The 111,952-nt window shown below is 61.1% G+C and carries 107 protein-coding genes, 1 tRNA gene and 9 pseudogenes (1 of these 117 running past the window's edge); 64 read left to right on the top strand and 53 right to left on the bottom strand.

Annotation, left to right across the window (positions count from 1 at the left end; genetic code table 11):
* Window positions 1–347 precede the first annotated feature (347 nt).
* Complete coding sequence (locus FJ492_RS11070; RefSeq protein WP_140510713.1) at window positions 348–539, bottom strand: hypothetical protein; 192 nt, start codon at window positions 537–539, stop codon at window positions 348–350.
* A gap of 164 nt (window positions 540–703) precedes the next feature.
* Here FJ492_RS11070 and FJ492_RS29165 point away from each other — a divergent pair.
* Window positions 704–876, top strand: a pseudogene (locus tag FJ492_RS29165) (helix-turn-helix domain-containing protein); the annotation flags it as partial.
* 288 nt (window positions 877–1,164) lie between these two features.
* On the opposite strand, the gene FJ492_RS11080 reads toward FJ492_RS29165, so the two are convergent.
* Both FJ492_RS11080 and FJ492_RS11085 read right to left on the bottom strand, forming a co-directional pair.
* Window positions 1,165–1,428, bottom strand: coding sequence for a hypothetical protein (locus FJ492_RS11080; protein WP_140746962.1), 264 nt, complete (start codon window positions 1,426–1,428; stop codon window positions 1,165–1,167).
* 69 nt (window positions 1,429–1,497) lie between these two features.
* Entirely contained in the window at window positions 1,498–1,866 is a 369-nt protein-coding gene (locus tag FJ492_RS11085) for a hypothetical protein (protein WP_140769897.1), read from the bottom strand.
* 582 nt (window positions 1,867–2,448) lie between these two features.
* On the opposite strand from FJ492_RS11085, the gene FJ492_RS11090 reads away from it, so the two are divergent.
* The 12 genes and pseudogenes from FJ492_RS11090 to FJ492_RS11155 all read left to right on the top strand — a co-directional run bounded on the left by FJ492_RS11090 (window position 2,449) and on the right by FJ492_RS11155 (window position 14,574).
* A complete protein-coding gene (locus FJ492_RS11090; protein ID WP_140746956.1) occupies window positions 2,449–2,661 on the top strand; it encodes a hypothetical protein in 213 nt (70 codons plus the stop codon).
* Between the two features lie 540 nt (window positions 2,662–3,201).
* Complete coding sequence (gene ligD, locus FJ492_RS11100; RefSeq protein WP_140769899.1) at window positions 3,202–4,974, top strand: DNA ligase D; 1,773 nt, start codon at window positions 3,202–3,204, stop codon at window positions 4,972–4,974.
* Between the two features lie 402 nt (window positions 4,975–5,376).
* Window positions 5,377–5,496: pseudogene (locus tag FJ492_RS29170) on the top strand (Crp/Fnr family transcriptional regulator); the annotation flags it as partial.
* A gap of 677 nt (window positions 5,497–6,173) precedes the next feature.
* On the top strand, window positions 6,174–6,884 hold the full coding sequence (locus FJ492_RS11110; RefSeq protein WP_246675993.1) for a Crp/Fnr family transcriptional regulator: 711 nt from the start codon (window positions 6,174–6,176) through the stop codon (window positions 6,882–6,884).
* A gap of 11 nt (window positions 6,885–6,895) precedes the next feature.
* Window positions 6,896–7,150: a hypothetical protein gene (locus FJ492_RS29175; protein ID WP_246675994.1), complete on the top strand. Its 255-nt coding sequence runs from the start codon at window positions 6,896–6,898 to the stop codon at window positions 7,148–7,150.
* Between the two features lie 823 nt (window positions 7,151–7,973).
* Window positions 7,974–8,699 carry a GntR family transcriptional regulator gene (locus FJ492_RS11125; protein WP_140746944.1) on the top strand — a complete coding sequence of 242 codons (726 nt, stop codon included), beginning with the start codon at window positions 7,974–7,976 and terminating at the stop codon, window positions 8,697–8,699.
* A gap of 2 nt (window positions 8,700–8,701) precedes the next feature.
* The gene (locus FJ492_RS11130) at window positions 8,702–9,736 is read left to right on the top strand and encodes an ADP-ribosylglycohydrolase family protein (protein WP_181165885.1); all 1,035 of its coding nucleotides are present in this window, start codon (window positions 8,702–8,704) and stop codon (window positions 9,734–9,736) included.
* Window positions 9,733–10,707, top strand: coding sequence for a PfkB family carbohydrate kinase (locus FJ492_RS11135; RefSeq protein ID WP_140769901.1), 975 nt, complete (start codon window positions 9,733–9,735; stop codon window positions 10,705–10,707). Before FJ492_RS11130 ends, FJ492_RS11135 begins: the two co-directional genes overlap by 4 nt.
* A gap of 39 nt (window positions 10,708–10,746) precedes the next feature.
* Window positions 10,747–11,826, top strand: coding sequence for an ABC transporter substrate-binding protein (locus tag FJ492_RS11140; protein WP_140746938.1), 1,080 nt, complete (start codon window positions 10,747–10,749; stop codon window positions 11,824–11,826).
* A 26-nt stretch (window positions 11,827–11,852) separates the two neighbouring features.
* The gene (locus tag FJ492_RS11145) at window positions 11,853–12,722 is read left to right on the top strand and encodes an ABC transporter permease (RefSeq protein WP_140746935.1); all 870 of its coding nucleotides are present in this window, start codon (window positions 11,853–11,855) and stop codon (window positions 12,720–12,722) included.
* Window positions 12,722–13,510, top strand: a complete 789-nt coding sequence (locus FJ492_RS11150) for an ABC transporter permease (RefSeq protein ID WP_140718387.1) — start codon at window positions 12,722–12,724, stop codon at window positions 13,508–13,510. The genes FJ492_RS11145 and FJ492_RS11150 overlap by 1 nt, the downstream gene beginning before the upstream one ends.
* The gene (locus FJ492_RS11155) at window positions 13,510–14,574 is read left to right on the top strand and encodes an ABC transporter ATP-binding protein (protein ID WP_140746932.1); all 1,065 of its coding nucleotides are present in this window, start codon (window positions 13,510–13,512) and stop codon (window positions 14,572–14,574) included. The genes FJ492_RS11150 and FJ492_RS11155 overlap by 1 nt, the downstream gene beginning before the upstream one ends.
* 1,413 nt (window positions 14,575–15,987) lie before the next feature.
* Here FJ492_RS11155 and FJ492_RS11160 read toward each other — a convergent pair.
* The gene (locus FJ492_RS11160; protein ID WP_140718391.1) at window positions 15,988–16,266 is read right to left on the bottom strand and encodes a hypothetical protein; all 279 of its coding nucleotides are present in this window, start codon (window positions 16,264–16,266) and stop codon (window positions 15,988–15,990) included.
* Window positions 16,267–16,444: 178 nt separating this feature from the next.
* Here FJ492_RS11160 and FJ492_RS11165 point away from each other — a divergent pair, with 178 nt between their 5' ends.
* Window positions 16,445–17,788, top strand: coding sequence for a phospholipase D-like domain-containing protein (locus FJ492_RS11165; RefSeq protein WP_246675996.1), 1,344 nt, complete (start codon window positions 16,445–16,447; stop codon window positions 17,786–17,788).
* 549 nt (window positions 17,789–18,337) lie between these two features.
* Here FJ492_RS11165 and FJ492_RS11170 read toward each other — a convergent pair.
* The 6 genes from FJ492_RS11170 to ligD (FJ492_RS11190) all read right to left on the bottom strand — a co-directional run bounded on the left by FJ492_RS11170 (window position 18,338) and on the right by ligD (FJ492_RS11190) (window position 25,509).
* Window positions 18,338–18,847: an FAD-dependent oxidoreductase gene (locus tag FJ492_RS11170; protein ID WP_181165884.1), complete on the bottom strand. Its 510-nt coding sequence runs from the start codon at window positions 18,845–18,847 to the stop codon at window positions 18,338–18,340.
* A gap of 150 nt (window positions 18,848–18,997) precedes the next feature.
* On the bottom strand, window positions 18,998–19,462 hold the full coding sequence (locus FJ492_RS11175) for a hypothetical protein (RefSeq protein ID WP_140769903.1): 465 nt from the start codon (window positions 19,460–19,462) through the stop codon (window positions 18,998–19,000).
* Window positions 19,463–19,968: 506 nt separating this feature from the next.
* On the bottom strand, window positions 19,969–20,103 hold the full coding sequence (locus tag FJ492_RS29460) for a hypothetical protein (protein WP_281406157.1): 135 nt from the start codon (window positions 20,101–20,103) through the stop codon (window positions 19,969–19,971).
* Window positions 20,104–20,167: 64 nt separating this feature from the next.
* On the bottom strand, window positions 20,168–21,022 hold the full coding sequence (locus tag FJ492_RS11180; protein WP_140718399.1) for a PRC-barrel domain-containing protein: 855 nt from the start codon (window positions 21,020–21,022) through the stop codon (window positions 20,168–20,170).
* Window positions 21,023–21,818: 796 nt separating this feature from the next.
* Window positions 21,819–23,525: a DNA polymerase/3'-5' exonuclease PolX gene (locus FJ492_RS11185; protein ID WP_140747202.1), complete on the bottom strand. Its 1,707-nt coding sequence runs from the start codon at window positions 23,523–23,525 to the stop codon at window positions 21,819–21,821.
* 91 nt (window positions 23,526–23,616) lie between these two features.
* Window positions 23,617–25,509 carry a DNA ligase D gene (gene ligD, locus FJ492_RS11190; protein ID WP_140746923.1) on the bottom strand — a complete coding sequence of 631 codons (1,893 nt, stop codon included), beginning with the start codon at window positions 25,507–25,509 and terminating at the stop codon, window positions 23,617–23,619.
* 746 nt (window positions 25,510–26,255) lie between these two features.
* On the opposite strand from ligD (FJ492_RS11190), the gene FJ492_RS11200 reads away from it, so the two are divergent.
* The 9 genes from FJ492_RS11200 (at window position 26,256) to FJ492_RS11240 (ending at window position 34,863) form a co-directional block, all read left to right on the top strand.
* Window positions 26,256–27,359 (top strand): GSU2403 family nucleotidyltransferase fold protein, encoded by a 1,104-nt coding sequence (locus FJ492_RS11200; protein ID WP_140506207.1) that lies wholly within the window; start codon window positions 26,256–26,258, stop codon window positions 27,357–27,359.
* Between the two features lie 815 nt (window positions 27,360–28,174).
* On the top strand, window positions 28,175–28,600 hold the full coding sequence (locus FJ492_RS29180; RefSeq protein WP_246672993.1) for a hypothetical protein: 426 nt from the start codon (window positions 28,175–28,177) through the stop codon (window positions 28,598–28,600).
* 117 nt (window positions 28,601–28,717) lie between these two features.
* Window positions 28,718–29,752, top strand: a complete 1,035-nt coding sequence (locus FJ492_RS11210; RefSeq protein ID WP_140718403.1) for an ABC transporter substrate-binding protein — start codon at window positions 28,718–28,720, stop codon at window positions 29,750–29,752.
* Between the two features lie 10 nt (window positions 29,753–29,762).
* Window positions 29,763–30,530, top strand: coding sequence for an ABC transporter permease subunit (locus FJ492_RS11215; protein ID WP_140506201.1), 768 nt, complete (start codon window positions 29,763–29,765; stop codon window positions 30,528–30,530).
* Window positions 30,530–31,216, top strand: coding sequence for an ATP-binding cassette domain-containing protein (locus FJ492_RS11220; RefSeq protein ID WP_140718407.1), 687 nt, complete (start codon window positions 30,530–30,532; stop codon window positions 31,214–31,216). Before FJ492_RS11215 ends, FJ492_RS11220 begins: the two co-directional genes overlap by 1 nt.
* On the top strand, window positions 31,213–32,388 hold the full coding sequence (locus FJ492_RS11225) for an ABC transporter substrate-binding protein (RefSeq protein ID WP_140746917.1): 1,176 nt from the start codon (window positions 31,213–31,215) through the stop codon (window positions 32,386–32,388). The genes FJ492_RS11220 and FJ492_RS11225 overlap by 4 nt, the downstream gene beginning before the upstream one ends.
* A complete protein-coding gene (locus tag FJ492_RS11230; RefSeq protein ID WP_140746914.1) occupies window positions 32,376–33,338 on the top strand; it encodes a PQQ-dependent catabolism-associated beta-propeller protein in 963 nt (320 codons plus the stop codon). Before FJ492_RS11225 ends, FJ492_RS11230 begins: the two co-directional genes overlap by 13 nt.
* Entirely contained in the window at window positions 33,335–34,060 is a 726-nt protein-coding gene (locus FJ492_RS11235; protein WP_140746911.1) for an ATP-binding cassette domain-containing protein, read from the top strand. Before FJ492_RS11230 ends, FJ492_RS11235 begins: the two co-directional genes overlap by 4 nt.
* Entirely contained in the window at window positions 34,057–34,863 is an 807-nt protein-coding gene (locus FJ492_RS11240; protein WP_140746908.1) for an ABC transporter permease, read from the top strand. Before FJ492_RS11235 ends, FJ492_RS11240 begins: the two co-directional genes overlap by 4 nt.
* Here the strand turns inward: FJ492_RS11240 and FJ492_RS11245 are convergent, their stop codons facing one another.
* From FJ492_RS11245 to FJ492_RS11295, 11 genes are all read right to left on the bottom strand, one after another.
* Window positions 34,864–35,280 carry a cytochrome c gene (locus FJ492_RS11245; RefSeq protein WP_140506189.1) on the bottom strand — a complete coding sequence of 139 codons (417 nt, stop codon included), beginning with the start codon at window positions 35,278–35,280 and terminating at the stop codon, window positions 34,864–34,866.
* Window positions 35,261–36,139 carry a cytochrome c oxidase assembly protein gene (locus tag FJ492_RS11250; RefSeq protein WP_140746905.1) on the bottom strand — a complete coding sequence of 293 codons (879 nt, stop codon included), beginning with the start codon at window positions 36,137–36,139 and terminating at the stop codon, window positions 35,261–35,263. The genes FJ492_RS11245 and FJ492_RS11250 overlap by 20 nt, the downstream gene beginning before the upstream one ends.
* Window positions 36,136–36,354, bottom strand: a complete 219-nt coding sequence (locus FJ492_RS29185; RefSeq protein ID WP_246672994.1) for a hypothetical protein — start codon at window positions 36,352–36,354, stop codon at window positions 36,136–36,138. Before FJ492_RS29185 ends, FJ492_RS11250 begins: the two co-directional genes overlap by 4 nt.
* A gap of 122 nt (window positions 36,355–36,476) precedes the next feature.
* Window positions 36,477–37,082 (bottom strand): cytochrome c oxidase subunit III, encoded by a 606-nt coding sequence (locus tag FJ492_RS11260; RefSeq protein ID WP_027145372.1) that lies wholly within the window; start codon window positions 37,080–37,082, stop codon window positions 36,477–36,479.
* Window positions 37,079–39,052 (bottom strand): cytochrome c oxidase subunit I, encoded by a 1,974-nt coding sequence (ctaD, locus tag FJ492_RS11265; RefSeq protein WP_140746902.1) that lies wholly within the window; start codon window positions 39,050–39,052, stop codon window positions 37,079–37,081. Before ctaD ends, FJ492_RS11260 begins: the two co-directional genes overlap by 4 nt.
* Window positions 39,049–40,062, bottom strand: coding sequence for a cytochrome c oxidase subunit II (gene coxB, locus FJ492_RS11270; protein WP_140506181.1), 1,014 nt, complete (start codon window positions 40,060–40,062; stop codon window positions 39,049–39,051). The genes ctaD and coxB overlap by 4 nt, the downstream gene beginning before the upstream one ends.
* The gene (locus FJ492_RS11275; RefSeq protein ID WP_140746896.1) at window positions 40,059–40,592 is read right to left on the bottom strand and encodes a c-type cytochrome; all 534 of its coding nucleotides are present in this window, start codon (window positions 40,590–40,592) and stop codon (window positions 40,059–40,061) included. The genes coxB and FJ492_RS11275 overlap by 4 nt, the downstream gene beginning before the upstream one ends.
* On the bottom strand, window positions 40,589–41,428 hold the full coding sequence (locus tag FJ492_RS11280) for a substrate-binding domain-containing protein (protein WP_140746893.1): 840 nt from the start codon (window positions 41,426–41,428) through the stop codon (window positions 40,589–40,591). Before FJ492_RS11280 ends, FJ492_RS11275 begins: the two co-directional genes overlap by 4 nt.
* Window positions 41,409–43,160: a methanol/ethanol family PQQ-dependent dehydrogenase gene (locus FJ492_RS11285; RefSeq protein WP_281406444.1), complete on the bottom strand. Its 1,752-nt coding sequence runs from the start codon at window positions 43,158–43,160 to the stop codon at window positions 41,409–41,411. The genes FJ492_RS11280 and FJ492_RS11285 overlap by 20 nt, the downstream gene beginning before the upstream one ends.
* Before the next feature lie 122 nt (window positions 43,161–43,282).
* Window positions 43,283–44,065, bottom strand: coding sequence for a heme-binding protein (locus tag FJ492_RS11290; RefSeq protein WP_181165883.1), 783 nt, complete (start codon window positions 44,063–44,065; stop codon window positions 43,283–43,285).
* Between the two features lie 639 nt (window positions 44,066–44,704).
* Window positions 44,705–44,932 (bottom strand): hypothetical protein, encoded by a 228-nt coding sequence (locus FJ492_RS11295; RefSeq protein ID WP_140506173.1) that lies wholly within the window; start codon window positions 44,930–44,932, stop codon window positions 44,705–44,707.
* A 387-nt stretch (window positions 44,933–45,319) separates the two neighbouring features.
* Here FJ492_RS11295 and FJ492_RS11300 point away from each other — a divergent pair, with 387 nt between their 5' ends.
* Window positions 45,320–46,216, top strand: a complete 897-nt coding sequence (locus tag FJ492_RS11300; RefSeq protein ID WP_140747199.1) for an SIR2 family protein — start codon at window positions 45,320–45,322, stop codon at window positions 46,214–46,216.
* A 129-nt stretch (window positions 46,217–46,345) separates the two neighbouring features.
* On the opposite strand, the gene FJ492_RS11305 is transcribed toward FJ492_RS11300, so the two are convergent.
* Window positions 46,346–46,813 (bottom strand): metallophosphoesterase family protein, encoded by a 468-nt coding sequence (locus FJ492_RS11305; RefSeq protein ID WP_140769905.1) that lies wholly within the window; start codon window positions 46,811–46,813, stop codon window positions 46,346–46,348.
* A gap of 503 nt (window positions 46,814–47,316) precedes the next feature.
* On the opposite strand from FJ492_RS11305, the gene FJ492_RS29190 reads away from it, so the two are divergent.
* From FJ492_RS29190 to FJ492_RS11320, 3 genes and pseudogenes are all read left to right on the top strand, one after another.
* Complete coding sequence (locus FJ492_RS29190) at window positions 47,317–47,598, top strand: YidB family protein (RefSeq protein WP_246675999.1); 282 nt, start codon at window positions 47,317–47,319, stop codon at window positions 47,596–47,598.
* 104 nt (window positions 47,599–47,702) lie between these two features.
* Entirely contained in the window at window positions 47,703–47,873 is a 171-nt protein-coding gene (locus FJ492_RS11315; RefSeq protein ID WP_246672910.1) for a DUF4112 domain-containing protein, read from the top strand.
* 169 nt (window positions 47,874–48,042) lie between these two features.
* Window positions 48,043–48,421 (top strand): annotated as a pseudogene (locus tag FJ492_RS11320) (low affinity iron permease family protein).
* 123 nt (window positions 48,422–48,544) lie between these two features.
* Here FJ492_RS11320 and FJ492_RS11325 read toward each other — a convergent pair.
* Both FJ492_RS11325 and FJ492_RS11335 read right to left on the bottom strand, forming a co-directional pair.
* Window positions 48,545–48,760 (bottom strand): DUF3072 domain-containing protein, encoded by a 216-nt coding sequence (locus tag FJ492_RS11325; RefSeq protein ID WP_140506169.1) that lies wholly within the window; start codon window positions 48,758–48,760, stop codon window positions 48,545–48,547.
* 868 nt (window positions 48,761–49,628) lie between these two features.
* Window positions 49,629–49,928, bottom strand: coding sequence for a DUF1236 domain-containing protein (locus tag FJ492_RS11335; RefSeq protein ID WP_140506165.1), 300 nt, complete (start codon window positions 49,926–49,928; stop codon window positions 49,629–49,631).
* A 160-nt stretch (window positions 49,929–50,088) separates the two neighbouring features.
* Here FJ492_RS11335 and FJ492_RS29465 point away from each other — a divergent pair, with 160 nt between their 5' ends.
* The 3 genes from FJ492_RS29465 to FJ492_RS11345 all read left to right on the top strand — a co-directional run bounded on the left by FJ492_RS29465 (window position 50,089) and on the right by FJ492_RS11345 (window position 51,877).
* The gene (locus tag FJ492_RS29465; protein WP_281406442.1) at window positions 50,089–50,223 is read left to right on the top strand and encodes a hypothetical protein; all 135 of its coding nucleotides are present in this window, start codon (window positions 50,089–50,091) and stop codon (window positions 50,221–50,223) included.
* A gap of 337 nt (window positions 50,224–50,560) precedes the next feature.
* A complete protein-coding gene (locus FJ492_RS11340) occupies window positions 50,561–50,803 on the top strand; it encodes a hypothetical protein (protein ID WP_140716991.1) in 243 nt (80 codons plus the stop codon).
* 147 nt (window positions 50,804–50,950) lie between these two features.
* A complete protein-coding gene (locus FJ492_RS11345; protein ID WP_140716993.1) occupies window positions 50,951–51,877 on the top strand; it encodes an NAD(P)/FAD-dependent oxidoreductase in 927 nt (308 codons plus the stop codon).
* A gap of 15 nt (window positions 51,878–51,892) precedes the next feature.
* Here FJ492_RS11345 and FJ492_RS29195 read toward each other — a convergent pair whose 3' ends face one another.
* Entirely contained in the window at window positions 51,893–52,183 is a 291-nt protein-coding gene (locus FJ492_RS29195) for a hypothetical protein (RefSeq protein WP_246676000.1), read from the bottom strand.
* A 12-nt stretch (window positions 52,184–52,195) separates the two neighbouring features.
* Here FJ492_RS29195 and FJ492_RS11350 point away from each other — a divergent pair, with 12 nt between their 5' ends.
* From FJ492_RS11350 to FJ492_RS11360, 3 genes are all read left to right on the top strand, one after another.
* Window positions 52,196–53,059, top strand: a complete 864-nt coding sequence (locus FJ492_RS11350; protein WP_246676001.1) for an alpha/beta hydrolase — start codon at window positions 52,196–52,198, stop codon at window positions 53,057–53,059.
* Window positions 53,056–53,586 (top strand): DUF1003 domain-containing protein, encoded by a 531-nt coding sequence (locus tag FJ492_RS11355; RefSeq protein WP_140746881.1) that lies wholly within the window; start codon window positions 53,056–53,058, stop codon window positions 53,584–53,586. Before FJ492_RS11350 ends, FJ492_RS11355 begins: the two co-directional genes overlap by 4 nt.
* A 775-nt stretch (window positions 53,587–54,361) precedes the next feature.
* Complete coding sequence (locus FJ492_RS11360; RefSeq protein WP_140746879.1) at window positions 54,362–54,550, top strand: hypothetical protein; 189 nt, start codon at window positions 54,362–54,364, stop codon at window positions 54,548–54,550.
* Between the two features lie 3 nt (window positions 54,551–54,553).
* Here the strand turns inward: FJ492_RS11360 and FJ492_RS11365 are convergent, their stop codons facing one another.
* The 4 genes and pseudogenes from FJ492_RS11365 to FJ492_RS29570 all read right to left on the bottom strand — a co-directional run bounded on the left by FJ492_RS11365 (window position 54,554) and on the right by FJ492_RS29570 (window position 56,533).
* Window positions 54,554–54,730, bottom strand: a complete 177-nt coding sequence (locus FJ492_RS11365; protein ID WP_140746876.1) for a hypothetical protein — start codon at window positions 54,728–54,730, stop codon at window positions 54,554–54,556.
* A gap of 449 nt (window positions 54,731–55,179) precedes the next feature.
* Window positions 55,180–55,266: pseudogene (locus tag FJ492_RS11370) on the bottom strand (IS5/IS1182 family transposase); the annotation flags it as partial.
* A 510-nt stretch (window positions 55,267–55,776) separates the two neighbouring features.
* A complete protein-coding gene (locus FJ492_RS11375) occupies window positions 55,777–56,013 on the bottom strand; it encodes a hypothetical protein (protein ID WP_140717001.1) in 237 nt (78 codons plus the stop codon).
* Window positions 56,014–56,032: 19 nt separating this feature from the next.
* Window positions 56,033–56,533: a Crp/Fnr family transcriptional regulator gene (locus tag FJ492_RS29570; protein ID WP_348641908.1), complete on the bottom strand. Its 501-nt coding sequence runs from the start codon at window positions 56,531–56,533 to the stop codon at window positions 56,033–56,035.
* Between the two features lie 222 nt (window positions 56,534–56,755).
* Between FJ492_RS29570 and FJ492_RS11385 the strand changes: the two genes are divergently transcribed.
* The 3 genes and pseudogenes from FJ492_RS11385 to FJ492_RS11400 all read left to right on the top strand — a co-directional run bounded on the left by FJ492_RS11385 (window position 56,756) and on the right by FJ492_RS11400 (window position 61,131).
* Window positions 56,756–60,097: a DEAD/DEAH box helicase gene (locus tag FJ492_RS11385; RefSeq protein WP_181165882.1), complete on the top strand. Its 3,342-nt coding sequence runs from the start codon at window positions 56,756–56,758 to the stop codon at window positions 60,095–60,097.
* 340 nt (window positions 60,098–60,437) lie between these two features.
* A pseudogene (locus FJ492_RS11390) lies at window positions 60,438–60,562 on the top strand (IS481 family transposase); the annotation flags it as partial.
* 350 nt (window positions 60,563–60,912) lie between these two features.
* On the top strand, window positions 60,913–61,131 hold the full coding sequence (locus FJ492_RS11400) for a hypothetical protein (RefSeq protein ID WP_140506154.1): 219 nt from the start codon (window positions 60,913–60,915) through the stop codon (window positions 61,129–61,131).
* Window positions 61,132–61,347: 216 nt separating this feature from the next.
* On the opposite strand, the gene FJ492_RS11405 is transcribed toward FJ492_RS11400, so the two are convergent.
* On the bottom strand, window positions 61,348–61,926 hold the full coding sequence (locus FJ492_RS11405; RefSeq protein ID WP_246676002.1) for a DUF6101 family protein: 579 nt from the start codon (window positions 61,924–61,926) through the stop codon (window positions 61,348–61,350).
* 918 nt (window positions 61,927–62,844) lie between these two features.
* Window positions 62,845–64,092 carry a diguanylate cyclase gene (locus FJ492_RS11410; RefSeq protein ID WP_140747196.1) on the bottom strand — a complete coding sequence of 416 codons (1,248 nt, stop codon included), beginning with the start codon at window positions 64,090–64,092 and terminating at the stop codon, window positions 62,845–62,847.
* Between the two features lie 442 nt (window positions 64,093–64,534).
* Between FJ492_RS11410 and FJ492_RS28720 the strand changes: the two genes are divergently transcribed.
* The 7 genes from FJ492_RS28720 (at window position 64,535) to FJ492_RS11430 (ending at window position 70,449) form a co-directional block, all read left to right on the top strand.
* The gene (locus FJ492_RS28720) at window positions 64,535–64,834 is read left to right on the top strand and encodes a type IV toxin-antitoxin system AbiEi family antitoxin domain-containing protein (RefSeq protein ID WP_281406443.1); all 300 of its coding nucleotides are present in this window, start codon (window positions 64,535–64,537) and stop codon (window positions 64,832–64,834) included.
* An 86-nt stretch (window positions 64,835–64,920) separates the two neighbouring features.
* Window positions 64,921–66,144, top strand: coding sequence for a hypothetical protein (locus FJ492_RS28725; RefSeq protein WP_181166635.1), 1,224 nt, complete (start codon window positions 64,921–64,923; stop codon window positions 66,142–66,144).
* A gap of 32 nt (window positions 66,145–66,176) precedes the next feature.
* On the top strand, window positions 66,177–66,929 hold the full coding sequence (locus FJ492_RS28730; RefSeq protein WP_181165880.1) for a hypothetical protein: 753 nt from the start codon (window positions 66,177–66,179) through the stop codon (window positions 66,927–66,929).
* 65 nt (window positions 66,930–66,994) lie between these two features.
* Window positions 66,995–68,029, top strand: a complete 1,035-nt coding sequence (locus FJ492_RS28735) for a hypothetical protein (protein ID WP_181166636.1) — start codon at window positions 66,995–66,997, stop codon at window positions 68,027–68,029.
* 17 nt (window positions 68,030–68,046) lie between these two features.
* Window positions 68,047–68,670 (top strand): hypothetical protein, encoded by a 624-nt coding sequence (locus tag FJ492_RS11420; RefSeq protein WP_140746869.1) that lies wholly within the window; start codon window positions 68,047–68,049, stop codon window positions 68,668–68,670.
* 794 nt (window positions 68,671–69,464) lie between these two features.
* A complete protein-coding gene (locus FJ492_RS11425; RefSeq protein ID WP_246676004.1) occupies window positions 69,465–70,214 on the top strand; it encodes a thermonuclease family protein in 750 nt (249 codons plus the stop codon).
* A 1-nt stretch (window position 70,215) separates the two neighbouring features.
* A complete protein-coding gene (locus FJ492_RS11430; protein WP_140769907.1) occupies window positions 70,216–70,449 on the top strand; it encodes a hypothetical protein in 234 nt (77 codons plus the stop codon).
* Window positions 70,450–70,930: 481 nt separating this feature from the next.
* Here FJ492_RS11430 and FJ492_RS11435 read toward each other — a convergent pair.
* Window positions 70,931–71,383 (bottom strand): annotated as a pseudogene (locus tag FJ492_RS11435) (MucR family transcriptional regulator); the annotation flags it as partial.
* A gap of 612 nt (window positions 71,384–71,995) precedes the next feature.
* Between FJ492_RS11435 and FJ492_RS11440 the strand changes: the two are divergent.
* From FJ492_RS11440 to FJ492_RS11450, 3 genes are all read left to right on the top strand, one after another.
* A complete protein-coding gene (locus tag FJ492_RS11440; protein ID WP_140746860.1) occupies window positions 71,996–72,478 on the top strand; it encodes a YidB family protein in 483 nt (160 codons plus the stop codon).
* Window positions 72,479–72,487: 9 nt separating this feature from the next.
* Window positions 72,488–72,964 (top strand): hypothetical protein, encoded by a 477-nt coding sequence (locus tag FJ492_RS11445; RefSeq protein WP_140769910.1) that lies wholly within the window; start codon window positions 72,488–72,490, stop codon window positions 72,962–72,964.
* 534 nt (window positions 72,965–73,498) lie between these two features.
* A complete protein-coding gene (locus FJ492_RS11450; protein WP_140746857.1) occupies window positions 73,499–73,765 on the top strand; it encodes a hypothetical protein in 267 nt (88 codons plus the stop codon).
* Window positions 73,766–74,077: 312 nt separating this feature from the next.
* Here the strand turns inward: FJ492_RS11450 and FJ492_RS11455 are convergent, their stop codons facing one another.
* Window positions 74,078–74,638 carry an EF-hand domain-containing protein gene (locus FJ492_RS11455; RefSeq protein WP_140746854.1) on the bottom strand — a complete coding sequence of 187 codons (561 nt, stop codon included), beginning with the start codon at window positions 74,636–74,638 and terminating at the stop codon, window positions 74,078–74,080.
* A gap of 397 nt (window positions 74,639–75,035) precedes the next feature.
* Window positions 75,036–75,431: a hypothetical protein gene (locus FJ492_RS29205; RefSeq protein WP_246676005.1), complete on the bottom strand. Its 396-nt coding sequence runs from the start codon at window positions 75,429–75,431 to the stop codon at window positions 75,036–75,038.
* Between the two features lie 450 nt (window positions 75,432–75,881).
* Here FJ492_RS29205 and FJ492_RS11465 point away from each other — a divergent pair, with 450 nt between their 5' ends.
* On the top strand, window positions 75,882–76,277 hold the full coding sequence (locus FJ492_RS11465; RefSeq protein ID WP_140746851.1) for a cupin domain-containing protein: 396 nt from the start codon (window positions 75,882–75,884) through the stop codon (window positions 76,275–76,277).
* A gap of 33 nt (window positions 76,278–76,310) precedes the next feature.
* A pseudogene (locus tag FJ492_RS29575) lies at window positions 76,311–76,505 on the top strand (SDR family NAD(P)-dependent oxidoreductase); the annotation flags it as partial.
* 49 nt (window positions 76,506–76,554) lie between these two features.
* On the opposite strand, the gene FJ492_RS11475 reads toward FJ492_RS29575, so the two are convergent.
* Window positions 76,555–76,767 carry a hypothetical protein gene (locus tag FJ492_RS11475; RefSeq protein WP_140746848.1) on the bottom strand — a complete coding sequence of 71 codons (213 nt, stop codon included), beginning with the start codon at window positions 76,765–76,767 and terminating at the stop codon, window positions 76,555–76,557.
* A gap of 360 nt (window positions 76,768–77,127) precedes the next feature.
* Here FJ492_RS11475 and FJ492_RS11480 point away from each other — a divergent pair, with 360 nt between their 5' ends.
* The gene (locus FJ492_RS11480; RefSeq protein WP_140717005.1) at window positions 77,128–77,517 is read left to right on the top strand and encodes a VOC family protein; all 390 of its coding nucleotides are present in this window, start codon (window positions 77,128–77,130) and stop codon (window positions 77,515–77,517) included.
* A 264-nt stretch (window positions 77,518–77,781) separates the two neighbouring features.
* Here FJ492_RS11480 and FJ492_RS11485 read toward each other — a convergent pair.
* Window positions 77,782–77,858 (bottom strand) — tRNA-Pro (locus tag FJ492_RS11485).
* Window positions 77,859–78,057: 199 nt separating this feature from the next.
* Here FJ492_RS11485 and FJ492_RS11490 point away from each other — a divergent pair.
* On the top strand, window positions 78,058–79,578 hold the full coding sequence (locus FJ492_RS11490) for a phosphomannomutase/phosphoglucomutase (protein WP_140769912.1): 1,521 nt from the start codon (window positions 78,058–78,060) through the stop codon (window positions 79,576–79,578).
* 1 nt (window position 79,579) lies between these two features.
* Here the strand turns inward: FJ492_RS11490 and FJ492_RS11495 are convergent, their stop codons facing one another.
* The gene (locus FJ492_RS11495) at window positions 79,580–80,467 is read right to left on the bottom strand and encodes an NmrA/HSCARG family protein (RefSeq protein ID WP_140506146.1); all 888 of its coding nucleotides are present in this window, start codon (window positions 80,465–80,467) and stop codon (window positions 79,580–79,582) included.
* A 113-nt stretch (window positions 80,468–80,580) separates the two neighbouring features.
* On the opposite strand from FJ492_RS11495, the gene FJ492_RS11500 reads away from it, so the two are divergent.
* Both FJ492_RS11500 and FJ492_RS11505 read left to right on the top strand, forming a co-directional pair.
* Complete coding sequence (locus tag FJ492_RS11500; RefSeq protein ID WP_140769978.1) at window positions 80,581–81,480, top strand: LysR family transcriptional regulator; 900 nt, start codon at window positions 80,581–80,583, stop codon at window positions 81,478–81,480.
* Window positions 81,481–81,531: 51 nt separating this feature from the next.
* Complete coding sequence (locus FJ492_RS11505) at window positions 81,532–83,766, top strand: mannose-1-phosphate guanylyltransferase/mannose-6-phosphate isomerase (RefSeq protein ID WP_140769914.1); 2,235 nt, start codon at window positions 81,532–81,534, stop codon at window positions 83,764–83,766.
* A 6-nt stretch (window positions 83,767–83,772) separates the two neighbouring features.
* On the opposite strand, the gene betB is transcribed toward FJ492_RS11505, so the two are convergent.
* From betB to betI, 5 genes are all read right to left on the bottom strand, one after another.
* Entirely contained in the window at window positions 83,773–85,236 is a 1,464-nt protein-coding gene (gene betB, locus FJ492_RS11510; protein WP_140506141.1) for a betaine-aldehyde dehydrogenase, read from the bottom strand.
* 86 nt (window positions 85,237–85,322) lie between these two features.
* On the bottom strand, window positions 85,323–86,975 hold the full coding sequence (gene betA, locus FJ492_RS11515; protein WP_140717013.1) for a choline dehydrogenase: 1,653 nt from the start codon (window positions 86,973–86,975) through the stop codon (window positions 85,323–85,325).
* Complete coding sequence (locus FJ492_RS11520; RefSeq protein ID WP_181166637.1) at window positions 86,968–87,972, bottom strand: threonine/serine dehydratase; 1,005 nt, start codon at window positions 87,970–87,972, stop codon at window positions 86,968–86,970. Before FJ492_RS11520 ends, betA begins: the two co-directional genes overlap by 8 nt.
* Window positions 87,969–89,498, bottom strand: coding sequence for a choline-sulfatase (gene betC / locus FJ492_RS11525; protein WP_140717017.1), 1,530 nt, complete (start codon window positions 89,496–89,498; stop codon window positions 87,969–87,971). Before betC ends, FJ492_RS11520 begins: the two co-directional genes overlap by 4 nt.
* On the bottom strand, window positions 89,495–90,085 hold the full coding sequence (gene betI, locus FJ492_RS11530) for a transcriptional regulator BetI (RefSeq protein WP_140506133.1): 591 nt from the start codon (window positions 90,083–90,085) through the stop codon (window positions 89,495–89,497). Before betI ends, betC begins: the two co-directional genes overlap by 4 nt.
* 189 nt (window positions 90,086–90,274) lie before the next feature.
* Between betI and FJ492_RS11535 the strand changes: the two genes are divergently transcribed.
* The 3 genes from FJ492_RS11535 (at window position 90,275) to greA (ending at window position 93,243) form a co-directional block, all read left to right on the top strand.
* Entirely contained in the window at window positions 90,275–91,441 is a 1,167-nt protein-coding gene (locus FJ492_RS11535) for an acetyl-CoA acetyltransferase (RefSeq protein ID WP_140506131.1), read from the top strand.
* Window positions 91,442–91,518: 77 nt separating this feature from the next.
* On the top strand, window positions 91,519–92,523 hold the full coding sequence (locus FJ492_RS11540) for an asparaginase (protein WP_140746830.1): 1,005 nt from the start codon (window positions 91,519–91,521) through the stop codon (window positions 92,521–92,523).
* Between the two features lie 246 nt (window positions 92,524–92,769).
* Window positions 92,770–93,243 (top strand): transcription elongation factor GreA, encoded by a 474-nt coding sequence (greA, locus tag FJ492_RS11550; protein ID WP_140746824.1) that lies wholly within the window; start codon window positions 92,770–92,772, stop codon window positions 93,241–93,243.
* Here the strand turns inward: greA and FJ492_RS11555 are convergent.
* The 4 genes from FJ492_RS11555 to FJ492_RS11570 all read right to left on the bottom strand — a co-directional run bounded on the left by FJ492_RS11555 (window position 93,240) and on the right by FJ492_RS11570 (window position 97,487).
* Window positions 93,240–93,626, bottom strand: coding sequence for a type II toxin-antitoxin system death-on-curing family toxin (locus FJ492_RS11555; protein WP_140746820.1), 387 nt, complete (start codon window positions 93,624–93,626; stop codon window positions 93,240–93,242). The two genes, greA and FJ492_RS11555, sit on opposite strands and share 4 nt — an antisense overlap.
* The gene (locus tag FJ492_RS11560) at window positions 93,623–93,853 is read right to left on the bottom strand and encodes an AbrB/MazE/SpoVT family DNA-binding domain-containing protein (protein ID WP_140506122.1); all 231 of its coding nucleotides are present in this window, start codon (window positions 93,851–93,853) and stop codon (window positions 93,623–93,625) included. The genes FJ492_RS11555 and FJ492_RS11560 overlap by 4 nt, the downstream gene beginning before the upstream one ends.
* 71 nt (window positions 93,854–93,924) lie before the next feature.
* A complete protein-coding gene (gene scpA, locus FJ492_RS11565) occupies window positions 93,925–96,048 on the bottom strand; it encodes a methylmalonyl-CoA mutase (RefSeq protein WP_140769918.1) in 2,124 nt (707 codons plus the stop codon).
* Complete coding sequence (locus FJ492_RS11570; protein WP_140769920.1) at window positions 96,045–97,487, bottom strand: methylmalonyl-CoA mutase subunit beta; 1,443 nt, start codon at window positions 97,485–97,487, stop codon at window positions 96,045–96,047. Before FJ492_RS11570 ends, scpA begins: the two co-directional genes overlap by 4 nt.
* A gap of 360 nt (window positions 97,488–97,847) precedes the next feature.
* On the opposite strand from FJ492_RS11570, the gene FJ492_RS11575 reads away from it, so the two are divergent.
* The gene (locus FJ492_RS11575) at window positions 97,848–99,395 is read left to right on the top strand and encodes a helicase HerA-like C-terminal domain-containing protein (protein WP_140769921.1); all 1,548 of its coding nucleotides are present in this window, start codon (window positions 97,848–97,850) and stop codon (window positions 99,393–99,395) included.
* Between the two features lie 34 nt (window positions 99,396–99,429).
* On the opposite strand, the gene FJ492_RS11580 is transcribed toward FJ492_RS11575, so the two are convergent.
* Window positions 99,430–100,254: a L,D-transpeptidase gene (locus FJ492_RS11580; protein WP_140717031.1), complete on the bottom strand. Its 825-nt coding sequence runs from the start codon at window positions 100,252–100,254 to the stop codon at window positions 99,430–99,432.
* Window positions 100,255–100,425: 171 nt separating this feature from the next.
* A complete protein-coding gene (locus FJ492_RS11585; RefSeq protein ID WP_140769924.1) occupies window positions 100,426–101,088 on the bottom strand; it encodes a haloacid dehalogenase type II in 663 nt (220 codons plus the stop codon).
* 155 nt (window positions 101,089–101,243) lie between these two features.
* Between FJ492_RS11585 and FJ492_RS11590 the strand changes: the two genes are divergently transcribed.
* The 5 genes and pseudogenes from FJ492_RS11590 to FJ492_RS11610 all read left to right on the top strand — a co-directional run bounded on the left by FJ492_RS11590 (window position 101,244) and on the right by FJ492_RS11610 (window position 105,281).
* Window positions 101,244–102,122, top strand: coding sequence for a branched-chain amino acid aminotransferase (locus FJ492_RS11590; protein WP_140717033.1), 879 nt, complete (start codon window positions 101,244–101,246; stop codon window positions 102,120–102,122).
* A 170-nt stretch (window positions 102,123–102,292) separates the two neighbouring features.
* The gene (locus FJ492_RS11595) at window positions 102,293–102,895 is read left to right on the top strand and encodes a superoxide dismutase (protein ID WP_140746801.1); all 603 of its coding nucleotides are present in this window, start codon (window positions 102,293–102,295) and stop codon (window positions 102,893–102,895) included.
* Window positions 102,896–103,056: 161 nt separating this feature from the next.
* Window positions 103,057–103,494 (top strand): cytochrome c, encoded by a 438-nt coding sequence (locus tag FJ492_RS11600; RefSeq protein ID WP_140717035.1) that lies wholly within the window; start codon window positions 103,057–103,059, stop codon window positions 103,492–103,494.
* A 9-nt stretch (window positions 103,495–103,503) separates the two neighbouring features.
* Window positions 103,504–104,454 carry a cytochrome c gene (locus FJ492_RS11605; RefSeq protein ID WP_140717037.1) on the top strand — a complete coding sequence of 317 codons (951 nt, stop codon included), beginning with the start codon at window positions 103,504–103,506 and terminating at the stop codon, window positions 104,452–104,454.
* A 152-nt stretch (window positions 104,455–104,606) separates the two neighbouring features.
* Window positions 104,607–105,281, top strand: a pseudogene (locus FJ492_RS11610) (glutathione S-transferase family protein).
* 106 nt (window positions 105,282–105,387) lie between these two features.
* Here the strand turns inward: FJ492_RS11610 and FJ492_RS11615 are convergent.
* From FJ492_RS11615 to FJ492_RS11625, 3 genes are all read right to left on the bottom strand, one after another.
* Window positions 105,388–105,789, bottom strand: coding sequence for an SET domain-containing protein-lysine N-methyltransferase (locus FJ492_RS11615; protein ID WP_140506104.1), 402 nt, complete (start codon window positions 105,787–105,789; stop codon window positions 105,388–105,390).
* A gap of 136 nt (window positions 105,790–105,925) precedes the next feature.
* On the bottom strand, window positions 105,926–106,552 hold the full coding sequence (locus FJ492_RS11620) for a LysE family translocator (RefSeq protein WP_140769927.1): 627 nt from the start codon (window positions 106,550–106,552) through the stop codon (window positions 105,926–105,928).
* 19 nt (window positions 106,553–106,571) lie between these two features.
* Window positions 106,572–108,671 carry a S9 family peptidase gene (locus FJ492_RS11625; RefSeq protein WP_140769929.1) on the bottom strand — a complete coding sequence of 700 codons (2,100 nt, stop codon included), beginning with the start codon at window positions 108,669–108,671 and terminating at the stop codon, window positions 106,572–106,574.
* A gap of 114 nt (window positions 108,672–108,785) precedes the next feature.
* Here FJ492_RS11625 and FJ492_RS11630 point away from each other — a divergent pair.
* Window positions 108,786–109,153 (top strand): annotated as a pseudogene (locus tag FJ492_RS11630) (SH3 domain-containing protein).
* 410 nt (window positions 109,154–109,563) lie between these two features.
* A complete protein-coding gene (locus FJ492_RS11635; protein ID WP_027143963.1) occupies window positions 109,564–109,989 on the top strand; it encodes a MucR family transcriptional regulator in 426 nt (141 codons plus the stop codon).
* A gap of 167 nt (window positions 109,990–110,156) precedes the next feature.
* Here the strand turns inward: FJ492_RS11635 and FJ492_RS11640 are convergent, their stop codons facing one another.
* Window positions 110,157–110,585 (bottom strand): SufE family protein, encoded by a 429-nt coding sequence (locus tag FJ492_RS11640; protein ID WP_140506099.1) that lies wholly within the window; start codon window positions 110,583–110,585, stop codon window positions 110,157–110,159.
* Window positions 110,586–110,684: 99 nt separating this feature from the next.
* Window positions 110,685–111,035, bottom strand: a complete 351-nt coding sequence (locus FJ492_RS11645; RefSeq protein ID WP_140717043.1) for a DUF5330 domain-containing protein — start codon at window positions 111,033–111,035, stop codon at window positions 110,685–110,687.
* A 536-nt stretch (window positions 111,036–111,571) separates the two neighbouring features.
* Here FJ492_RS11645 and FJ492_RS11650 point away from each other — a divergent pair.
* Window positions 111,572–111,952, top strand: the beginning of a protein-coding gene (locus FJ492_RS11650; RefSeq protein ID WP_140746780.1) for a PAS domain-containing sensor histidine kinase. 1,371 nt of this gene lie beyond the right edge of the window; only the first 381 of its 1,752 coding nucleotides appear in the window; the start codon lies at window positions 111,572–111,574; its stop codon lies beyond the right edge, outside the window.

Below are 111,952 nucleotides of genomic sequence, written 5' to 3' on the forward strand. Positions count from 1 at the left end.
CGTCATCGATGCGGAGCGCAAAGCCCGTGAAGCCAAGACAGCTCGTCTGAGGGCCGATCGGCTGGGACAGCGTTCCGTCAAGCCTGCCAATGTCGACCCGACGAAGTCACGCTAGGTGGAGGTGGAGGCGGCCGACGCAGTGCCTGAGTCTACCGCGCCGGCCATGGCGGCTCGGAGGTCCGCCGCGCGCTGACAAGATAGGACGAGGGTCACACGGTCAAGTAGAGCCCATGGATTAGGCGTGGCTGTCTTGGGAGGCGACGCAGATGAGCCGCGCTCGGCCTCGACACTGTCGCGCTTGTTCCTAAGAAGGGCAGGGCAAAACAGAACAAGGCCGACTGCGATGCCTATTTTGCCTTCGCGCCGCCCTTGTGGACTATGGCAAGCTTCGGAACCTGGGCTTCGTGGATGATTCTAAGAGCTTCGTCTCTGGTGATGCCGACCTTGCGGGCGTAGTACTCGGCTTCTCGCGCCCGCTCGCGATCGACTGGACGTTCCGTCGCCTGGTTGTTCGCCTTCTGCTTTGCCTTCTGTCCCATGAGGCGAATTATAGCACACCATGGACCCAGGCTAAACCGCGCGGCGGCCCGTTCGCTTGCCTAGCAGGAGTAGCGCTTAGACGCCACTGTCTGGCAGGTACCTGGTTCATCCGTTCGAATGACGCCCGTCGGCAGTCACAACGCTGGTTGGCCCAATCTGGCGGCAGGAAAGACTGGCAAGGTGGCTCCTGATGTGAGCGGACCGCGTCATCGGCAACAGGCTGGCGATCACGCACGATTCCTTTCGATAATGCTTGGGATGAGGCGCCCGGGTGTGACGCTGGCATTCCAGGTGCTCAAGGGGCAGGGACTGATTCAAGCCCGGCGGGGAGAGGTCACAAATACGGGATCGAGCGGGGCTGTTGGCGATAGCGGGCGTGGTTACGGTCACGAAGCCGCCGACCGGTCACTGAGATAGCTCCCGCCTGAAATCCGGTCCGGACCAAAGCGCTGGGGCTTTTCCGAGCCTAAGGGTTCATTTGCGCCTGGCTTGGCTGCTAGCCGATCCAGCAGCTTGCGGGACTCTTCGATAACGCGGCGAGTGTCTTCAATGTTCAAGCGAAGATCGTCAATCTGTGCCGCCGCCCATCGCTGGTACATACGAGCGCTTACATTGCGTAAGGCTTCAGGTTCCCACGGCTCCATCACTATCAGACCCGTTGCGTAATAGTTCGAACGTGACTTTTACCACAAAGAGCGGTTTGCTGGTACCCTCATGTACATGCAAGGCGACCTCTCGGAAGGTGCCGTCCGGCATTTTGTCCTTTGCTATTTCCAGCAGCGCCCTTGCTGCCTCATCTTCAGCGGATACCAGGCTCGGAAGGTCGGTGCCTTCGGTGTCCGGGTAGGCGGTTCCGTTATCGGTTAGATCGAAATAATAAAGCACCATTGGAGTCGAACAAAAAGGCGTACCCTTTGTTCCTTCGACCCTAAGCTCCACCGCGCGGTGGTTAGCGCCTTACTTCCTGATGATCCAATCCACCAACGCAGGCTCGACACGCTCGGACCCGGTAAACTCGTGAACCAGGTACTGAGCGACGGCGCGCCATTGAGACCTTGGCGTCTTCACTTCCACGACCAAATCCTCAAAGACCTTGCGGACGATGTCTGCATCCCACGCGGATACCCGGTGGTGCTCAGCGTCTCTGAGTGCCTCCCCTATCTTGCGCTGGCGAAGCCGCTTTAGAAGCTCGCGTGATGCCGCGATTGCGCGCCGGGTTTGGGCTATGTCACCGCGAAGTGAGGTAATGTCGGCCATAGAACGGTGCTGAGACAGGAAGCTGGCGTCAATCATCGCCTGCGCCATGTCTATATAGCTTACGATCATAGCTACCTCCCAATAGCTAAGACTCTAGCTGTGTAAGCTAATGCAGCCCGTAAAGGATTCAAATGTCGGTTTGATACCAAGGGAATAGGGTGTGGCCCAGCTCAGTGTGGCTTCCCTGTACTCGTCGACGGAAATTCGAGGATTGTCGCAGGTCACTCCGGCTGCAGAGGCTCATGGCTAGGCACTTTACGCCAGAAGACTTGACGCAAATCCCGCCGATCGACCGGCTGACCGCATCCGGGACAATTCTAGGAAACGGGCACCTCGTGGAGGACGATCTTAGAGTGCAGCAGCCCCTGAGCTGCGCATCAAAATTCATGGAGCAAGTTAGCCAAAACCGATCACCCTCCCGGTCAGCGCCTCGTTGCTGACGTCAAAAGCGGCCGTTGATCCGTTCCAACACCGAAGTAGAATTCGAGGCGATGGTATGCGACTTTTCGGGCGAGCGACGCGCAGCCCAGGCTGCCAGCCGCTCTCAATCGCCATCGCTCATATTTCAGCCTTTGAGCGGCACCCTGCGGTCGCGGCGGGATTTTGCTTTTTGCAGCAAGCATGTCTAGCTTCCCGGTTGGGGGAAAGGCTATGCGCGACTTGCCCAAGGACGTTGACGCCGACGCGGTGATTGAGATCGGCCGCTACCTGGATGATCGAGGCAAGGGCGCGCGCATCTCCGTTCACGAGGCCATCAGGATCGTTCGGAAAAAAACGAGGACCAAATTGACTGATGCTGGCCTCCAAGAACTGATTGTGGAATGTGCGGCAGCACGGCACCTGGCGATTGTTCTGGATTCGTGACTGATCGTAATGCTTATCCAGAAAGCCCGCCAAGCGTACTGAGAGCTGGCGCTATCCGCGCAGTCTAGGTCTGGATCCCAACGAACTTTCCGTGGGGTTTGCGGCCAATCTGGCGGTTCGCCGATCCTTAAGCCAAAGCGCCTTCTTTCTTCGTGCCAGTAACTCGACGTAGTCGCCACCATCAGCAAGCGCACCGCCGCGCTTCGCAGCAATCGCATAGTCAGCCCTGTTCGTTCGATAGTCTTCTTTTTGCACGGACATCGCTTTCTCCCACTTCGCGGCCTCTCTCCCTTTTTGGCCTGACGGACGAATTAGCTGCCGGTGTATCGCACAAGTCCACCAATTGAGGATTGTATTAAAATGATACACCCGCGTACCGACAACCGGGGGCACGCGCGGAGCTGCCCGACGTAGGTCGCGTGGCGCGGTTCTCCTCCCTTCAGACTGGCTCCGCAAGCCCGTTATATGCATTTTTGCTAAAGTTCTCGGAACTGATTGCCGTCGCACGGTTTGACTCCCGGTTCCGGGAGTCGCGAGCACATGAGCAGGACCGAAGACCGGCTGTCGTTCATCGAGTTCCAATCGCCGACGCTGGTGGAGAAAGCTCCTGATGGCGGCAACTGGCTTCACGAGATCAAGTACGACGGCTACCGGACTCAACTTATCCTCGAAGGTGGAAAAGCGCGAGCCTTCACCCGGCGAGGCTACGACTGGTCGCATCGGTACAAGAGAATTGTTCAGACGGCGGCGAGCCTGCCGGTGAAATCCGCGATCATCGATGGTGAGGCTGTGGTCTTAGGCGATACTGGGCTGCCGGACTATCAAGCCTTGGAACGGGAGCTAGGCAGTCCGAACTCGTCGAGGCTCATGTTCTACGCGTTCGACCTGCTTCATCTCAACGGGCGCGATTTCCGGCAGCAGCCGCTTTCGGAACGCAAGGCTGCGTTGGAGAAGCTGCTCAAAGATACAGCTCCGACCCTGACCTATGCCGAGCATCTGGAGGTAAGCGGGAAGGACATGTTCGCCCACGCCTGCAAGATGGGGTTGGAGGGCATCGTCTCCAAGCGCGCCGATTCCCCCTATCGCTCCGGCGTCCAGACAAGCTGGGTCAAGATCAAATGCATCAAGAGCGACACCTTTCCCATCGTGGCTTTTGTCGAGAAGCTTGGCGCTCACCCGCGTCGCATCGCCTCGCTCTACATCGGCAGGCCTGAAGGCGACCGGCTGGTTTATGCCGGGAAGGCGCAGAGCGGCTACAGCTTGATCACCGCGCGGCAGGTCCGCGAGCGGCTCGACCCGCTGATTATCGACAAGTCGCCATTGTCGGAGCCGATCGACAAGCCCAAGGCCACATGGGTTAGGCCGGACGTTTTGGCCGAGGTGCAGTTCAGCGGCGTGACCGACCGCGGCATCTTGCGGGAAGCGGTATTCAAGGGCCTTCGTGAAGACCTCGTCACGATCCCCGCAAAGCCGCCCGCCCCATCTAAGCGGCGGCACGAGGCCAACGAACGCGGTGTGCCTCGTGAGAACATCCTGCAGCTGCTGCCAGACGCGGTGTCGCCTTCCAAGCATGAGCTTAGGGGCTACTGGGAGCAGGTTGCCGACCAAGCTCTGGTTCATCTCAGCCACAGACCGTTGAAACTGGTCCGGCATGCCCATGGGGCGACTTTCTATCACAAGGGCCCCTTGCCCGACATTCCGAGGGCCGTGCATCAGTTACGCGTCCAGAAGCGCGAGGGAGGCGAAGGAGTGCGCGTGTGGGTCGACGATCTTGCTGGTCTGCTCGGGCTGGTCGAAATGGATGCGGTGGAGCTTCATCCTTGGAACGCCACCATTGATGACATCGATCGCGCCGATCGCGTGGTTCTCGACCTCGACCCAGGCGAGGGCGTCGAATGGAAGCAGGTGATCGAAGCGGCCCTGGCGCTTCGCGACATCATGGAGGCTGCAGGTCTGAAGAGTTGGCCTAAGGTCACCGGCGGCAAGGGCATCCATTTGATGGCGCCTATTGAACCAAAGATGACCCACGACAGCGCCCGGCAACTAGCCAAGTCGCTTGCCCGAAGTCTTATCAACGTTCAGCCCGACCGTTACCTTTTGTCCGCTGCACCGGCAGCACGGACGGGACGCATTTTCATCGACTACCTTCGCAACGGGAGAGGCAACACGGCCGTAGGTGCGTTCTCCCCACGAGCCCGCCCCGGGTTTCCAATCGCGCATCCAGTGACATGGGCTCAGGTTGAGCGGTCCATTCGGCCCGACGCCTTCACCATGGATCATCCGTTCAGGGCAGCCACTAGGAAGGCAGCCTGATCCGGCGAGGACCGGAGCAGCGAACCTGGATCAGAAGTGGGAGCTGCCGTCAGCAAATCGCAGCGAACCTCAAAGTTCCGCACGAGCTAACAAACCACGGGTTCGTATCGTAGCCGAGACGCGGTTTTCGTTTTCGGTTGGAGGCAATGCGGCTCTCCCGACGAGTTGGCGGGCTTGGGGATCGGTCCAGCCGCGATTCTCACCGCGTTCTTTGGCGGGTTATTCTGCCTGAGCGCATTTCTGGCTTTGGGATTGCTCCTCAGGGTGCAGGGTTCTCACCGACAGCACTGGCTGGGATCGTTTCCGCCAGCATTGCTGGCGGGTTGATCGGATCAATGGCAAGTAGACAGGGCGCGGAACCTTTCGAGGGGATCGTCTTAGTGACGGCGCGCATCAACGGCGCTAGCGACGGTGTTTTGGCTCTCTACTCTGATGGACGCAGCGAGCTATCGAGAGTGGGTCACCAACGTTGGAAGGCGCGACGCCTATGCTCGGACGGCGCACATTGTGTGCGAACTCATCGTCAGCTCGGTGTTACCCTCAAGTTCCGCTCACCAATGCTTGCCAGGTTCTACCCGTTTGGTTGAGGCGCGAGAGGTGGCGTATTCGGGTCCGGGCAACCAAAGGTCGACAATTGACCACATCGAGAGGGCCGATCGCCAACGCTGCCATAACGTTCCACGAGTTTTGCGAATCCGTAGGCGAACGCGAAAAGAAGCGCCAAGAAAACCACTATTCGGACGGCCATAAGGGATTGTAGCAGATCGGCACTGGCGCAGCAGTCCGCAAAAAAGCCTGCAACAGGAAGTGGGGCGACCGACGCCGGTTGGCGGGGGGCGGGATAGACGCCGGTCGCCTTCAAGGATGGGGACCATGGATTCAGCAAACTGCGTCGCGATTGGTCCTCGGACAAGAAGAGGCGATTCGCACAAGAATAGCAATTGGCCCGAAGTGCCTCTGTCCGGTCTTAAATCTCTGGGACAGATGGCTTGGCGAACGTCCGACGGAAGGAATAGCCTGAAGGGTAATGCCATAGGCTAGCTTGACGGTGATGTGCGGCCACTGGCTTTGCAAGCCGCTCGCGCTTTTTTAGCAGGCGCGATCGCCGAAAAGCGCCGGGAACATTAGTGCCCCATGCAAGTTCGGCATCTAAATCAATCCGGTCACTGAATTTGGCACATGTCCCTTCCCCGAACATTATGATCCGCAAGCTCCAGAACATCTCTGATCTCACGCAGTCAGACATCGCCGTTTTGGAAAGCATCCAATTCCAGACACGGGACTATCATGCCGATCAGGACATTGTGCGCGAGGGTGATCGTCCCACCAATTCATTCGTTGTCTTGGACGGTCTGGTAGGGTCCACCAAGCTTACAGGCGAGGGCAAGCGGCAGGTCACTTCGTTCTTTGTTCCGGGAGACATTCCCGATCTCCATGGATTGCATCTCTCGGTTTTGGATTGCACGTTCTCACCTCTCACGCGCGTCCGCGTGGGCCTCATGCGGCACGATGCCTTGCGGGCCATTTGCGACCAACATTCTTCCATAGCCACGGTGTTTTGGCGCTCGACTCTGATCGACGCAGCGATCTATCGAGAGTGGGTCACCAACGTTGGAAGGCGCGACGCCTATGCTCGGACGGCGCACATCCTGTGCGAACTCATCGTCCGCCTTCGCTCCGTGGGGCTCATCAGCGACCATGTAGCGGAGCTTCCGATCACGCAGGCGGAACTTGCCGATGCGGTAGGCTTATCCACCGTGCACGTGAACCGAACGCTTCAGGAACTTCGACGCAACGGGTTGATTGTCACCGAGGGCTCGCGATTTCACGCCGTTGATTGGGCCGGGCTCATTCGAGCAGGAGATTTCGACACCACCTACCTGCACCAAAAGAACGCGAGAACGTTGTGAGGGCGGGCTCGATGGCGAGATATTTCTTTGACGCCGGAGACAGCAATGCGGTCATCAAAGGTGAGGTAGGCATCGAATGTGATGGGATCGTGGCAGCACGTCGTGAGGCCATGGAAGGCCTGATCTTCGGCTTGCTGCGGCATGTGCAGTCCGGCCAGGCAATTGGAGATCGCGAGGCTGATGATTGCCATGGACCGGGTCACATTCACATACGTGAAGATGCTCGTCGCCCTTACGCCACAGGGGATGCTGGCCGAGGGTTTTAATCCGGCGATGATTGCCAACGTGTCTGAAGATTAACTGGGAGCGCTGACGCCGGAGCTTGGCAGGCTAAGCCATGAGTTTCTGGGCGCTGTGGAAGGACGTGGCTCTGTGAGCCTGGAACTGTTAGCGACCGGCCGCTACTTTGACCGGCTGATGGATAATTCCAAGGTGGTACGATATTTGGCTCATAATTTCCCGGCCAATTTGACGAGTTTTACAGCCTGTCGACGCCCGGCTTCAAGTCACCAGTTCTCTTCCTGGCGTAATGCTGCTGACCTTTGCCCACTGCCCTCACTCCCAACCGGAGAATGCTTCCATTCAACGTCCGAGTCCGTGCATGTAAGCAATCGCTTGTAGGGAAGGCCACGCGCGAAAGCGAGCTTATAGCGCGGCCACGCAAGGGGTGGACGTCGTGGACAAAGGTCTGGGGGATCACGACATCGAAAGGTTCTGGTGGGAGGCCGCGTGCTGCGTTTCCTGAAACTCAACGTCTCATGCTAGTTCGACGGCTCGGAACTGGTCAGCATCTGGCATTGGGATATCCGCAGGAAAAGTGGACTATGAGATCGGGCCGACCGACTGGCAGCCTTTGCCGCAGTCAACAGGCTGGCACGTGAGACAGAGAGGCAGGCGAACTCGATCTATACCAGGAGCGGGTCCGAGCAGCGGTCCCTGGAGGCCGCAGCGAGGCGCTCCCAACCACGCGTGGGAATGCTGCGTTCGGCCGGCTCGCGCAAATACTGCGGGCAGGCAGTGCCCCGTTGACGGTTGTTCTCAGATAAGCTATTGAACAGGACCATACAGGTTCACTGAACAGGTATCGATATGGCTCGTCGCGCGATGCAACTCACTCCCGGCACGGGCAAGCCCGAGCAGATCGCCACGGTTCTGGAGCATGAGATACGCTCCGGCCTGCTTGGGTTCGGCGACCGCCTGCAGAGCGAAAACGAGCTCGTCCAGCGCTTCTCCGTCAGTCGCAACACAGTCCGCAAGGGGCTCGAAGAATTGTCGAGCCGGGGGCTCATCACAACCAAGGTCGGCATCGGATCCTTTGTCACCTTCGACGGCATGCCGGTCGATGACGCGATCGGCTGGTCGCGCGCGCTTGCCAATGCGGGCGCCAATGCCGAGACCCGCACATTGCGGCTCGAGATTATCGAGGACGCGGAACTTGCGGCCAGGCTCGGGGTCGGGAGTTGGTCCTTCATCGCCGTCGATCGCGCCCGCACCAATGCCGATGACGGCCACGCCATCTCGATTGAGCGCAGCCGCCTGCCGCTGTCGCCCGAATTGGAAGACATACCGCTGCGCGGGTTGCGCGAAGGCTCTCTGCACCAGACGCTGCGCGGGGCAGGACTTGTTCCCGATCATGGCGAGGAATGGGTCGACGTCGAAATGCTGAGCGCTGCCGACGCCGCGATACTCGGTTGTGCGCCCGGCACGCCCTTCCTGCGTACACGCCGCCTGACGCGCGCCGCTGACGGACGCGCCATCGAATTCGTCACCAGCCTGCTCAATCCGGCGCATTTCGCGCTCCATCTGGAGTTCTGAGCATGGCGGACGCTGCCTTGATGGATCGGGCAATGGGGGCGCTGATCGGCGGGGCGCTTGGCGATGCGCTGGGCATGCCGACACAACTTCTGTCGCCGTCTCGCATCGCCGAGCTCTACGGCCATGTCGAGGATTTCGTCGCGCCTGCCGCCGATCACCCGGTGTCGAAAGGGCTGCCCGCCGGCACGGTTACCGACGACACCGAACAGGCGCTGCTGCTTGGCCGCATCCTTGTCGAGTCCGGCGAGCGCTTCGACCATGCGCGCTGGGTCAACGCGCTGCTCGACTGGGAGCGCGACGTCAAGGCGCGTGGCAGCTACGACCTGCTTGGTCCGTCGACCAAGCGCGCCATCGACGCCATCAACAGCGGTGTGCCCGCCGACGATGCCGGCCGCGGCGGCGACACCAACGGCGCGGCGATGCGCATCGCGCCGGTCGGCATCATGATGCCGCCGGAGCCGCTCGATGCCCTCGTCACCAAGGTCGCCCAAACCTGCCGGGCCACGCACAACACCTCGATCGCCATTTCATCGGCTGCCGCGGTCGCTGCCGCTGTCAGTCTCGGTATTTCGGGTGGCGACTGGCGCGCCGCTTGCGGCCACGGGGTCGCAGCGGCAAGACTTGGCGCCGCGCTCGGCCATTGGGTCACCGGCGGCGACATCGCTGCGCGCATCCTCTGGGCACAGGACCTTGTTCGCGGCAAGGGTGAGAAGGAAGCGATCAAGCTGATCGTCGACCTGGTCGGCACGGGCGTCGCAAGTCAGGAATCAGTGCCGACGGCATTCGCGGTGCTGGAGGTCGCGCAAGGCGATGCATGGCGGGCTGCGGTCATCGCAGCCAATCTCGGCGGCGACACCGACACGATCGGGGCGATTGCCGCCGGCATGGCCGGCGCCTGCGCCGGTCTGTCGAAGCTGCCGCAGGATCGCATCTGCGAACTGCATGGTATCGACGTCGCTGACGTCCGCACGTTGGCTCTCGATCTGGTCGCCGCGCGTCATTCCAAGACTGGCCCAGGCAAGGAGGACGCCGCATGAGGGGACGGCTCGTCCATGTCGGCAGCGCCGTGGTCGACTACGTCTACCGCATCGATGCCTTGCCGGCGGCGGGCACGGAAAAGACCGCGACGAGCTACGCACGGGTTGCCGGCGGCGGCTTCAACATGATGGTCGCGGCAAGTCGCACCGGCATGAAGGTGGTATTCGGCGGCCAACTCGGCACCGGTCCGGACGGCGACTTCCTGCGGGCCGCTTTCGCGGCCGAAGGCATCGAGACGCTGACGCCGCCGTCGCCCTCGATGGACAGCGGCAATTGCGTCGCCATGATTAGCGGCGACGCCGAACGCACCTTCGTCTCGTGGCCAGGGGCCGAGAGCCAGCTCACGCCGGCCATGATGGCGCCTGTCACGATCATGGCGGGGGACTGGGTTTTCACCTCGGGCTACACGCTGAGCTATCCCGGCAGCCGCGATGTGCTCGCCGACTGGATCGAGGCGCTACCGGCCGGCATTCCTTTGGTCTTCGACCCGACGCCGGTGATCGCCGACATTCCGCGGCCAATCCTGAACAGGGTGTTGGTGCGGACGACCTGGCTGAGCTGCAACACCAACGAGGCCGCCGAAATCGCCGGCACCGGCGATGCCCAGACCGTCGCGATCCGATTGCTCGCCGAGCACTGCCCCAGGGCCGAAGGCGTCGTCATCCGCGCCGGTGCGCATGGCTGCCTCGTGCGCATAGCCGATGGCGGCACTCGCGCGGTGCCCGGTTTCGAGGTGGGGGCCGTCGATACCAATGGCGCCGGCGACACGCATATCGGCGCCTTCGTCAGTGCCTTGTCGCGCGGCATCCCGCCCTGCGAGGCGGCCCGCTACGCCAACGCTGCGGCAGCCCTTTCAGTCACCCGCCATGGCGGGTCCTCGGCACCCACGCATGAAGAAACCCAGGAATTCCTGACCCAGCACGCCCAAGCAACGACGGCGCATGGCCGGGAGGAAGCGACTGCAACTTAACAAGTCCATCAACCGGGCAAACAATGAGAGGAAGAAAACATGCGCATGCCCAGACTGACCGCTTTTCTGACGGCGACCGCCGTCTTCGTCTCAGCATTCATGGTTTATGCATTCCCTTTGGCTGCACAAGCGGCCGAGGAAGTGCATGTGCTCAACTGGAAAGGCTATGGCGCCGACGAGCCGTGGGCGGTCGCCAATTTCGAGAAGGCGACCGGCTTCAAGGTGGTCAACGACTTCTTCAACTCCGAACAGGAGATGCTGACCAAGATCCGGACCAATCCCGGCCTCTACGACGTCGTCATGATCAACGCCGCCTTCAACGACCAGGCGATGGCCGGCAAGCTGATCCAGCCGATCGATGTCTCAAAACTCTCCAACTATGCCGACATCGCCAAGGACAAGGCCGGTTCGCCGATGCTTGACCATGACGGCAAAGTCTATGGTGTGCCCTGGGTGTGGGGCCTGACAGCGCTGGCCATCAATGACAAGTCGTTCGACAAGCCGCCGACGAGCATCGCCGAGATGTGGAACCCAGCCCATAAGGGGCGCGTCATCATCCGCGACGACGCCGTCGAGGCGGTGCAGTTCGGTGCGCTGGCTTCGGGACAGAACATCAACGACATCAAGGATATGCAAGCGGTCAAAGCGAAGCTCACCTCGCTGATGCCGCAGATCAAGACCTTCTGGAGCTCGGAGAACGACTGGAACCAGATGGTCGCCTCCAACCAGATCGACATCGGCACCTATTGGAGCGGCTCGGCCGATCGCGCCAAGACGCATTTCAAGTTGCCGGTCTCGCTGGTCATCCCGCAGGAAGGCTCGGTTGCCTGGCTCGACGCCTTCTCGATCCCGGTCGGCTCCAAGAATGTCGCCGGCGCCGCGGCCTTCATCAACTACATGATCGATCCGAAGTTCTACGTCGAATGGGTCACCAAGGTCGGCGCTCCTGTTTCCGCCAACACCAAGGCGGTCGAGGCACTGCCCGGGGATGCCTTCAACCGCAAGGTGATGGGTGATCCGGAGGTCGCCAAGCGCATCCAGTTCCAGGCGCCGATCACCGACGAGCAGCGCGAGAAGTACCTGGCGCTATGGCAGGAGCTGAAGGTCAACGTGAAGTAACGGGCCTCTTTCGGAGGAGAGGCAAAATGGCTGACCAGCTTGCGATCGGTTCGCGCCGTGGATTGAGGCCCGCCCTGCCGCTTCTCCTGCCCGCCTATCTGTGGCTGACGGTGGCGATCTTCTTGCCGCTGTCGGCCATGGTGTTCTTCTCCTTCATGACCGACCTGCCCCTGGCCGGGAAGGAGTGGTCGTTCACGCTCGGCAACTACACGGCCTTCTTTTCGCAAAGCCTCTATTCGAAACTGCTGCTCGCGTCGCTGCGTCTCGGGCTCGAGGTCACATTGTGGTGCGTCGTCATCGGCTACCCGGCAGCCTATGTGCTGGCCAAGGTGCTGAAGGGCCGCAGCCGCGAGGCGATCTTCCTGCTCGTCATCCTGCCCTTCTGGTCGAACGGGCTGGTGCGCATCTTCTCGTGGGCCATGGTGCTGCGCGAAGGCGGCATTCTCGATACGGCGCTCAACGCGGTGCTACCGTTCAAGATCAACATCGATCTGATGTATTCCTATCCCGCCGTCATCATCGGCCTTGTGCACTCCTACGTGCCCTACATGGTTCTGACCTGTTACCTGACGCTGCAGGCCATCGACGACTCGCTGATCGAAGCCGGCCGGTCGCTCGGCGCCACGCGGCGGCAGGTGCTGTGGCGGGTGATCATCCCGCTGTCGATGCCTGGCCTGATCGCCGGTTCAGCGCTGATCTTCGTGCCGGTGGTAGGCTCCTTCATGGAGCCACGCATCCTCGGCGGTCGCACCGGCACCTTCTACGGCACAGTCATCGAGGACCAGTTCGTCGCCGTCTTCAACTGGCCGCTGGGTGCTGCGCTGTCCTTCATCCTGCTGGCGGTCGTGCTGATCATCCTGGCGCTGGCCGCTCCAGTTTTGCGGAGGGCAGGCTGATGGCGACGACGCGCATCCTCGAATGGCTCGGGCGCTTCTACATCGTACTGCTGCTCGCCTTCCTCTATCTGCCGATCATCATCATGGCGCTGATGTCGTTCAACACGTCGCCCTTTTACCAATTGCCGTTCGAGTGGACGACGGACTGGTACGCTTCGCTCTGGCAGAACGACCAGCTGATCGCGGCGACCTGGAACAGCATCGAGATCGCCGTCATCACCACGATCATCTCAACGGTGCTGGGCGTGATGGCTTCCCTCGCGCTCTACCGCTACGAATTCCGCGGCAAGAAATTCCTGCAGGCGCTGCTCTTCCCGCCTATCGCCATTCCGTGGCTGATCACCGGCACGGCGATGCTGATCTTCTTCTTCGGCGTCGGCATCGGTCGCGGGCTCGTCGCCATCCTGCTCGGCCATGTGGCGCTGGCGCTGCCTTATGTGATCGTCGTCGTCTCTGCCCGGCTGCAGACCTTCGCGCCGGAACTCGAAGAGGCGGCGCGTTCGCTCGGTGCCAACCAGTGGCAGGTGACCATGCGCGTCACGCTGCCCTGGATCATGCCTGGTGTGATCGCCGGCGGGCTGTTTGCATTCGCCGTGTCGTTCGACCAGTTCGTGGTCTCGTATTTCCTGTCGACGCCCGGCCAAACGACGCTGCCGGTCGAGATCTATGCCGCGATCCGCAAAGGCTTCACGCCCGAGATCAATGCGGTCTCGACGATCATCATTGTCGTATCCATGGCGCTGATGCTGCTGACGGCACGCTTCTTCAAATTCGGCGGAGAGAAATAATGGCCGGCGTCGAGGTAGCTAACCTCTCCCGCAGTTTCGGCGCGCACAAGGCGCTGGACGATGTCTCGATCGATTTTGCCGATGGCGGCTTTTACGCGCTGCTCGGCCCCTCGGGCAGCGGCAAGACGACCCTGCTGCGCCAAATCGCCGGCTTCGACTTTCCGGATACCGGCCGCATCGCCATCGGCGGTGAAAGCGTCGAGCGCGTGCCGGTCGAAAAGCGGCGCATCGGCATGGTGTTCCAGAACTATGCGCTGTTTCCCAATATGAGCGTCGCCGACAACGTCGCCTTTGGCCTTTCAGTGCGCGGGGAAGCGAAGGCGACGATCGCCACGGAAGTGCAGCGCGCGCTCGACCTCGTCCAGCTCGGCAAGCTCGGCGGCCGCCGGCCGCATCAACTCTCCGGCGGCCAGAGGCAGCGCGTGGCGCTGGCACGCTCCATCGTCACCAAGCCGCGCGTGCTTCTGCTCGACGAGCCGCTCGGCGCGCTCGACAAGGCGCTGCGCGTCGACATGCAGATCGAATTGAAACGCATCCAGCGCGAGATCGGCATCACCACCATCTTCGTCACCCACGACCAGGAAGAGGCGCTGACGATGAGCGACCGCATCGGCATATTGCGCGACGGCCGGCTGGTACAGGAGGGGCCGCCCGAAGAAATCTACGACCGGCCGCAAAGCGAATTCGCCGCGACCTTCCTCGGCGACGCCAACATCTTGCGCGGCGATGCGACCGGCAACGGCATAAAGCTACCGGACGGCACAGCGATCGCTGCCTCTGTCGGCGCGTCCGTGCCCACGGGTGCAAAGGCGAGCTGCGCCGTGCGGCCGGAGCGCATCCAGATCTCGACTGGCGCGGGGAAGTCTGATCACGCCAATGCCAACACGCTCAAGGGCCAGATTTCGAAGCGCATCTTCGCCGGCAACAACAGCACCTATTTCGTCGAGCGCGGTGCCCAGACGCTAAAGGTGATCGTGCAGAATACAGGTGCCGAAAGGCTGGCCGAGGGCCAGGAAGTTGTGCTGAACTGGTCGCCGGAGAGCACGGTACTGATCGCTGCCTGAACTCGCCGATCGCGTGGCATCAGGAGAGGCCTAAATCTCTGGAATGCTCTCGCGGAAATCTCCTGAAGCCGCGGCTGGCGGAGTTCGTATAGCTGTACCACTGACAGAGCAGGGCTCTCCTGGGAGCGTCATGCATAGGTGAAGCTCATCTGATTTGGAGAGGATCGGAGCCCGAGAACGTCCGCACGTGTGACTTGGCGTCACCCGCATGGCAGCCGCGGCCCTGGCCTCCCCGTCACCGCATATTGCTCGGATATCTGGCGCGTGCTGCTGGGAGGGTGAATTTGGAAGGGCGTATGACTGTTCCTCGATAGAGCCATCACAGTTCGTGTCGAGCGGCGCATTGCGCGGGCTGCGACCATCTTGCCGTCATCAAGTTCGGCGCACGAACGGGCCGCGTACCCATCGCAACGGTGCGGTCCAGCGCCAGCTGGTTGTCGTACCGATGTTTGTCCACGTCCCGAACGCCCCAAAGGCAGAATGCGTCCGCCGCGGGGGAGAGTTCAAAACTGCAAACCGAAGCGGAACATCAGAGCTCTCTAACGGTTCTATCTTGGTCGATTTCCAAGGTAGAGGGGCGGCCGTGTCAGCGTTTGAATTCGTGTATTTTTCTGGTTTGACGGCGAGTGATCTCCTAGGCGGCGTTGTCTCCTTGTTGGCCTGTTGTGTGCTCTACAACGTTATCGCGGAGGATCGTCCGCACCGGTAGCGCGGGAGCCGAGCGCCTGGCCCGCTGGCTTCGCAGCACGTCCCGCGCGAGCGGTGTGCCTATCGACCTGCGCGCAAGAGCGCTCAACGCTTCGAACGCCTCGCTCACCCGCTTCTGCGGTGCTTCCAGGGAAGGATAGGCCCGGTCGAGTTCTACTCCGGAGGTCGCCAAGGCTGCATCGCGATCCAAGAGATTACGCTCGCTGACATCGACCGACTGGGCGATGAAGGTCCCCAGTTGACGTCCGTAGTCCCGGTTGACCTCCGTAAGTGTCGACGAGCCTATTCAGCAACTCGGCATCCCTTGCCGCCATAATGTCGGCGCAAGGTGCATAGAACGGACGGGCCTTGCGGACCCGACTTGGATTCCGCGCGAGCCAGCCAACAGTTGCCGGCAACGGAGGTGTGATCAGGCCCTGCACACGCGCGGCACGCGGATAGGCACTTTCGAAGCGCGCAAACGTCTCGAAAATCTCCCGCACCGCGGCTGGCGCCAGTGAGCCGGCCTTCGCCTGGAAGCGCTCGAGCAATCGCCCCTCGGCGCCTGAGGCGCGAAGAACCGTGTTTCCAGATCGTCCAGGCCTTCAAATATCATCTGCTCAAAGGCGGGGTTGGCCAGCCAGGCCGGGAAGCCGCGCAAGACCATCCCAAAGTTGATAGTCGAAGCCAACCTGGGCAATCTCGCCGCCTATGCTCGGGTATCGGTCAGAGCATCGCTTCCCTGCAGCGGGCCCGCGACTTCAACGAGAAGATCGCGGCCGTCACTGCCTCGCGGCCTTCACCGGCGGCCTTGCGAAAGAGGTTCTCGGCAACCTGTCGTTGGCCTTGGTCTGAGGTGATGAAGTTCCTATCGATGTCCTTGCGCAGAGTCTTGGGATCGATGCCGATCAAACCGGCAATGTCGGGTTCCGGCACGCGGTAGCCGGGCCAAAGCCTCGACCTGACGGCGATGAAACCATCGGGTGTATGCCGCGGCCTGGCCATCAGGCAGCCTCCTGAGCCCGCTCGGCGGCAGCCACAGACGCAATCAGGCCGCTGCTCATGAACGATGCTGGCGGCGAGGTTCATCCTCTACAATGGTGCCCACTTGCTCGTATCGGCCTTACGAGGGGTGGAACCCGCATCAATTTCAATAGTTCTTGGCAGGTCAAAGGGGACCAAAGTGCGGCCTAAAAGTTTCGGTGCATTGTCGGCTTCCAGAAATGCCGTCCCGACCGGACGGAGGTTCGCCCGTTGCCTCGACGCTCTCAAGTATGTCGCGGTGGCAATTGCCACGTGTTTCTTCACCCTGGTGGCCATAAACCTCACAGCCGAACCGCGTGTCCTGCGATCCATCGTGCCGCATCGTTTTGACGCGACCGATCCACAATTCGCGCGAAGCATGGCCGCTTATTCGCAAGGACAGGTATTCGAGGCAAACGCTGTGCAAACGCTGGTCAATGGAGATGAGATCTTCCCAGCGATGCTGCAGGCCATCCATGCGGCTCGGTCGACCATCGACATGGAAACTTACATCTACTGGTCCGGAACGGTCGGCTACGAGTTCGCCAATGCCTTGGCCGCGAAAGCGCGGAAGGGCGTCGAGGTTCGTGTGCTGGTGGACTGGGTCGGCAGTCTGCCATTCGACGAGGATCTCATCCACATCATGACAAGCGCCGGCGTGCGGTTTCAGCGCTACCGGCCTATCTACTGGTACACGCTTGACCGGGTGAATAACCGGACGCATCGGAAGCTGCTGATCGTTGACGGACGGTTCGCCTTTACCGGCGGGGTGGGTATCGCAGACAACTGGCTGGGGGACGCCCGCAACCCTGATGAATGGCGCGACACCCACTACCAGATCGAGGGCCCTGCTGTCTCCGCCTTCCAGGCAGCCTTCGCTGAGAACTGGCTCGAGACCGCGGGCGAGACTTTGCAGGGAGAGAAGTTCTACCCGCCACCGGAAGCAGCGGGAGCACTGAATGCTCAGCTGGTGCTATCTTCGCAGCCAAATGGCTCCGAAGGCATGGAGCTGATGATGTTGGCTGCGATAGCCGCCGCCAAAGAACACCTTCGGATAGGGATGGCCTATTTCGTCCCCGATAACATTGCCTTGCAGCAAATATTGGACGCCAGAAAAAGAGGGGTGGCGGTTGACGTCATCTGTCCCAACGGCCTGACAGATGTTCCCATCGTTCGAAAAGGCTCTCGCTATTTCTGGGGTGATTTGCTCAAGGCCGGAGTTCGGATTTATGAGTTCCAGCCCACCATGTACCACCCCAAACTCCTGATCGTTGACGATGTATGGACGAGCTTTGGTTCAACCAATCTGGACGAACGGTCTTTGCGGCTGAACGACGAAGCTTCTCTGAACGTCTTCGGCCGGGATTTTGCGCGCACGCAAATCGACTTGTTCAACGAAGACCTCAAGCGATCAAGGGAGATCAGTTTGGACGAATGGCAATCGCGTCCATTGAGCGAGAAGGTCACGGACTGGATGGCCAGCAGGCTGCATTCACAACTTTAGATGTTTAGTCCTGATCGGCACTTGCTAAAGCTAATTGAATTTGGAGCGTCTCGGTTGTGATGCCACGCCTTGCATATGAACTCGTAGGGTTAGTTTGCCGCTCATGCTGGAGACATGATGGCTCCGAGTAAATGATCTCACAGCACATGGGCTGAAGGCTCGCGGAGGACTTTTGCGGTTGTGGGTCCGACACTGGTCGAACTCGCACGTTATCGACCCGCGCACGGTCAGGCCCGACTTCATCGAAGAGCTGCCGCTGGACGGCCTTTCAAGCAGGATATGCTGGTCGCGACGGAGATGGCCCCAGGCCCCATCACCCCGCGCTGGCGATGGATACTCGGCTCAGAGGAAAGCGGCATGGCGTCGACGCGGCCCCCCGCCCAATGGCGCAGTATGCGGACCTCGCCCAGCTGGGGGAACATATCCAGGCAGATGTTGGCCATGTTAGCCATCACCGGAAAATCGACCTTGAGCGACATACGTGGCCGTTCGGGCACTTCCGTGCCACTGACCACCTCGCCGCGCGAGGTCTGGTGGAAATACGCCAGGCTATCTATGAGCGCGATCGCCGGCTTTATGAAGGTGCTCCAGTGCCATCGCTTCGATGCGCATCCCGAATCCGTTCAACGGCACATCCGCCAGAGATGCGATATCGCGGTTGTTGGGGCCGGCGCAGGCAACGACGCATTCCGCTTCGATCCGACGCTCCCCAACCAGCACGGCGGTCACCCTCGAGGCAGTTCGCACGATCCCCGTGATTTTTGTGCGATATCGCATCTCGATCTGATTGCGATGGCAGAAAGCGAGGAGTCCCTTCATTACGGCATGGTGCGGCGCCACCCCCTCCGCGTCTGGTGCTGTACTGCCCTGACGCGGGATTTGTTGATTGCCGGGAGGAGCTCGTCGATTTCGCGACGGGACAGCCATCGGGCTCTTCACCCCGAAGCTCTGCTGAACCTTCAGCCTTCCAGGAGCATCGCTTCGCTTTCTCCCGCCCGGAGATGCAAGCGATAGGAAGCCCGGTCGGATGAGAATGAACCGGTCGGAGCCCTTCATCATGCCATTTGCCGGCTTTCGCCCGGGCATATCCGTTCTTGACGCTCGCCCGCTATTGTCACAGGTAGCGATGTCGGGGTCCAAGATATACCGTCGTTCGTGTGCTTGGACCTTTTCCGGTCACCTGCCTATTTCAGCTTGCTCGGTCGCCTCTTACTCCCTCGCGTGAGTTAAAATGCGGAATACCGGCCAATGGGCAATCGCTTCGCGCAATTTGCTGAAAAGCTTGCCTTCTTTGTTGATGGCAGACCGAACTTGAACGGCAGCCCATCCGGCTTTCATCCTCCCGCCGACATGGCAATGGCAGACAATAGCGTGCAACTGCCAATCCGTAAGCTCGAAAAAGCGCTTCGCTTCGCCATACGTATCGTTCTTCAGCCCTTCAGTCCGCAAAGTTGGATCGGCGAAAGCGATGCTCAGCGCGGAGCCGAGGGACTGGGTTTTGTCGCGCACGTCCAAGGTCATGTATTCCGGCCCGGGGAAGGCGGCGAGGCACCGCTCGGGATTTCGCTCGAGCAGCATGGCCCAGTGTTCCAAACGCTGGCGCCGCGTCATACCCGGAAACGATGCTTCGACTTCCGCGACCCCATGCAGTTCCGCAAGTGTCTGATGTTTCATGGCCGTCTCCTGTTGGCGAGGCGCTCCGCCTGCAACAGGCCGAAGTAGCCTCAGTCGTCCCTATGCAGGCGAACCTGCAGTCCGTCGGGAAGTTCCACTGGCGAGAAAATTTGACAATGCGGCTGCTCCGATTTCCCGCTGTCTCGGTACGTTAGACCATCCCATGCAACGAGTTACTTCGATGCTTGGACCAAACGCCGGAGCAACGGGTAATCCTTCAGATCCTTATAAGGCGTGAGATCTAAATCCCCAGGCAGCGAAGCTGTTCGTCATCGATCGCTTTCTCATGGATCTTGATAACGCTTTGGTAGTGCCGCCAGGTCAGGCCAGCCCCTTTGACCGCGTCTCTTCGCGCGCGAAGCGATTTAATAGACGTGCAGATGATGATGGCGCAACTCGTCCAAGAGCTTTTCAACAATTTCGTGGCACACCGGAAACGGTTCCAGGCGCACGTCCTCGCCTCTCCATCTGATGGTACGCCGGCAGGTGTCGGTCGATGTAAATTTTCATTCCATCGCTGCTTTATCCAGCAAAAACTGGTGGCTGACCTTAGCTCGTCGATGAAGCGCGGGTGCGACATCAGACAGAACGAGGTCGCTGATATCTTCAGAGCTATGACGGACCTCGTCGGCTAGTTTCACGTCCGCTCCTGCTATTTGGCTGCCGAAGCGCCCGCCCCAAGGCGAACGCTTCGAGATGACTTTTTTACTTATTGACGATGATACGCTGCTTGTCGCGGTTTTGTGCGTAAGTTGCCTTGTCGTAGGCAGTCTGCGCCTCCAGCTGGTCCTTGGTGAAGTTCGTATAGAGGTAACGGTTGCCGTTTTTGTCGGTCATGAACTTGAGGTTCTCCATACCGACGGCGACCTCCTTTTCGCCGATGCCCAGAAAGCCGCCTACATCAACGATTATCGAGTCGACCTTCTTGTCACCGGTCAGGATAACGTCGCCGATCTCGCCGACCTTCGCATCATCTGCGCCATAGACGTTGGTTCCGATCAAATTCGCGGCACTGATTTTGTCTGACGGCATTTCGGTCAAGGTCGACTTGTCGATCGAGGCCGTCGCAGTCGTATCGGTTTTGCCATTAGCCGCTTGGCTGTCGGCCATGCTGTTGGTCGGCTGGGCCGTTGGGATTGCCGCCGTATTGTAAGCCTTCGTATCGAAATTAGGCTGAGCTTTAAGCTCATCCTTGGTCGTCTTTGCGACCAACCAGCGATCGCCCTTCTTGTTGATCCATTCAAGCTTGTTGAAGTCGTAGGCCACATTTTTTTCGCCCACGCCAAGGAAACCGCCGACGCCAATGACGACGAGTTTGGCGTTCCCGTCCTTGTCCAGGACGATGTCATTAACATCGCCGATCTTCGTCGCGTCATCGGCGCTGCTGTCATAGACCGCGGCTCCCATGATCTTCGAGACGAGTTTGCCATCAATGACCGGGGCAACAGCCTCCGTCTGGGTAGCGGGCTTGCTGGTATTTGCGGCCTGTGCACCGGCCGTGCAGAACGCTGTCGACATGAGAGCAGCCGTCGCTATCGTAGTTAGGATCTTCCGCATCATTGTGAAATTCCTCCTGTTGCCTGGTTGGCGGCGTCGGTAGCTGCCAACGCCATTTCGACCAACGAAAACAAGGCCCCTAGGTTCCGGGAGTAGGTCTATGGTCCTAACGATATAGACTGAAGGCTCATGCAGAACCTGATGCTACGTTGGCGATAGGGGCGCCATCCCTGGGCCCGCAGGCGGCATAGCATCCCAGGCGGCGTTTCGCGCGGCGCCCGGTCCCCAAGCTGGCTCTCTCATATTTTGGATCCGAACGGGACTCCGAGTTGGCCAGTTCGCCAGCACCTTCACCCCGCGACGGTCGCTCGCGCTGCGCTACGCCAACGGCTCCGCGCCAGCGCCCGTCGCTCCACCCGCCCAGCAGGGCATACCCAACGCCGGAAACGAACTCAGAATTGGATAGAAACTGGGGGCAACGTAACGTTCAGCTCATATCCGGAACGCCAGGACCTCCGGTTGGATTTGGAGCCGGTGCATAGCTCCGCCTGTAGCGATGAAGTACAGCCGAACCGCATCGACCTGATTGACAAGCCCGGCCATGACAGGCCCACGACTTTGCCAGACGATTCCGAACCTGGTCCACTGGTTCCTCGCATCCAAAACGTAAAACGCCGGTCTAACGCCGAAAAGCAGAGCGCTTCTGCATGCTCTCGCTTAAGCTGCGAGGGGCATGTTGACCGCCACAAGAAAGAGAGCGTTATGAGGTTCTTTCATCGCGTTGCCAGCGCTCCGAGGGATCACACCAGGCAGCGACTGGTAGAACCGTTGCCTGTTTGCAGCCGCTAGAGCTCGGGCCTCATGCGACAGCTTTCCGCCCAGGCGAGCGGCGCTTGCCGTCGGCCTTTGACGCGGACTTGCGCTTTGAAAGGTGCGCAAGCAGAGCTGCCAAACCCAGCGCATTGAGAACCCGCGTCCTGGGCACTCCTCCCTTGCGGGCCATCTCGACACCCCAATGCATGTGGTCGAGTTCACGGATTGAATGAGCGTCCGGATTGATGCTGAAGATGCAGCCGTAGTCGAGCGCCCTTTGATGCCACCGCCAGTCGAGATCGAGCCGCCACGGATGCGCGTTGATTTCGACAGCGACGTCATATTTTGCGCACGCTCTGAGGACCTTGGCGACGTCCAGCTCATAGCCGGGACGACGCAACAACTGGCGACCGGTCATGTGCCCGATAATTGTCGTGAGGGGATTCGCGATTGCCTCAATGATACGCTCCGTCTGCTCTTTCTTAGGCAACTTGAAGCGGCTGTGCACGCTCGCGACAACGAAATCAAACTGCTTCAAGACGTGGTCCGGACAGTCAAGCGAGCCGTCGGCCAGGATGTCTGCCTCGATGCCCTTCAGGACACGGAATTTACCACCGTACTTCGTGTTCAGCCGATCCGCGTCGCGGTGCTGTTCAGTGATCTCCTGCAGTGTGAGCCCGCCCGCGTAGTGGGCAGACTGCGAATGGTCGGCGACACCAAAGTATTCAAACCCGCGCTTACGTGTCGCTTCAGCCATTGCCTCAAGCGTTTCGGTGCCATCGGATGCGGTCGTGTGAGAATGCAGGATGCCATGCAGATCTCCGTCCCGGACGAGGGGTGGTAACTGCTGGCTCGCTGCCCGCTCAATCTCGTCCCTGCCTTCGCGCAGTTCCGGTTCGATGAACTGCAGGTCCAACGCGTCGTAGATTTCCTCCTCTGTCGCTGCTGCGATCAGCTTTCTCGCGCGATAGAGCCCGTCGGGTTTGAGGGCGAACCCTCTCTCGGTCGCGTACATCTTCAACTGCTCAAGATGGGCGGCCGAACCGGTTGCTTTGAGAAGGCTCGCGCCAAAGTGCTTCTTGTCTGTGACCACAAGTGTGAGGGTGGACTGCTCGATCGCGGTCCGCTTCTTCCCCATTGCGACCAGTGCGAGGTCGATGACCAGTTCGCAACCGCGCCGGAAATCACCGGCAATTTCCACGCGCGAAAACTCGGGATGCTCTTGCTTCACCAACACGACAGCATGTTCGAGAAGAGCGGCGGCCTTGTGCAGGTGAAGTTGTGTTTCGCCGCTTCGCGCGATGGCCAGATTGTGCAGGATCTTTGTCTGAAGCGAAGCACCGAGGCCTTTGACTGGCCGGATTCGATCTGCCTTTGCGGCGGCTTCGAGCTCAGCCAACGAGTTCACGCCGAGGGCCTGATGAAGCTTCAGGATCTTGTCGGGCCGAAGCCCTGGTATGGCAAACAACTCCATCACACCCGCCGGGACCTCTTCCCGCAGCTTCTCAAGGCGTGGATGTGTGCCCGTTTCATAGAGCTTGCGCACAATATCTGCGATCGCGTTACCGATCCCCGGGATCCTGATGAGGGCGCCCGCGGCGATGATCCGGTCGAGCGGCTGCGACAACGCAGCCAGACTGTCTGCAGCGCGCAGATATGCTTTGGTGCGATAGGGGTTGTCCCCGCGCAGCGCCGTGCGATGTCCGTATTCCCTTAGGAGGCTGGCGACTGTCCGCGAATCGGTTTTTGCCATGGTCGAGGCAAACGGGGCCAATCTTCGCAGGTTCCAATCAGGCCAAGGCAACGAAGCCCTTATCCAGCCTTACTGCCTTCGCGGAGTGGGGCTACAAATTTGGCAATGATTGGTCGGCTCGCCCCCATCCCGCCAGAGATTTGCTGATTGCGCGTTTCTTCAATTCAGAAGCGTCGCCGACGTGGAAATGCGAGGGCGCATCAATCGTCTTCATTTCCGCCCAGGTGATCGGCGCCGCGACCGGAGCGCCCGATCGGGACCTTGCGCTGTAGGGCATGATCGCGGTCGCCCCACGCTGGTTGCGCAAATAGTCCACAAAGATGCGACCCTTCCGGCGCTTCTTCGACAACGCGGCCGTAAAGTGAGAGGGATCGCTTTGAGCGACCGCTTGCGCGAGGCGATGCGCGAAGTCTTTCACTTGCGGCCACTCGGCCTGAGGGGTGAGCGGCGCGATCACATGCACTCCTTTGCCTCCGGTCAGCATCGGGAATGTCGTAAGCCCCAATGACTTCAAAATATCACGAAACTGGAAAGCTGCGGCGCGGACAGCTTCAAAATCGAGACCCTCATCGGGGTCGAGATCGAAAACGAGGCGGTCGGCCTTTTCGATATCCTCGATCCGAGCTCCCCACCCATGCAGCTCGATCGTTCCCATCTGTACGCAGGTCATCAGCCCATCGGCATCGTCGACATAAAGGTATGGCTCCTCCTGGCCGTCCTTTTCAGTGATACCGACGTGGTGGACTTTGTCGCCAAAGCTCCCGGCATCATGCTTCTGGAAGAAGCACTTCTTGGCCCGGCCTTGGGGACACCGAACCAGACTGATCGGTCGACTCCCAACCCAAGGAAGCATGATCTCAGCGACGGCCGCGTAGTGGTCGGCGAGCTGACCCTTGGTGATATTCGACTCCGGATAGATCACGCGGTCACGATTGCTGATGGCGATGGTCTTCCGCGGCGACGTGGTCAGCTTGGCTGTGCGACGTTCCGTCTCCAGCATGACCGCCTCCGGCTTCTTGTCTTCGCGCAGACCGAGGTAGCTCGGATGTCTCAACGTTCCTTCGTTAGTCATCTCGGCGAAGGCAATCTCCGCGACCAGCTTGGGGCGAAGCCAGTGTGCTCCGCGAACTTCGGCTCGCGGCGCCGCGACGGTCGCGGCCTTCTGCTCGAGCGGTGCCATGATCTCCATGAGACGGAAAAGTTCAGCTGTATCGAAGCCGGTACCGACTTTTCCGGCATAACGCAGCTTGCCGCCATCATGCACTCCAAGGATCAATGACCGAAACGCGCGGACCTTTTCGGACGGCGTCCAACCGACAATCACGAACTCCTGCCGCTTGATGCACTTGATCTTGAGCCAGTTTCCGCCGCGGGCCGCCACATAATGCGAATCGGCGAGCTTGGAAACCACCCCCTCGAGCCCGGCTGCGCAAAAGCGGCCGAGCAGCTCTTCTCCGCGCCCCAGAATATGATCAGAATAACGAAGCACCGGGTTCTTCGCGGGCAAAATTCTCTGGAGCTTTTCCTTGCGTTCAAGGAGAGGATGCTTCGTGAGATCTTCGCCGTCGAGTTGAAGGAGGTCGAAGGCATAAAAGTCGATAGTGGCTGGCGCACCCTTTAATGCGTTCTGAAGCGCCTGGAAGTTTGATCGTCCGTCGGCATCGACAACGACGGCCTCTCCGTCAATCAGGGCAGAGCGGACCTGGAGCTTGCGGGCCTCCGAAAGAATGGACGGAAAACGGTGAGACCAGTCCAGGCCAGATCGCGTGTAGGCACGCGCTTCGCCGCTGCCGACCGCAACAAGAATGCGATAGCCGTCGTATTTCATTTCGTGGATCCAGCGGTCGCCGGCAGGGACGACGTCCACGAGCGTTGCGAGCTGGACGGGCCGAAAAGTGGGCAGTGCCAAATTGGCTTGCTCACGCGTTGGCGACGTCGCTTGATGAGCGGTTGACCCCTGCATTGCCTTACGCGACGTTGGCATGACCACTCACCGCCCCATACCCAAGACGAAATGGCTTAATCGCGTCCAACGCGCGACTGCTTCTTAAGTTTCGCCGAGAAGCTTGGAGCTTGTTGCCATCATTGTCGCGCCTTATCAGCGCCTCGGCCTGCTCTCAGCTGAATCCGTACTGCCTGCCTCCGTCCACCATCTTCTCAGTTTACCCGCACAATGTCGCCGGGCCGGGCAAGAGCCAGAGTAGTCGCGGAGATCGCTTGAAGCGTCGCGGTGTCACGGGCCTATCGGCCTTCCGCACCAATTGGTGAAGGAAACTCCGGGTAATCGGTCCGCACCCACTCCTCAATGAGCCAGCCTTCATCGTCGAAACGAAAAATGTTGGACAAATCCCAGGTCACACGCCGGCGGTTCGGAGGCAAGGGGGGCCGACGGGCGACTGTGTGAATTCGCGGGCAAAGCGTCCCTCGACCCAGGTTTGGCAGGCGACATAGTCACCTTCGACGATGATGATGCCTCGAGGGATCTAGCGATCGTCGAATGCTATGGACTTGAAGTAGTTGGTAAGCCCGGCGTAGTCCACCTCGAAGCCATCCGGGCCGTGGAAACGGAACTTCTCCGTGTCGAAGCACCCGGCATCGATCGCCGCGCCTGTATGGTTGGCGATGTGGCAGCGTTATAAGACCTCTGCAATTGTCTTATAACGTCACTTGCGTCGCTTCAGCTCATGCCGCTATAAGAGAAACGCATTTTTCTTATAACGGAGCCGACGCATGAAGACGGTCGATCTCGTTTATCGCACGATGTATGCGGAACTCGTTCAGCGCTGCCTTGATGCATCGTTCGTAACCGACTTCTCCACGGCGGGAAATTTCGTCCGGGTTCCGGTGAAGGGGCGGGGCTATTGGTATTTTGAGGAAACCCAACCCAAGAAAACGCGGAAGTATGTCGGCCCGTCCGACGATCCCGAGATCGCGAAACGCGTTGAAGCCTTCCAAGAAATCAAGGAAGACCTCCGTAGTCGACGGAAACTCGTCTCCACGCTGACTCGCGAAGCAGGGCTGACCGCACCGGACCGGTTCACTGGCGATGTCGTTGAAGCCATCGGAGCAGCAGGAATCTTCCGCTTAAGAGGCGTGCTCGTCGGTACGGTTGCCTTCCAGACGTATGCGGGACATCTCGGCGTAAGATTGCCTGGTGCTTCATTGCAAACCGGCGATGCCGATTTCGCGCAGCATTACTCGACTTCGTCGTCAGTCGAAGACACCCTGCCGCCGATCCTGGAAATCTTGAGAGAGATTGATCCAACCTTCAGGGAGATCCCCCATAGATCGGATCCCGGACACACGACCCAATTCGAGAATGCAACGAGATACAAGGTCGAGTTCCTTACCCCGAACCGGGGATCGGATGACTACACCGACCGCGCCAGTCCGATGCCAGCACTGGGCGGAGCTTCGGCGCAGCCCTTGCGTTTCCTCGATTTCCTGATCCACGAGCCCATCCGGACCGTGATGCTGCATCGGTCAGGGGTGCCTGTAACCGTGCCGTCGCCGGAACGGTATGCAGTTCACAAGCTCATCGTCGCCTCTCGCAGGAAATCAGATGCAAACGGCGTCGCCAAGCGCGAAAAAGACGTCCATCAGGCCAGCCTCCTCGTCGAGGCACTGGAGGCGACCCGTCGCAAGGATGACCTTGCAACAGCGTTCTCGGAAGCGTGGGGGAGGGGGCAGCACTGGCGCGAGGCGATGCTGAAGGGGCTGGGCCTGATGCCGCCGAAGAAACGACAGGAAGTTGAGGACACAGTCAGAAAGGCCCTTGTCGAGATCGGCGAGGAGCTGGACGGCTTCGACTCGGCCGTGAACTCGAAGTCGTAGTCAAAAGGGCGAGGCTCGAAAGCCGCCCTTGTCGGTTGGATTGAAGAGGACCAGCGTTGATCAGGATTGCTTACGAGGGAGTATAACCTAGCTGTTGAGGTCTGTTCGCCGTGTGTTCGTCCAAAAAAGCGCATAAAGGCAGTCTGGAATTTGCAGAGAATTTCCAGAAGCCGCCATCTCTTCGCGGCCTCAGATTTGCCAGCATGGCAAAAGCTGCGAACGGATTCAATGGATTGGGTGACGCTGTCAGAGCCGTTTCGACATCCAGGCTGTGCATTGTTCGAGGCGTTCCAGCGTAGCTTTTGGCCAACAAGCTGGTGACCCGCATTAAGCAAATTGGATTGCCTTTGGAACCAGCCGCATTGATCAATTCGGATTCAAGCAGGACTATCCGATCTCCCATCTGCTGAGCCTCCGTCAATCGTATTTCTCTAATCAGCCCAAGCTGCGCATATTCGACGTCACCATCCATGCAGCGTGGAGTAGCGCACGAAAACTAAACACCGGCAGATTTGAAAAACTCGCAAGAAGATGTCGCGCATCCCGGCTGATCACCCGCTGGTCATCCCCGCGAGGAACACCACCTGCTACCCGGGAATACGGCTGATCTGTGCCGTCTGGCACATCCTCAGCCTAGTTGCAGAAGAAACTTAATTGACTTTGTAACGACCGTTTCAGAGCCTTTATCTAAAGAAGCCGTGCCAATCTCCAACGAAACGACATGACGCCTCGCAGATGCCGGTCAGATTAATGTGCTCCCGGAGCGCTGTGCATCCGGCGGCTGCCCGCCCTTCCGCGCGGGTGCGGACGAGGATTTGCCGGAGAACGCCAAACCCAATGCGCTGCGTTTATCGCTCGCCGGTGTGCAGTTCGAACTCCAAAAGACTCTACATTTCCGACCAAGACGCCTGCTCACATCATTTGTTAAAGACTCAAGGGGCACGCGGAGTCATGTTGCAGCGTTCAATGCACATCTGCGGGACGGAGGAGCCATGTTGTTTCCGGGTCAAGTCGTCATGTCCGACGAACTGGAAATGCTCACCCGAGTCTGTCGGACCGCCTGCAACGAGCGGGATATTCCGCTCGACAGCCCGCAGGCACAGACACTCGCGTCCCATGTCCTGAAGCTTTTCCTGAACGGGCTTATGGGCGAGGAAGAGCTGCTAAGCGCCGAGCGGAACCGTATGAAAAGGCAAGCTCACATCGCCGCCTTGAATCAGCCGCCTGCTCCAGCACGCTAAATCCCGGACCCCGCAGCGACTCCTATTGGCGGCGCAGGCGTACCCGATGGTCAGCGCACCAGGAGGAACATTCCTGTCAGCCCGGCGTTAGGGGGGGTCCGCCACACCGGTGCGCTCGTGCTGATCTCGAATCCTCCACGTGAGTGGCTCACCCGAGCCGATTGGCCCGTTATATCGCGGCGCGCGGTTCTTGCAGCGCTTTCCTCCTTGATCGTGGCCGGTCCCACTGCAGCCGCGTCTGGGCAATCCCTCCCTGTCCGGTTTGGCGTGCTCGGATTTGGCACGGCCGCCTGGGAAGTCGACGTGGTCCAACGATATGGGCTGGACATTTCGCACGGCGTCTCTCTCGAGGTGCGGCGTCTTGCCAGCACGGAAGCCGGCAAGACCGCGTTGCTGGCCGGCAGCGTCGACGTCATCGTATCGGATTGGGTGTGGGTGACGCGCCAGCGCGCGGAAGGCGCCGATCTTGTTTTTGTTCCCTATTCGCGCGTGGTCGGCGCACTTGAGCTACCCGCCGGTTCCCCCGTCCGCAGGCTAGCGGATTTCGATGGCAAACGGCTCGGGGTCGCGGGCGGCCCGCTCGACAAGAGCTGGATCTTGCTGCGTGCGCTTAACCTTCGACAGTCGGGACGCGACCTCGCCGCGAGCGTGCAGCCTGTATTCGGAGCGCCGCCTTTGCTCGAACAGGAATTCCTTGCAGGCCGGCTCGACGGGTTGCTGACATTCTGGAACTTCGCGGCCCAGCTCGAAGCCGCCGGAGCCCAGCGGTTGCTGAACGTTGGACAGATTCTGGAGGGGCTGGGCGTTTCCGGCGAGCTGCCGATGCTCGGCTATGTCTTCCATGAAGACTGGGCGCGTGCTGATCCTGCGGTTCTTAGCGGTTTCCTGAAAACGGTCATGGCCGCCAAGTCGCTTCTTGCCACTTCCGACAGCGAATGGCACGCGCTGGCGCCGCAACTGGGAACAGATGATGTCCGGCTTCAGGCCGCCTTGCGCGACGCCTATCGGGATGGAATCCCCCGCCGCTTCGGCAGGAAGGAGCGCGACGACGCGGCGCGCCTGTTTTCAATTTTGGCCGATCTGGGCGGTGAAGCTCTGGTCGGCAAGGCGAAAGGCTTCGATCCCGGCATCTTTTGGAGCATACCCGCTTGAGACCGCATCCATGAGCAACAGCTTGGCCGCTTCCGCCAATGCCCAGCGATGGCAGAGCGTCGCGGCGCTGCTTGGTATGCTTCTGATCTGGCAGGCGGCGGCATCGGTGGTGGCCAGCCGGCTGTTGCCGAGCCCTTTGGAGGTCACCATCGTCCTCTTGCAAGAGGCGCTGCAGGGCGAACTCGCTTTTCACCTCGGCGTCTCGCTAACGCGAGTGATTGTGAGCCTTTCCGTCGCGATCGTGGTCGGCTCCGCGCTTGGCTATGCCGCCGGCCGCTCGCGTGATGCTGATCTTTGGTTGAAGCCATGGATCGTTCTGCTGCTCAACGTGCCGGCGCTGGTGACCGTCATCCTCATCTATGTCTGGCTCGGTCTGGTCGAGACCGCGCTCGTGTTCGCGGTCGCGCTCAACAAGATCCCCAATGTGGTAGTGACCATTCGCGAGGGCGCCAGCCGGCTGGACAAGGACCTCACGGAAATGGCCGAGGTCTATCGTTTCACCGGAACGAGGTCGCTGCGCTACATCGTGCTCCCGCAATTGGCACCGTTTTTCCTCGTCACCCTGCGCAGCGGACTGGCATTGACCTGGAAGATCGTGCTGCTCGCCGAATTGCTTGGCCGCTCCAACGGGGTTGGATTCCAGCTGCAGATCTATTTCCAGAACTTCGACGTGTCCCACATCCTGGCCTATGCCATAAGCTTCGGAGTGGTGATGCTGGCCATCGAGTACGGCCTGCTCGGGCCTCTGGAAGGCCGACTTGGCGTGTGGCGGCGTTGATGCTGACCATCAGGATAGAGATGAAGACCTTCGCTATTCCCGGCCAGGGCCAGGGTAGGACCGTGTTCCGGGACTTCGCTCTCGATGTGCCGCACGGCCAGGTTTGTGTGATCGCTGGGCCCTCGGGAGTTGGCAAATCGACGCTGCTCTCGATCGTCGCAGGCACCGACCGCGAATTCCGCGGCGTGGTGGAGGGACGCGCGCTTCCTGTCGGGATGATGTTCCAGACACCGCGTCTGCTCCCTTGGCTGACCGTCTTGCGCAATGTCGAACTCGTGATCCCCGGGCGGGAGCAGGAGGCATCGAGGTGGGTTGCCGCCGTAGGCCTTGAGGATCACGCAAACGAATATCCGCAGCGTCTCTCCGGAGGCATGGCCCGGCGCGTGGCGCTCGCCCGCGCGCTTGCCGTCGAGCCCGCGCTGTTGCTGCTCGACGAACCTTTCGCTTCGCTCGACGAGGCGACGGCGAACACGATGAGCCTCCTGCTGCGTGAAGTTTTCAATACCAGGCCGCCCATCGCGCTTATTGTCACGCACAATTTGGCCCAGGTCTCGTCGCTGGCCGACCGCTTCGTCGTTCTGGAAGGCTCGCCGGCAGCTATCGTGCGCGATGTCGGGATTGCCCGGGGTGGCGGACCGGCTTCACCGCGTGGCCCGGCCAGCTTGCAGGCAGGCGGAGCGGAATGAGACTGGTGCTGTCGATCGTGCTGCTCCTGTTGGCCGCTGCCCCCGGCTCCGCCGCACCGCAGACCATGGTGGTCGGCTATATCGGCCAGGAGCGCACGCCACCCCTGCCTTTAGGACCGCTTGACCAGCCCGTCAGCGATGACGGCCTGCAGGGGGCCCGGCTGGGCATCGCCGATGACGGCGGCACCGGCCGCTTCCTCGGCCAGTATTTCCAGCTCGAAGAACGCGTGCTGAAGCCAGGCGAAGCGCCCACCGAAGCAATCGCCAGCCTTGCCGCGAGCGGCGTCACTTTCGTCGTGGCCGACCTCGATGCGGCCACGCTGAACCAGGCTCTCGCAGCACCCGGAGCAGACAAGATGCTGTTGTTCAACAGCCGTGCGCCGGACGATGCGCTCCGCCAGCAGCACTGCCGCAAGAACCTCCTGCATACCGTTCCAAGTCGCGCCATGCTCGCCGACGGCCTCGCGCAATATCTCATCTGGAAGCGTTGGCAGCACTGGTTTCTGCTGGTCGGCCCGCATCCTGCTGACGAGGCGCTGGCTGCAGCGTTGCGCCGCGCGGCGACACACTTCGGCGCCGAGATCGTCGTCGACAAGCCTTGGACGTTCCGGCCTGCCAATGGTCGTGCGGACACGGGACATGTCACGCTTCAGACCGAGATACCGGCCGCCACCCAGGTCGGCGATTACGACGTGCTGGTCGTCGCCGACGAGGCGGACGAGTTCGGCGCCTATCTCGAGGGCCGAACCGCGCTACCACGGCCGGTCGCCGGGACGCAGGGGATCGTGGCGACCGGCTGGAGCGCGGTCAACGAGGAATGGGGCGCAACGCAACTTCAAGACCGCTTCCGCAAGCAGGCCGGGCGCTGGATGACGGCTTACGACTACGCCGGTTGGCTCGCCGTGCGCAGCGTCGGAGAAGCGGCAACACGCCTGCGCAGCCTCGATGCTTCGGCGATCACGGCATATTTGCGCAGTGACGACTTCCTTCTCGCCGGCTTCAAGGGGCAGGGGCTCAGCTTCCGGTCATGGGACGGCCAGATGCGGCAGCCCATCCTGATAGCGGGGCCGCGGCTGCTCGTCTCCAGCTCACCGCAACCGGGTTTCCTGCATCAGCGCACGCCCCTCGACACGCTGGGCGTCGACCTCGAGGAGAGCGCATGCAGGTCGTGATCCCAATCCTGCTGTCGGTGTTGATTGTCGCCGGACCTGCCGCAGCGGAGACGATCTACGTATCGAACGAGCAGGACAACACAGTGGCGGTGGTGGAGGGCGCCGGCATGAGCCTCTCCACGGCCATCAACGTCGGAAGGCGCCCACGCGGCATGGCGCTTTCGGTCGACAAGAAGCTGCTCTTCGTGGCTGTGGGCGACGACAACCGGATCGACATTGTCGATCTCGCCAAACGGCAGGTGACCGGCCAGCTCCCCTCAGGAGTCGATCCGGAATTTTTTGTCGTGCATCCTGACGGCAAACGCCTGTTCGTCGCCAATGAGAATGACAATCTGGTCTCAGTCGTCGATATCGCGTCCGCCAGGGTGATCGGTACCGTTGACGTCGGGGTCGAACCCGAGGGTATGGCGGTCAGTGCCGACGGCCATTACGTTGCCTGCACCTCGGAGACCACCAGCATGGTGCACCTCATCGACGCCGGCACGCTCGACATCGTAGACAACCTCCTGGTCGACACCCGTCCCCGCGCGGCGTCGTTCTCGCCGGATGGGAAGCAGCTTTGGGTGTCTTCCGAAATACGCGGAACCGTGACCGTCTTCGACACTACGTCTCGTGCTGAGGCCGGCAAGGTCCAGTTCGAGGTTCCCGGTATCCGCCGCGACGGCGTCCAGGCGGTAGGCATCGAAATGACCCGCGACGGCGCCACTGCCTATGTGGCGCTTGGTCCGGCCAACCGGATTGCCGAAGTCGATACCAGGACGCTGGCCGTGCGCCGCCTCTACCTCGTCGGCCAGCGCCCGTGGCATGTGGCGCTGTCGGATGACCAGAAGCGCCTGGTAAGCGCCAATGGCAATTCCGGGGACATCTCGTTCATCGATCTTGAAGACGAGGAGGTGGTGAAGTCGGTGCCGGTGGGACGCGGCCCCTGGGGAGTGGTGATCGGCCCATGAAGGCGCTGTCACTCGAAGGTCTGGGACACAGCTTCGGACAGCGGCGGGTTCTCGAAGCCGTGTCGTTCTCGGTCGCGGAAGGCAGAATGTGCATACTGCTCGGACGCAACGGCGCCGGCAAGACGACGTTGTTCTCGCTGGTCACCGGCCTCTATCATGCCCGATCCGGCCAGATCGATGTGTTCGGCCACTCCATGCGGGCCGATCCGGCCGCCGCACTTGCCCAGATGGGTGTTGTCTTCCAGCAGCAGACGCTCGACCTCGATCTCACCGCCGCCGAAAATCTGCGCTATCACGGCGCCCTGCACGGGCTGGCGGCCGGCGTCTGCGAAACAAGGTTGCGCGAAGAACTCGAACGGCTGGAGGTCCCTGACCGGTGCGACGAGCCGGTCCGTTCACTGTCGGGCGGTCAGCGGCGACGTGTCGAAATCGCGCGCGCCCTGATGCATCGGCCCCGCATCCTGCTGCTCGACGAGCCGACGACCGGGCTCGACGTGCCTGGGCGCCGGGCGATCGAGCAGCATGTGCGCGCGCTCTGCCGGGAACGAGGTATTGCCGTTCTCTGGGCAACGCATTTCCTGGAAGAGGTGTCGGCCGACGACGACCTGGTGGTGCTGCATAAGGGCAGGCTGCGTTGGGCTGGCGGGGCCGGCCGCGTCGCGGCGGATCTTGCGGTCGCCAGCATGGCCGATGCGTTCGATGTGCTGACGGAGGCGGCATGAAAAGGCGTCACGCGCTGCGGGCCATTACAGGCATACTGCGCCGGGAGATGCTGCGAACGCTGCGGCAGCGTGGCCGGCTGCTCTCGGCGATCATACGGCCGTTGGTCTGGCTCGCCATCTTCGCCGCCGGGTTCCGCTCGGTGCTTGGCCTGTCGATCACGCCGCCCTACCAGACCTACGTGCTCTACGAAGTCTATGTCGTCCCCGGACTGGCGGCCATGATGCTGCTCTTCCATGCCATGGCAAGTTCGCTGGCCATGGTCTACGACCGCGAGATGGGCAGCATGCGCCTGTTGCTGACGGCACCGCTTCCGCGCTGGTACCTGCTTGCCGCGCGGCTGCTTGCGAGCGTCATCGTCAGTCTGCCGCTGGTCTATCTGTTCCTGCTGATCGCGCGCTATTGGGACGTGCGCCCCCCAGTTCTAGGCTATCTGGCCGTGTTTCCGGCGCTCGTCCTGTCCGGCCTGATGCTCGGCGCATTTGGGTTGCTGGTTTCGTCGATCTCGACGCAGATGGAGAACTTCGCCGGCGTGATGAACTTCGTCATCTTCCCGACCTTCTTCGCCTCGACGGCTCTCTATCCGATATGGCGACTCGCCGAGGCGGGGCCGGTGCTGGCAATGATCGCCGCATGGAACCCGTTCAGTTCGGCGGTCGAGCTGATACGCTTCGCCCTCTATCTGCGCTTCGATCCCGTTTCGGCTCTCGTCGTTCTCGCTTGCCTCGTCGGGTTTTTCCTTGCGGCAGTGGTCGGCTATGACCCCGGTCGTGGCTTGTGGTCCCGCCGCGGCGGCGAAGGCTAATCATCTGAGGGCATAGAGATAGGCGGCGATATCGCGCGCCTGCTGCTGCGTAATCCTTGTCGATGGCATCGCCGTGTGCGGATTGATCTCCCTGGCCTCTCGTACCCAGCGGATCAGGTTCTCGGGATTGTTAGCCAGCACCCCGCCGATAAAGACCCGGTCGGCAAGGCTGGAATCGAGGCGCGGACCAACCTGGCCTTGTGCCCCTGGCACGCCGGGGATTGTATGGCACCCCGAGCAGCCATTCGCGGTCATGATCGGAATGGCGCGCGCGCCCACGCCACCGGTCGCAACATCCGATTCGTGGCGAACACGATCACGCCGGTCCGACCACAAGGTCGCCCCGGCGACGGCGGCGGTCAGCAGCAGGATGGCGGCGAGCGCGCCGCCGGTCATCCTAGCCAGGCCGGAGCCCATGGGTGGCCTCCCTGATTCCGCTCTTGCTTATCCAAAGGCCGGCGAGCAGCAAGGCGGCTCCGCCATAGATCAGGCCAGCCGGAACCCACATCACCAAGCCGGCGAGCTGCTGGTCCTCGATCGGGGTCAGTCCCCACAGCGCCGCGCCAGCGGCATTCTGCGGATACCAGAGTTTGGGCGACAACAGCAGCAGCACGCCAAGTAGACCCGTGTGCAGCGAGGTGAAGAAGAGATGCATGACCGCGCTGCCATAGGCCTGCTGGCGGCCGGAACGCGGCAGAATCACCCACCAGAACAGCAGGGCTGTGCCGAGGAAGCTCGCATGCTGGGCATAGTGCAGGACGCCCTGCTGAAGCGCTGCCTCGAACAGTACGGGGACGTGCCACATCCAGATCGCGATACCGTGGATGGCGGTTGCGTTGAGGGGACGGCTGGCAACGGCCCAGATCGCCTGGAGAAACTTGCCGTGCGTGAGCATTCCCGTTCCGCGGCGGAATGCGGCCGGCAATGCCCATATCAAGGCTGCGCCGGGGCAGGCGGCGACAAGGAGCGGCGCCGCCACCGCCATCAGCAGTTCATGCTCGATCATGTGGGCGGCAAACACCCGTTCGCCAAGCGCATGGATCGGGCTGACCAGCGCTCCCGTCAGTAGGCCCCAGCCGGCGGCGAACAACAGAGCTTGTCGCGTCCGCTCGGGGCGGCCCCGGCTGCTGCGGCGCCACAGCCGGCTCGCTCCGATCGCATAGATGAGCGCGATTGTGACCAGAGGGAGCGTGATGGGAAACGCAAGTGTCCATCCCCCTTCGGGCGCGCCGGCGCCATAGCAGATCGATGTTGAGAGGAAAGCCTCGAAGCTCATCGCAGGCACTCGTCAAGGATGAGCGCGGCGCTCCCCTGCATGACGATGACGAGGGCAAAAAGCAAAGCCGCAAGAATGCCGAGATCGGCGACGAATTGTTCGGTGCTGCGCGTGCGCTCCGGCTTGAAAGCCGCGCCCCCCTGCCGCTTTGCCCGCCAAGAAAGCATGCCGCCGAGAAGCGAAAGCAAGGCAAGCAGCAGTGCGATTGGAAGCACGACCGGCACCTGGCGATTGCATTGCCAGGGAACAAGCGCGTAATTCAGCTGCGTCGAAATTGCCCAAGCCGAGGGCCCCGACAGAAGGCCACCCCAGGACGTTCCCAATTGCAGCGCGCGCATCAGCCTAGCCTCGGTACCCAGTAGATGAGCAGATAGATCGGGATCCAGGTGAGCACCACGAAATCCCAGTAGAAGACATTATCGCCTACGTCGCCGAAGCGCCGGCCGCTGTAGCCATGGCGTGTGAACATCAGCACCGTCAGCACGATCGTGTCGCCGACATCGGTGATCAGGTGGGTGGTGTGCAGTCCAAGCAGCACCCAAAGCATAGAGCCGTACGCGTTCGTGTCCCAATAGATATTCAGCGCCGGGAACTCGAACCAGCGCACCACGAGCGGGGCGAGACCGAACAGCGACATCACCACCATGCCGATCCGCACCGGTACAATGGCGCAACGCTCGGCGTAGCGATTGAGAATGTGGTTCGGCACCAGGCTGGCGATCAGCAGGAGGGTGACGATCGTTCCCGGCCAATGGTTAGGCTCCGGGGCGCTCAGACGCCAGTTGGGCCACGACATTGCCAGGTAGAGATAGGCGCCGGCCGCCAGCGCGAAGCCCGTCCCCTCCAGCGCCATGAAGCCGAGCGTGCCCCACCAGGTCGGGCTGCGCGGACCATGTCCAAAGGTGGGAAGCCCGGAAAGGTCGGCGACGGGTCGCTGGTTCATTCCTCGTCCTCCGGATCGCCTTTGGGCCAGAACCAGCCGACCAGCGTGACCGCGATCGGCACGGCGCCCCACACGACCGCCCACGGCGTGAAGATCGAGTAGAGGAAAGTGCCGCCCACGGCGATCGCCGCAAGCAGGGGCCAGATTGACGGCGTCGCCGATTTCTCGCGGATGTCGGGATGGGCTTCCGCCACCGTCGAGATGAGCAACTCGCGCACGTCGACGCGCAGGCCGGTTGCGACGGGAAGCGCGTCTCGTTCGGCCCACAGCGGCTCAACGTTTGTCACGATCGGGATGCGTGTGAAATTATAGCTTGGAGGCGGCGAGGACGTTGCCCATTCCAGGGTGCCTGCATCCCAGGGATTGTCCCCGGCCGGTACGCCTTTCAATACGCCGTGCACGAGGTTGAAAGTGAACAGCACGAAGCTCAAGAAGAACAGCACCGCGCCGGCGCTGATGAGCAGGTTGATGTTGCCCCAGCCAAGCTCCGCCGGATAGGTGTAGACCCGGCGCGGCATTCCCCACAGGCCGACCAGATGCATCGGGAAGAAAGCCACGTTGAAGCCGATGAAGGCCAGCCAGAAATGCCAGCGTCCGAGACGTTCGCTCATCATGCGGCCGGTGATCTTGGGGAACCAGAAATAGGCCGCGCCCAGCAGCGGGAATACCGATCCGCCGATCAGCACGTAATGGAAGTGGGCGACGACGAAATAGGTGTCGTGCACCTGCAGGTCGAGCGGCACCGAGGCGAGCATGACGCCGCTGAGCCCGCCGATGACGAAGATGAAGAAGAAGCCGAAGACGAACAGCAGCGGCGTGCGGATCACCGGTCTGCCATCCCACAAAGTCGCCAGCCAGCAGAAGATCTGCAGGCCATTGGGTATGGCGATCAGCATGCTGGACGCCGTGAAGAAGCTCGCCCCCAACTTCGGCAATCCCGTCGCAAACATATGGTGCACCCAGAGGCCGAACGACAGGAAACCGACCGCGATCAACGAAAGGACCAGCCCGAGATGGCCGAACGTCGGTCGCCGGGCAAAAGCGGGAATGATCGAGGAGACCATGCCTGTCGCCGGCAGGAAGATGATGTAGACCTCGGGATGGCCGAAGAACCAGAACAGATGTTGGAACAGCAGGGCGTCGCCGCCCTCCGCCGGATTGAAAATGTGGGTTCCGACAAGCCGGTCGAGAATGAGGAAGGTCGAGGTGATCATGACTGCCGGCATCGCGAAGACCACGACGAACGAAGTGACCAGCAGTGCCCACACATAAAGCGGTATCTTGTCCAGCGACATGCCGGGTGCGCGTTGCTTGAACACGGTCACGATGGTGGCGACGGCGACCGCAAGCGAGGACACTTCGGTATAGGTGATCATTTGCGCCCAGACATCGGCGCGCTTGCCGGGAGAGAATTCGGGACCGGACAAAGGCACATAGGCGAACCAGCCGACGTCCGGTGCCATGTTGAGGAGGAATGAAACCCAGGCAAAGACGCCGCCCGAAAGATACACCCAATAGCCGAATGCATTGAGCCGCGGGAAGGCGATGTTGCGGGTGCCGACCATCAGCGGCACCAGATAGATCCCCGTTGCCTGCACGATAGGCACGGCGAACAGGAACATCATGGTGACGCCGTGCATCGTGAACAGCTGGTTGTACAGGTCCGGCCCGATCAGCCCACGCTGCGGCCCTGAGAGTTGGATTCGCATGGCGACCGCGTTCAGTCCGCCAAGGCATAGGAAGATGAAGGCCGTGATCAGATAGCGCCTTGCGATCACCTTGTGGTCGACGCTCGACAGAGCGCCGATGATGCCGGGCGGCGTGCACCATGCCCGCGCCAGCCAGCGGTGCAGGCTGGCGTCGTCCATGCCGGCATCACGCGGTCCGTCATGCTCGGGAGCAACGTCGCCTTGGGTGGCGGTCCCCCGTTGCGGCAGGTCGCGTTCGCTCGTTAGATCCGCGCTGCTCATTTCAGGCCCTCGAGATAGGCGACGATGGCGTTGAGTTCGTCGCCGTTGAGCTCCACCACCGGCATGTGGGAGCCGGGCTTCACGCCTTGCGGATCCGCTATCCAGGCCGCCAGATTGCCGCGGCTCATCATCAAGGTACCGGCAGCGATGGTTTGCCGGCTGGCCACATGCGTGAGATCAGGCGCGACGGTTCCTCCCGCTGGAGTGCCGCCGATCCTGTGGCACATCACGCAGGGGCGCTTGAGGAACAGGTCCGCGCCATTTTTGGCCTCCCCATTCGTCGGGGGCCCAGCCGGCTGCAACTGGTCGTTCCACCAGGCGTCGAACTTTGCCCGCGGCTCGGCGATGATGAAGGTGCCCATATTAGCATGCTGCGCACCGCAGAACTCGGCGCACTGGCCGCGATAGACGCCGGGCTTGTCGGCCCTGATATCAAGTACATTGATATGACCGGGGATGAGGTCGAGCTTGCCGGCCAAACTCGGGATCCAGAACGAGTGGATAACATCGGTCGAGGTCAGCAGAAGCCGCACGGGCTCCCCGGCGGGAATGTGGATCTCGTTAGCCGTGGTCAGGATGCGGCTCGGCGTGGCATCTTCGTAGCGCACCTCCCACCACCATTGGTGGCCGGTAACGCGAATGGTGAGCGCAGCGTCCGAGCCGATCGCCGCTAGCGTCCTGTTGGCGAAGAAGCTCAGCAAGGTCAGCCCGACCACGATCGCGGCAGTCAGCCCGACGGCGATCACGACGACCCGCAACTTGCGATGGTCGGCGCCTGCGTCGAGCGCGAGCGGCTCGGAACGTGTGCGAGGCCGCATCAACAGCGGCGCGGCAAGCGCGATCATCACCAGGACCCAGATCACTGCGCAAAGCGCGGTGAAAAACCAAATGAGCCATGCCAGCTCACTGGCAGCGGGACCTTTCGGATCGAGCGCTGATTGCCATCCCGAGCATCCCTGCAGAAACAAGACGCAGGTCGTGCCGAACCCGGTCGACGCAAGGCGTTTCACGGTGATTTCCCCAGTGTGGCGGCGTCCGGCAGGCGGTTTTCCGACGGATGTGGCATCATGTCGTCATTGCGCTGCGGGGCGGCGGACGAGGGCGCATTGCCGCTCAGCGAGCGGACAAAGGCGGCAAGCTCCCAAATCTGGTCATCGGGGATCTTGTCGCGGAAGCTCGGCATGCCTTTTGGCCGACCATCGCGGATCGTAGCGTGGATGCTTTCGATCGAGCTGCCGTAAAGCCACTTCTGGTCCATCAAAGCCGGCCCCATGCCGCCGCCGCCATTGGCATGACAGCCTGAACAGTTGAACCAGCTGAACAGCCGCTTGCCTTCGCTGAGGTGGAAGGCGTTGGCCTCGAAACTCGCCGCCTTGTTATCGCTGGCGGAAGCCCGCTGTCCGCCGGGTTCCAATGTCGTCACAGGCGCCGGCTGCTCGCCCGATCCGAGCGAATTTTGCGGGCGCGTGTCCCGCTCCTCGCGCTGGCATGCCGCAAGCGTCAGGAGCGCAAACAGGAGCATGGCGGCGCCCGGCCTCATCGCACTGGACTCCCCGAGCCGTCGAGCCGCGGCACGCCATATTGCGACAGCAATGCGTCGATCTCGGCCTTGTGCCTGGCCAGCGCGCTATTCACATCGCCACGTAGCACATCGTCCTCGCGCCTAACGCCCATCGAGATGTCGTAGATCATGGGCAACTGCGGTCCGTCGATGCGAGGGGTGACCGGCGTGATGCGCAGCGGCACTTTCTGCTTCTGGGCGAAGTAGCCGGCGAGCGGGCCCCAGACGACGGCAAGATCGATCTCGCCGGTCGCCACCGCTTCAACGATGCGCGCTGGGGGGTTGGGTGCGGAGTAGTCGCCATAGACCGGGTAGCCGACGAGGTGCCCGACGATGCCACGGCGGCCAAGCGCCTGAACGGGGGGCGAATTGGCCCCGTCGTCGCCGATGAGTTGCACGCCGATCCGCATAGCGCGCAGTTGCGGATCGTTGAAGGACGCCACATCCGGACCGTCCTGGCGGGTGACGAAAACATAGGATGAGCGATAATAGGGTGTGGTGGTGCGCAGCATTTCGAGGTTGGCAGGCGTGCCTGGTACGAGATCGCAAAGGCCGGCTTTCAGCGTGTTGCGCACGAAGCCGCGGCGCTGCGCCCACCAGGTGTAGGTCAGCTTGGCACCGAGATCGGCGGCCACGATCTCAACAATCCTGTTCTCGAAACCCTGACCGGCCGCGTTGGAAAATGGCATGTTGTTCGGATCAGCGCAGACCCTCAGTTCACGGGCATTGGCTCCCACCGGCAAGAACAGCAAGGCGAGCGCGGCCATGCCGAGCGCCATGCGCGCGGCCCAGTGTTCAGGGCAGCCGGAACACATAAAGCGTGCCTCCCGCCGTTGTGGCCTCCTTGAGGTCCTTCATCGCGTTGACGAAACCGAGCGCGGCGGTGGCGTCGCGCGGATCGAGATCGCCCGATACGATCGCGCCGGCCCAGCCGCCGACACCCGACAGGATCGCTACATATTGACGTCCGTCGGGACCGCGATATGTGATGGGCTGGCCAATGATGCCGGACGCAGTCTTGAACTGCCAAAGCAGATCGCCAGTCTTGGCGCTGACCGCCTTGAACCAACCTTCCATTGTCCCGTAGAAGACGACATCGCCGGCCGTCACGACCGCGCCGCTCCACACCGGGAAGTTCTCCTTGAGGCTCCAGGCGGGCTTCTGCGCAGCGATGTCCCAGGCGGTGAAGGCGCCCCGGTTGCCACCGGGCCCAGGGATCATGCGCACGTTCATGCCGACATAGGGGGTGCCGGCGATGTAGTTCACCTCGACGCCTTCTTCGTCCATGCACAGATTGTTATGCGGAATATAGAGCAGCCCGGTCTTCGGCGAGAAGGCGGAAGGCTGCCAGTCCTTGAGCCCCGACGCGGTTGGGCAGATGTCGCGGACGACTTTGCCGGTCCCGGTCTTCTTGTCCGGGTTTTCGATCAGACGTCCGCTCTTGAGATCGACACCCTTGCTGGAATTGACAGGGCCGAAAGGTTTCGCGGACAGCACTTCGCCCGTGGTCCGGTCGAGGATGTAGAGGTAGCCGTTGCGTTCAGGCCGGACCAGCACCTTGCGCGGCTTGCCCTGCCAGTTCATGTCGAGCAGGACCTGCTCGTTGATCCCATCATAGTCGTGGAGGTCGTGCGGGCTCCACTGATAGAACCATTTCGCCGCGCCGGTATCGGGATCGCGGGCGAAGATGCCTGACGTCCATTTGTTGTCACCGGGCCGCAGATCGGGGTTCCACGGTCCAGGATTGCCGGTGCCGTGGAAGATCAGGTTGAGATCCGGATCGTAGGAAATCCAGCCCCACATGTTGCCGCCGCCGATCTTCCAGGCTTCCGGCGGCCATGTTGTGACGCCAAGGTCCTTGCCCTTGTCCATGTCGTAGTGCGGCTTGAAGTCCGGGCCGATAAGCACTTCCTTGTCCGGCCCGGTGCCGTAGGCCGTCCAGACGACGTGACCGTCGCCGGCGTCGAGCGCCTTGACCCAGCCGCGGACGCCCATCTCGCCGCCTGAATTGCCGACCAGCACTTTGCCTTTCACCACCAAGGGCGCCATGGTGATGGTCTCGCCGATGTTGATGTTGCCGATATGGGCGTTCCAGATCGGCTGACCGGTGTTCGCGTCGAGCGCGATGGTGTGCCCGTCCAGTGTGTTGAAGAAGATGCGTCCGTTCGCGAAAGCGGCGCCGCGATTGACCACATCGCAACAGGCAACCCCTTGCGCCGCCGGCTCGGGATTGGGTTCGAACTTCCATTTCATCGGCGCACCCGGCTTGGTGAGATCAAGCGCGTAGACGATGTTGGGGAAGGGGCTCACGATGTACATCGTGCCGCCGACGACCAACGGCGCCGCTTCCTGGCCCTTATTGACGCCGGTCGAGAAGGTGAAGGCCACCTGCAGGTCCTTGGCGTTGCCTTCGTTGATTTCCGTGAGCTCGCTGTAGCGGGTCGACGCGTAGTTCTTGGCGGGCATCGTCCACTGCCCGTCGTCAGGTGGCGCAGCGGAAGGCGGCGGCGAGATCGCCGGCGTTGGCGGAGCTTCCGAAGCGGCCATCAGTAAGGGAGTGGAAGCCAGCAGCAGCATCGCAAAGATGCTCGCAAGACATTTTCTGGGTGCCGCCGAGCGGTTGGCGCATACCGCGACAACGCAGGGCGCGACAGGTTGGGCTGTTCGCTTCATTTCGGCGTCGAGCCTCCGACGCCAGAACCAAGTTCGGCCGCGACATCGGCCTCATGCCCGGCACAAAGCGGGTGGCCCCACCCGGAGGCGCTTTTGCCACCGGGATCGAGATCATAGATAATGGCATCCTTGCGATTGGGATTGACGCCCGCCGGAACTTTGTCGAGGCCGAGCGCCGCGCGAACGCGCCAGGCGACATTGTGGTCGGCGCAGGAGGAATCGCCACTGACGCCAAGTGCACCGACGACCGTTTTGCCGTCGTATAGAGCCAGGCCTCCGCCAAACACGACAATGCCGCCGATCGGCTTGCCTAGCAGCGGATCTTGGGCGCTACCGAAAGTCTTGGCATCCCCGGCATAGGCTGCCGCCTGGTTGACGGGATTGGTGGCCTGCAGACCGAACAGCGGCCCACCCGGCTGCACCCCTGCATAGAGGTTGGCGGTCGAGAGCGCCATGTTCGCCAAGCTGAGCCCATTGGCTGTATTCGCCTTCTCGGCGGCGATGAGCCGGCTGCCCGGCCATTGCGCATCGACGGCAGGTCCACTGAAGGCGACGGCGCAGACCGTCCCGTCGCGGGCGACAACGGCCGCCCATTCATTGGTCTCGAAGCCGCCATTCGCCGGGCCCCCGCTTGCCTTGACATTGGTCTTCAAGGCTGCGAGCAGCTTCTCGTGGTCGGCTGGGCACGGCGCTTGGGCTCGCGCAGGGTTTTGTGCCAGCCCGACAATCGTCAGGATCAAGAGGCACAGAGATGGTAAGGGAAACTGGCGACGGTCCATGGCTCCTCGAAACACCTTCTGCATGGGAGCTGATCCGCTCTTGGGCACCGAACGAACAAGGAGCTGCTTTGTTCCTGATGCGTGGAGCGACAGTGTTGCAGGCATTAGGCGCGCGAAGCAGCCGGGGCTGGCCTGCCCTTGAGTGGTCTGCCAATGCAGGTGCCCTCAGCGCTCTTGGTGAGAGCATATCTTTCCTCTTCTGCAGCCCGCCAGTGAACGGAAGAGCCGGCTTGACCGCCGGACTCTGATGATCGCAGCCAGGGAACAAGCAGAACTGCCCTGCGTTGGACAGCCAATGGAGCAGCTTCGATCAGATTTGGCCGCGATGGCTCAGCCTGGTTACTGGTTGGCCGTCGTGCTTTTGTTGATCCCTTACGCAGTGGGCGTTTTCTTGCTGGTCAGGACGTGCCATTGCCTTTGACTTGACCCGCCGGCCTTGAATTGTGAGCGCCAGGGCAACAGGTACAGCCCCGCTATTGACGGAATTCGGCGCAGTTTCGTGTTGGTGTTCGCGTGACGAGCTGTGTGGGGCCTTCGTGACGCGCTATCGGCACCTGATCCGAAGAGCCACCTCCAGTCTCTTGAGGAGTCTCTGTCACATCGTGCGGATTTGTCGAGGTAAGCTGCGTCCTGCTGGCGCTATGCCGCCTGTGCAGGCTCATTGAGGTCGAAATCGACAATCTGGCCTCGGCTGACCGCAGCTCTTGCAATGAGCGTGGCCAGTTCATAATCAGAAGCGAGGCAACCCCGGAAAACTGTGCGTATCGCGACGACGGCCGCCGATACCGAAAGCGGCCAAGGTTTGCCTCTCCTGCACTCAATATAGTGCTGGATAAGATAGTCCAGATCGCGGTGCTTTTGGCTCATCTCAGCCTCCTTTCCTCGCGAATGTACGGGAACAGAACTAGCCCGCACTTAGATTTGTTAATGGCTATAAATTTTTGCCCAGCCAAGGTGCTCGGCCACGGGCAAGCTCGATCCTCTGGTAGGAACCTCACATCTCTGCTGGCTTCCGGGTTGTGCCTTCAGCGCGACGTAATCGCCCCACTATTCAAGGAACGGCTGCCCTGCTCCAACAGACGTCGTCACCAGACGCGCCAGCCCCGACGGCAACTTTCGGACTGCACCGTGGGAACACAGCGTCGCTCTGCTGGTTTGGTCGCGAACGATGCCAGTGATCCGAAAGAGAATGTCAATGCCTTCTGCCACGGCCGCAACTGCTTGGAGCGCCTCTTCCAGCATCGGCTCCTATCTATGACCGATGGGCTCGCATCACTGGCAAAAGCGATCGGCCGCGGTAGTGCGATCCTGTTTGTCGGAGCGGGTGTGTCGATCAGCGTTGGGCTTCCATCCTGGGAAAAGCTGATCGAGCAGATGGCAAAAGAACTTGGGATCGATGAGGAATTTTCGATGCGGCGCGACCGTTTTCAAACTCTGGCCGAGTACTATCGGATTAGGCATGGCAGCATCGGACCACTGCGCAGCTGGATGGACAGGAACTGGTCGGTCGCCAGGGACCGCATTGAGACATCGGAGTTGCATCGCCTCATTGTGATGCTCAATTTCCCCATTATCTATACCACGAACTACGACCGGAACCTGGAACTGGCTTTCGAAATATACGGTCAGCGATACGTCAAAGTGGCCAATGCACGCGATGTAGCGCAAGCCCGGCAGGGGGTCACCCACATCGTGAAATTCCATGGCGACTTCGACGATGATTCGTCGCTTGTCCTGACCGAAACGGACTACCTCGATCGGCTTTCCTTTAATTCCCCACTCGATGTGCGGTTTCGTGCGGATGCCCTTGGTAGCACCATCCTCTTCATAGGCTATAGCCTTTCCGACCCGAATATCCGGTTGCTGTTGCACCGCCTTTGGCAAACCTGGCATCGATCCGGCTATGAAAAAGATCGCCCTCCCTCGTTCATCTTCATGGCCAGCCGAAACCCCGTGGAGGAGGCGGTGCTTGGACACTGGGGCATTTCGGCGGTCGTCGGCGAGGTCAATGATCCGCAGGCTGCCCTGGTGAACTTTCTCAGGCAGCTGGTGGAGGCGGTCGGGGAGGAGGCGAAATTTGGACGGGCGGACCCCGGTGGAACGATGTCCGCCCGGCAGACGAATGGAGCCACCGGCTCGGGGGGAAGTTAGGCGGGCCTCTTGAACGAGCCGCGAGAGGCAGAGAATTCCGTCTGAAATTTCAACATCAATTTCGGTCCGCAGCATCCACTAGGAGACACTCGGATATAGGTGCGGGCGTGATGTGCGCGGTGAATTGGTTCAGCCGCTTGCCAAGCTCAATATCGAAGGCTCTATGCTGTCTCGAGTGATGTCGACCGCCGCAAGGGTGACAGGCAGCTTAAACCGTCGTGGGCCAGCGCTGCCCGGATTCAAATAAAGCACGCCATCCACTGTCTCCATCCTCGGCACATGCGAGTGACCGGACACGATCAAGTCGATGCCCTGGGCAACCGGGTCGATCTGCAGCGTCTTGAGATCATGAAGCACGTAGATTGCTCGCCCGGCGAGGCGTACGAGCTCGGTTTCCGCGTATGGGAGCGCCCAGCCACCGGTGTCTACGTTTCCTCTGATCGCGGTAACCGGCGCGATACCGCGAAGCGCCGTGATGATCTCAGGGCGACCGATGTCTCCTCCATGAATGATGTGGTCGACCCCGGCCAGGCAACGCGCCGCCTCCGGCCTCAGCAAGCCGTGCGTGTCCGAGATGACGCCAATTCTGAATGTCATGGCCCTGCCACTAGTTCGACGGCGAAAGCATCAAACCGGCATTTCGTATCTGGCACTGGTTTTGCAGGATCAGGAGAGCTCCGAGGTCAAAGCCAGGCAACATTCAAACCATAATTGTCAAAAAGGTACGGCTCTCGTACACCCAGAAACTTGCGATTTTCGAACTAGGGCTTTGGTGGTGCGAAACGGCTATCCCACCGTCTTGCCGCCCTCCACCCGACCGGACCTGCGCGCCCCCAAATGTTAGCTGGCCAATTGCGGAACCTTTGGCAGCGCGCGACCTTTTCCATAGTCGAGACCAGAGGAGGAACGAGTGGCAAATCTTGGAAGACTTGCGATCGCTATGCTGGGAGTCCTGGCTTATCAAAACCGCGACAAGATCGCAGAGATGATCCGTGGGGCGGGAGAGCGCGATCCAAACAATCTGCAAGGTGGGATTTTGGACCAGGTGTCCAAGGGGGGTTCCGGTACAGCGCTCGGCGATCTTCTCGACCGTTTTAGAAATGCAGGCAGGCGCGAAAGTGGACTCTTGGGTTGGCACCCGGCCGAACGAGCCGATCGAGCCTCACGAGGTGGAAAGGGCCATTGACGTGCAGACGCTGGAAGCTCTTTCGAGGCAGACTGGCCTTTCGCGCGAGGAGCTGATTGCGAGGATCACCAGGGATCTGCCGGATGCCATTAACCAGATGACCCCAAACGGCAACCTGCCAGCTGATCACCAAACGAATGCCTCGGGCGAGCCGACGCTGCTCGATGACGTGCCTTTCCGGCCGACGCAAAGCTAATCAGAGATGGTGGAGGCGGACTTGAAAGGGCAGTGCGCTATCGAGGAGATCGGATCGAGCGAGCAAGGCCAGCCGCCAAGCTATGGACAAGCGAGCAGCCTATTGTGGATCGTCAGACTGCGAATGCAATTGCTGAGCTCGACTTGTTGGCCGTTCTGCTTGATTCACGATGGCGCCTCCCGGCAACGCCAATTCGGTTTGGATTGGATGCCTTAGTGGGCCTAGTGCCAGTACTAGGGGATGCAGCAACCGGTCGGAACCGACCTCATCGTTGATTGTTGATCCCTCAAACACAGTGAGGCTATCCGATGTTCAGCAATAATGAGACGCGCATTCTTGAGATTGGACTGTTCGCGGCTGTACCGATCTGTGTTGCTATCGCTGCGCTGGTCGCCCTCTTCACCTTGGCGCAACCGTGAAGGAGTACGCGACAGGAACCCCCTCATGAATCACATCCTCTTTCTGACGGCCGACTTCCTTTCGCGCCCACCTGGCTTTTATGTCATGGTTGTAGCGAGGTGCTGTGTACCGCGCTGGTGCCATTCGGCCTGACGAATGCAGTTACCTATGCCCGTCGGTAGCGGCCATCGTGATCACCGGAGTTGTGCTCATTCAAGGCTATCGGGACACCGCCGCCCTTCATGCCAAGCTCGATGAGATCGTCGTTTCGTTGAAAGAGACCAGAAACGATGTTGTCGGGTTAGAGCACGCCGAACCCGAGGAGATCCGGGCAAAGCGAGTGATGCTCGAAGAGGAAGCGACTCAATCGAACGTGCTGCCCCTATCCCGGGACGCGTCCAAGAAGGATCGAACTCGTTCATAGCAGCGTCGCGGTACATGGGCTAATGGCCTTCTCCGCTTTCGCGGGGCAGTCGCAATCGTCAGCGCCGTCAAAGTGACACGCTGCGCCGTCTCCAGCATTGAACGGCTAGCGCGGGAGGTTCGGTTAGAGTTTCAGCTTGGCCCTTAACGCATCGATGCGCTTGGATGCCTCGGCCTTACTAAGCCCTTGTTCGAAGCTCGCGGCGTCATCGGCCTGCTCACTCAGGGTCTTCAAGTATGAGGCTTGCGATGGCGTCATTGGATCGTCTCCACTAACCCATTCATCAGGGTCCTTGTCGATATTGGCTGAAACATCAGCATTGTCGTTTAGGTTCTGCATTTGAGGTCTCCTGTCTGAGCAGGAGAGAATGTCTCTGATCTCCTTTTGTTCCGTAAGGGAATTGTCACGAGCCGCGGTTCATCGACCCCCGTCGACAAGATTGCCAGCCCTGAGGGGCGCGCTGGATGGGCGGCGATCAATCCATGCATTCATAGACGGCCTCGGCAATTCCTACCCGCGCTTCCGCAAGCCTCATTGGCAGAGGGGTGCTCGGCCTGATTGGGGCCACGGAGACTTGCGATTTCACGCAACCAAGTCAGTTTGCCGGCATTAATATCAGGAACGCGCCGGAGGAGGTCTATGCTACACTATAGCGTGCCCCGGGAATTTGAGATCGGTGACGAGGTCACCTTGACGGGTACGGTTAGCACGATGCTGCCTAGCGGACGCGCCAAAGTAAACATTCCATCGTATGACCGACCCTATTCGGTTGACCCTCCACCTAAAACCCGCGCTGGAGATAAGGTCGTTCTTGTTGGAGACATCATCCGCATCGATCGCAAAGCCGACAAGTTGACGGTGCGGACTGACTGCGGCGGCGTGATCACCGTCGGACGCTCGGCGATTACCAGGCTGAGAAAGCACCGGTCTTCACCCCCCTGACGCTCACCGCCGGAGCGCGCCCACAATGGTCTGCGGCGCAACTCGACAGGTGGTTAACAGTGAGCGGCGCTTCTGCCGAACCGGTGAACGCGTGGTCGGCATGCCGTGAAGGCGGGATATCGGAATGGGGAGGAAGTTGACAGCATTTGCGGTCATGGTCGATGCTGTCGCCAACCTCGTCTATGCGAGACGCTCACTAAGATCGCCATTTCTGAATCGGTACAGCCCGTCGCCCCAATCAGCGACGGGCCTACCCGCACTTTGGTCAGTTATAGACCTTGATGATCTTGCGGGTGCCCGGGTCCACGAGAACTGTCCGGTTGTGGACCACGACATAGCGGTACTTGACGTTGGGAACTTCGCGAAGCTCGACGGTGTCGGGAAGCGCGGCGCCGACGCTGAGTTCGACCCCGGGGACTTCCACGGACGCGAGGGGCTGCTTGTGCACGTACTCCTGAATGACCGTGTCCTGTTCAGGCGCGATAACGACGTCCTGGGCTGCAGCGATGCCGACACCGGCAAGGAGCAGAAACGAAGCAGCGGCGGCGGTGAAATGCATTCTCATGTGACAGCCTTCCTGTGAGCTCGGGCATAATCGCCCTGGACCGAACGTGTCCGAATCCGAAACGTTCCGAGCCCGTACCTAGGTCCGATTTGCATCCCGGACTTTGGGCTTGGAATGATGCTGAAAAGGTCTGCGTTCAGCAAAATCGAGGAACCGTCACATGACCGGCGCCGTTGACCGCCGCAAATTTGAAGAAAGCGTCATGGAAAAAAGTATTGGCCAGGCACGCTGGTTGCTGGCACCGGTCTTCGCGATGGCGATTACTCTCCTGGCAATCGGCGTAGCTCTTGGATGACGAGGGCGGCCAACGGGATCCGCGCAGCTATGTCCCTTCCTGCGCCGGATAGGGCTCGCCCGCTGCTCGCAAGTGTGGCGTGCGAGCCCTCTAACCAGCACTCATCGAGGCGACCAACACGATTTCTGGAGGGTGGCTTACTTCGACCCGGAAACCGCTCCGTGCGGTTGAGCGCGGCATCGGATGAGCACGGGCCTGACTCTTTGTACGCGAACTTCGCTTGGTACATCATAGGTTAGCGACACATCGTGCGCTGTGCCGCATAAAACGCGAGGGCAGCGGGCAATGCTCCGCTGCTTGGGAGACCATCGCACTCTCGCTCGTTTGGAGACGCTTGATGCTTGACCGACCCATTCGCACGGACACCTTCTACCCCAATGATCTGGATACGCTCCGTGCGGTCTTCGACGCGATGTGCCAGGAGTTTGACGTTCTCCCGGACACCGCGGCAGCACATTTTATCGCGAGAGAGCTGATCAGGCTTTTCCAGACCGGGATGACGGAACCGGCCATGCTGATGATTGCCGTGCGCGCGCGTTGGCAGGGCGATTGGAAAACGGAAGACAGCAACGCTGCCTGACGTTGACGGTCAGGTGCGCACAATCGCTCTGAAGCCCGGATTTCTCAATAGCCGGGCCGCCAGTCAAGTTCGATCCAGGCTGGCGCGTGATCGCTTGGCTTGTCGTGTCGTGCTGGAACATCGAACAATCCAGATAGTTCACCACTAATGGAACAATCCAGGCATGACAGCCACGCCAGTCACCCGAACGCCGAGGCCGAAGATGTGCTGATCGTCGGAGGCGGGCCCGGGGGACTGACCGCGGCCCAGTATCTTGCCCGCTTCCGCCATCGCGTGCTGGTGGTCGATGCCGGCGATCCCCGTGCCGCCCTGATCCCGAGGAGCCATAATTGTCCGGGCTTTCCAGAAGGGATAAGTGGCCCCGATCTTCTGGATCGGCTCCGACGTCACGCGAGCTTGTACGGAGCAACCGTGATGCAGGGGCAAGTCTTTTCGCTGGCCTCTGGCGACGGAGGCTTTGACGCTGAGACCTCGATCGGCACAATCCGGGCGCGTAAGGTCTTCCTGTCGACCGGAATTATCGACACGACACCCGTCTTGCCTCGCATGGCGGAGGCAATTGCCGCAGGTGTCGTTCGGCTTTGCCCGGTGTGCGACGCATACGAGGTTATCGACCGGAAGATAGCGGTCGTCGGGCAGGGCGACAGAGCCTTGCACGAGGCCATTTTCCTTAGCCGATTCACGCCACACGTAACGATGCTGGGGACCCACGCATCGGACTTTTCAACCAGCACGCGCCGCGCGGCCGGCGAAAGAGGGATACTCATCCGTCACACTCTCGACAAGCTCAGCCAGGCTGCTGACGGGTGTGCGGCGATTTTGCAAGACGGAACGACATGCCGCTTCGATGCAGTCTATGCGGCATTGGGCTGCAAGGTGCGCTCCCAACTCGCCCTGGGCCTCGGCGCGAGATGTTGCGCGGAGGGCTACATCACGGTCGATGAGCACCAGCAGTCGTCCGTCGACGGCATGTACGCGATCGGTGACGTTGTAAAAGCGTTGAACCAGATAGCCGTCGCGTTTGGACAGGCTGCCATTGCCGCGTCTCATGCCCACAGAGAGCTTACCGCCTGAGCCGTTTTCAGCCGGCTACAAAGCATTGTCTTTGTCTGGCGGAACAAGCTGTCGTCCCGAAGGTTCGACACGGCGGGCAACCGAGCAAGACACTTCCTGGCAGGCATTGGCATGGCGTTCGACAGAGATGGACCGAAGCTCTCGACCGTGCTGCTTGTCGCCGCGTTGGCGGCACTTGCCGGATACAACCACGTCCGCGCCAAGCGTGCGCTTGCCGGCCGGGCGCAGGGGCGTGTGCTGGAGATTGACGGTATACGCTTGCATTTTCTCGAAGCCGGCACTGGCATGCCGCTCATTCTGTTGCATGGAAACGGATCCATGGCGCAGGATTTCAAGTCGAGTGGCATCTTCGATCAGGCGGCAAAGACCTATCGGGTGCTCGCATTTGATCGACCGGGCTTCGGGCGAAGCACACGGGCGCGGGGCCGGCGGTGGTCTGCCCGCGACCAAGCCGATCTCATACATGCCGCCGCCGGCAGGCTGGGCATCGACAAATATCTGGTGCTTGGGCATTCGTGGGGCGCTTGGATAGCCCTCGAACTGGCGCGCAGGCATTCTCCTTCGATTGCCGGTATCGTGCTGGTTTCCGGCTATTATTATCCGCCCCCGCGGCTTGATCTTGCACTGGCCGCACTTCCGGCTTTGCCGGTCGCCGGCACAGCGTTTCGCCACACCTTGCTGCCGCCGCTTGTGAGGCTTGCCTGGCCGTGGGCGATGCAGAAGATCTTTCACCCGGCGGTTGTCGCTGCCGACTTCGCCGCTCGCGCAAAAGAGGTCGCCAGCCGCCCCTCCCAACTGCGCGCCGTGTGCTCGGAGTCGGCATCGATGCTGGCCGCGGCCCTGCTGACGAAGGCCAGCTACAGGGATATTGCCGTGCCGACCGGCATCGTGGCCGCCTCTGGAGACCGGTTGTTCGACGCGGAGCAGGAAGCACGACGCCTGCATGCGGAGGTCAGCGGGTCCCTCCTCAACGTCGTTGCGGGCGCCGGCCATATGGTTCACCAGAGCGCCCCTCAGGCGGTGGTGGCCATGGTCCACGCGATTGCAGGACTGCACTCCTCGTTTCAAGGGGCCGTCGGCCGCGACCTAGGCCAGCCGACAAGTTCGGTCTCGCCCGAGGTACCAGCCGGCGATGAGGGCCAGCAGATGATATCCCCGCCAAACCGGGCTTTAAAGAAATGAACGATCAACATCCCGCCGACATACAGTCGGTCCTTCACCAGAACATCCAGGCCCTGATCGACCACAGGCGACAGCAGGAGGAGGACCAAAGCCTTCAGGCGCGAATTGCTGGCGCCGTTTCGCGCTTCGCGGGAAGTATGGCCTTTGTCTATTTGCATCTCGCAATTCTCGTCGCCTGGATTCTTGCCAACCTTGACGCGATACCCGCCATCCCAGCATGGGACCCAACTTTTGTGATCCTGGCCATGGTCGCCTCGGTCGAGGCAATCTTCCTGTCCACTTTCGTGCTGATCAACCAAAACAGAATGGCCGAACACAGCGAGCGCCGAGCGGAACTGGACCTCCAGATCAGCCTTCTCAACGAGCACGAAACCACGCGGCTCATCGAAATGGTGGCCGCCTTGACAGGCCGTCTGAATGTCTCGACGCCGGCCGATGAGGAGCTGCCGCAACTGGCCGAGAATGTCGATCCCCGGCAGGTGATGACGCAAATCCAGCAAGCTTCCGCAGATCAGGAGAAATCTTGAGCAAACAAGATGCACACGTCGAACGGGCCGCCGCCGAGACTGAAGGAGCTTACCCCGAGGAACATTTACCGCTGCTCAATGTTTGGTTGCAGGCCTACAATCCTCCCTCATTGTCTTGGCCTCAAGGCTGTCAAAGCAGCTTCGGCCCGTCTCGGTTTTGTCCGAGGCGGGCCTTCATCACTACGCTTGGATGTCGCGGTGGCGTAACGCTTCGGAGTCACCCACCGCCGATGGGTATCAGACGGAACCAAGTTGACGCCGAGGTAGCGGTGGGCGACCTGGGGATATTCCGGTGAACGATGGCGCCGTTCTGATCGTCGAAGATGAGCCGATGATACTGCTCGACCTCGAGTCAGGGTTGGAGGAGGCTTGGTTCTAGTTCGTCGGCGGTCGAAATGCTGCCCCGGCGCTGGCGGCCTTCGACCCGATCCCAAGGCCGCGTTCACCGACATCGCCTGGGGCCGGGACAATCGGAGGTCGCTCGGCTTGCGGAGGTCCAACCCGACCATTCCAGTTGTATATGTAAGTGGCGACAGTCTTCTTTCTACCCGGATCACAACCGCCGTTTCTCAACTTTAAAATGCACAGCAAACCCCGTCGTTTTTCGTTTTTCCTCCTTCCATGAAACCTCCAGAACATTCTTTCCCGTTCAGCGTTAGGCCGCGCCGGAGAATGCTTGTTTACGATTTCTTGTTTCTTCGGCGTCGGAGCTGGCACACCAGCTTGAGGCCACGTCGGCCCTTCCGGAGGCGGGCCACGCGGGAGTTGAGATGCGATGCATAGGGACGCCTATACCCCATCAGAACTTGCCGTACTGAGCCGCGTCCTGGCCCGCAGCAATATCAAAAACGAAACCGAAACCGAGAGAGAACGGCGCGCATCGCGCATTCTTGCTTATTATCAAGCCGGGATTACGGACGAGAACGAACGTGAACAGTTTTCTCGGCAGCCGCTGGGAAGGTGACGACTAATCTTCCGTCTTCAGAGCTTCCGCCTCGTCTCTGAGCTTCGGCCAATCGGCCCCATGCCTGCGAAGAAGCCTTCGCGCCTGCTTGGGATCGATCTCCGTGAGCTCAACCAGGTGTTCAACCTCAAGTTCCTGGCCTTTTGCCGCTCGGCCCGCTTCTTTTGCTGCTCGTTGCATTGCACTATCCGCTGCTGAGATAAACTAGCGATTACTGCAAGTTGCAGTTCCGGGGGCTCCGAGAAAAATACTCCCCCGCGACCGGGTGCCTGTCGGAATTTCCCTCGTGCGAGCAAGCATGCACTCATTCATCGACCCTGCGGTCAAGTTCTCGAGCAATGACCGATGTTCGCGGGGCATATCCGCATCTGTCGGCAGATCCAGCAACTGCCGAAGCTGGCGACGGCTGGCGTCCGAGGAAATCCATTGACGTATGAGACGGGCTATGGCCCTCTGTTGGGCCTTGCCGATTTCTTCCATGTTGGGAACCCAAGGCTTATCCTTGGTCGAACTCGGCGGCTCCCTGATGGTTCCCTGGCTGAATATCAAACTGCGGTTGAGCAATCGGCGACCTGGGTAAAGGACGGCTGTCTGACAGCCCTCAACTTTCTCTAGGGCGTGACGATTAATTACCTGAGCGAGATAGCGATAGCGGCAAGTTTGACAAAGCCCATGAAGTTGGCGAGCAACTTGTCGTATCGTGTTGCGACGCGGCGGACACCTGCTAATGATAAGCCGCCAGGACAGGTAGAGGGCTGTATCTGCTCCGGAAGGCCCGGACCTGACGCGTTGAGCTTGCGACGGTGCTCAGCCATTAGACGGATCCTCCACCGACGGAACCTCTTTCTTGTTGGTCTGATCTGGCGAGATGAAGGTCCAGGAAGCGATTGTCATGTCTTGCTCCAAGCTGATATAGGGCCCCGTGAGCTGACAAGTCCTGCGTGCGAAGCATAGACCCAATTAATCGCTCACCGACTTTGATGCACTTACATAGATTAAAGCGCCCGCCCACTTGCGCCGATCTACTCCGTGATCAAGCCCGAACCATCTTCCCGGCTTCCCGTCCGATGGGCATGGTTAGCTTGTGGGCAGGGCCTGATCCGGCAGGCGGCAAACTAAAGCAACTTTGTTCGTGGCGCCGTTGCCACGTTCCTGTTGCAGAGATTTTCGGGAGCAACCGGATGCCGTCGCAAGGGCGCAGCCGCCGGCGTGAAAACCGTACGAATTCATCTCATCATTTTGATATCAAGTGATAGACTTAGTCGCAGGACTTTTTCCCCATTCTCATCACGCACCTCGACAAACAATTGCTGCCCGTCGATGCTTTTCAGTTCGTCTCTCGAGAGGTCGACGAGGCCCTCGAATCCGACACGGCGCACCTCTTCGATACCAGCGCACTCCACACCTATCTCATCCTGCAAGACCAGATCGCGATCACCGCTGTCAAAGAAAAATCGTGCCATCGAAGAGTTCCCGTCACCACTAATCTGCGGGGTTCTTTTGGTGCAGGTAGGTTGTGTCGAAATCTCCTGCCCGCTTGAGGCCGGCCCAGTCGCGAGCATGCACTCTCGATCCTGTGGTGGCGATGAGGCCTTCACGTCGTAGTTCCTGAAGCATTCGGTTGACATGGACCGTTGACAAACCCAATGCATCGCCAAGTGCGGCCTGAGTTATGGGAATATCCGCAACGTGATCCTCAATGCGCCCCACCGATCGCATGCGACATATCAGTTCGCATAAAATGTGAGCCATGCGGGTATAAGCCTCCCGTCTCCGCACATTGGTGACCCACTCCCTGTATATTGCGGCGTCGATTAGCGTCGACCGCCAGAAGGCCGTGGCGATGCGGGGGTGTTGGTCGCAAATGCTGCGCAGAGCGTCGTGTCGCATGAAGCCCACTCGGGCCGGCGCTACCGAACTTTTATTCACGCCAAAAGTTCCGGCTGGCGGTGACAGTTCGGAACCGCGAGCGTCGCGCGGCATCAACGGCTCTGTTCGAATGCATGAAGCCGGGCAGGCGACTTCGAGAGGATATTACCCCTGCCGGACACCGCCCAGCTTTACGCACGTTCCGGCAGGCGATGCGTATTGGCATCGCCGCTCGATAAACCGCACGCCCTGCCACTGCCTGCCACACTTTAATCCGCGCCAGAGGAACGGGGTCGCCCCCTTGACGTTCCCCACCGTTGGCAAGGTGAGATCTCAGTGAACAGACCTATTTCGAGGACTGAAATTATCGAACAACTCGATCATCCCTCAAACGACAGGGAGGTCGCGAGAGAACAGGGCGTCTCGCCTTCTGCGGCAATTGCGGCGGCGCTGGCCGACTCGCTGGAGGACGGTCCGAACAAGCATATTATCCATATATCCGCCTCGGAACGCAGTGCCGAAGAGATCGCTGGAGCTTTGCGTCAGTTTCTGCCAGGCGCAGACATCATCTTCCTGCCCTCCTGGGACTGCCTGCCCTACGACAGGGTATGGCCGACACGCGCCAATATGGGGCGGAGGCTTCGCGCGCTGCATGAGATCGCAGGCGAGCCCAAACGCCCGCGCGTCGTGGTTCTGTCGATCGAGACCGCTCTCCAGCGGGTGCCGCCCGCACCAGTCATTGCTTGGGGCTTCACAATTCTGGAACTCGGACAAATGTTCGACCCGCACGACTTCCGAACGAAAGCCGAGGCGGTGGGATACGCCGTCGACGAGAGGGTGGACGAACCCGGCGAGATAGCCTTTCGGGGCGACCTGATGGATATCTTCCCTGCTGGCGCCGATCACCCGGTCCGTCTTGTCCTCGGTCCAGATAGCTGCATCCGAGAACTCAAGATCTACGATCCCGTCACCCAGCTTAGCGAACATTCGCGAGAGTCGATCACTGTTGGACCGGCATCCGAGCTGATGTTCGCAACAGCTGATCATTCCGAGTTGGCACCAATGCGAACGACACCGATGGAAGAACGCCTGATCGCGTTGTATGGCAGTATGCCGTCGGTCTTCGATGTGGCATCCGGCGCCTCAATCTCCTTGCCAGAAGGGCTCGAAGGCCCGCCGCTCGACCGCTTCCTGGATCTGATCGAAGATGCACGTCGTGCCAGGCAAGAGGTTGCCGAACCCGCAACACCATTGCCTGAACAGTTTTACCTGTCGCGCGAGGAATGGGATGTCGCGGTTCGTAAACGCCGCCGCACGAGTCCTACCGTCTCGGCCACCCGAGTTCCCAAATTCGTTCGGCGGGCGCGATCCCGAGATCAGTTCGCCGAGTTTGTGGAAAGGCAGACGAGGTCGGGTGTCACTGTGGTGTTCGCCGGCGAAGCCTCTGAACTGCAGCGAGCGGATCGTCTGCTCGATCGGAGGCTTGGCCGGCGAATGGGGGAGGCGGAGGACTGGCCGCAAATCCGTTCGGCCGCAAGGGGCTCTCTTCTCAAGGCCGAATTCATTGTCGACGAAGGGTTTGTCGACGAGCAATCCCGTATCGCGCTGGTGGCTGCGACCGATCTTTTTGGCCGGGCTTTGAAGGCAAACGGCGGCGCCGCCACCAGTATGCTCGACCCCGAGTTGCGCATTGGCGACGTCGTCGTCCATGAGGATCATGGCCTGGCCATTCTGGTGGCGGTCGAACAGGTCGACTTGGCCGGCCAGCCACAGGATGTCGTCAGGCTGGAATATCATGGGGGGGCGTCGTTGCTGGTTCCGGTCGATGAATTTGGGCGGATTTGGCGCTACGGCTCGGAACCCGATGCCGTGTCGCTCGATCGCTTGAACAGCGACGGGTGGCTCAGCCGACGCAAGGCTGCGCTGCGCGACATCGACAGGCTTGCCAAGCGCTTGACGGGCCTTGCCAAAGCCAGGTCCAGCCAGCCTGCCGAGATCATGAAATGCTCGCGCGCGGATCTCGCCCGGTTTGCGGCGAAGTTTCCCTATACCGAGACTCCCGACCAGGCCGCCGCCATTCGCGATGTGCTCGACGACCTCTCGTCAGGGAGAACAATGAACCGGCTTGTCTGCGGCGACGTCGGCTTCGGCAAGACAGAGGTGGCCCTGCGTGCCTGCGCTGCCGCTGCCCTGTGCGGGAAGCAGGTTGCGGTCATAGCCCCGACAACCGTGTTGGCACGCCAGCATTATGAGACGTTCAGCCGCCGGTTTGCCGGGACAGGCCTCGATGTCGCCCACCTCTCGAGAATGGTTGGCGGGGCGGAGGCGAGAACGGTCAAAGAGCGGCTGCGGAGCGGTCGGGTCGCGGTGGTTGTGGGTACGCAAGCCCTGGCGGCCAAGAGCGTCACCTTCGCCAATCTGGGACTGCTGGTGATCGACGAGGAGCACCGGTTCGGTGTCAAGCTGAAGCAGGCGCTGCGGAACATGGCGCCCCGCCTTCATACGCTGAGCATGAGCGCCACGCCGATACCGCGCACGCTGCAATCAGCGATGTCAGGCATCCAGGAAGTCAGCGTCCTCAACTCTCCGCCTGCCAAAAGGCGTCCCGTCCGCACGATTCTGGAGCCCTTCGATCCAGCTTCGGTTAGAGCCGCCCTTTTGCGCGAATTTCGCCGCGGCGGACAGAGCTTCCTGGTGGTTCCACGCATCGAGGACATCGACCCGGTTGGCGAGCAGCTAAACAGATTGGTGCCGGAACTCGCGGTTGTGACGGCCCATGGAGAAATGAAAGGGACACGGTTGGACGAAATCATGGTCGGATTCGCTGACGGTGAAGGCGACATCCTTTTGAGCACCGACATCATCGAGAGCGGCCTCGACGTACCGCGGGCCAACACCATCCTGATCTGGCGGGCGGACAGGTTCGGTCTGGCACAATTGCACCAGCTTCGCGGCCGGGTCGGAAGGGGAGCGGCGCAGGCTATTGCCTTTCTTCTTACCGAGCCTAGCGTCGAGCTGGCCGAAGGCACAAGAGCTCGACTTTCGACCATGATTGCGCTCGATCGGCTTGGCTCCGGCCTGGCGATCAGTCAAAGAGACCTCGACCTGCGCGGGGCAGGAGACCTCTTCGGCGAAGATCAAGCCGGGCACATGAAGCTGATCGGAGCGGGGCTTTATCAGCATCTGCTGGAGCGGGCGGTCTCGCTGGCTGGGGGAGGGGCCGATCCAGACAAGCATCTTGCCGATATCAAAGGCGCCGCAAATGGGGCCTTTCCCGCAAGCTACGTCAACGAGCCCACAGTGCGCGTTGGCCTTTATGCGAGGCTGTCTCACATGACTTCCGAGACGGATCTCGACGCGTTCGGCGAAGAGCTCGAGGACCGCTTTGGAGATATGCCCGGTCCAGCAGCGGATTTACTGGAACTGACCAGGTTGCGCATAGGCGCGGCGGAACTGGGCATCAGCAAAGTCGACGTGGGACCCGAAGCCATCGCAATCACCTTCCGCAAGAAAACGGTGGCATCCGAATGGCGCTTTAAAAACGCACAGAGCTTCGAGTTCCGCAACGGCCGGCTGATTTTCAGGCCGTCGATCCCGCCCCGCGGCTCAGGCGTCGATGCCGTCCGCTCCCTAGTTGGAGCCTTGCGTGCGGCCAGGTCCAGCCGGCCCAGTGCGTGATGGGTTCGCTTGGATCACCGGTTCCAGATCATGGGGAAAGTTCGGCGCTGCGACGGGCAGTTCGTCAGTTGGCGTTCTTTCCCTTTGAGTCACAACCGGAAGCATTTCAGCGACCTCGATGAGGATATCCTTCAGGAAGTGATTGATGTGGACGCCCATCAGCTGCGTGCCTGTTGTCTCCGATGGCCTTCCAACTTACTGCCGCAAACTATGTTCCCGCCCTGAAAAGCAGGACGCGCTCTTCTGTAAGGTCGACCTTCCAGGCAAATGAAATCCTGGCGAGCGCGCGTCCGGCGCGCGGGCAGTTCGCTCAAGGTTTTGCTCCTGCTGAAGGGCCGTCATCGACGAGGAGGCCGTCAGCGTCGCCTTCCGGGGCTACACGCCGCTGCCGCTCGACGACTGCCTCTATGCTCTGCAGCCACGATCCCGCATCTGACACGGTTTTCATGGCACCGCTGCCTCCAGCTGCGGGCTGCCTGCCGACGCCATTACGAGCCTGCCTGCGCGCGCGCTCGAGCCGAAGACGCGGGCGATCGGAATGGGAATATTCTAAACGGCTTTCTATGCTGAAAGCCCGGTTGGGTCCGCGATCGGCGGAAAGCTTTCCACGTCGCTCGGCTCCGCGAGCGCGGCGCTCGACTTCGGCGCCGTCATGCTCCTGGTTTGCCCAGCAATTCTGTGGGTCTTCCACCGTATCTTTGCTGGCCAAAATCGCCCGGCACTTCCCTAGGGGCGGCCGGTGCCAAAGCCACAGCCAACCTACTGCTGCTGTGCGCCGCCGCTCTGTGGAGGTTCGGGAACGTGGCGCAACGACGGTGCTCGATCATCTCGATGCGCTGAACGCCGTCGGCCTCCGCTGCCTAGTCAAAGGGCTACTCGTGCAGCCCTTTGACCTGATCGAACGGCCGCTACGTGCCGGCGGGCGCTCACTTTTCCAGCATTGCCCGGTGGTCGTGCTGTTTGCCGTCTCCATCCTGCTGCAGCAGTTCTGCTCTCTTCGCCACCGTCACCAATGCTTTCTTGCAATGGGGTGACGCAGCTATGGGCGAACCTTACGGCGCCGACGCTCTCTTGCCTCAATGCTTGGCGGCGAGCTTCATTTCGGCAGCCCTGCCGTCTCAGATGGATCCTCATCGATCAGATTCGTAACTAGCGGACCCTACCTAGCCGCGCCTGGCGAGGCTCCCCAGCGACCAACGCAGTGGGAGGATCGACCCTGCAGACCAAATGAACACGAGACACGCGTCACATCACTTCCGATCCACCAATCGGCCGATATGCTCTAGAGACGTCAGTTTGTTCATCAGGCCAACCTTGGAAAGCCTGGGCGCTTGGTCGAGACGCGGCCGATATTTCGGTCGCTGGGGTGAGAGCGGGTTGACGTTCGAACCGAGCGTTTCCTCAAGCGTTCGGGCAATGCCGTCGGCGCCAAGCAGAAGCATCGGCAGTCGGTAGGCCTCGGCCCAGGCACGCCAGTCGGCGGCAACAAGTTCGAGGTCGTCGGACACCAGCAGCGGCACCGTCAGCATCGGATCATTCTGCAGAAGCTTGAGCTCCGCTGTGAATTTTTCATCCGGATCCTCCATCGCGCAGGCGGCCACGCCGCGGAAAGTCTTGGCGGGAAGGGCAATGATTGCCGGCACGCTGCTTGAATCCTGCGTGCGGCGGACCACCACACCACGTTGGTTGAGGGTGAAGGTCACCTCGCCATAGTTGTCGCGCGTGGTATAGCTCACCATCTCCGGCAGGCGCGATGGGTCGAGACGCCTGTTGCGGCCGGTCCAGGAACTCGTCTCCGGTTCAGTATGAGCCCGCTTACCATCGTCCATCATTGGCACCTGGAGAAAGAACGGGCCTGAAGCAAAGCACGCAAGCAATGCCCCGAGTGGAGCCCAATCCTCTGCGGTGCCGCCGTCTTCGGCTTGCGTCCAGCAACAGCTGCGTGCCTTCGCAATCTCTACCCCTTTATTGAGGTCGTACCGGATCTACCCGGCTCGAATTCTCAGCACATGTCCTACTGCCGCATAAAATAGCAGTGCATTCTGTATTAGCGATTACTAATTTACGTCAATTTGCTGGTACCTTGGAGAAAAGGCCATCGGCCGAGCTATGCGATTCGACTACCGCGTGGATGAAAACGAGGCTTGCTGGCCCCCAGTGCAGCAAAGAGCTTCGCGCCAGCGACATCTGCCTTCCTGAAGATCCAGCCTAGGGGCGGCTGCGAACCGCGGGATCGACTTTGATTTCTTCAAACCGTTGTCTGACCTATGATGGATGGGACAGATAGACAAGCAATATCAGCCAGTTGCGCGACGCTGTGTGCAAAAATCGCACACGAAAGTTCTGCATCTCTTCTTTTTTCGTTCCCGCGACGGGGCCGCCGACAGCCCTTTTCGGACGCTCTTTTGCCGACGATATTGACCGCTCCAATGCGGATGTTCGCCGGGATATCCGCGAACCTCATTGTTCGCCGCAGCCGCAGAGAAGCCGGCCTTGCTTGCTTATTTGTGGTTCAGAGTTTCCAGATAACTCAAGGTGGGTGTCACAACGGGAGAAGCCGTAGAAGTCCAGAACATGCTTTGCTTGCTGAGAAGCTGTCGGCAAACGCGGCGGGCGTGGTCGCACTCAGCCCGGAAAGGGGACCCTGGCACCGGAGAGTTCGAGGATGCTGTATATGCTAGCGGCACAGCTCCGGTACTCGATGCTGATTTGGCGAGCGCCAGCCGAAGACCCGGCCGCTTACGGCGTTATCGTCTCGATCGGACACTTCTGCGCACGACTGGGTCCGAGCCGTGCAGCATCACCCGGTTGCGACCAGTTTCCTTCGCTAGATAGAGTGCTGCATCCGCTTGACGCTGTAGCTCCTCGGGCGGGGCAGCCTCGCTGGCACTCTGAACGGCTACTCCGATGCTGACGGTAACGCGGCGCGACACCGGAGATCCAGGGTTGCGAAGAGCGGCAGCCTCGACGCCCTGACGAATTCGCTCAGCTACGAAGATGGCTTTTTCCTCGTTCACCTCGGGCAGGAGCACGAGGAACTCTTCGCCGCCGTAGCGGGCCACCTGGTCCTGATCACGCCTGACATTGTCTTGGATGATCTTGGCCACCTCAACCAGACAGCGATCGCCCTCGGCGTGTCCGAGGTGATCATTCAGGTTCTTGAAGTGGTCGATGTCGCACATCAGCATGGCGAAACCGTCAGGGCGACCGTTGCCGCTTCCCCATAAGTTGTTGAGCGTTTCCGTCATCCAGCGCCGGTTAGCAATGCCGGTGAGCGGATCGGTTCTCGCCAGGAGTAACAGTCGATCATTCGCTTTCGCCAATTCGGCAACTCTGCGCCGATCGCGAAGCTCAAAAAGGAACGTCTTTTGAGCGAGAATTGTCATGATGCGCCGAGCGGCGACCGTTGCGAAGATCCCGCTCGCAAAAAACAGCGTCGCCGCGACCGCACTACCAAACTCAATAGCCGGGTTCCGGAGTTGGAAAACGAGATAGAGACCGAGCGCCAGTGCGGCCATGGTCACGGTCCAGGCGAGAGGGATGCCGAAGATGATGATGGCTGTTATGCCTACGAACAGCATGATGTTCAAATGCCGCTCGTAAAACTCGCCACCCGCGCTGACGCCGACCAATGCGACTGAGAGCAAGATCAAGAACATGCCTGCGATCAGCGAAGCGCCTTGAAACCAAGGCGCCCGCGGTCTTCGCCAGACAAAAACGGTGGCCGTCGCGACCGGTGGAATGATGGCGCCTGGCAGCAGCATGGACAGCGCGACCGGCTCTGGCAGGATCAGCATGTTAAGCGCCAGGGTCAGCACATCCAGCAAAGCTACCCAGATCATCCAGGCGCGGATGATCTTCGCCGTTTGCGACCAGATTCGTGCTCGAAATAGCTGTTCGATCTCGCCCTTGAGGCGGATATCGCGCGTGCGGCGCGCCAGAAGTCGGTCAACTTCAGCGGTTAAGGCAGGGTCTTCCTGCCCGTCGATGTGCATCAGGTCGGACACAGTCGATAGGCCTAGGCTGCTTTCTCCTGGACATTCATCCGGGGCATTCCCTCGTCGGGACGATGGGCAAGCCTGCCGAATCTTTCTGAAGATTTGATTGCAAGGCGCAAGGATTTCGCTGGCAGAATCAATTTCTGAGAGTCAGGAGTCTTGGATCGCCAGCCTTTTGGCAACGCTCAGACCACCAGCGGGTACGGTTCACGCACTGTGCTTCGCAACACCTCATCGCATCAGAGGCAAGCCTGGGGTGCATAGGGCGGGGCACGGCGTTCGTAGGTTTGGATCGCTATGGCTCCCCGGGCCGCACTAAACTGCGAACTATGAGCTGCCGATCCCTCTCAAAACTACGCCCGAACCTTCCCCTAAGATTCGCAAGCGGGATCGCGAGCGCGCGGAGCGGATCCGGCTAGCGGGCGGCCCAAGATTATCGCTGAGGCAACGGGCAGTCGCGCTCGCCCAAGAACAAGAGGTGGTGCGAACGCGCGACCTCACGAACATCGGTATTCCCCGTTGCTACCTAGCCCGGATGTGCAACGAGGGCCTGCTCATCAAGGTCGGATATGGAGCCTATCGCGCAGCAGATCAGGAAGCGACACTGAAGGCCGGGAAGGACGCGATCGACACATTGGCGTCGACATACGAGGCCCTGGAGGCCGAACGTGTTGAGGCCACGGAAAAATATGACCGCAGTGTCGCCGAGAGAAGTACCTTCGCGCATTTCCGATCCTGACGGATATCCGCCGCAAGGCAGCCCAACTGGCTGAGTTACCCGAAATCCCTTCACCATCACGGACCTGGACAGGCAATGTCGCCGGCTTGATCGATGACGATGCCAGCCTGAGAACGCGGCTGTCCGGGAACATCGACGAGGTCGAGCGTCTGACGACGAAAATCACCTCTGTTGACGTGGACGAAACGATCCTTCCGGTTTCCGAGCGCATTCGCGGTCTGGCGGAAAGCAAGGTGCGCTATGTCTCGGCAGGCCTGGACTTGCCCAATCGCAGGATGGAACTGCAAATATTCGATAACACGGTAGCGAGTTGCCTTGCCGCATTGGGAAGGTCCTCCGAGCCTAACCCTGCTGCGCTGCTTTTGCCTGCTGCCACTGTTGGCGTTGTTCGCAACATGATCGAACAGCGATCCGGCATTGCTACCGGTGTGCGCGGCGCCCGAGACGAAGCTGCGGCCGCCCTTGATGCACGTCAGACAGCACGAGCGCGCGTCGGCGAAGAAAGGGCCGTGCCCGGGCCCGCCCGGGCAAGGCTGGGCTCAGCCCTGTCGAAAGCGAGGGGAAGTGGGCACCTACGGGAGATCAAAACGGCACACGATGCGGAGGATGCGGGCGGAATACGATGGGAGGCGGCGCTCGCTCGCTTGCATCCCTGGTCCGGAGATGCACGGGCGCTGGCCAGGATGTCGGTTCCAAGCGCCAGTCAGCTCGGCCAATGGAAGAAGCGCATAACAGAGCTTGGCAAGAGCAGGGCGGTCCTTTCAGAACGTCTTGCCGAACACCAGGACACCCAAGATGTGCTCACGGCGCGGCTGGATACCCTTCGTGCCTCGGAAAACATAACAGACGATGAAGCGGCCGCCACCATCCGGCGTGCTCGCGACGAAGCCTGGGCAAGGTATCGAGATGACCTGACTGGCGAAACAGCGGACGACTTCGCGATAGTATTGGCTCGGGATGACAGTGTTGGAGCGTTTCGTCTGGTCAATGCGCGGGAGCTCGCCGAGATCCGAACAACGGTCCGTAGCCTCGCTGAGACAGTGGCCGCGATCGCACGGATGGACGGCCAACTTGCGCAACTCGACTTGGACGGGGAAGCAGTGCTCGCGGAAATTCGCGAAGCAGGAAGGGAGCTGATGGCAGACTGCCTAGAATCCTTGCCCGAGCGTCTGATCGATCTGATCGAGGAGCGTGCTTCCGCCAGAACCGACGCGCTTGCCCGCAGCGAGGCAAGAAGGCTGCACGGGCGGCCGACGAAGAACACCAAACACGCTTGGAGTTGGTCCGCGCGCTGGAAAGCGTCGGCATAACCTCGGATCGTAGCGACAGCCTGGAGACGGTGATGGCCGTCACGGAACTCTTCCTCGACAGGCAAGCCAAGGTGGATGCCGAGCGCGCAGAGGCACTGCGAACAATTAGCGCGAAGGAGGAGGAACTGGCAGCCAGACGACGGGCTGTGGAAGTGGCGGAAAAGCGTGAGGAAGAATGGCTGGCCGGCATCACCGAAGCGCTCGAAGGTACCTGCATTTCGGCATCGGCCATCGGCACCGTACTCGATCAGTTGGCAGAACTGTCGAAAAGCCTTCAGGAGCGCGATGCCATGCAGCTCCGCATCGAGAAGATGGAGGCAGACACAGACAATTTCATTGTGGAGGTCACCGCTGCCGCAGCTGAAGCTGCCGAGCCGACGAACGAAGATGAACCAGAGCAGTTGGCCATACGGCTTGCTGAACGCCTGGAGCGCGCCGATCGCGCCAGCGAGATGAAAAAAAACCTCTCCAATGATTTGGAGCGCCTGCAAGATGCACGCGACACCCTCAATGTCGAAATGGCGGCACATGAAAGGCGCAAAAACGAAGTGCTGGGCGCCTTTGGTGTAACTACGCTGTCCGAAGTCGTGGAACGCGACAAGCTGCTGCGGGAGAGGGATCGTCTGCGCACGGAAGTCGCCGAAACTGAAGAGCGGTTGTCGGCCGAGCTTGCGGTGGAAGGATTCGCGCAGGCGTGTTCAATATTGGATGATCTCGATTTCGATGGCCTCGCAATCGAGAAGGGCGAAGCGAGCTGCGGCTTCGCGATCTTGACGAAGCGATAAAACTGCAGCTCATCCGGCAGACACGAGCGGCCGACAAGCTGGACGCTATTGGCGGCGACAGTGCTGTGGCTCGAATAGATGCCGAACGCCGCACCGTCCTTCTGGAAATCGAAGAAAAGGCCGTCCGCTATATCGAGCTGAAACTGGGCCTTCTGTCGGCTGGAAACGCGCTGCGTCTATACCGGGAGCGTCATCGCTCCGGGATGATGGGAAGAGCGTCTGATGCTTTCGCGCTCATCACACATGGCCAGTATTCGGGGCTGGCGACCCAACCCGTCAAAGGCGGCGAAGTCCTCATTGCATTGCAGCGCGACGGGAAGTCCAAGGTTGCCGACGCACTGTCAAAGGGCGCACGTTTCCAGCTCTACCTGGCGCTCAGGCTTGCCGGGTACTACGAGTTTGCGCAGTTTCGACCCTCCGTCCCATTCATTGCCGACGACATAATGGAAACCTTCGACCATTTCCGATCTGAGGAGGTCTTCAGATTATTTGGCGAGATGGCAAGTGCCGGGCAGGTGATCTATCTCACGCATCACCAGCACCTATCCGTTCGCCTGGTCGACGTGGAAGGCTTGAAGCGAGGACTTTCCCGGATCGTCCTGCCATCGTTCAAGGCTCCGTCGGCAGCGGCCGTTCGCACGGCATTCGGCGAGATCGACTGGAGACGCGCCGCGAGGGGCGACTTCTCGGGATTCAGAAAGCTGATCTCCGAAATGTTGCCGATGGACATCGCAGCGGCGAAGGACGCCTTGAGGGGCGCTGTTCGCAAAGAGGCGGTCGACGAAGTCCGCTTGTTGGCGAGTTCCGCAGCCGGGATAGCGTCGGACGGAGGAATAAAGGCGACGTTCCGAGCACTGGAATATGCCGATGACGCAAAGGATCTGTCCCGGGCCAGATCGCTGTCGGCGCGCATGGGGGAGAAAACCTCTGCCGTCCTGAGAGTGCTGGGCAAAGGCGCGATCAAGCTTGGAAAACTCGTCTATTTGGTAGCTTCAATTTTGATTGCGGTTCTAGGTTGGTTCGTCGGCGCGTTGTGGTTCGTGTTTTCTTGGATCCGCACCTCGCGTCGCTTATTTTGGCGCAAGGGGGAGATCGCGTGAATTCGAGGCGTTCAAAATTGGCGCTGGTCGCGGCAGGGAGTGGGGGAACCGCGGTCGCAGGCTTCGGACCCGCGTTCGGTAGGGACATCTACAAGAAGACGAAGAAGAACGTCGAATTGATCGCGCTGCTTCTGGCAGCGGCCATCTGCCCGTTCGTCGGCGGACGGGGCCTCGTCCGAGGACATGATCGAGGGTTTTTAGGAACCATCTTCCTGACCGTTCTTGGAAGCCTCCTTCTAATCGCGGCGGGGCTGTGTGCAGCCACCCTTCTGATGTTCGGGGTCCTTGTGCTTGTCACCGACGGCAAACGTGACAGCCCCTTCCTGCTTGCGCTGTTGGGCGCGTTTGTGGTGACCGCGCTTCTTGTGGCAATCGGGATCGTGGTTGGCCTTCTTCAGCGACCTAAACGGCTGAAGACAATTGCCGTCGGCAAGTTCAACGAGCGCTTCTTGGAGGAAAATGGGTTTCGAGAAACAGACGGGGATGACATCACTCACTACGATGACAGTGGCCAAGCGCTCCGCTTCCTTGAGGCTCACCAAAATCGTCTCGTTTTCATGGCTGTTGGCCGGAGGGGGAAACGGGCGTTTATCGATCTCGACCAGGACGGCCGAATGGTAGGCTACTCGGGCGTCAAATGACCAGCATGAAGCCCAGGAAATAGATACCCGAGCTGTCTAACCAGTTTGGGTTGGGGGGGAGAGGTAAATGAATGTCGAGCTGCAGAAAGCCACGAAGGAAATCGCGCTTTGAGAGCACCGATTCCAGGTCCGCAAAGTCCTTGGTCGCCGTGCCAATTCGCGGCCAGACGGTTCATCACGTTTAGTGACAATTATGGCCGACGCTCTCTCCGCCATATCATCAATGCAATCAACATGTTAGAATAAATTACACAACTTACCCACCAAAAAGCCCATCATGTAGGATGGTATTGATTTAGACAACATGCGACGGCATGAGACATTCGGCCGGGGTGCCATTCCCATCGTAAAACTGTTCGGAACCGAACGCCAAGTCAGCGACTAACGGACAGACGATACGCCAAGCCTCAGGGTACACGAATGCGAACGGCTATGGGCTGAGTATGGAGCCATTCTCCTCGACGGGCAAACGCCGTTCCGTTAGCGATAGCTAAAAAATGCACTGGGGCGATAAAAGGCTCGCTGCCCCAACCCAGCGACCCCACGTCCACGCTGTGTGCGGTACGATTACCAGCCCCAACGCTGGCAAATCTGAGAGAGGCAATTTGGATGCCACTCCGGGCGTGCCAAAACGGCACTTCTGGACTCTTGGTCGTTACGGACGCATTCTTCCGCTTGGGAGCTTGGGGGAAGTGGACAGATCACGTCACGACAATCGGTCTGACCAGTGGCGGAAGCGCACTGGCGCGAGGCGGCGTCGCGCAATCCTGTTGGCCAGCGTTCCGAAGCGGCTCGTGTTCGTCACGGTCGCCGCAGCGGCGGTCTTGGTTGGCCAGTTCGTCATGCAGCATCGCGACGACATGCCCGACGTCAACCTGTCGAACTTGGTCGGACCGAAGCCGGCGCCGATCGCCGGCGTTGCGTCGGTCATCGATGGCGACACGATCGAAGTGCATGGGCAGCGCATCCGCTTCAACGGGATCGACGCACCCGAGAGCCGGCAGTATTGCAGCGATGCCAAGGGCTTTGACTATCCTTGCGGCCACCGGTCGGCCGAGGCGCTGGACGCCTTCCTGGCGGTGTCCAAGCCAGTGCAATGCACGTTCGTAAGTTGGGACCGCTACCATCGCTTTGTTGGTGACTGCCGGCGAGCAGATGGCGCCAATGTGGCCGCATGGATGGTCGAGCACGGCCAGGCACTGGACTGGCCCCGCTACAGCCACGGCGCTTACGCAGAGCAGCAGGGGAAGGCCTCGGCGGCAAAGGTCGGCCTATGGGTCGGAACGTTTCAGGCGCCTTGGGATTGGCGAGCGGCCAATGCAGACAAAGTCGAGGTAGTCAGCACTCCGTCGACCGGCTTCGGGTTGTTAGGCTCTGGCTGCAGCATAAAGGGCAACATCAGCGTGAATTCCGGCGAGCACATCTACCATCTGCCCGGCCAGGAGCACTACGACGAAACCGTTGTCACGCCGAGCAAGGGCGAACGATGGTTCTGCACCGAGGGCGAAGCGCGCGCAGCTGGATGGCGAAAGGCACGCCGCTAGGATGCTGATCTTCTCAAGGCGCACTTTGCAAAAATTAATTTATGCGGCCGCGCCGCATCTGCCGGCCGACCAATTGAGAAAACTGGCGACGAATGTCGACAAGGCTAACAAGAACGGGATTCGGGAAGTCTGGGAGCTGTATCTCTTCGTCGGACATCCCTTGGCGCATAAGGCCAAGTATGAGCCAATGCTTCCAGACGGAAAGAAGCCCGATATGCGCGCTACGATTACATGAGAGAAAAGCGAGAAGCACTCGACCTTTGGGCCGATCGACTGGCCGGAATTGTACAGAGGTGGCGCGGAGGTCGTTCCGTTCGGCTCGATGGACGCTGCGTGACAGCAAGGAATCGCTAAAACACGCCCCCGAATTCAAATACTCGGACGAGCAAAAGAGGGTGATCGTCGAAGCCCTCGCGGTTGATCTTCATCACCTAACTTCCGCCGCGTTGAAATGATTGTGAGCAGGCGCTCGCGATAGGTGCCCGTGACGTGTTCGCTGGCGGTAGCCGCAGGCAGTGACTACTGGAGTCACCACCAAACCGGAACCGCTGCAGATTGACGGACCGACCAACTCGAGTATCATCTTTTGCCGCCCGCTAGGAAAAAGACCGGCGCCCTCGCTGGGAGGTTGCCCGAATGGCGCCGGCCAGACGGTCCTTTTCAGGTCCGCCGCTCTCCAGACATAGCTGAGCCTTTCCGTTGCGTCAGGTTACGGACTACGCTTTGGCTTTCCGCTTCGCAGGTGCCTTCTTGGCTGGTGCGACGGGTTCAGCCTTGCGGCCAAGCCCGATGGACTTCGCCAGTTGCGAGCGCTGAGCGGCGTAATTCGGAGCTGTCATAGGGTAGTCGTGCGGCAAGTTCCATTTGGCGCGATAGGCGTCCGGTGTCAGGCCGAAGTCCGTGCTAAGATGCCGCTTCAGGGATTTAAACTTCTTGCCGTCTTCGAGGCAGATAATGAAGTCCGGCGTCACAGACCTCTTCGGGTTGACCGCGGGGACTTGCGGTTCAACGACAGGCGAGATCGGCGTGCCAAGTCCGGACAGCGAAGCATGAACCGATGCTATCACGTTCGGCAAGCCAGACACCGGCAATGGATTGTTGCTGACATATGCTGAGACAATGTCGGCTGTTAACTCAGCAAGTTCGGCAGGGCGGGTGTCGGAATTCGTTGGTCATTGGTGGTCCTTTTTGTCTGGTTTGTCCCCTCTCTATTGGTTGATGATCAACGACGCAACCGCCCTTCTAAGCATGGTCTGTCGAACTGCAGTGGAGCCGACGCAGAATTCGTACGGACTTCGGACAACCCTTTGATGTTATTTCAGAAGTAGTAGCGACCGTAGAGCGAACGAGGCTTGTGAAGCGAAGTTGCCTGCCCAGCATCCGGTTTGGCTGGGGAACCTGGAAGCCTTTCGAACTTCTGGGTCGCGCCTCAGCTCGAATTGCGGGTGCTTATGAACAAAGTGGGATATTAGATTCGGGCTGGGAGGCATCGACTTCCTGGCGCGTTTGCCCTCCTCATAGTGCACGTCCGGAGGTATCCAAATGTGAGTGGCAGCGTTGCGCCTCATCGGCCGCTCAGCATCCTGTCGCACTGCCTGAAAGCGGACGTCGTCCGCAGCAAGCTTATAAGTCGCCTGCTCGACAGAGATCTGACCTATCAGTGTACGCACTGCGAAGCCAAGCTCGGTCGATTTCCAAGCTCTGCCTAAGGTTTGCTGGCCAATTGCGGAACTTTTGGCAGGCCGAGAGCTTCTCCAAGCTCGAGACCACAGGAGGAACGAGTGGCCAATCTTGGAAGACTTGCGATCGCTATGCTGGGGGTCTTGGCTTATCAAAACCGCGACAAGATCGCACAGATGATCCGTGGAGCGGGAGAGCGCGATCCAAACAATCCGCAAGGGGGGATGCTCGACCAGATGTCCAGGGGCGTTGCCGGCACCGCGCTTGGCGATATTCTCGACCGTTTTAAAAATGCAGGTGCTGGCCCGAAGGTGGACTCCTGGGTTGGCACCGGGCCGAACGAGCCGATCGAGCCTCATGAGGTGGAAAAGGCTATTGACGCGCAGACGCTGGAGGCACTTTCAACGCAGACTGGCCTCTCGCGCGAAGAGCTCATTGCGAGGATCACCAGGGATCTGCCGGACGCCGTTAACCAGATGACCCCAAACGGCAAGCTGCCAGCAGATCACCGAACGAACGACTCGGTCGAGCCGACGCTGCTCGATGACGTGCCACGGACCGGGAGCGGGACGCCGAAGCAATAGGAACAGGCTATGAGATATGGTCCCCATATTCTCCTGAGTTTAATTGTCACCATGGTGCCCACGTCGCTGCTCGGTGCTCAGGGATGGCAGGGCTTCGGGATCAAACATCTCGGCTTCGTGTTCGATGTCCCCCCGGGGTTTGTACTTACCCAGCGCTCCGACCAAGGGGCAGCCTTCGAGGGCAAAAACAAAGCGTTTCTCGCAGTATGGGGGGCTCAACTCGGCAAGGCGAGTTTTCGCACCGAGATAGAGCATCGCATGGCAATGAATGAGCACGACGGCTGGAGGTTGACCTATAAGCGAGTGACGCCGCAATGGGCCAGCTATTCTGGGCTGAAGGACGGTCAGATACTGTATGTCCGGGCCGTCAAAGTCTGCGACGGCCGCGCGGCATTGTTTACGGCCACCTATAGTCGTGACGAAAAGCTCCCCTACGATCCGATTGTCGTTCGCATGGTAAGATCGCTAAGGGCCGATGGTTGTTAACCAAGCTGTATACGACACGGCTGGATGCGCTTCTTGCATGTCCTGCTTGTAGGGCATCGCATCGATCTCCAGAGGCCAGTCCAATCAAAGCCCGACGTCAACGGTTCTACGCCTCCTGGCTGTCCACGCTGAGAGTCATGGCCCCGGACGCGACCGCTCGCTGGGGAGGCCCTTCGCTGCCGGCATCCGTCGAGACGGGTACGCGTGAGCACGGCATCGAAGCTCCAGGAACAAAGTGGTTCCGCTAATGTTGGGAGAAAAATTAGCGGAGACTAATATGAAATTCTTACCCGTTCTGGAACCCTGCGACACATGGGCGGTATTCGACACTACGACCGACGAACCGGCCGAGTTTGCAGGCGAGTGCCTCATTGGTCTGACAAAGGCCGCCGCTATTTGGCTCGCGGCAAGAGCCAGCGACGATGAAAGAAGAAACCGTTGCCGGCATGCATCGAGCATCAGCGTACTGGGTAGCGCTGGGTTTTTTCAGCAGCAACCGCGTGAACAGTCGTGGGGGTGATGAGTGACGAGGCCATGGCTGCCATCATGGCCTCACGTGATGATGAAGTGCAGGTCCTCGGTGTATTCGACGCAGCGAACAAGAAAGAAGCCTCCCTTGAACTTCGCCGTCTTGGAGAGGCAGTTCACTTTTTGGCAAACGCGTCGGTATTGGGCTACGACGTTCGTTCTGCGATAATCTTTCATGGAGTTGCGGGAGCGCCATGCTTGAGGGCGAAGCAATGTGAGCAACTTTGGGCGAAACACGGCGCGCTGCTGGTGAAGTCGGACTGCAGTTCTTGAGGGGAGGCTTGTCGGTGACGGGCTGGCCGACTGTGTCTGCGAGTCCTGACGGCTGGCCCGGGCCTCGCCCGATCCGGCTGCTTTACCGGATGACTGCGTTGAAAGGATCCATGTGAGGACATCTGGCCCGATGCCCGCTCAACTTGATCTTAGGTCGCTGGATGGGCGATTGGGAACCGGCAGCGGGCTCGGGGGGAGAACGCGCCCACGGCCGTGTTGCCTCTCCCCAAAGCGCCTAAGGGCGCCTGTGGCGTTCGCCGAACTCCGAGCCGCTTTTTGACTAGCCGGATTTCAAGCTAAGACACTAGCCAATCACGGCATTTCTTCACGACCGCCAGAGCCATGCGAGAAGGACTGGATTTCATCCATGTCGATCTTCCCGTCACCGTTCTGGTCGATTGCAGAGAAGATCCGGCCGACAGCCTCCTGGACCTCGTTCTCGGACAGCGATCCGTCACCATCCGTGTCCAGAAGCGCGAGTACAAGTCGCATCCCGGTGCCGCGCATCATGCGAGGACCATGATTTCCGACCATTCCATGCTCACCGGCTGGACCGCCATTGCGGTGCCGCTGCCAACCGTCTCGATGGCGGGAAGCTTCCTCTTGACGGTTGTCACCCTCCTCTTGCCGATTGTTACCTTCGTTAGAGCTCCGATCCTGTTGCATTCTCTCCTGGACGGCTTCCTCAATCATCTGGCGAATCATTTCATGCGTCGGCCCACCGGCCTGTCCGTTCACATCCGGCAGTTGCCCAGCTCCGGGCTGTTGGGTCGCCGGGGTTGGTGCAGGTGTTCCGTTCGTCTGGGCGAGCGCAGGGAAGGCCGCGAACATCAAAGCGGCGGCGGCGGTGGTCGTGCAGCGTGGAAATCTCATGACATGCTCCATTGGTTGGTCGTGGTCTGCCTCAAGCTGATTGGCTGGCCCCCAACTTGGAGTTCATTCCGATTGTTCCTCCCTGGAGATCGGGTCACGATGAAGTTACACGACCATGGAATATGGGTTCAACATACTGTTCCGACAGCAGCCGCACGCCATGGCCACGTGCAGTCAATTCTCCCCCAACAATGCAATGAGCTGCAGGCTTCGATCCCCGACTGGGCAGTGTGGCAGGCTCTCGAAGAATGGCAGCACGCGCCCACGCGTTAGCTTCATGCGAACGACAATCTCACCTCGTGGACTTGCAGAATCGGCAGCTGGCGGCCTCATGCCAGCCGGCCGGGGCGAAATCATCCGTAGGACATCCAGTTTGGCTGGGGTTCCTGGAAGCTTTTTATGGCCGCCGGCCAAAGCGGACATTACTGGTGCCGATGCTGAGGTCGCGGTTGCGCCGGATGCTGTAGTCGACGCTCAGTAACCATGTGCTTGACGGTCCGCTGCTGTAGCGGCTGTCAGCGCGCTTCGAGATGATGCCTTCGAGTCCCATCCTCCCGGCGGAGCGGAAGATCGCAAGCGCACTGCCCTCGAAATGCTCGCTGTATTGGATCTTGCCGAGCCCAGGCTCAACCAGTTGCCACAGCGCCTCCTTGCGCCGCAGCAGCGGAAAGGCGGCTAGATCGCGGCCGTCGAGATGGAGGATATCGAACGCGACGAACACCAGCCGGCTCGGCTCGTTCCAGATCGCGCTTTCGAGCACAGGGCGATCGGGATCTCCCTGCTCGCCTGGCACAATGACCTCACCGTCGAGAATGGCAGTCCGGCACGGTAGATCGACGGCCAGTGCGATGGGCCAGTATTTCCTGGTCCAGTCACGGCGTTTTTGCTGTAAAGGCGGACGCCGTCATTATCGATGACGATCTGCGTTCGATAGCCGTCGAGATTGGTCTCGTGGACCCATCCCTCATCCGCAGGCGGCAGCTCTACCCGAGTCGGGATCTGCGGCGGAATAAACTCCAGCCGGCCGCCGTTGACCTTGGCACGCTTGCTCAATGGCCCACCTTTGATCGCGCAGCGGCGGCTGACCGGCACAGGCAGCACGACATCACCCCAACATGATGCCTGCGACCTGTACCGAGCCCCCCAAGCCGCTGCGAATATCTGCGCACAAGGCCGATTTGTCGTTAGCTTCGCATCCTAATACTTGTCCTGGCGTACATATCTCGACCCGAGGAGAAGTTCGATGGATATTTTCAGAGCGGGATCGAAGCCTTCGGCAAAGGGTCCGACCGACTGGTTCACAGGGACGGTGCGGATCGATGCACTTTTCAATCCGGCTGCCCCCGAGCGCGTCCAAGGCGCCAACGTGACATTTGAACCGGGCGCCCGCACCGCCTGGCACACGCACCCACTTGGACAGACCCTGGTGGTCCTGTCGGGAGTCGGACGGGTCCAGCGCTGGGGCGGTCCGATCGAGGAGACTCGGCCGGGAGACGTCGTCTGGTTTGTGCCTGGCGAGAAGCACTGGCACGGCGCTGCGCCGCAGACCGCAATGACCCACCTCGCAATGCAGGAAGTCCAGGACGGCAAGGTCGTCGACTGGATGGAGAAGGTCTCCGACGAACAATACGGCGCCTGATTGGCCCCGCCGGTAAAACCAAAGGATCCGACCATGATCAAAGAAAAAGTCGTCATTCTCACTGGCGCATCGTCCGGCATCGGCGAAGCCACCGCCAGGCTGCTTGCCAGCCAGGGAGCGAAGGTCGTTCTAGGCGCCGGCGCGTCTACAGGCTGAAGCAGATCGCTGATGAGATCGCGCAGGCTGGCGGTAGGCCGTGACGTGAAGAATGCTCAAGCTGGATTAGCTTCGGGGCGACCATTAACGACCGCTACTAGGCCGAAGGTCGCGCTCTCATTCAACCCTTAGACCGTTTGAATCGCTCGCGCACTGCCGCCAGGCGTTTGTCCTTCGTCTGAAGATCCTGCATAGCGCCCTCCAGGTAATCGTATAGCGGAAGCAATGCCTCACCTTGGTCGCCTTGGGCGACGATAATTTCGGCAACGCGGTCGAGAGCCCGTCCGATGCGCTCCGAAGTGATCGGACGACGAGTAGTCGAATGCGGTCTCATGATAACGTCCTCCTAAAAGGTTCACTAGTTCAGCATCTGCTTTAGGCGGATTTGCATCATGGGGGATGACGTCTTCCAAGGGGAACGATGCTATTAGGTGCCCCGAGGGCCTCTGAACGTGCTGCGACCTTCGCCACACTCACACTGTTCTTATCCGGCCGTGCCCGTAGTCCAGTGCGAGCCGCAGTTTACGTCCCCACTTTTTTGCTTCAAAGACGTAAGTCGGACGATCGGGGGCCCAACCGAAGGTGAGGGTACTTTCGCTCAAGCCGGCGAGGCCGGTGTCGGCGCTTAGTTGCGCCCAAGGCGGATGAGATTCTGCCTGCGACGCCTTATCGACGCTTACGCGAGGCCAATGTGATGCTCCTGGCTGTCCACCATGTCGCAATCATCTGCAGCGACTATGAGACGTCCAAGCAGTTCTACACGAGCAAGCTTGGTTTCGTCATCCTCGCCGAAAACTGGCGCCCCGAAAGGCGGTCTTGGAAGTGCGACTTGCGTCATGGCCTCGTCCAGATCGAGTTGTTCAGTTTCCCGGATCCGCCGAGCCGGCCCAGCAGGCCCGAGGCCTGCGGATTAAGACATATTGCATTCGTGGTCGCGTCGGTCGAGGCAACTGCCGAACTGCTTCGGTCGCGAGACGTTGACGTGGAGCCAATCCGAACAGACCCCTACACGGGGCGCTTGTTTACCTTCATCGCCGATCCGGATGGACTCCCGATCGAACTTTACGAGGCCGGCGCCGTATGAGCTGAACGAACGCGCCTCCGGCGACTGGATAGACCTTCGGGCGCTCCGCTGGCCAGGCAGTCTCGTTCCGATGAAGAAAGGTGTCTGGCTTCCTGCTGCGTTCAGCTTGCTAAGGCTATCCGGGGCGCGGCCCACCCGGAGTAGTTGCTCAGAAAACGCTTTGTACGTCTGCAGGTTGGGCCGAGGCGCCTAAATGCTCATCTGTTTCTGTGGGGATATCTGTGGGGTAGGCAATCTTCGGGATGCCTAAGTCGTTGTTTTTTCTGGTCGGAGTGGCAGGATTTGAACCTGCGACCCCCTCGTCCCGAACGAGGTGCGCTACCAGGCTGCGCTACACTCCGTGACCAGACCGCGGGCTTATAGCCGCCACACTTCGTTCCTGCAAGCGGCAATGGCAGCCCTTCTGTCGCATTTCGTCCGCTTTCGTCGGGTAGTGCCGTAAAGCCCGGATTTCCATCCGGGATAAACGCGGCTTAAAGCCTTGTGTGCTAAGCCGCTGCCTCGATAGATCGTGTTTTTGCCGCCTGGAGCTCTGCTGTCTTGCCCCCAAAAATCGTCGCCGAGGCCTGGCCCAACAGCTTCGAATTCGAAACCGCGGCGCTGATCAAGGCATCCGGCTTTCGGGAATATGATGCGCGCTGGTGGTTCGGCCATCCCGGTTCGACGGTGCCGCCGGAACTCAATCTGATCGGCGTCCAGGCGCTTGGCATGGGGCTCGGCACACTGATCCGGCGTCTCGGCGCCGGACCTGATATCGTCACCGGACATGATTTCCGTTCCTATTCGCTTGGCATCAAGCTGGCGCTGGTTTCCGGGCTGATGGCGGCCGGCGCACGGGTGAAGGACATCGGCCTGGCGCTGTCGCCGATGGTCTATTTCGCGCAGTTCGCACTGGAGACGCAGTCGGTGGCCATGGTCACCGCCTCGCACAACGAAAATGGCTGGACCGGTGTCAAGATGGGAGCGGCGCGGCCGCTGACCTTCGGGCCCGAGGAGATGAGCGCGCTGAAGGCGATCGTGCTGGCCGGCGATTTCGACCTTACAGGCGGCGGCTCCTATGATTTTGTCCGCGATTTTCGCGCCACCTATCTCGACGACCTGACCGGGGACAAGCGCATCACACGAAAGCTCAAAGTGGTCGCCGCCTGCGGCAACGGCACTGCCGGCGCCTTTGCCCCGGAAGCCTTGCAGCGCATAGGCTGCGAAGTGGTCCCGCTCGATGTCGAACTCGATCACACCTTTCCGCGCTACAATCCCAATCCGGAGGACATGCGGATGCTGCATGCCATCCGGGACAAGGTGCTGGAGACAGGGGCCGATGTCGGGCTGGGTTTCGATGGCGACGGTGATCGCTGCGGTGTCGTCGACAATGAAGGCAACGAGATATTTGCCGACAAGGTCGGCGTCATGCTGGCGCGTGACATTTCCAGCCAATATCCGGGTTCGACCTTTGTCGTCGACGTTAAGTCTACCGGATTGTTCAACACCGACACGGTGCTGCACGCCAATGGCGCCGTTACCGACTACTGGAAGACCGGCCATTCCTACATCAAGCGCCGCGTTGCCGAACTCGGCGCGGTCGCCGGCTTCGAAAAATCAGGCCACTTCTTCTTCAACCCGCCGATCGGGCGCGGCTATGACGACGGGTTGGTCACGGCAATCGCCATCTGCCAGATGCTGGACCGCAACCCGGCCAGTTCGATGGCCGATCTCTACCGTGCGCTGCCGCTGACCTTCGGCACGCCCACCATGTCTCCGCACTGCGCGGACGAGGTGAAGTACGACGTCGTCGAACGGGTGGTCTCCGATTTCCAGGCGATGAAGCGGGACGGCTCCAGTTTCGCGGGCCAGAAGATCGTGGACCTCGTCACCGTCAACGGCGTGCGCGTCGTCGCCGAGGACGGCACCTGGGGTCTGGTGCGCGCCTCGTCGAACAAGCCGGAACTGGTCGTGGTCGTCGAAAGCCCGGTCTCGTCCGAGCGTCGCCGGCAGATGTTCGATGCCGTCGACGCCGTGCTGCGCCGCAGTCCGGAAGTCGGCGCCTACAACCAGACCTTCTAGTTCAGCGTTCTGGCGCTTTGGTCGTCAGAACGCTCCAGTCGAACGCGCGCGCCCAGTCGGCAAAGCCGTGCCAGCGCACCTCCGGAAATTCCCTGTGCAAGGTGGCGATATCGACGTCGTAGCCGACGCGGTCGAACCATTCGAACATCAGCGCAGCGTCCTCGCTTTGCTGACGAGCAACCGCGATCGGTATTTCCTGATAGCGGATAGGGTGGCCGATGGCGCCGGACAGAATTGCGGCCTGTTCTTCGCCCGACAATTCGTCGCCGGCGAAATTGAAGCGCTTGCCGAACACCCGCTCCCGCCGCTCGGCCAGAGCGGCCACGAAAGCGCCGATATCCGCGAGGGCGACCAGTTGAAGCACCCGCTTGGGCGGCATCGCGAAGGCATGGATGCCATGGTTGAGCGCACCGATCGACCACGGCGCGACGGCATTCTCCATGAAGGCCACCGGCGCGCTGATCGAATAGGGAATGCCGAGCTGCTCGATATACCGCTCGACCAGATATTTGCTTTCGAAATGCGGGATGCCTGTATTCTTGTCGGCGTCGGCAACGGAGGAATAGATCAGGTGTCCGACGCCGGCGGCCTTCGCAGCATCGGCGGCAAGGATCCCCAGACGGGTCTCCTCCTCGAGGCCGGCTTCATAGCTGTTGCCCATCAGGAACATGGTGTCGACGCCTTTTGCGGCGCTCACGACCGAGCCCGCGTCAGCGAGATCGCCGGCCACCACCTCGGCGCCCGCCGACGCCAGTTGCCGCGCGCCCTCGCTGTCTGGCTTACGCGTCAGTCCCTTGACGTGATGGCCTCTAGCCAACAGGGCACGCGCAACCGCGCCACCTTGCTGGCCCGTGGCGCCGGTCACAAGAACGCTTCGTTTGCTGGTCATTTCGTCTGCTCCTTCTTCTCTGTCTGGCTTGTTTGTCCGGAGCAAAATTAAGCCCTGTCCGATTGATGCATAATTGCCTATAATTGGAAAACTTTGTTCCACTTGTGAGCACAATGATTGATCTCAATGATATCGTCGTGTTTGCTCGCGTCGTCGAAGCCGGCAGCTTCACCGCCGCCGCGCGCCTGCTCGCCATACCCAAGACGACGGTCAGCCGCCGTGTCGCCGCGCTAGAACGCGAGGTCGGCGTGCGCCTGCTGCAGCGCACGACACGCAGCCTCAACCTGACGGATGCCGGGCGCTCCTATTATGAGCAGAGCAGCCAGGGACTGCGGACTATAGAGGAAGCGAATCTGCGTCTCGTGGAGGCGAGGGCAGAACCGTCGGGCACTATCCGCATTTCAGCCCCGGTAGGTTTTGGCAGTTATTTCCTCATCCGCGCCGTGGTCGACTTTCTGGCGTTGTATCCGAAGACCAACGTCGAGCTTCGCCTCACCGACGACAAGCTCAACTTGGTCGAGGACGGTATCGACCTTGCCTTCCGCACAGGCACCCTTCAGGATTCGACGCTGATCGCCCGCAAGCTCGGCGCCACGCGCAGGCTGCTCTGCGCAAGCCCCGACTATCTAACACGATACGGAATACCGGAAAGTCCGGCGGATCTGGCGCGCCATCGATGCGTCATCGCGGGCCCATCGGCCTCAGCTGCTCATTGGGTGCTGGATGGACCACAAGGCCAGGAGACGGTCGTGGTCGCGGGGCGCTTCGCCGCCAATGAAATGCAGGCGGTGGTTGCGGCCGCGCTCGCGGGCTTCGGCATCGCCCAATTGCCCCAGGCGATGGCCGAAGGGCTGATCGATCAGAGGCGCCTGCAGCGCGTTCTCGAGGATTACACGACACCGGCCGGCGGACTGCATGTCCTCTATCCGAGCAGCCGCCACCTTTCGCCCTTGGTAAAAGCCTTTATCGAACTGGCGGCCGGGCGGATTTCCAATCGGGCTGATACCGCTTAAAAGGCGTCTGTGCTACTCAATCGACCTTCAATTCCCGAGCGCGAGACCTGAATGACCGAGCGGATCGTCAGTTTTGTCATGAGCGGCGGCGTCGGTTCTCGGCTATGGCCGTTGTCACGTGAGGACAATCCCAAGCAGTTCCACGATCTGTCGGGCGATGGTTCCATGCTGGCCAAGACCTTGCGCCGCCTGACGGCGAGAGCGGCTGGCGAGACGCCGATCTTCCTGATTGCTTCGGAGCGTCATGCCGACCGTGTCCGTGCCGACTTGGCCGGTCTCGATCTTGCAGGTGGCGGCCCCCTGTTCGAGCCCGCGGGACGCAACACTGCCGCCGCCGTCGCACTGGCGACCCTGCGCACCTTGTCGGAATTCGGCGACAGCCTGGTGCTGGTGGTGCCCTCGGACCATGAAATAGCGACGGCAGGGCAATTCTGGCAAAGCATCGAAGCGGGATCGCAGGCGGCGCGCGCCGGCCGCCTGGTGGTGTTCGGCATCAAGCCGACCCAGCCGGAAACCGGTTATGGCTATATCGAGGTATCGGCCGAGAAGGGAGGGATATTCGACGTTTCGCGCTTCGTCGAGAAGCCCGATCTTGCGACGGCCAACGACTATCTCAAGGCGGGAAATTTCTACTGGAACACCGGCATCTTCCTGTTTCGGGCCGGTGCCATGCGCGACGCCTTCGAGGCATTCCAGCCCGATATCTGGCACGCCGCCGAAGCGGCCTACAAGGCGGCGACATCGGACCTGTCCGGCCTTTATATGCCGCTGGAGCTTTACGCGGCGATCCCGTCGAACTCGATCGACTATGCCATCATGGAGCGGGCAAAAGACATAGCCATGGTGCCGGCCGGTTTCCGCTGGAACGATCTCGGCTCCTGGCAATCGCTCCTCGATGTCGGTCCCGCCGACGGCCGGGGCAATGTCGTCGTCGGTGATGTCGTCGCCATCGATTGCGAGAATTCCTACATCCGCAGCGATGGCCGCCTGCTGTCGGCGATCGGCATGAAGGACGTTGCCATCGTCTCGACCGCCGATGCCACTTTCGTTGCCCCGGTCAGTCACAGCCAGCACGTCAAGAAGATCGTCGAGCAACTCGAAAAATCGGGACGGCTGGAAACCAGATTTACGCCCGCGCATGACCGCGTCATCCAAAGCGGCGCCTGGCGGCGACGGGTGCATCACTGGCTGTTCCACGAGACCTTGCCGTTGTGGTCGACATCAGGCGTCGACGAGCGCCATGGCGGCTTCCACGAGGCGCTGGGTTTCGACGCCAAGCCGCTCATCAAACCCAAGCGCATGCGCACCCAGGCCAGGCAGATCTACGCTTTCGCGGTTGCCAAGGAGCACGGCTGGACCGGCCCGGCCGACCGGCTGATCGCGCATGGCATCGACTTCATGGCGGGGCACGGCCGCACCGAACGGGGCGGTTGGGTGCGCACGCTGAATGTCGATGGCTCCGTCGCCGACCCGGTCGAGGATGCCTACGATCATTCCTGCATCCTGCTGGCATTGGCGCACGCGCATATGTCGGGTAATCCCGATGCCTTGCGGCTCGGCGAAGAGACCTTCGCCTTCCTCGATGCGCATCTGGAGGACAGCCGCATGACCGGCTTCCTCGAGACATCGGGCGGGACGGGCGAGCGGCGCTCCAACCCGCACATGCATCTACTCGAAGCTTTCCTGGCCTGGCACCAGGCGACCGGCGAGCGCGCGCATCTGCGTCGTGCGGCGCGCATCATCGACCTCTTCCGCAGCCATTTCTTCGACCCTGAGAGCTGGACGCTCGGCGAGTATTTCGATGCCGAATGGAAATCGGTCTCCGGAGAGAAGGGAACCTGGACCGAACCCGGCCACCACTTCGAATGGGCATCGCTGCTGGTCGATTTCGCCGGTCGCAGCGGCCAGGCCGAACTAAGCGTCTTTGCCCGAAAACTCTATGCCTCGGCGATCGCCAACGGCCTTAACCGTGCCACCGGCCTTGCCTATGGGGCAGTCTCGCGGCAGGGCCTGCCGCTCGACCTGATATCGCGCAGCTGGCCGCAGGCCGAGGCGCTCAAGGCGGCGATCGCGCTGGATGGCTCGGGCGGTCCTGATCTGAAGCCGGAGATCGAGGCGCGCGTCGGCCGGCTGTTCCGCTGGCACATCGACCCGGCCCCGCTCGGTCTGTGGATCGACCGCATCGACGAGCGCGGCCGCTCGCTGGCGTCGGACGTGCCGGCGAGCATCTTCTACCACTTGGTCTGTGCGCTGACCCAGTATCTGGATCGCACGGTGGACAAGTAGGCAGGATCAGTACGGACTGGCGACGTCCCCGGTCTCGACATAGATCGACTTCAGCTGCGAATAGAGCGCCAGCGCCGCCAGCGAGTTCTCGCGGCCGATGCCGGACTGCTTGACGCCGCCGAAGGGGATTTCCACCGGCGTCAGATTGTAGGCGTTGATCCAGCAGGTTCCGGCCTGCAACTCGGCGATGACGCGGTGGGCGCGCGGCAGGTCGCGTGTGAAAACGCCCGCGGCAAGGCCGAACTCGGTGCCGTTGGCGCGGTCGATCACCTCGTCCTCACTGTTGAATTTCAGCACGCTCATGACCGGGCCGAAAATCTCCTCGCGGGCGATCCGCATCGTGTCGGTGACGCCGGTGAACACCGTCGGCTCGACGAAGAAGCCGCCCTGGAAGCCCTGCAGCGACGGCACATTGCCGCCACAGGCCAGCGTCGCCCCATCCTTCTTGCCGGCCGCGACATAGCCGACGACCTTCTCGTGCTGTGCCTTGGAGACCAGTGGCCCCATCTGCGTTTCCGGATCGAGCGGATCGCCGATGCGAATTTTCTTGGTCCGTTCGACCAGCCGCTCGACAAACCGGTCGTGAATGCCGCTCTGGACGAAGACGCGCGTGCCATTGGAACAGATCTGGCCGGTCGAATAGAAGTTGCCGAGCATGGCGCCGCCAATGGCATTTTCGAGATCGGCATCGTCGAAGACGATCAGCGGCGACTTGCCGCCGAGTTCCATCGTCGCGTGCTTCATCTTGGAGCCGGCCAGCGACAGCACCTTGCGCCCGGTCGGCACCGAGCCGGTCACCGAGACCTTGGCGACGACATCATGGCCAACAAGCCCGGCGCCGACATCACCATAGCCTTGCACGACGTTGAAGAGCCCGTCGGGCAGGCCGGCCTCCGAGTAGATCTCGGCCAGCGCCAGTGCCGAAAGCGGCGTGTTTTCCGATGGCTTGAATACCATGGCGTTGCCCATGGCGAGCGCCGGCGCTGATTTCCAGCCGGCGATCTGTATCGGATAGTTCCATGCGCCGATGCCGACGCAGACGCCAAGCGCCTCGCGGCGCGTGTAGGCGAAGGGTCCGCCGAGGTCGACCGCTTCGCCGTTGAAGACGGCGACCGCGCCGGCGAAATATTCGAGGCAATCGGCTGCCGAAGGGGCGTCCGCCACCAGCGTCTCCTGGATCGCCTTCCCAGTGTCGAGCGTCTCGATGCGGGCAAGATCGGCGTTGCGGGCGCGCAAAATGTCGGCGGCACGGCGCAGAATGCGGCCACGCTCGACCGGCTTAAGCCGCGCCCAGGCAGGCTGTGCGGCACGTGCGGCCTCGATAGCTAGTTCCAGCACGTTCGGCGTCGCCGAACGCAGCATGGCGATCGTCTCGCCTGTCGCGGGATAGATCACCGGCAGCGGCGCGCCGCCGTCGTCCTCGATATAGCGTCCGTTGACATAATGCGAAGCCGTGGGCTGGGCGCGCATGGGAGGTCTCCAAATCATTTCGGCCCCACGCGTCGGCTATTGGGCGGGCGGCTGTCGGGCGGCTCACTCTATTGGCGGATCATGGCCTATCTGTCAGAGGCCTGCCAGCGCGGATTGATCCATGGTTCCTGGTTGGACGGCGCGAGCGGCGTACGGCCAAGGATGTGATCGGACGCCTTCTCTCCGGTCATGATCGATGGCGCGTTGAGGTTGCCGTTGGTCACGCGCGGGAAGATCGAGGAGTCGGCGACCCGCAATCCGTCGACGCCGATGACCCGGCATTCCGGATCGACGACGCTCGATTGATCATCGACGCGGCCCATTCGGCAGGTGCCGCAGGGGTGATAGGCGCTTTCGGCGTGGTCGCGAATGAACACGTCGAGATCGTCATCCGACTGCACATGGCTGCCCGGCGAGAGTTCCTGTCCGCGATAGGCATCGAAGGCCGACTGGCCGAAGATTTCGCGGGTCAGGCGGATGCAGTGGCGGAACTCCGCCCAGTCGTCCGGATGCGACATGTAGTTGAAGCGGATGACCGGCTTCGCTTTTGGGTCCGGCGAGCGCAGCGTCACCGAGCCGCGCGACTTCGAGCGCATCGGCCCGACATGCGCCTGGAACCCGTGCGACTTCGCCGCCGCCTTGCCGTCGTAGCGAACCGCCGCCGGGATGAAGTGATACTGGATGTCGGGATAGTCGACGCCAGCCTGTGAGCGCACGAAGGCGGCGGCCTCGAAATGATTGGTGGCGCCCAGGCCCGACTTGAAAAACAGCCATTGCGCCCCGATCATCGCCTTGGAGAACGGGTTCAGCACTGAATTCAGCGTGATCGGTCTGGTCGATTCCTGCTGGATATAGAGCTCCAGATGGTCCTGCAGGTTGCCGCCGACGCCGGGCCGGTCTGCCACGACGGCAATGCCGTTTTCGCGCAAATGCCCGGCCGGGCCGATGCCGGACAGCATCAGGATCTTTGGCGAATTGATCGACGATGCCGCGACGATCACTTCGCGTCGCGCCTTAACGACCTGAATCTGTTTGTGAGCTTCGATCTCGACGCCGATGGCGCGTTGATTCTCGATGATCACCCGGCGCGCGAAACCCTTGACCAGACTCACGTTTTTGCGCCTGAGCGCCGGCTTCAGATAGGCTGATGCCGCCGACCAGCGGCGGCCGCCCAGAATGGTCTGCTCCATCGGGCCGAAGCCTTCCTGCTTGGCGCCATTGTAGTCGTGGGTCAGTTCAAACCCTGCCTGGCGGCCCGCTTCGACGAAGGCGCCATAGAGCGGATTGCGGCGCGAGCCGCGCTGCACATGCAGCGGCCCACCGTGCCCGCGCCAGCCATCCTCGCCACCGTCCGAATCCTCCATGCGCTTGAAGTAGGGGAGCACGTCAGCAAAACCCCAGCCGGCGGCGCCCTGTTCTGCCCAATGGTCGAAGTCACGGGCGTGGCCGCGCACATAGACCATGCCGTTGATCGAGGACGAGCCGCCGATCACCTTACCGCGCGGCGTCGCCAGCACGCGGCCGCCCAGATGCGGCTCCGGCTCACTGGCGAACCCCCAGTCGTAGAGGCTCATGTTGAGCGGGATCGACAGCGCCGACGGCATCTGGATCAGAGGTCCGAGATCGGTGCCGCCGAATTCGATGACGATGACCGAATGCTTGCCGTCTTCCGACAGGCGGTAGGCCATGGCCGAGCCGGCGGAGCCGGAACCGATGATGACGAAATCCGCTTCAAGCATGGTTCATATGCGCCATAAAATCGGCGAGCGAAACGTTGCCGCCGGTAGCCATTACAAGGACGGTCTTTCCCGCCACATCCACTTTGCCGCCGAGCAGTGCCGCCAGCGAGGCCGCACCCGACGGTTCCAGCACCAGCTTCATCCGCTCGAAAGCGATCCGCATGGCGCGCCGCACCGACTGGTCGTCGACGGTGATGCCGCGGACACCCGCGGTCTTGACTGCGGCGAACGGCGCGTCGCCTGGCCGGCGCGACATCAGCCCGTCGCAGATCGACTTTGGTCCGATCGGCATGGTCTCGATGCTGCCATGCCCCAGCGAGGAACCCATGCCGTTGAACCCTTCGGGCTCGACGCCGATGATCCCGGTCGCCGGCGACAGATAGTGGAAGGCGAGCGAAACGCCGCCGATCAGCCCACCGCCGCCGACCGAGCAGAACAACAGGTCGGCGCTGGCGTCCTTGGCCGATAGCTGGTCGAGCGCTTCAAGGCCGGCACCCGCCTGGCCGGCGACGATCTCCGGATCGTCGAAAGGATGCAGCAGGGCCAGATCTTCGGTCTCCGCGATCTCGCGCGCCTTTGCGGCCGCGACTTCCTCGCGAGCCCGATCGTCATGATCGGTCAGTACGACGCGCGCGCCATAGCCTGCGGTGGCGTCCCGCTTGGCAGCCGGCGCATCGATCGGCATGACAACGGTGACCGGAATGCCGAGCGCCTGGCCGGCCGCGGCCAGCCCTTGCGCGAAATTGCCGGAGGAATAGGCGACGACGCCCTTCTTCGCCTCATCGGGCGAAAGCCGCTTCAGCCGCCAATAGGCGCCGCGAACCTTGAAGGATCCGGCCCATTGCAGCGATTCCGGCTTGATGAAGATCCGGGCCGCGCCGGTTTCCCTGGCCAGCGCCGTCGATTCCAGCAGTGGCGTGACCTGTGTCGCCTGGGAGGTGACGGCATAAGCCTGTCTGAGATGGTCGAGGGAGGGGACGAGAAGGTCTGCCATCATTCGCCTCGCGGATACCTTTTGCTCTCCTCGAGATTGTCGAGGTTCATGTGATTGCGCATGTACCGCTCGGACGCCTTCTGCAGCGGCTGGAAATCCCAGGGGTAATAGGCGCCGTTGCGCAGCGCCGGATAGACGACCCAGCGGCGTGCCTGGCTCTCGCGCACGGCGGCGTCGAAGCCGGCCATGTCCCAACGCACCCGCACCTTTTCCATGAATGCCGCCACAAGACCCGCATTGGCCGGGTCGTCGGCCAGATTGTCCCGCTCGAGCGGATCGGTTTCGAGATCGAACAATTGCGGCGGATCGAGTTCGCAATGAACGAATTTGTATCTGCCGTCGCGGATTGCCACCAACGGCGCATAGGAGCCTTCCGCGGCATACTCGATCAATACCGGTGCCGTGCGCTGCCCGCCCTTGGTGAGCGGCAGCAGCGACTGGCCATCGGTCCACGGCGCGATCGCCCCGATATCGATGCCGGCGAGGTCACAAAGCGTTGGTGCCACGTCGAGATTGGAGACCGGCGCCTCGATCAGGCCGGCACGAATGCCCTTGCCGGCAATCATCAACGGCACCCGCGCCGAGCCTTCGAAGAAGCTCATCTTGAACCACAGGCCTCGCTCGCCGAGCATGTCGCCGTGATCCGAACAGAACAGGATTATCGTGTCGTCGAGCATGCGCGTTCGCGTGAGAACGTCCAGGAGCTCGCCGACCTTGTCGTCGACATAGGAGATGTTGGCGAAATAGCCGCGCCGCGAACGACGCACCTGCTCGGGCGTGATCTCGAAAGAGGGATAGTCGCTGGCGTGGTACAGCCGCTGGGAATGCGTATCCTGCTCGTCATGCGCGATGAACCCGGTTTCCGGGTCCAGCGCCTGGCAATGCTCATAGAGATCCCAATACTGCTTGCGCGCGACATAGGGATCGTGCGGGTGCGACAGCGAGACGGTGAGGCACCATGGCCGATGGCCCGCATCGTCCTGTTCGCGTGAAAGCTGATAGAGCTTCTGCGACGCGAGGAACACGACCTCGTCGTCATACTCCATCTGGTTGGTGGTTTCCGCAACGCCGGCGCCGGTCACCGAACCCAGATTGTGATACCACCACTCGATGCGCTCGCCGGGTTTGCGGTAGTCCGGCGTCCAGCCGAAATCCGCCGGATAGATGTCGGTGGTCAGCCGCTCCTCGAAACCGTGCAACTGATCCGGTCCGACGAAATGCATCTTGCCCGACAGGCAGGTGTAGTAGCCGGCGGCACGCAGATGATGGGCGAAGGTCGGGATCGACGAGGCGAACTCGGCCGCATTGTCATAGACCCCGGTGCGCGATGGCAACTGGCCGCTCATGAACGACGCACGGCCCGGTGCGCAGAGCGGCGAGGCGGTGTAGTTCTTGGCAAAGCGCGCCGAACGAGCGGCCAGCGCTTTCAGATGCGGCGTGTGCAGGAATTCCGCCGGCCCATCCGGGAAAAAGGTCCCGTTGAGCTGGTCGACCATGACGATCAGGAAATTAGGTCGCTTCGCTGTCACTGTTTGTGCCGTCCGCCAAGTTTGGTTTCGAGATAATCCTCGACCAGCGCGATCGCGGTCGCGGCGTCGGGCACGCCGTCCTTCAGCGCGCGCCTGATGTAGAGCCCGTCGATCATCGCAGCCGTCGCTTCCGCGGCGCGGTCGGCTTCGGTCCTGGGCAGGATACCGGTCAATCCGCTCATCAGGTTCGAATGCAGCCGCCGGGCGTAGATTCTGAGCAGCCGGCGAAGCGACGATGATTGCTGCGCGTCGACATAGAAGGCGAGCCATGCGGCGATGGTCTCCGCCTGGAACTGGATGTCGGAAAAATTGACGGCGACCACGGCCGAGACGCGCTCGCGCGGGGAAGTGGTGGATTGGAGCGCGCGGCGCATGTCGGTGGTCAGTTCAGCCAGAATGTGCCGCATCGTCGCGAACAGCAGCTCATCCTTGGCACCGAAATAGTGATGGGCAAGAGCCGATGACACACCGGCGCGGCCGGCAATCTCCGACATGGTCACGTCAAGCGAGCCGCGCTGACCGATCGCCGAGATCGTCGCGTCGATGAGCGCCTTACGGCGCAATGGCTCCATTCCGACTTTTGGCATGTCGTTCCCGATTTCGTGCGGAGATTATTTTTTATTGACGCATCAATCAATAAAAAAATCGACGCTGACGCGACCTGCACCAAGCGATTGTTGCGTTGCGGCCCCTTCACGGCTCGGGGAGGAATGTTTATATTTGAACAATAAACGGCGAAGCTTTGGACGAGGCTGGCGCCAAGGATGGAGACCGCCATGACCGCATGCATCGTTGGCTGGGCGCATTCGCGTTTCGGCAAGCTTGAGGGCGAGACGCTCGAAAATCTGATCGTCAAGGTCGCGACGGACGCGCTCGATCATGCCGGCATCGGCCCGGACGAGGTCGACGAGATCGTGCTTGGCCATTTCAACGCCGGCTTTTCGGCGCAGGATTTTACGGCAAGCCTGGTGCTTCAGGCCGATGACCGGCTGCGTTTCAAGCCGGCGACACGGGTCGAGAATGCTTGCGCTACCGGCTCGGCAGCGGTCAGGCAAGGCATCCGCGCCATCGACGCAAACGCTGCCCGGGTCGTTCTGGTGGTCGGCGCCGAGCAGATGACGACCACGCCCGGGCCAGAGATCGGCAAGAACCTGCTCAAGGCGTCCTATCTGCCCGAGGACGGCGACACGCCGGCCGGTTTTGCGGGCGTCTTCGGAAAGATCGCGCAGGCCTATTTCCAGCGCTATGGCGATCAGTCGGATGCGCTCGCCATGATCGCCGCCAAGAACCACAAGAACGGCGTCGACAATCCCTATGCCCAGATGCGCAAGGATTTCGGCTATGAATTCTGCCGGCAGGAGAGCGAAAAGAATCCCTTTGTCGCTGGTCCGCTGAAGCGCACCGACTGTTCGCTGGTTTCCGACGGCGCCGCCGCCCTTATCCTTGCCGACACGGCGACGGCGCTGAAGATGCGCCGCGCGGTCGCCTTCCGTGCCAACGAGCATGTGCAGGATTTCCTGCCGATGTCGAAGCGCGACATCCTGACGTTCGAAGGTTGCGAACAGGCCTGGACCCGTGCACTGAAGAACGCCGGCGTGACACTCGACGATCTCTCCTTCGTCGAAACGCATGACTGCTTCACCATCGCCGAATTGATCGAATATGAGGCGATGGGGCTGGCCAAGCCGGGTGAGGGCGCCAAATTGGCGCTGGATGGCACAACGGCAAAAGACGGCCGCCTGCCGGTCAATCCCTCCGGCGGCCTGAAGGCCAAGGGCCATCCGATCGGCGCCACCGGCGTCTCCATGCATGTCTTGACCGCCATGCAGCTTGTCGGCGAAGCCGGCGGCATCCAGGTGCCGGGCGCGAAACTCGGCGGTATCTTCAACATGGGCGGTGCGGCCGTCGCCAACTACGTTTCCATTCTCGACCGGATCAGATAGACCGCCCGTATTACAGCGCCGCGCGCCGTTTGGGGCGCGCAAAGGACGCGTAACACTTTGATTTTGCGGGAGGTGACATGACAAATCCGGTTCTGATCGAGGTTTTGCGCGGCGCCATTGTCGAGAGCGCCCATCGGGGCGCGGTCGCTGTCTTCGATGCCGATGGCAAGCCGGTCCTGGAGATCGGCGACACGTCGAAGCCGGTCTTTCCGCGTTCTGCCGTTAAGGCGATCCAGGCCCTGCCACTTGTCGAAACGGGTGCCGCCGACGCCTATGGCTTCGGCGACCGCGAACTGGCGCTGGCCTGTGCCTCCCATTCCGGCGAGCCGGCGCATGTCGAATTGGCGCGGTCCATGCTGGCCAGGGCTGGGCTGGACGGGTCGGCGCTCGAATGCGGGACCCACTGGCCTTCGAACCATGACGCGGAGATTGCGCTCGCGCGTGCCGGCGGTTCACCAAATGCGCTGCATAATAATTGTTCCGGCAAGCATTCCGGCTTCCTCTGCACCTGCGTCCATTCAGACATCGCCCATCGCGGCTATGTGAGGCCGGATCACGCCTTGCAGGAAATGGTGCGCGACGCCATGCAGGCAGTCACCGGCGCTGTCCACAGCCCCGACGAACGCGCGATCGACGGCTGCTCGATCCCGACCTATGCGGTACCGCTCAGGAGTTTCGCGCTCGGCTTTGCCCGCATGGCCACGGCCCACGGCTTTGGCCCGGCGCGGGCGAAGGCCGCGAAGCGCCTGCTCTCCGCCTGCATGGCGGAGCCGTTCTTCGTCGCGGGCACCGGCCGTGCGGACCTGTTGCTGATGGAAGCCGCTCCCGGGCGAATTTTTGCGAAAGGCGGAGCCGAGGGCGTCCACTGTGCCGCAATTCCGCAACTCGGCCTCGGTATCGCGGTCAAATGCGATGACGGTGCCGGGCGCGCCGGCGACGCGATCGCAGCCGCTGTACTCGCTAGGCTGCTGCGGGCGGATGAAGCCTTGGCGGCGAAGCTGCTCGAACTTGCGAACGCGCCTATCGAAAGCCGGATTGGCGCCAAGGTCGGGGCGCTGAAGCCGACGCCGGCGTTGAATTGAAGGCAGCAATCAGCTGACGCGGGTCGCGCTCGACGGTCAGGTGCGCATAGCCGCTGCTGCCGGTCTGGGTGAGGTCAGACGTCACCGGCTCGGCCCAGCGCCGGCCCACAACCGCCCCGTTCGGCGCGCCATACGCCGACGACGATGCCGGTGCCTGCCTTGCGGGAATCATACCGGCCGCTCGACGCGCCTCATCTCCGGCGGCAACGGCTTGCCGAGCAGCCACTCGGCGCCTAAGTTCAGGGAATGAGCAGAGCTTTTACCCGCGAAGAAGACAGCGAAAACGCCATCGCTGGCGTTGGCGAGCGGCCGATCAGCACGCATCGTAACCTGGTGACGGAGCGCGGCCTGGCGCAGATCGAGGACAATCTGGCCGATCTGCGCGATATCATGGCGAAAGCGGAGCGGAAAGCCGACCGCGAGCGCATTGCTGTCGTGTCGCGCGACCTGCGCTACTGGACCGCGCGGCGCGAGAGTGCCGAGCTTTCCGTGCCGGAGCCCGGCAGCGATGTTATCCGCTTCGGCATGGGTGTCACGCTGGAAAGTGACGACGGCAAGAAGGTGCACTGGAAGATCGTCGGCGAGGACGAAGCCAATCCAGCCAAGGGCAGCATCTCGCATGTCTCGCCGATGGCGGTGGCCTTGTTTGGCAAGAAGGTCGGCGACGTCGCCAGCGTCAACGGCAAGGAGTGGGAGATCGTCAAGCTCTCGGAGAGTTAGTCTTCAAGCTTGACGACATGGTCGCGGAAGAATGCGGCGGCACCCGCTTCGTCGATCTCACCGGCAGCGATCATCATCACCAATTGGATGATCTCCTCCTGTTCGGCTTCGATGCTTAATCCGTTGAAATAGAGAAACAAGTCGGCCGCAGCGAAAGCCGTGCGCTTGTTGCCATCAACGAACGGATGGTTCTTCGCGATGCCGAAGAGATAGGCGGCGGCGAGTTCACTTAGATCTGGCTCGCCGTATGCTTCTTTCTGCTGCGGACGTGCGAGCGCCGATTCCAGCAGGCCTTCATCGCGGATGCCCGATGCGCCGCCGTGAAGACGCAATTGCTCGGCATGCATCGCCTGCACGAACTCTCGCGAATGATGTGCGGTCATTTTGCGAGCGCGCGGTAGGCAACCTCGTACTTCTTCATCCGCTCGCGCGCTACCTTCATCTTGCGCTCGAATTCTTCGGCAGAATCTTCCAATCGGCGCAAGCGAAGCTCTTGACCTTCCTGGACGACGACCACGTTGTCGCCTGTCTTGAGATTCAATCGATCGAGAAGCTCTTTCGGCAGAATCAGGCCGTCCGAATTACCGATCTTGCGAATTGTGGTGTTCATGATGAAACATCCTGTTGCAACGCTGATTATAACGCAGTGTACTCGATGTTGCAACAGAAATTATAACAGCATCAGCCTGCCGCCAGCATCCGATCCAGCAGCCGCTCCGCCGCTTCCGGAATGACCGTGCCCGGTGGGAAGATTTCCGCAGCACCTGCTTGCAGCACCGCGTCATAGTCCTGCGGTGGGATAACGCCGCCGGCCACGATCAGCATGTCGCCGCGGCCGAGTTTCTTCAGCGTGTCGCGCAATTCGGGGATCAGCGTCAGGTGACCCGCTGCCAGCGATGAGGCGCCGATGACGTGGACGTCATGCTGGATCGCCAGCTTCGCGATCTCTTCCGGTGTCTGGAACATGGCGCCGACGGTGACGTCGAAGCCGAGATCGGCGAAGGCCGTGGCGATCACCTTCTGCCCGCGGTCGTGGCCGTCCTGTCCCATCTTGGCCACGAGAATGCGCGGCTTGCCGCCGTTTTTCTTTTCGAAGGCATCAAGCTTGACCTGCAGCCGGTTGACCACCGGATTGTCGCCAAGCGCCTTGCGGTAGACACCGGAAATGGTCTGCACCGTGGCCACATGGCGGCCATAAGCCCTTTCCAAGGCGAACGAGATTTCACCGACAGTGGCATTGGCGCGCGCGGCGCGGATGGCGAACTCCAGCAGGTTGTCCTCGCCTTGGGCGGCACGGGTCAGCGTATCGAGCGCGTTTTCGACCGCGGCGACGTCACGCGTGCCTTTCAGCCGTTGCAGCTTCGAGAGTTGCCGGGCCCTGACCTCGGCATTGTCGATCTTCAGCACGTCGACCTCGATATCGGTCCCGGGGCGATGCGCATTGACGCCGACCAGCATCTGCTCGCCGGAATCGATACGCGCCTGCGTACGCGCCGCGGCTTCCTCGATGCGCAGCTTGGGTATGCCCTTTTCGATCGCCGCCGCCATGCCACCGAGAGCCTCGACCTCCTCGATATGGGCGAGCGCACGCGCCGCTAGGTCATGTGTCAGCCGCTCGAGATAGGCCGAACCGCCCCACGGATCGATGATCCGCGTGGTGCCGGATTCTTTCTGCAGGATGAGTTGCGTGTTGCGGGCGATGCGCGCCGAATGATCGGTCGGCAGCGCCATTGCTTCATCGAAGGAATTGGTGTGCAGCGACTGGGTATGCCCTTGGGTCGCGGCCATCCCTTCGATCATGGTGCGGATGATGTTGTTGTAGGGATCCTGCGCCGTCAGCGACCAGCCGGAGGTCTGGCAATGGGTGCGCAGGGACAGCGACCGTTCGTCCTTCGGCGCGAAATTCTTTTTCATCAGGGTCGCCCACAACAGGCGGGCGGCCCTGAGCTTGGCCACTTCCATGAAGAAGTTCATGCCGATCGCCCAGAAGAAGGAAAGGCGCGGCGCGAAACGGTCGATGTCGAGCCCTGCCGCGACGCCGGCGCGGGCGTATTCGATGCCGTCGGCAATCGTATAGGCGAGCTCCAGGTCGGCGGTCGCGCCGGCCTCCTGCATATGATAGCCGGAGATCGATATCGAATTGAACTTCGGCATGTTCTTCGAGGTGTAGGAGAAAATGTCCGAGACGATCCGCATCGAGGGCTTCGGCGGATAGATGTAGGTGTTGCGGACCATGAATTCCTTCAGGATGTCGTTCTGAATGGTCCCCGCCAGATCCTTCTGCGCGACGCCTTGTTCTTCCGCCGCCACGATGTAGAGCGCCATGATCGGCAGCACCGCGCCATTCATCGTCATCGACACGGTCATGTCGCCGAGCGGAATGCCGTCGAACAACTGCCGCATGTCGAGGATGGAATCGATGGCCACACCCGCCATGCCGACATCGCCGGCCACGCGCGGATGGTCTGAATCATAGCCGCGATGCGTGGCCAGATCGAAGGCAACCGAAAGACCTTTCTGGCCGGCGGCAAGGTTGCGCCGGTAAAAGGCATTGGACTCTTCGGCGGTCGAAAAGCCTGCATATTGCCGGATCGTCCAGGGCTGCTGGACATACATGGTCGGGTAGGGGCCGCGCACGAACGGCGCCAGGCCTGGATAGGTATCGAGATGCGGCAATCCCTTGAGGTCGCCCTGACTGTACAACTGCTTGACGACAAGACCTTCCGGCGTCGTCCGCTGTCCCTTGACCTCGACCGGTGCGCGGCGCGGCGGCACCCAGCCGATCTGACTGAAATCCGGAATCAAGAAGCGGCCCCGATGGATTGCTCGATGCGAACCGGCGACAGTGCCTCGCACAGCACGACACCCTCGGTGAAGGCAGGTCGCCGCTCTGCGTCCAGCGTTTCGACCGGACGCTCGCTTTTCAAGGGATGAAGCGTGGCGCCGACAATGGTCCGCTCGCCTGACTTGAAGGCAATGCCGCGCTGGGCGGCGGCAGTGCGGACGCGCTGCTGGATATATCCGTCCCGAAGGCTGGACAGCACGCCACCCTCTGCCTCGATCGCCTGCAACTCCGCCCACGCTGCTTCGCAAAGATCTGACGTCAGCGCTTCGACCGCGCCGGAGCCATGGGCGGGATCTGTGACATGATCGACATGGCTTTCATTGGCCATGATCAGTTGCGCATTACGCGCGACGCGGCGGGCAAAAGCCGCCGGCAGGCCGTGCGCGATCGTATGCGGCAGGATTGAGATCGAATCGGCGCCTCCCGCCGCCGCGGCGAAGCAGCCGATCGTCGTGCGCAGGATGTTGTTTTCGGGGTCCAATGCCGTCATCATGCGAAATGATGTCTCGGCATGGATATTGGCCGTGGAATTGGGGATCGAGCAGGCCTCCTGCACCCGTGCCCACAGCCTGCGCAGGGCCCGCACTTTGGCCATAGACAGGAACTGGTCCTGGTCGACGCTGAGCGCGAAACCGATATGAGGCGCGGCATAGACGAGCGGCTGCCGCGCCTTCTCGAACATCCTCAGATACGAAACCGCCGAAGCGAGCATGATGCCGAGTTCCTGCGCTTCCGTGGCGCCGGCATTGTGAAAGACGCGACCGTCCGCCTCCAGAAGCACACCGGGGACGCCCATCGAGAAGAAATGCGCCAGCGATTGCGGCATCGATTCCTGCAGCGCCTCGATCGACATGCGCAGTCGTCCGGTGCCGGCGAGGATAGCCGCCGGATCGATGCCGAAGGAAAGGTTGAGCTTTGCCGGATCGGAGCGGCGCTTGCTCAGGAACGCCACCAGCCAGTCGGCCATGGGGCGGCTCCACGGGTGGGTATCGATGCGGATCTGGACCCGGTTGAGGGGTACGCCCTCTAGTACCGTCTCCAGTGCCTGCGCCGTCCTCGGCAGGCCGTAGCCGAACGCGTTCGGAGCACCCTCGAAGACGAGCGACAGTCCCGTCGCGCCCTGCGCGATATCTTCCAGGACCTGGGTCTTGGCGCGATCGACATCGGGGTCGTCGACGCGCTGGCTGACGATCCAGGGCAATTGAGGATTGGCGCGCACGATCGGTTCCGTTCCGGTCGCGCGATCATAGAGCGGCTCGACGCGGATGTTGTCGTCGGTGTGCGAGACCAGCTTTTCCTCAAAGGATGCGCCGGCCAACGCCTTTTCCGCCAAGGCCAGCCATTGCTGACGCTGCGCATCCATTGGCTCAACATCCCTGGTCAAGGCTCCGGCGCCCATTCATCGTCCTCGTTCTATGTGGCCGCACCAGCCCGGGCAGCCCAGTCTACGGTCCCCGGACGGTTATCGCAATGCGCATCCAAGGCCTGAATCCCACCACCAGATATTCGATCCACCTGATATAGGTTGGCTTGCGTGGACCGACCATGGACGATTGCCAAACACCGTCGAAATTCGCAAGTTCCAAAATCCGCTCCTGGCGATTGGTCCGGGTTTGGACGATTGGCCCTGATTGGACGATAGCCCTGATTGGATGATTGGCCTCGCTTTGGACAATTGTCATTGTCGCTATGCAACGGCCTCACTATACCTTCGGACAAAGGCTGGCCTTAGACACATCACTTTGCGGAGAACCGACATATGGCTGACGATACCAGTATTTTCATCGGCGCCAGCCGCAGGCCCGACGACAGCTATCAGCGCGCCGAAAATCTGCTGCTGCAATACGGCAACCGCCACGGCCTGGTGACCGGCGCCACCGGTACCGGCAAGACTGTCAGCTTGCAGATCCTGGCCGAAGGTTTTTCGAATGCCGGCGTGCCGGTATTCTGCGCCGACATCAAGGGTGACCTTTCCGGCATCGCCATGATGGGCACCGCCCAGGATTTCCTTGTCAAGCGGGCAGAACAGGTCAAGCTTGACCCTTACGACTTTCAGGAATTTCCGGTCATCTTCTGGGATCTGTTCGGCGAGCAGGGCCACCCCATCCGCGCGACCATTTCGGAAATGGGACCGCTGCTCCTGTCGCGGCTGATGAACCTGACCGACGCTCAGGAAGGCATCATGAACATCGCCTTCCGCATCGCCGATGAGGAAGGGCTGCTCCTGCTCGACATGAAAGACCTGCAGGCGCTGCTCGCCAACATCGCCGAGCGCGCCGAAGAGATCAGCGCCCGTTACGGCAACGTCACCAAGCCGTCAGTAGGGGCCATTCAGCGCACGCTGCTGGTGCTGGAGCAGCAGGGCGCGGCGAATTTCTTCGGCGAGCCGGCTTTGCGGATCGCCGACATCATGCGCACCACGCGTGACGGTCGCGGTGCCATCAGCGTGCTCGCCGCCGACAAGCTGATGATGAATCCGCGCCTCTACGCGACGTTCCTGCTTTGGCAGATGTCGGAGTTGTTCGAGGAACTACCCGAAGTCGGCGACCCCGACAAGCCGAAGCTGGTGTTCTTCTTCGACGAGGCGCACCTCTTATTCGACGAGGCGCCGAAGGTGCTGATCGACCGGGTCGAGCAAGTGGTCCGCCTGATCCGCTCCAAGGGCGTCGGCGTCTATTTCGTCACGCAGAACCCTTTGGATATCCCCGAAAAGGTCCTGGCCCAACTCGGCAACCGCGTGCAGCACGCGCTGCGCGCCTACACGCCGCGGGAGCAGCAGGCGGTGAGGACGGCGGCCGAAACTTTCCGGCCCAATCCGGACTTCGACTGCGCCACTGCCATCACCCAGCTCGCCACCGGCGAGGCGCTGGTTTCGACGCTGGAGGCCAAGGGCATTCCGTCCATGGTCCAGCGCACGCTGATCCGTCCGCCGTCATCGCGGCTTGGACCCATCACCCCCGCCGAGCGGCAGAAGCTGATCGGGGAAAGCCCGGTCACCGGCCAGTACGACCAGGTCATCGACCGCGAGTCAGCTTTCGAGATGCTGCAGAAGAAGGCCAAGGAGGCGCAGGACGCCGAGGCGCAGGCGCAGCAGGCAGGCACCGGCGGCTCGCGCTGGACCATTCCAGGCTTCGGCAATGACGATCCCGCACCGCAGTCCGGCGGCAGGCGCGCGCCTGCGCCGCGCCCGTCCAACCGCCAGACGGTGGCGGAAGCCGCAATCAAGTCGGTCGTGCGCTCGGTCGGCTCTTCGGTCGGCCGTGCGATCGTGCGCGGAATATTGGGCAGCCTGTCGCGGGGGCGGTAGAATCGGGCAGCGGCGTTGCCGCTGTCCTGTGAGCTCAGAAAATCGCGTCCGTCACCGCTTTGACTGGTCCGAGCAGGACCGATCCATCCGGCACGCCGGCGTCGATCGGGATTGCCTTGTGGTTGGCCGTCGCCACCATCGGCTGGCGGGCGTCGCTGGTCACGATGACCGGCGTCTTGGAGGGCACGCGATCGTAAAGGTCGATAATGTCCTGGTTCATCAGGCGCACGCAGCCCGACGACACCGATTTGCCGATCGAGCGCCACTCCGGCGAGCCGTGCAGGCGATAGAGCGTGTCCACATTGCCCTGGAAGAGATAGAGCGCGCGCGCGCCGAGCGGGTTCTTCAAGCCGCCGGGCATGCCGCCATTGTCGGCGCTATACTGCTTCAATTCCGGCTGGCGGGCGACCATCTCATCCGGCGGCGTCCATTTCGGCCATTTCTGCTTCCATTGGACGACGGCGTCGCCCGACCACTCGAAGCCGGCGCGGCCGAGACCGACGCCATAACGGATGGCCTGGCCGCCCGGGCGAACCAGATAGAGGAAATGGCCTGTCGTATCGACGACGATGGTTCCCGGCTTCTGGCCGGTCGGGTCGGGCACGATCTGGCGCAGGAACTGCGGATCGATCCTGTCGACCGGGATGGCCGGCAGATCGAAGCCGCCATCGCTGACCGCCGCGTACATCGACGCATAGTCGGCAAGCGGAGGCTCGACATAGGGTGGTGGCGGCGGCTCGGCCGGCCCGGGGCCGGTGGTGGCGCATGCCGAAACCGCGATCGAGGCGGCGCCCAGGGCTGCGGCGTTGAGGAAGCCGCGACGGCTCAGGCGATAGGATTCGATTTCGGTTATGGACATGGCTGCCTTCTTTAAGACTCAAATCGCAACAAAGCGTCAACACGCCGACATCCGCTGCGGGTACCTGACAACACCTGAGGCGATAGGCGGTTCCGATTCTGGCCCGAACGTGGACAAACAAAGGCGAAGCTGTGACTGCGCCGCCACTGTGGCGTTGGGGCCACAGGTCCGCTATCCACCGGGTACGAGGGCCTCCAGCGACGGCAGGATCAGGGCCGGCGGCAAGTCCCGGTATTCCTCCGGCTGGTTGGAGCGGTTGATCCAAACCGTGCGGAAGCCGAATTTGGTGGCGCCCGCTATGTCCCAGCGATTGGAAGACTGGAAGGAGATCGCGCCGGGATAGAGCCGCCAATCCGTGGCGACCATGTCGTAGACCGCCGGATCGGTCTTGAAGCGACGCACCGCATCGACCGAATAGATGTTGTCCAGGACCTGGTCGAGTGCCGCGGACTTGACCGCCGCCTCCAGCATTTCGGGCGAGCCATTAGAGAGGATCGCCAGCCTGGCGCCCGAGGCCTTGAGCGCCTTCAGCACGGCCGGCACTTCGGGATAACAGTCCAGCCTCCAATAGGCCTCCAGCAGCTTTGCCTTGAGACTGGGATCGGCCGAAGGGACCTTGCGCAAGGCGAAGTCCAGCGCCTGTTCCGTCAACTGCCAGAAGTCGGCGTAGGCGCCCATCAACGTGCGCACCCAGGAGTATTCAAGCTGCTTGGCGCGCCAGATTTCGGACAGGAGCTGGCCGTCGGGGCCGATCGCGCCTGCATGGCGGCGCACGGCCGCATGCACGTCGAATAGCGTGCCATAGGCGTCGAAAACATAGGCGGCGTATTGCATGGCAACAGTTTTGAGGCGAGGCGGGACAAGGTGCAAGCCTTGATTGCATCGCACCCGTCGCTGGCCTCAACAAAACTCCCCAATGCTGGTTGACGGCAGCGGCCAAAGCATCATCCAATGTTGTCACACAAGATCGACCGGAACAGGAAAACGCGATGACACTGGCGGCGGCGGCGCAATCCGCGACATGGACTTTCGTCGATGGCGATTGGTACGAAGGCAATGTCGCCATTCTGGGGCCGCGCAGCCACGCCATGTGGCTCGGCACCAGCGTGTTTGACGGGGCTCGCTGGTTCGAGGGCGTGGCGCCCGATCTCGAACTTCATGCCGCACGCGTCAATGCCTCGGCGATCGCGCTCGGCCTCGCGCCAAACATGACGCCCGAGCAGATCGTCGGGCTGACCTGGGACGGATTGAAGAAATTCGACGGCAAGACGGCGGTCTACATCAGGCCGATGTACTGGGCCGAGCATGGCGGCTACATGGGCGTCCCGGCCGATTCCGCCTCGACCCGTTTCTGCCTCTGCCTCTATGAATCGCCCATGATCTCGCCGACCGGCTTTTCCGTGACCGTATCGCCGTTCCGGCGCCCGACCATCGAAACCATGCCGACCAACGCCAAGGCCGGCTGCCTCTATCCCAACAACGGCCGCGCCATCCTCGAGGCCAAGGCGCGCGGCTTCGACAATGCGCTTGTGCTCGATATGCTGGGCAATGTCGCGGAGACCGGAAGCTCGAATATCTTCCTGGTCAAGGACGGCCATGTGCTGACGCCGGCGCCCAACGGAACCTTCCTGTCCGGCATCACCCGCTCGCGCACGATGACGCTGCTCGGCGACTATGGGTTCAGGACGACCGAAAAGACGCTGTCGGTGCGGGATTTCCTCGAAGCCGACGAAATCTTCTCGACCGGCAACCACTCCAAGGTGGTGCCGGTCACCCGCGTCGAGGACCGCGACCTGCAACCCGGCCCGGTGGCCAAGAAGGCACGCGAACTCTATTGGGATTGGGCGCATTCGACGTCAGCTGGCTGAGGTCCGGCCTTTTTGTCGCTGCGCGGTTGGCCCCAGGAAAAGCGTGTGACAGTTTTCGGGAACCCGCTTAGAAAGGGAACCGGCGCTTCATTTCCGGAGTTGCTCCAGCTCAATCCCGACCTATCTTACTCCGGTATCCACACCGGATTTTCCACGAGGGAGTACTACCCATGGCTTTCGAATTGCCCGCTCTGCCCTACGACTATGAGGCCCTGCAGCCCTATATGTCGAAAGAGACGCTGGAGTATCACCACGACAAGCATCACAAGGCCTATGTCGACAACGGTAACAAGCTCGCCGCCGAAGCCGGCCTCGGCGATCTTTCGGTCGAAGAGGCGGTCAAGCAGTCGTTCGGCAAGAACGCCGGCCTCTTCAACAATGCCGCCCAGCATTACAACCACATCCATTTCTGGAAATGGATGAAGAAGGGCGGCGGCGGCAACAAGCTGCCTGGCGCGCTGCAGAAGGCTTTCGACAGCGATCTCGGCGGCTACGACAAATTCAAGGCTGATTTCATCGCCGCTGGCACGACGCAGTTCGGTTCGGGATGGGCCTGGGTTTCGGCCAAGGACGGCAAGCTGGCGATCTCGAAGACGCCGAACGGCGAAAACCCGCTGGTTCATGGCGCATCGCCAATCCTCGGTGTCGACGTCTGGGAACACTCCTACTACATCGACTACCGCAACGCCCGGCCGAAATACCTCGAGGCCTTCGTCGACAGCCTGATCAATTGGGATCACGTGCTCGAGCTCTACGAAAAGGCAAATGCCTGATCGATCTTCCGAAAAGGCCCGGCACCCCCGGGCCTTTTCTTTTAAGTCGAAGCCCCACCGCAGCCAGAGTCGTCCAAATTCATGCGGAGAGAAGGGAATATTCCTCCTCCCACAGCCGTTAACGTCCTGTCCTGAAATGCCTTCATCACGGAGCCAAATGAATGAGAAAGCTTGTCATCGCCATCTCTATGCTCGCACTCGCCGCGTCGGCGGCCTTTGCCGATCCCGTCCTCGGCCGGCAGGCACTGATGAAGGAACGCGGAAAGATCGTCGGCGGCCTGTCGAAAGTGGTCAAGGGCGAGGAACCTTTTGATGCCGCCGCGGTGCTGACGCAGTTGCAGGCATTGCAGGCAAATGCCGAGAAATTCGACGTAGAGGCCTTGTTCCCGAAGGGCAGCGATTCCGGCGACACCACGGCGGCGCCAAAGATCTGGGAAGACATGGCCGGCTTCAAAACGGCCGAGGATAAGTATCTTGCCGACGTCAAGGCCTCGGTCGCGGCGGCTCCGGCCGACGTCGACGCGCTGAAGACACAGATCGGCACCATCGGCTCGGACTGTGGCACCTGCCACCAGAGCTACAGGGTCAAGAAGGGCTGATCGCCTGATATGGCATGGCTGAAGAAGCTCGTCGGCGCGGCCCTCGTTCTGGGCGTCGCCGGCGCGGCCGCCGGGTGGCTGCTGTCGGCACCCGTCAGGCTTGATGCGACCGCTCTGGCGCAACTCGGCCCAGGCGATGTTGTCCGGGGCAAGCGCATTTTCTATGCCGGCGGCTGCACCTCATGCCATGCGAAGCCTGGGTCGCGGGGCGATGCGCGGCTTCAACTCGTGGGCGGGCTTGAACTCAAGACGCCGTTCGGCACCTTCGTGCCTCCCAATATTTCGCAAGATCCCAATGATGGCATCGGCGCATGGTCGGTCGGGGATCTCGCCAATGCCATGCTGAAGGGTGTTTCGCCCACGGGTGAGCATTTCTATCCGGCCTTTCCCTACGCCTCCTACGCGCGCATGAAGCCGTCTGATGTCGCCGACCTCTACGCTTTCCTGAAGACGCTTCCCGCCGTCGCCGGCAAGGCGCCGGGCAATTCGCTGGCGTTCCCTTTCAACATCCGGCGAGGCATTGGCCTGTGGAAGCGCCTCTATCTCAGCGACCAGCCTGTCATTCCCCTGCCTGATGGCACGCCGGGACTCGCGATGGCAGGCCGCTACCTGGTCGAAGGACCGGGTCATTGCGGCGAATGCCATACGCCGCGCGACTTGGCTGGCGGCACCAGGAAGGGCCAATGGCTGGCCGGCGCCGTCGCCGCCGAGGGTTCGGGCATCGTGCCAAACCTTACTTCGGGCGAGGGGGGTATCGGCAGCTGGTCCGCATCCGACATCGCAAATTACCTGGAAACCGGGTTCACGCCGGATTTCGATTCCGTCGGCGGCGCCATGGTCGATGTGCAGCGCAACATGGCCGAACTGACGGCGGACGACCGCGCGGCGATTGCCGCCTATCTCAAGGCGATACCGCCGCACCCCAACGGCTATCCGGCTCGCAAGAAAAGCACGAAATAGGTCGGGAATCCATAAAGTGGGAAGGGCCCGCATCTGTAGGATGACGAATATGCGCCAAGCCCTGAGTGCATTATGGGCCATTGATAGTCCGTTGCGCGACTGGCTTACCTCTGCGAGATAGTACATCCAGCCCAATCCAGGGACGCTTAACTATGCTCGCCGTCTATGGCGAAGGTCGTGGCGTCCGTGTTGTTTGGCTGCTCGAGGAATTAGGATTGGCTTGTCGGCTGCGCCCGGTCGATCTGCCCGCAATCGAGATGATCGCGGCTTTCTCGCGATCAACCCCGCCGGCTTCATTCCCGCACTGCAGGACGGCGAGACGATCATGGTCGAATCGATCGCGATTCTTGAGTACCTGCTCGCCCGCCACGGCTCAGATTCGCTTGCCGTCGCCCCGCACGATCCCGCTTTCGCCTCCTATCTGCAATTTCTTCACCTAGGCGAGGCCGGGCTCGCCGGCCGATGAACGCCGTCTTAGTCGGTCGCGAACTGGCGCCCGAAGCCGAACGAGATGCCCGGGTTACCCGCTGGGCATTGGAGACCTTCGAGAGCCGGCTGGGGTTGGTTATCCGCCGCCTCGCGGATTGCCCCTATCTCGCCGGCGAGCGGTTCACTGCTGCCGATATCTCGGTGAGCTACGCCCTCCTGCTCGGCCTGCGAACTGGTAACTATGTCCCCGGTCTATCGAGCGGGACTATCTCGCTCGCACGACGGCACGCCCCGCCTACGCCCGAGCAATGGAAAGCTGTCAGGCCACCAAGGCTTGGGCGGCGAGATCACCGGGATTGTGGTGCTCGCTTCATCGAAGCGGCCAAGCGCCTGGTTGAGCAGTCGCGAAAAGTTCCTCATGGGGGTCTACCAATTAGGGGGCCTCCTCGCATGGTTCAGCTGGCTTCAATCCGGCCGTGGCTCCACGCTTACGAGTCTACTTGCCTAATCTTCGGACTGCAGGTGACGATCGCCGAGGAAATCGAAGCCCGTCTCAAAGAAATGATTGTAGTTGCAGGTCATTTCCTCGCCCGGGGCGATGTCGCGCAAGGCGTAGGTTTCCTCGGGTGACGAGACATCGCAATTCGGCTCGTCGTCATGGTTCATGTAACGGGCGTCGTCGGCTTCGAAGACGATATAGGCCGGGTCGCGCCGGTCGGGATAGGAATAGCGGTCGAGATAGTTCTTTACCGGCCCGGTCTCGCCCTCATAGGTCTCGACGTCGATGATCCGGTCGAACCGGGGGTCGAGCTTCCAGACCAGCGTGCCCTTGGCAATGTGGTTCTTGGCAAACACACCGATGCCCTGGATCGGCGATTTGTCGAGATAGACGTCGACGAGCAGCATAATGGACCCTTGTGCGAATGTGGGCTTCATGCCCGGGAAAATCGTGCTTGGGTAGCGCGCGACCGTTGCAATTGCGAGCGGAAATCAGCTGGGCGGAATTCAAAAAATATGATCGGCAGACGTGAGTCGCCTGGCTTCAGCGCTGTTGCAAGGCCAGGCGGACACCCAGGGCGCAATAGATGCCGCCGACAACCTTGCCCTGCCATTTCAGCACTGTCGGATTTTGGCGCAGGAAACCGCCCAGCCGCCCTGCGCTCACGGCAAACACAACCGTGCTGAAAAGCCCCAGCATGACGAAGATGATCCCCAATACGGCTAACTGAACCATCGCCGATCCGTTTTCGGGCCGCACGAACTGAGGCAGGAAAGCGAGGAAGAAAAGCGCGGTCTTGGGGTTGAGCACCTCGGTCAGGACGGCCTGTCGAAACGCCTTTCCGGCAGAGATCGCGAGCGCGCCGGCGGTCGGATCGATCGGCGCTTTCTCGATGATGGCGCGAATGCCGAGGTAAACGAGGTAGGCCGCGCCGATATACTTTATGATGCTGAACAGCGTCGCCGAAGTAGCGATGATCGCCGAGATGCCGACCATCGCCATCACGGTATGAAACACATCGCCGGCCGCGATCCCGGCGCCGGTGGCGATCCCGACCCTGGTTCCCGAACTCGTTGCGCGCGCGATCGTCAACAGTGTGGCCGGACCTGGAATGAAGACAAAACCGAACACAACCGCGATATAGGCTATCAATGTGGACAGATCGATCACCGCGGCGTTCCTCCGTAAACTATGCCTTGTCCGTTACCTTCAGCGTGAAGGCATAAGTATAGGCGATCTCCTCCAGGCGCGAAAACCGACCGGAGGCACCGGCATGGCCGGAATCCATGTTGATTTTGAACAGCACCGGATTGGCGCCCCTCTTGCGGTCACGGAGCCGCGCCACCCACTTGGCCGGCTCCCAATAGGTGACGCGCGGATCGGTAAGGCCGGCGAGCGCCAGGATCGGCGGGTAGTCGAGTGCTGCGACATTGTCGTAGGGCGAATAGGCGGCGATCGTCCGGTAATCGTCGGCCGACGCAATCGGATTGCCCCATTCCGGCCATTCCGGCGGGGTCAGCGGCAGCGTCGCGTCGAGCATGGTGGTAAGCACATCGACGAACGGAACCTCGGCCACGATGCCGCCGAAGCAATCCGGCGCCATGTTGGCGATGGCGCCCATCAGCATGCCGCCGGCCGAGCCGCCCTGCGCGACGATGCGGTCATGCGCGGTATAGCGCTCGGCCACGAGATGGCGGGCGCACGCGATGAAATCGGTGAAGGTGTTCATCTTGTGCGCCCGCTTGCCGTCATCGTACCAGCCATAGCCCTTGTCCTTGCCGCCGCGGACATGGGCAATGGCAAAGACGAGGCCGCGATCGACCAGCGAGAACCAGTTGGTATTGAAGGCGGCCGGAACGGCAATGCCGTAGGAACCATAGCCGTAGAGCAGGCAAGGCGCGGAGCCGTCCAGCGGCGTGTCGCGGTGATGCAGAAGCGAGATCGGCACCAATTCACCATCGGCCGCGGGCGCCATCAGCCGCCTCGTGACGTATTGATGCGGGTTATGGCCGGACGGCACTTCCTGGGTCTTGAGCAGCACACGCTCACGGGTGCGCATCTTGTAGTCGAACATCTGCGACGGCGTCGTCATCGACGAGTAGGAAAAGCGCATCATCTCGGTGTCGTATTCCAGGGCCCCTGAAAGGCCGAGCGAGAAGGCTTCCTCATCGAAGAAAATCAGATGCTCTTCGCCGCTGGCACGGTCACGCACGACGATACGCGGCAGGCCTTCCTTGCGCTCGAGCCGGACCATGTGGTCCTTGAAGCCGATCACCGACAGGATCAGCCGGCCCGGTTCATGCGGCACCAGTTCCTGCCAGTTGGCGCGGACCGGATCGCTTGCCGGCGCCGTCATGATCTTGAAGTCCTTGGCACCATCTGCATTGGTCAGGATGAAGAATATGTCGCCGCCTTCCTCAAGTTCATATTGAAGGCCGGTCTCGCGCGCCGAAACCAGCTTGGGTTCGGCAAACGGATCGCTGGCGCTCAACAGGCGGTATTCCGAAGTCTCGTGATCGTTGATGCCGATCATGATCCATTGATTGTTGCGGGTTCCGTCGACGTCCATGAAGAAGCCGGGGTCGGTTTCCTCGTAGATCAGGCGGTCTCTTTCGGGGTTCTGTCCAAGTGCGTGGAACAGAACCTTGGACGGCCGGTGGTTTGGATCGAGACGCGTGTAGAAGAACCCGTCATTGCCCGCGTCCCAGACGCCCGAACCGCCGGTGGCGGGAATCTGGTCCGCCAGTTCCTTACCATCGGCAAGGTCGCGCACACGCAGCGTGTAGAATTCGGAACCCTTGTCGTCGAAGGCCCACAGGAGCTTGCGATGATCGGCCGAATGATCGACGCCGCCAAGCCGGAAATAGGCCTTGCCCTCGGCCTCGGCGTCACCGTCGAGCAGGATCTGCTCGGGCCCGCCGTCGCGCGGCATGCGGAAATAGCGCGGCTGCTCGCCGCCGAGCTTGAAGGAAGAGCCATAGGCGTAAGGCCCGTCCTTCATAGGAACGGATGAATCGTCTTCCTTGATGCGGCCCTTCATTTCCTTGAAGAGCTGCTTTTGCAAATCTGACGTGTCGGCCATCAGCTTCGACTGGTAGGCATTTTCGGCTTCGAGTTCGGCGCGGATCCCAGGATCGAGCAAGGAGGGATCCCTGAACATCTCCTGCCAGTTATCCGCCCGCAGCCAGGCATATTCGTCGGTTCGCGTGATGCCGTGATGCGTGTCCGAGACTGGCCGCTTCTCGGGGGAAGGGGCGCTGACGATTGGAAATCGGGAAGTCCTGGTCATTGCGTCTCGCTCTGGAAATATCTTGAATGACGAATGAACACACCGATCAGGGCGGGTTCAAGAGCAGTTGCGTAGAGGTGGTGTGGGCCCATGAGGTGGCCGGGAGGAGGGAAGATGACTATTCGGTCTCGTATTGCTGCGGCCTTCGCCGTTGCTTCGCTAACTCTGGTCTTTGCCGGCCAGTCTCATGCGACCGTATTCGCGGCTTGGCAAGTGGCCAATGTGCCGTTCGGCGACACGCTCAATGTGCGCAAATATCCGTCGGGAACATCCCAGAAACAGGCCGCCTACCGAACGGGGCCGTCCTGCAGATGACCGGGAGATGCACCGGCGGCATAGCCCTGCTCGATATCGCCAATCAACCGGCATGGAAACAGCAGCAGACGGTTCGCTATCGCTGGTGCGAAATCTGGCATGACCCCGCCAAGAACGGCGTCTTCGTCACCGGCTGGGCCTATAGCGGATACATCGCGCCGTTTTGACCGGGGAATGGCCTGATTGATGGCGGGATGGTTTGGCAACCTATGGTTTCGTGGACAGGTGTGAACAACCAAGCTTGTCGGTGTGGTCGCCAAGCAAACCGGAGCATTGAAACTTGTTTTGTGAGTTATCGCGAATGTAACGATTAGCTGACCCGACGTCAGCCTTTGTCCGTTTGGCGACCGAAATATCGAAAAATTACATGGTGCACGAAAGATTGAAGCTGATCGCGCAATAGTTGACCAACATTCGTAAATATAATGCAGAGAGCGAATTGACTTACTTGACGTGTGGCCGCATTGATGTCCCTGTGACGCGAATCGTCGCAGCTCTATCTGCGCAAAATTCGTGCAATGCCCTGTTTGTAAAAAGGGGCACAGATCGACGTAACTCTTGTTGGGGCCTGAAGACCATGGATATTGTCGAAACACCTTCCAGAAACAATGATGCGCTGATCGAGCTTACCGCCGATGTGGTGGCTGCCTATGTCAGCAACAATCCCGTGCCGGTCGGCGAACTGCCGAACCTGATATCCGATGTCCACGCCGCTCTCGGGCGTGTGGGCGGAACCGTCGAACAGCCGCCTGCCGACAAGCAGAAGCCGGCTGTCAACCCGAAACGCTCGGTTCATGACGACTACATTGTCTGTCTTGAAGACGGCAAGAAGTTCAAGTCGCTCAAGCGTCACCTGATGACCCACTACGATCTGACGCCCGATCAGTATCGCGAAAAGTGGAACCTGGACCCAAGCTATCCGATGGTTGCCCCGAACTACGCGGCGGCCCGTTCGCAGCTTGCCAAGAAGATGGGCCTTGGCCGCAAGCGCAAGGCGCGGTAGTCGCGGCTTGCCGGATTAGAACTGAAATCAAACGGCGCCTTCGGGCGCCGTTTGATTTTGCGGGCGAGTGCAATTCCAGGAAAAGTGTGAACCGGTTCCCCGGGAAAAGCGCGTAGCGCTTTCCCTAGGGAATTGCGTCAAAACAAGGAAGATCGGGCAGAAGCCTGTCAGGCGGTCTGCGCGAGCGCCATCTCGGCATCGCGTTTGATGCGCTTGACCATCGAGCGAAGCCCGTTGGCGCGCTGGGGTGACAGGTGTTCGTCGAGGCCGAGTGCCTTCAGCGTCGCTTCAGCGTCGGTTTTCTGGATTTCGCTGGCCGTCTTTCCGGAAAACAGCGCCAGCATGATCGCGACCAGTCCGCGCACGATATGGGCGTCCGAATCGCCCGTGAAGGTGATGACGGGATCGGCGCCCGGACCCCGTTCGGTGGTCAGCCAGACTTGGCTGACGCAACCTGGCACCTTGTTGGCGGCGTTGCGCTCAGCATCGGGAAAGGGAGGCAGCGCTTCGCCAAGCTCGATGACGTAACGATAGCGGTCCTCCCATTCCTCGAGGAACGAGAAGTCGTCGCGGATCGTCTGGATCGTGGTCGTCATGACCCGGATATAGTCACGCGATGGCGCCGCGTCACGGAAAAACAAGAACACCGCGGACGTCGAGAGGGCAGACGGTCCGCGGTGCGCCGTCGAGACGGCCTAATTCTTTATCGGCAGGTTGACCGTTTGGGGCAGGACGATTTCTTCCGGCACGCTGCCCGTCAGTGTCGAGACGTCGGGGCCGGCGGACTTGTCGTCCAGCATGGCGGCCGCGATCTTGGCGGTCTCCTTGGCGCGTGCGGTGATGGTGTGCATCGCCGATTTCCCGGTTTCGCAGACATCGGGCTTGCGTTCGCAGATACCGGCGATGTCGCCGACGGCGTCCCGCGCCGCGAACAGGGCCTGGATCGGCCCGACGCTTTGCTGGCCCGTTTCATCGGACCCGACACCCAGCGGCAGCGCCAGCAGCACCAGTGAAAACCAGAAAGCCATTCTTATCAGGAAGAACATGCCTTGCCTCTCGTCGTGACCGGATCATGCATCATAGGGCACGACCTCTTTTATGGGCAGGATGTTGGCACACAGGCACAAAGGACGGCTTGCATGATCGCCGAGAATTTTCCTCAAATTTTAGGCAAATTCGAGACGAAGCGTTTTGTTGTCGATTTGTTTCATATCGGGACGATTCTCGTTACCATTCGATAACCATCTATCTGGTTGTTTCTACCGGATTTTTCGCAAATGGACGCGATCCCGTTCCTGCCTCTTAGCCGCTGATGACGGGCATTCGCGAATAACCCTCCGTTTACTATGGCTGCATTTGCCCGGGCTTTCGGCGGCCGTCATCCCGATATTTGCCGCAGGGCCGGCCTTGGTCGGCCCTGCCTTATCCATTCCTTAAACGCTGGATGCGAGTTTCAAAGCCACCACCCAAGACGATCTGCAAAAGCAGAGCTGTTCACGACGAGTGCGAGTGCGTTGAGTTGATGCCGATCGAGGCCAGATACGCTGAATTGCCTGGCGCAATGGCGGCCGGTTGTGAACGCATGGTTCATCCCAGCATTCTCGGGCGCAGCGACCGCGAGCGCCAGCGCCGTTTCATCGGCGTGATGCTGGCCGCGCCGTTCTTTGCAGCGGGTGCCGCGGTCACGCTGGTTACGTCGGGCATGGGGGCTGCGGTGACCATGGCCGCCATTTTCGCGGCCTTCGGTCTGTGCTGGTTCGTCGCCCTGCTGGTAGCAGCGACCGGCAAGATGGCCGCCGCCGGGCCGATCGCCCTGGCGATGGCGGCGATAGCCCTTGGCGGTCTCATCGGTGCCGCCGGCGGATTGAGTTCACCTGTCGCCATGCTTGCCTTGGCGCTGCCATTCGAAGCCTGGTGGATCGGCACCTCGCGGCGTGCTGCTGTGTGGGGGGGCGCCTCGGCC

The organism is Mesorhizobium sp. B2-5-4 (genome assembly GCF_006441095.1).
GTDB lineage: Bacteria > Pseudomonadota > Alphaproteobacteria > Rhizobiales > Rhizobiaceae > Mesorhizobium > Mesorhizobium salmacidum.

Excerpts from the sequence above, each read along its gene's own strand:
- ligD (WP_140769899.1), top strand. The coding sequence starts at position 3,202 with ATGAGCAGGACCGAAGACCGGCTGTCGTTCATCGAGTTCCAATCGCCG.
- FJ492_RS11360 (WP_140746879.1), top strand. The coding sequence starts at position 54,362 with ATGCATAGGGACGCCTATACCCCATCAGAACTTGCCGTACTGAGCCGC.
- FJ492_RS11495 (WP_140506146.1), bottom strand. The coding sequence starts at position 80,467 with ATGACCAGCAAACGAAGCGTTCTTGTGACCGGCGCCACGGGCCAGCAA.
- greA (WP_140746824.1), top strand. The coding sequence starts at position 92,770 with ATGAGCAGAGCTTTTACCCGCGAAGAAGACAGCGAAAACGCCATCGCT.
- FJ492_RS11340 (WP_140716991.1), top strand. The coding sequence starts at position 50,561 with ATGCTTGACCGACCCATTCGCACGGACACCTTCTACCCCAATGATCTG.
- FJ492_RS11175 (WP_140769903.1), bottom strand. The coding sequence starts at position 19,462 with ATGAAACATCAGACACTTGCGGAACTGCATGGGGTCGCGGAAGTCGAA.
- FJ492_RS11155 (WP_140746932.1), top strand. The coding sequence starts at position 13,510 with ATGGCCGGCGTCGAGGTAGCTAACCTCTCCCGCAGTTTCGGCGCGCAC.
- FJ492_RS11560 (WP_140506122.1), bottom strand. The coding sequence starts at position 93,853 with ATGAACACCACAATTCGCAAGATCGGTAATTCGGACGGCCTGATTCTG.
- FJ492_RS29570 (WP_348641908.1), bottom strand. The coding sequence starts at position 56,533 with ATGCCGCGCGACGCTCGCGGTTCCGAACTGTCACCGCCAGCCGGAACT.
- FJ492_RS11365 (WP_140746876.1), bottom strand. The coding sequence starts at position 54,730 with ATGCAACGAGCAGCAAAAGAAGCGGGCCGAGCGGCAAAAGGCCAGGAA.
- FJ492_RS11570 (WP_140769920.1), bottom strand. The coding sequence starts at position 97,487 with ATGGGCGCCGGAGCCTTGACCAGGGATGTTGAGCCAATGGATGCGCAG.
- FJ492_RS11555 (WP_140746820.1), bottom strand. The coding sequence starts at position 93,626 with ATGACCGCACATCATTCGCGAGAGTTCGTGCAGGCGATGCATGCCGAG.
- FJ492_RS11580 (WP_140717031.1), bottom strand. The coding sequence starts at position 100,254 with ATGTCCATAACCGAAATCGAATCCTATCGCCTGAGCCGTCGCGGCTTC.
- FJ492_RS11645 (WP_140717043.1), bottom strand. The coding sequence starts at position 111,035 with ATGTTCTTCCTGATAAGAATGGCTTTCTGGTTTTCACTGGTGCTGCTG.
- FJ492_RS11335 (WP_140506165.1), bottom strand. The coding sequence starts at position 49,928 with ATGAGAATGCATTTCACCGCCGCCGCTGCTTCGTTTCTGCTCCTTGCC.
- FJ492_RS11350 (WP_246676001.1), top strand. The coding sequence starts at position 52,196 with ATGGCGCAGGATTTCAAGTCGAGTGGCATCTTCGATCAGGCGGCAAAG.
- ligD (WP_140746923.1), bottom strand. The coding sequence starts at position 25,509 with ATGCCAACGTCGCGTAAGGCAATGCAGGGGTCAACCGCTCATCAAGCG.
- FJ492_RS11245 (WP_140506189.1), bottom strand. The coding sequence starts at position 35,280 with ATGGGCTCCGGCCTGGCTAGGATGACCGGCGGCGCGCTCGCCGCCATC.
- FJ492_RS11080 (WP_140746962.1), bottom strand. The coding sequence starts at position 1,428 with ATGGTGCTTTATTATTTCGATCTAACCGATAACGGAACCGCCTACCCG.
- FJ492_RS29195 (WP_246676000.1), bottom strand. The coding sequence starts at position 52,183 with ATGCAACAGAATGAGCGGCATGCCAGTGCCGGCTTCGAGAAAATGCAA.
- FJ492_RS11085 (WP_140769897.1), bottom strand. The coding sequence starts at position 1,866 with ATGATCGTAAGCTATATAGACATGGCGCAGGCGATGATTGACGCCAGC.
- FJ492_RS29190 (WP_246675999.1), top strand. The coding sequence starts at position 47,317 with ATGCAGGCAGGCGCGAAAGTGGACTCTTGGGTTGGCACCCGGCCGAAC.
- FJ492_RS11595 (WP_140746801.1), top strand. The coding sequence starts at position 102,293 with ATGGCTTTCGAATTGCCCGCTCTGCCCTACGACTATGAGGCCCTGCAG.
- FJ492_RS28730 (WP_181165880.1), top strand. The coding sequence starts at position 66,177 with ATGGCCGTCACGGAACTCTTCCTCGACAGGCAAGCCAAGGTGGATGCC.
- FJ492_RS11590 (WP_140717033.1), top strand. The coding sequence starts at position 101,244 with ATGACACTGGCGGCGGCGGCGCAATCCGCGACATGGACTTTCGTCGAT.
- FJ492_RS11345 (WP_140716993.1), top strand. The coding sequence starts at position 50,951 with ATGGAACAATCCAGGCATGACAGCCACGCCAGTCACCCGAACGCCGAG.
- FJ492_RS11635 (WP_027143963.1), top strand. The coding sequence starts at position 109,564 with ATGGATATTGTCGAAACACCTTCCAGAAACAATGATGCGCTGATCGAG.
- FJ492_RS11615 (WP_140506104.1), bottom strand. The coding sequence starts at position 105,789 with ATGCTGCTCGTCGACGTCTATCTCGACAAATCGCCGATCCAGGGCATC.
- FJ492_RS11135 (WP_140769901.1), top strand. The coding sequence starts at position 9,733 with ATGAGGGGACGGCTCGTCCATGTCGGCAGCGCCGTGGTCGACTACGTC.
- FJ492_RS11185 (WP_140747202.1), bottom strand. The coding sequence starts at position 23,525 with ATGGCAAAAACCGATTCGCGGACAGTCGCCAGCCTCCTAAGGGAATAC.
- FJ492_RS11445 (WP_140769910.1), top strand. The coding sequence starts at position 72,488 with ATGAGATATGGTCCCCATATTCTCCTGAGTTTAATTGTCACCATGGTG.
- FJ492_RS11220 (WP_140718407.1), top strand. The coding sequence starts at position 30,530 with ATGCTGACCATCAGGATAGAGATGAAGACCTTCGCTATTCCCGGCCAG.
- FJ492_RS11465 (WP_140746851.1), top strand. The coding sequence starts at position 75,882 with ATGGATATTTTCAGAGCGGGATCGAAGCCTTCGGCAAAGGGTCCGACC.
- FJ492_RS11295 (WP_140506173.1), bottom strand. The coding sequence starts at position 44,932 with ATGAGCCAAAAGCACCGCGATCTGGACTATCTTATCCAGCACTATATT.
- FJ492_RS11640 (WP_140506099.1), bottom strand. The coding sequence starts at position 110,585 with ATGACGACCACGATCCAGACGATCCGCGACGACTTCTCGTTCCTCGAG.
- FJ492_RS11260 (WP_027145372.1), bottom strand. The coding sequence starts at position 37,082 with ATGAACCAGCGACCCGTCGCCGACCTTTCCGGGCTTCCCACCTTTGGA.
- FJ492_RS11200 (WP_140506207.1), top strand. The coding sequence starts at position 26,256 with ATGAAGACGGTCGATCTCGTTTATCGCACGATGTATGCGGAACTCGTT.
- betI (WP_140506133.1), bottom strand. The coding sequence starts at position 90,085 with ATGCCAAAAGTCGGAATGGAGCCATTGCGCCGTAAGGCGCTCATCGAC.
- FJ492_RS11480 (WP_140717005.1), top strand. The coding sequence starts at position 77,128 with ATGCTCCTGGCTGTCCACCATGTCGCAATCATCTGCAGCGACTATGAG.
- FJ492_RS11215 (WP_140506201.1), top strand. The coding sequence starts at position 29,763 with ATGAGCAACAGCTTGGCCGCTTCCGCCAATGCCCAGCGATGGCAGAGC.
- FJ492_RS29465 (WP_281406442.1), top strand. The coding sequence starts at position 50,089 with ATGACCGGCGCCGTTGACCGCCGCAAATTTGAAGAAAGCGTCATGGAA.
- FJ492_RS11180 (WP_140718399.1), bottom strand. The coding sequence starts at position 21,022 with ATGATGCGGAAGATCCTAACTACGATAGCGACGGCTGCTCTCATGTCG.
- FJ492_RS11520 (WP_181166637.1), bottom strand. The coding sequence starts at position 87,972 with ATGATGGCAGACCTTCTCGTCCCCTCCCTCGACCATCTCAGACAGGCT.
- FJ492_RS11130 (WP_181165885.1), top strand. The coding sequence starts at position 8,702 with ATGGCGGACGCTGCCTTGATGGATCGGGCAATGGGGGCGCTGATCGGC.
- FJ492_RS11250 (WP_140746905.1), bottom strand. The coding sequence starts at position 36,139 with ATGAGCTTCGAGGCTTTCCTCTCAACATCGATCTGCTATGGCGCCGGC.
- FJ492_RS11090 (WP_140746956.1), top strand. The coding sequence starts at position 2,449 with ATGCGCGACTTGCCCAAGGACGTTGACGCCGACGCGGTGATTGAGATC.
- FJ492_RS11285 (WP_281406444.1), bottom strand. The coding sequence starts at position 43,160 with ATGGCCGCTTCGGAAGCTCCGCCAACGCCGGCGATCTCGCCGCCGCCT.
- FJ492_RS11140 (WP_140746938.1), top strand. The coding sequence starts at position 10,747 with ATGCGCATGCCCAGACTGACCGCTTTTCTGACGGCGACCGCCGTCTTC.
- FJ492_RS11125 (WP_140746944.1), top strand. The coding sequence starts at position 7,974 with ATGGCTCGTCGCGCGATGCAACTCACTCCCGGCACGGGCAAGCCCGAG.
- FJ492_RS11575 (WP_140769921.1), top strand. The coding sequence starts at position 97,848 with ATGGCTGACGATACCAGTATTTTCATCGGCGCCAGCCGCAGGCCCGAC.
- FJ492_RS11300 (WP_140747199.1), top strand. The coding sequence starts at position 45,320 with ATGACCGATGGGCTCGCATCACTGGCAAAAGCGATCGGCCGCGGTAGT.
- FJ492_RS11325 (WP_140506169.1), bottom strand. The coding sequence starts at position 48,760 with ATGCAGAACCTAAACGACAATGCTGATGTTTCAGCCAATATCGACAAG.
- FJ492_RS11500 (WP_140769978.1), top strand. The coding sequence starts at position 80,581 with ATGATTGATCTCAATGATATCGTCGTGTTTGCTCGCGTCGTCGAAGCC.
- FJ492_RS11230 (WP_140746914.1), top strand. The coding sequence starts at position 32,376 with ATGCAGGTCGTGATCCCAATCCTGCTGTCGGTGTTGATTGTCGCCGGA.
- FJ492_RS11110 (WP_246675993.1), top strand. The coding sequence starts at position 6,174 with ATGATCCGCAAGCTCCAGAACATCTCTGATCTCACGCAGTCAGACATC.
- FJ492_RS11305 (WP_140769905.1), bottom strand. The coding sequence starts at position 46,813 with ATGACATTCAGAATTGGCGTCATCTCGGACACGCACGGCTTGCTGAGG.
- FJ492_RS11540 (WP_140746830.1), top strand. The coding sequence starts at position 91,519 with ATGACAAATCCGGTTCTGATCGAGGTTTTGCGCGGCGCCATTGTCGAG.
- FJ492_RS29175 (WP_246675994.1), top strand. The coding sequence starts at position 6,896 with ATGGCGAGATATTTCTTTGACGCCGGAGACAGCAATGCGGTCATCAAA.
- FJ492_RS11475 (WP_140746848.1), bottom strand. The coding sequence starts at position 76,767 with ATGAGACCGCATTCGACTACTCGTCGTCCGATCACTTCGGAGCGCATC.
- FJ492_RS11145 (WP_140746935.1), top strand. The coding sequence starts at position 11,853 with ATGGCTGACCAGCTTGCGATCGGTTCGCGCCGTGGATTGAGGCCCGCC.
- betA (WP_140717013.1), bottom strand. The coding sequence starts at position 86,975 with ATGCTTGAAGCGGATTTCGTCATCATCGGTTCCGGCTCCGCCGGCTCG.
- FJ492_RS11375 (WP_140717001.1), bottom strand. The coding sequence starts at position 56,013 with ATGGCACGATTTTTCTTTGACAGCGGTGATCGCGATCTGGTCTTGCAG.
- FJ492_RS11225 (WP_140746917.1), top strand. The coding sequence starts at position 31,213 with ATGAGACTGGTGCTGTCGATCGTGCTGCTCCTGTTGGCCGCTGCCCCC.
- FJ492_RS11605 (WP_140717037.1), top strand. The coding sequence starts at position 103,504 with ATGGCATGGCTGAAGAAGCTCGTCGGCGCGGCCCTCGTTCTGGGCGTC.
- FJ492_RS11405 (WP_246676002.1), bottom strand. The coding sequence starts at position 61,926 with ATGGACGATGGTAAGCGGGCTCATACTGAACCGGAGACGAGTTCCTGG.
- FJ492_RS11535 (WP_140506131.1), top strand. The coding sequence starts at position 90,275 with ATGACCGCATGCATCGTTGGCTGGGCGCATTCGCGTTTCGGCAAGCTT.
- FJ492_RS11600 (WP_140717035.1), top strand. The coding sequence starts at position 103,057 with ATGAGAAAGCTTGTCATCGCCATCTCTATGCTCGCACTCGCCGCGTCG.
- FJ492_RS11625 (WP_140769929.1), bottom strand. The coding sequence starts at position 108,671 with ATGACCAGGACTTCCCGATTTCCAATCGTCAGCGCCCCTTCCCCCGAG.
- FJ492_RS11280 (WP_140746893.1), bottom strand. The coding sequence starts at position 41,428 with ATGTGTTCCGGCTGCCCTGAACACTGGGCCGCGCGCATGGCGCTCGGC.
- FJ492_RS11275 (WP_140746896.1), bottom strand. The coding sequence starts at position 40,592 with ATGAGGCCGGGCGCCGCCATGCTCCTGTTTGCGCTCCTGACGCTTGCG.
- FJ492_RS11160 (WP_140718391.1), bottom strand. The coding sequence starts at position 16,266 with ATGGCCAGGCCGCGGCATACACCCGATGGTTTCATCGCCGTCAGGTCG.
- FJ492_RS11240 (WP_140746908.1), top strand. The coding sequence starts at position 34,057 with ATGAAAAGGCGTCACGCGCTGCGGGCCATTACAGGCATACTGCGCCGG.
- ctaD (WP_140746902.1), bottom strand. The coding sequence starts at position 39,052 with ATGAGCAGCGCGGATCTAACGAGCGAACGCGACCTGCCGCAACGGGGG.
- FJ492_RS11410 (WP_140747196.1), bottom strand. The coding sequence starts at position 64,092 with ATGCACATCGACGGGCAGGAAGACCCTGCCTTAACCGCTGAAGTTGAC.
- FJ492_RS11585 (WP_140769924.1), bottom strand. The coding sequence starts at position 101,088 with ATGCAATACGCCGCCTATGTTTTCGACGCCTATGGCACGCTATTCGAC.
- FJ492_RS11450 (WP_140746857.1), top strand. The coding sequence starts at position 73,499 with ATGGCTGCCATCATGGCCTCACGTGATGATGAAGTGCAGGTCCTCGGT.
- FJ492_RS11150 (WP_140718387.1), top strand. The coding sequence starts at position 12,722 with ATGGCGACGACGCGCATCCTCGAATGGCTCGGGCGCTTCTACATCGTA.
- FJ492_RS11070 (WP_140510713.1), bottom strand. The coding sequence starts at position 539 with ATGGGACAGAAGGCAAAGCAGAAGGCGAACAACCAGGCGACGGAACGT.
- FJ492_RS11355 (WP_140746881.1), top strand. The coding sequence starts at position 53,056 with ATGAACGATCAACATCCCGCCGACATACAGTCGGTCCTTCACCAGAAC.
- FJ492_RS11290 (WP_181165883.1), bottom strand. The coding sequence starts at position 44,065 with ATGGACCGTCGCCAGTTTCCCTTACCATCTCTGTGCCTCTTGATCCTG.
- FJ492_RS11505 (WP_140769914.1), top strand. The coding sequence starts at position 81,532 with ATGACCGAGCGGATCGTCAGTTTTGTCATGAGCGGCGGCGTCGGTTCT.
- FJ492_RS11170 (WP_181165884.1), bottom strand. The coding sequence starts at position 18,847 with ATGATGAAGGGCTCCGACCGGTTCATTCTCATCCGACCGGGCTTCCTA.
- FJ492_RS11235 (WP_140746911.1), top strand. The coding sequence starts at position 33,335 with ATGAAGGCGCTGTCACTCGAAGGTCTGGGACACAGCTTCGGACAGCGG.
- FJ492_RS11455 (WP_140746854.1), bottom strand. The coding sequence starts at position 74,638 with ATGAGATTTCCACGCTGCACGACCACCGCCGCCGCCGCTTTGATGTTC.
- betB (WP_140506141.1), bottom strand. The coding sequence starts at position 85,236 with ATGCGCGCCCAGCCCACGGCTTCGCATTATGTCAACGGACGCTATATC.
- FJ492_RS11430 (WP_140769907.1), top strand. The coding sequence starts at position 70,216 with ATGCTGATCTTCTCAAGGCGCACTTTGCAAAAATTAATTTATGCGGCC.